General features: G+C 50.1%; 96 protein-coding genes, 1 other RNA gene, 1 pseudogene and 1 other annotated feature (2 of these 99 running past the window's edge). Of the genes and pseudogenes, 46 read left to right on the top strand and 52 right to left on the bottom strand.

All coding sequences use genetic code 11. The features are described from left to right. On the bottom strand, positions 1-156 hold the start of the coding sequence (gene ybbA / locus M975_RS02275; RefSeq protein WP_064557087.1) for a putative ABC transporter ATP-binding protein YbbA. The gene continues 531 nt to the left of window position 1, outside the view; 156 of the gene's 687 nt are visible here — the first part of the coding sequence; its start codon is at positions 154-156; its stop codon lies beyond the left edge, outside the window. Between ybbA and tesA the strand changes: the two genes are divergently transcribed. The 5 genes from tesA (at position 124) to M975_RS02250 (ending at position 3,910) form a co-directional block, all read left to right on the top strand. Next, positions 124-753, top strand: a complete 630-nt coding sequence (gene tesA / locus M975_RS02270; protein WP_064517643.1) for a multifunctional acyl-CoA thioesterase I/protease I/lysophospholipase L1 — start codon at positions 124-126, stop codon at positions 751-753. The two genes, ybbA and tesA, sit on opposite strands and share 33 nt — an antisense overlap. Beyond that, positions 743-1,552, top strand: coding sequence for an SDR family oxidoreductase (locus M975_RS02265; RefSeq protein WP_157093318.1), 810 nt, complete (start codon positions 743-745; stop codon positions 1,550-1,552). The genes tesA and M975_RS02265 overlap by 11 nt, the downstream gene beginning before the upstream one ends. Positions 1,553-1,611: 59 nt before the next feature. Continuing rightward, positions 1,612-2,466 (top strand): co-chaperone YbbN, encoded by an 855-nt coding sequence (locus M975_RS02260; RefSeq protein ID WP_064557086.1) that lies wholly within the window; start codon positions 1,612-1,614, stop codon positions 2,464-2,466. Positions 2,467-2,552: 86 nt separating this feature from the next. Beyond that, positions 2,553-3,467, top strand: coding sequence for an SPFH domain-containing protein (locus M975_RS02255; RefSeq protein WP_064557085.1), 915 nt, complete (start codon positions 2,553-2,555; stop codon positions 3,465-3,467). Then, positions 3,464-3,910 carry an NfeD family protein gene (locus M975_RS02250; RefSeq protein ID WP_064557084.1) on the top strand — a complete coding sequence of 149 codons (447 nt, stop codon included), beginning with the start codon at positions 3,464-3,466 and terminating at the stop codon, positions 3,908-3,910. The genes M975_RS02255 and M975_RS02250 overlap by 4 nt, the downstream gene beginning before the upstream one ends. Positions 3,911-3,958: 48 nt before the next feature. Here the strand turns inward: M975_RS02250 and cueR are convergent, their stop codons facing one another. The 3 genes from cueR to M975_RS02235 all read right to left on the bottom strand — a co-directional run bounded on the left by cueR (position 3,959) and on the right by M975_RS02235 (position 18,809). Further along, entirely contained in the window at positions 3,959-4,360 is a 402-nt protein-coding gene (gene cueR, locus M975_RS02245) for a Cu(I)-responsive transcriptional regulator (protein ID WP_064557083.1), read from the bottom strand. 158 nt (positions 4,361-4,518) lie between these two features. Then, the gene (locus tag M975_RS02240) at positions 4,519-14,019 is read right to left on the bottom strand and encodes an autotransporter outer membrane beta-barrel domain-containing protein (RefSeq protein ID WP_064557082.1); all 9,501 of its coding nucleotides are present in this window, start codon (positions 14,017-14,019) and stop codon (positions 4,519-4,521) included. A gap of 362 nt (positions 14,020-14,381) precedes the next feature. Then, a complete protein-coding gene (locus M975_RS02235) occupies positions 14,382-18,809 on the bottom strand; it encodes a C2 family cysteine protease (protein WP_157093317.1) in 4,428 nt (1,475 codons plus the stop codon). Positions 18,810-19,344: 535 nt separating this feature from the next. Between M975_RS02235 and M975_RS02230 the strand changes: the two genes are divergently transcribed. The 7 genes from M975_RS02230 to M975_RS02200 all read left to right on the top strand — a co-directional run bounded on the left by M975_RS02230 (position 19,345) and on the right by M975_RS02200 (position 29,650). After that, complete coding sequence (locus M975_RS02230) at positions 19,345-21,513, top strand: type I secretion system permease/ATPase (RefSeq protein ID WP_064557080.1); 2,169 nt, start codon at positions 19,345-19,347, stop codon at positions 21,511-21,513. Then, positions 21,510-22,907 (top strand): HlyD family type I secretion periplasmic adaptor subunit, encoded by a 1,398-nt coding sequence (locus tag M975_RS02225; protein ID WP_064557079.1) that lies wholly within the window; start codon positions 21,510-21,512, stop codon positions 22,905-22,907. The genes M975_RS02230 and M975_RS02225 overlap by 4 nt, the downstream gene beginning before the upstream one ends. Continuing rightward, positions 22,897-24,348: a TolC family protein gene (locus M975_RS02220; protein ID WP_209438116.1), complete on the top strand. Its 1,452-nt coding sequence runs from the start codon at positions 22,897-22,899 to the stop codon at positions 24,346-24,348. Before M975_RS02225 ends, M975_RS02220 begins: the two co-directional genes overlap by 11 nt. Before the next feature lie 96 nt (positions 24,349-24,444). After that, positions 24,445-26,952 carry a copper-exporting P-type ATPase CopA gene (gene copA / locus M975_RS02215; protein ID WP_064557078.1) on the top strand — a complete coding sequence of 836 codons (2,508 nt, stop codon included), beginning with the start codon at positions 24,445-24,447 and terminating at the stop codon, positions 26,950-26,952. A gap of 120 nt (positions 26,953-27,072) precedes the next feature. Then, the gene (locus M975_RS02210; protein WP_064557077.1) at positions 27,073-27,876 is read left to right on the top strand and encodes a TraB/GumN family protein; all 804 of its coding nucleotides are present in this window, start codon (positions 27,073-27,075) and stop codon (positions 27,874-27,876) included. Positions 27,877-28,199: 323 nt separating this feature from the next. Next, on the top strand, positions 28,200-28,679 hold the full coding sequence (gene ybaK, locus M975_RS02205; RefSeq protein WP_064557076.1) for a Cys-tRNA(Pro)/Cys-tRNA(Cys) deacylase YbaK: 480 nt from the start codon (positions 28,200-28,202) through the stop codon (positions 28,677-28,679). An 83-nt stretch (positions 28,680-28,762) separates the two neighbouring features. Continuing rightward, positions 28,763-29,650 (top strand): AraC family transcriptional regulator, encoded by an 888-nt coding sequence (locus tag M975_RS02200; protein ID WP_064557075.1) that lies wholly within the window; start codon positions 28,763-28,765, stop codon positions 29,648-29,650. A gap of 90 nt (positions 29,651-29,740) precedes the next feature. On the opposite strand, the gene ushA is transcribed toward M975_RS02200, so the two are convergent. Beyond that, on the bottom strand, positions 29,741-31,393 hold the full coding sequence (ushA, locus tag M975_RS02195) for a bifunctional UDP-sugar hydrolase/5'-nucleotidase UshA (RefSeq protein WP_064557074.1): 1,653 nt from the start codon (positions 31,391-31,393) through the stop codon (positions 29,741-29,743). Positions 31,394-31,582: 189 nt separating this feature from the next. Between ushA and M975_RS02190 the strand changes: the two genes are divergently transcribed. Together M975_RS02190 and ybaL are read left to right on the top strand one after the other, a co-directional pair. Beyond that, entirely contained in the window at positions 31,583-32,791 is a 1,209-nt protein-coding gene (locus tag M975_RS02190) for an MFS transporter (protein ID WP_064557073.1), read from the top strand. Positions 32,792-33,012: 221 nt separating this feature from the next. Beyond that, positions 33,013-34,671 (top strand): YbaL family putative K(+) efflux transporter, encoded by a 1,659-nt coding sequence (gene ybaL / locus M975_RS02185; protein ID WP_064557072.1) that lies wholly within the window; start codon positions 33,013-33,015, stop codon positions 34,669-34,671. 117 nt (positions 34,672-34,788) lie between these two features. On the opposite strand, the gene M975_RS02180 is transcribed toward ybaL, so the two are convergent. From M975_RS02180 to M975_RS02150, 7 genes are all read right to left on the bottom strand, one after another. After that, entirely contained in the window at positions 34,789-36,093 is a 1,305-nt protein-coding gene (locus M975_RS02180) for an inosine/guanosine kinase (protein WP_064557071.1), read from the bottom strand. Between the two features lie 62 nt (positions 36,094-36,155). Then, positions 36,156-37,118: a ferrochelatase gene (gene hemH / locus M975_RS02175; protein ID WP_064557070.1), complete on the bottom strand. Its 963-nt coding sequence runs from the start codon at positions 37,116-37,118 to the stop codon at positions 36,156-36,158. A gap of 135 nt (positions 37,119-37,253) precedes the next feature. Beyond that, positions 37,254-37,898, bottom strand: a complete 645-nt coding sequence (gene adk / locus M975_RS02170) for an adenylate kinase (RefSeq protein WP_064516724.1) — start codon at positions 37,896-37,898, stop codon at positions 37,254-37,256. Positions 37,899-38,072: 174 nt separating this feature from the next. Beyond that, a complete protein-coding gene (gene htpG, locus M975_RS02165; protein ID WP_064557645.1) occupies positions 38,073-39,947 on the bottom strand; it encodes a molecular chaperone HtpG in 1,875 nt (624 codons plus the stop codon). A gap of 236 nt (positions 39,948-40,183) precedes the next feature. Then, positions 40,184-40,789: a recombination mediator RecR gene (gene recR / locus M975_RS02160; RefSeq protein ID WP_064557069.1), complete on the bottom strand. Its 606-nt coding sequence runs from the start codon at positions 40,787-40,789 to the stop codon at positions 40,184-40,186. Between the two features lie 105 nt (positions 40,790-40,894). After that, positions 40,895-41,572: an isochorismatase family protein gene (locus M975_RS02155; protein WP_064557068.1), complete on the bottom strand. Its 678-nt coding sequence runs from the start codon at positions 41,570-41,572 to the stop codon at positions 40,895-40,897. Between the two features lie 74 nt (positions 41,573-41,646). Further along, positions 41,647-42,513 carry a pirin family protein gene (locus tag M975_RS02150; protein WP_064557067.1) on the bottom strand — a complete coding sequence of 289 codons (867 nt, stop codon included), beginning with the start codon at positions 42,511-42,513 and terminating at the stop codon, positions 41,647-41,649. A gap of 104 nt (positions 42,514-42,617) precedes the next feature. Here M975_RS02150 and M975_RS02145 point away from each other — a divergent pair, with 104 nt between their 5' ends. Then, entirely contained in the window at positions 42,618-43,529 is a 912-nt protein-coding gene (locus M975_RS02145; protein ID WP_245164272.1) for a LysR family transcriptional regulator, read from the top strand. A gap of 55 nt (positions 43,530-43,584) precedes the next feature. Here M975_RS02145 and M975_RS02140 read toward each other — a convergent pair whose 3' ends face one another. From M975_RS02140 to M975_RS02125, 4 genes are all read right to left on the bottom strand, one after another. Continuing rightward, the gene (locus tag M975_RS02140; RefSeq protein WP_064557065.1) at positions 43,585-43,914 is read right to left on the bottom strand and encodes a YbaB/EbfC family nucleoid-associated protein; all 330 of its coding nucleotides are present in this window, start codon (positions 43,912-43,914) and stop codon (positions 43,585-43,587) included. A 212-nt stretch (positions 43,915-44,126) separates the two neighbouring features. Next, the gene (gene dnaX, locus M975_RS02135) at positions 44,127-46,052 is read right to left on the bottom strand and encodes a DNA polymerase III subunit gamma/tau (RefSeq protein ID WP_064557064.1); all 1,926 of its coding nucleotides are present in this window, start codon (positions 46,050-46,052) and stop codon (positions 44,127-44,129) included. After that, positions 44,733-44,797, bottom strand: a sequence feature (DnaX frameshifting element). (Overlaps the previous gene by 65 nt.) A 99-nt stretch (positions 46,053-46,151) precedes the next feature. Further along, positions 46,152-46,703, bottom strand: coding sequence for an adenine phosphoribosyltransferase (gene apt / locus M975_RS02130; RefSeq protein ID WP_064557063.1), 552 nt, complete (start codon positions 46,701-46,703; stop codon positions 46,152-46,154). A gap of 138 nt (positions 46,704-46,841) precedes the next feature. Continuing rightward, positions 46,842-47,219, bottom strand: a complete 378-nt coding sequence (locus M975_RS02125; RefSeq protein ID WP_064557062.1) for a DUF454 family protein — start codon at positions 47,217-47,219, stop codon at positions 46,842-46,844. Between the two features lie 56 nt (positions 47,220-47,275). On the opposite strand from M975_RS02125, the gene priC reads away from it, so the two are divergent. Further along, entirely contained in the window at positions 47,276-47,812 is a 537-nt protein-coding gene (priC, locus tag M975_RS02120; protein WP_064557061.1) for a primosomal replication protein PriC, read from the top strand. Between the two features lie 38 nt (positions 47,813-47,850). Beyond that, on the top strand, positions 47,851-48,006 hold the full coding sequence (rsmS, locus tag M975_RS02115) for a pleiotropic regulatory protein RsmS (protein ID WP_064557060.1): 156 nt from the start codon (positions 47,851-47,853) through the stop codon (positions 48,004-48,006). 3 nt (positions 48,007-48,009) lie between these two features. On the opposite strand, the gene mscK is transcribed toward rsmS, so the two are convergent. Beyond that, complete coding sequence (gene mscK, locus M975_RS02110; RefSeq protein ID WP_064557059.1) at positions 48,010-51,390, bottom strand: mechanosensitive channel MscK; 3,381 nt, start codon at positions 51,388-51,390, stop codon at positions 48,010-48,012. A gap of 129 nt (positions 51,391-51,519) precedes the next feature. Then, on the bottom strand, positions 51,520-52,161 hold the full coding sequence (gene acrR / locus M975_RS02105) for a multidrug efflux transporter transcriptional repressor AcrR (protein ID WP_064557058.1): 642 nt from the start codon (positions 52,159-52,161) through the stop codon (positions 51,520-51,522). Between the two features lie 267 nt (positions 52,162-52,428). Between acrR and acrA the strand changes: the two genes are divergently transcribed. The 6 genes from acrA to M975_RS02075 all read left to right on the top strand — a co-directional run bounded on the left by acrA (position 52,429) and on the right by M975_RS02075 (position 59,426). Next, positions 52,429-53,628 carry a multidrug efflux RND transporter periplasmic adaptor subunit AcrA gene (gene acrA / locus M975_RS02100; protein WP_064557057.1) on the top strand — a complete coding sequence of 400 codons (1,200 nt, stop codon included), beginning with the start codon at positions 52,429-52,431 and terminating at the stop codon, positions 53,626-53,628. Positions 53,629-53,650: 22 nt separating this feature from the next. After that, the gene (acrB, locus tag M975_RS02095; protein ID WP_064557056.1) at positions 53,651-56,800 is read left to right on the top strand and encodes a multidrug efflux RND transporter permease subunit AcrB; all 3,150 of its coding nucleotides are present in this window, start codon (positions 53,651-53,653) and stop codon (positions 56,798-56,800) included. A 554-nt stretch (positions 56,801-57,354) separates the two neighbouring features. Next, positions 57,355-57,729, top strand: coding sequence for an Hha toxicity modulator TomB (gene tomB, locus M975_RS02090; protein WP_064557055.1), 375 nt, complete (start codon positions 57,355-57,357; stop codon positions 57,727-57,729). Positions 57,730-57,759: 30 nt separating this feature from the next. Next, positions 57,760-57,978 carry an HHA domain-containing protein gene (locus M975_RS02085; RefSeq protein WP_064557054.1) on the top strand — a complete coding sequence of 73 codons (219 nt, stop codon included), beginning with the start codon at positions 57,760-57,762 and terminating at the stop codon, positions 57,976-57,978. 320 nt (positions 57,979-58,298) lie between these two features. Then, complete coding sequence (gene maa / locus M975_RS02080; protein ID WP_064557053.1) at positions 58,299-58,865, top strand: maltose O-acetyltransferase; 567 nt, start codon at positions 58,299-58,301, stop codon at positions 58,863-58,865. A 102-nt stretch (positions 58,866-58,967) separates the two neighbouring features. Next, complete coding sequence (locus tag M975_RS02075; RefSeq protein WP_064557052.1) at positions 58,968-59,426, top strand: YlaC family protein; 459 nt, start codon at positions 58,968-58,970, stop codon at positions 59,424-59,426. A 40-nt stretch (positions 59,427-59,466) separates the two neighbouring features. On the opposite strand, the gene ykgO is transcribed toward M975_RS02075, so the two are convergent. Next, complete coding sequence (gene ykgO, locus M975_RS02070; RefSeq protein WP_034458060.1) at positions 59,467-59,607, bottom strand: type B 50S ribosomal protein L36; 141 nt, start codon at positions 59,605-59,607, stop codon at positions 59,467-59,469. A gap of 284 nt (positions 59,608-59,891) precedes the next feature. Here ykgO and M975_RS02065 point away from each other — a divergent pair, with 284 nt between their 5' ends. Genes M975_RS02065 through M975_RS02050 form a run of 4 tightly spaced genes read left to right on the top strand, consistent with a single transcriptional unit; the run spans position 59,892 to position 63,216 of the window. Then, entirely contained in the window at positions 59,892-60,929 is a 1,038-nt protein-coding gene (locus M975_RS02065; protein WP_064557051.1) for an isopenicillin N synthase family dioxygenase, read from the top strand. A gap of 33 nt (positions 60,930-60,962) precedes the next feature. Further along, positions 60,963-61,772 carry a MetQ/NlpA family ABC transporter substrate-binding protein gene (locus M975_RS02060; protein WP_064557050.1) on the top strand — a complete coding sequence of 270 codons (810 nt, stop codon included), beginning with the start codon at positions 60,963-60,965 and terminating at the stop codon, positions 61,770-61,772. Continuing rightward, positions 61,769-62,560: a methionine ABC transporter ATP-binding protein gene (locus tag M975_RS02055; RefSeq protein WP_074388306.1), complete on the top strand. Its 792-nt coding sequence runs from the start codon at positions 61,769-61,771 to the stop codon at positions 62,558-62,560. The genes M975_RS02060 and M975_RS02055 overlap by 4 nt, the downstream gene beginning before the upstream one ends. Beyond that, on the top strand, positions 62,545-63,216 hold the full coding sequence (locus tag M975_RS02050) for a methionine ABC transporter permease (protein ID WP_064557049.1): 672 nt from the start codon (positions 62,545-62,547) through the stop codon (positions 63,214-63,216). The genes M975_RS02055 and M975_RS02050 overlap by 16 nt, the downstream gene beginning before the upstream one ends. A gap of 87 nt (positions 63,217-63,303) precedes the next feature. Here the strand turns inward: M975_RS02050 and M975_RS02045 are convergent, their stop codons facing one another. Next, positions 63,304-64,674: a PTS transporter subunit EIIC gene (locus M975_RS02045; RefSeq protein WP_064557048.1), complete on the bottom strand. Its 1,371-nt coding sequence runs from the start codon at positions 64,672-64,674 to the stop codon at positions 63,304-63,306. Positions 64,675-64,978: 304 nt separating this feature from the next. Here M975_RS02045 and M975_RS02040 point away from each other — a divergent pair, with 304 nt between their 5' ends. Continuing rightward, positions 64,979-66,178, top strand: coding sequence for an enolase C-terminal domain-like protein (locus M975_RS02040; protein ID WP_064557047.1), 1,200 nt, complete (start codon positions 64,979-64,981; stop codon positions 66,176-66,178). Here M975_RS02040 and M975_RS02035 read toward each other — a convergent pair. Then, positions 66,166-66,888, bottom strand: coding sequence for a GntR family transcriptional regulator (locus M975_RS02035; RefSeq protein ID WP_064557046.1), 723 nt, complete (start codon positions 66,886-66,888; stop codon positions 66,166-66,168). The two genes, M975_RS02040 and M975_RS02035, sit on opposite strands and share 13 nt — an antisense overlap. 142 nt (positions 66,889-67,030) lie before the next feature. Between M975_RS02035 and M975_RS02030 the strand changes: the two genes are divergently transcribed. Then, positions 67,031-68,602, top strand: a complete 1,572-nt coding sequence (locus tag M975_RS02030) for an EAL domain-containing protein (protein WP_064557045.1) — start codon at positions 67,031-67,033, stop codon at positions 68,600-68,602. A gap of 12 nt (positions 68,603-68,614) precedes the next feature. Here M975_RS02030 and norR read toward each other — a convergent pair whose 3' ends face one another. Continuing rightward, complete coding sequence (gene norR / locus M975_RS02025; RefSeq protein ID WP_064557044.1) at positions 68,615-70,129, bottom strand: nitric oxide reductase transcriptional regulator NorR; 1,515 nt, start codon at positions 70,127-70,129, stop codon at positions 68,615-68,617. Between the two features lie 218 nt (positions 70,130-70,347). Here norR and norV point away from each other — a divergent pair, with 218 nt between their 5' ends. Both norV and norW read left to right on the top strand, forming a co-directional pair. After that, the gene (gene norV, locus M975_RS02020) at positions 70,348-71,781 is read left to right on the top strand and encodes an anaerobic nitric oxide reductase flavorubredoxin (protein ID WP_064557043.1); all 1,434 of its coding nucleotides are present in this window, start codon (positions 70,348-70,350) and stop codon (positions 71,779-71,781) included. Continuing rightward, positions 71,778-72,914, top strand: a complete 1,137-nt coding sequence (gene norW / locus M975_RS02015) for an NADH:flavorubredoxin reductase NorW (protein WP_064557042.1) — start codon at positions 71,778-71,780, stop codon at positions 72,912-72,914. The genes norV and norW overlap by 4 nt, the downstream gene beginning before the upstream one ends. A gap of 55 nt (positions 72,915-72,969) precedes the next feature. Here norW and M975_RS02010 read toward each other — a convergent pair whose 3' ends face one another. The 3 genes from M975_RS02010 to yczE all read right to left on the bottom strand — a co-directional run bounded on the left by M975_RS02010 (position 72,970) and on the right by yczE (position 75,063). Then, positions 72,970-73,323: a DUF1428 domain-containing protein gene (locus M975_RS02010; protein WP_064557041.1), complete on the bottom strand. Its 354-nt coding sequence runs from the start codon at positions 73,321-73,323 to the stop codon at positions 72,970-72,972. Positions 73,324-73,418: 95 nt separating this feature from the next. Further along, entirely contained in the window at positions 73,419-74,240 is an 822-nt protein-coding gene (locus M975_RS02005; protein WP_064557040.1) for a GNAT family N-acetyltransferase, read from the bottom strand. Between the two features lie 208 nt (positions 74,241-74,448). Beyond that, positions 74,449-75,063, bottom strand: coding sequence for a membrane protein YczE (gene yczE, locus M975_RS02000; protein ID WP_064557644.1), 615 nt, complete (start codon positions 75,061-75,063; stop codon positions 74,449-74,451). A gap of 90 nt (positions 75,064-75,153) precedes the next feature. Between yczE and yczR the strand changes: the two genes are divergently transcribed. Then, a complete protein-coding gene (gene yczR, locus M975_RS01995) occupies positions 75,154-76,584 on the top strand; it encodes a MocR-like transcription factor YczR (protein ID WP_064557039.1) in 1,431 nt (476 codons plus the stop codon). A 360-nt stretch (positions 76,585-76,944) separates the two neighbouring features. Here yczR and M975_RS01985 read toward each other — a convergent pair whose 3' ends face one another. Next, the gene (locus M975_RS01985) at positions 76,945-77,133 is read right to left on the bottom strand and encodes a helix-turn-helix domain-containing protein (RefSeq protein WP_064557037.1); all 189 of its coding nucleotides are present in this window, start codon (positions 77,131-77,133) and stop codon (positions 76,945-76,947) included. Further along, entirely contained in the window at positions 77,130-78,050 is a 921-nt protein-coding gene (locus M975_RS01980; protein WP_064557036.1) for a cyclic nucleotide-binding domain-containing protein, read from the bottom strand. The genes M975_RS01985 and M975_RS01980 overlap by 4 nt, the downstream gene beginning before the upstream one ends. 913 nt (positions 78,051-78,963) lie before the next feature. Between M975_RS01980 and M975_RS01970 the strand changes: the two genes are divergently transcribed. From M975_RS01970 to M975_RS01960, 4 genes are all read left to right on the top strand, one after another. Further along, positions 78,964-79,302, top strand: coding sequence for a hypothetical protein (locus M975_RS01970; protein ID WP_064557034.1), 339 nt, complete (start codon positions 78,964-78,966; stop codon positions 79,300-79,302). Positions 79,303-80,139: 837 nt separating this feature from the next. Next, positions 80,140-80,472 (top strand): site-specific integrase, encoded by a 333-nt coding sequence (locus M975_RS23285; protein WP_245164270.1) that lies wholly within the window; start codon positions 80,140-80,142, stop codon positions 80,470-80,472. Continuing rightward, complete coding sequence (locus M975_RS23280) at positions 80,441-80,701, top strand: tyrosine-type recombinase/integrase (RefSeq protein ID WP_342446890.1); 261 nt, start codon at positions 80,441-80,443, stop codon at positions 80,699-80,701. The genes M975_RS23285 and M975_RS23280 overlap by 32 nt, the downstream gene beginning before the upstream one ends. A 457-nt stretch (positions 80,702-81,158) precedes the next feature. Next, on the top strand, positions 81,159-81,431 hold the full coding sequence (locus M975_RS01960; protein WP_425338985.1) for a hypothetical protein: 273 nt from the start codon (positions 81,159-81,161) through the stop codon (positions 81,429-81,431). Between the two features lie 96 nt (positions 81,432-81,527). Here M975_RS01960 and M975_RS01955 read toward each other — a convergent pair whose 3' ends face one another. Beyond that, positions 81,528-82,025, bottom strand: a complete 498-nt coding sequence (locus M975_RS01955; protein ID WP_064557032.1) for a hypothetical protein — start codon at positions 82,023-82,025, stop codon at positions 81,528-81,530. Between the two features lie 20 nt (positions 82,026-82,045). Beyond that, positions 82,046-82,609 (bottom strand): hypothetical protein, encoded by a 564-nt coding sequence (locus M975_RS22850; RefSeq protein ID WP_157093316.1) that lies wholly within the window; start codon positions 82,607-82,609, stop codon positions 82,046-82,048. Positions 82,610-83,171: 562 nt separating this feature from the next. Here M975_RS22850 and M975_RS01945 point away from each other — a divergent pair. The 5 genes from M975_RS01945 to M975_RS01930 all read left to right on the top strand — a co-directional run bounded on the left by M975_RS01945 (position 83,172) and on the right by M975_RS01930 (position 87,312). Further along, positions 83,172-83,522, top strand: a complete 351-nt coding sequence (locus M975_RS01945; RefSeq protein WP_064557030.1) for a hypothetical protein — start codon at positions 83,172-83,174, stop codon at positions 83,520-83,522. A 279-nt stretch (positions 83,523-83,801) separates the two neighbouring features. Then, a complete protein-coding gene (locus M975_RS01940; RefSeq protein WP_064557029.1) occupies positions 83,802-84,377 on the top strand; it encodes a recombinase family protein in 576 nt (191 codons plus the stop codon). 320 nt (positions 84,378-84,697) lie between these two features. After that, positions 84,698-84,958 carry a type II toxin-antitoxin system HigB family toxin gene (locus tag M975_RS23175; RefSeq protein ID WP_074388305.1) on the top strand — a complete coding sequence of 87 codons (261 nt, stop codon included), beginning with the start codon at positions 84,698-84,700 and terminating at the stop codon, positions 84,956-84,958. Further along, positions 84,959-86,167, top strand: a complete 1,209-nt coding sequence (locus M975_RS01935) for an ImmA/IrrE family metallo-endopeptidase (RefSeq protein WP_064557028.1) — start codon at positions 84,959-84,961, stop codon at positions 86,165-86,167. A 17-nt stretch (positions 86,168-86,184) separates the two neighbouring features. Further along, entirely contained in the window at positions 86,185-87,312 is a 1,128-nt protein-coding gene (locus M975_RS01930; protein WP_064557027.1) for a beta family protein, read from the top strand. 79 nt (positions 87,313-87,391) lie between these two features. Here the strand turns inward: M975_RS01930 and M975_RS01925 are convergent, their stop codons facing one another. The 8 genes and pseudogenes from M975_RS01925 to ffs all read right to left on the bottom strand — a co-directional run bounded on the left by M975_RS01925 (position 87,392) and on the right by ffs (position 93,277). Next, positions 87,392-88,909 carry an SIR2 family protein gene (locus M975_RS01925; protein WP_064557026.1) on the bottom strand — a complete coding sequence of 506 codons (1,518 nt, stop codon included), beginning with the start codon at positions 88,907-88,909 and terminating at the stop codon, positions 87,392-87,394. Between the two features lie 141 nt (positions 88,910-89,050). Further along, positions 89,051-89,341: pseudogene (locus tag M975_RS23275) on the bottom strand (integrase); the annotation flags it as partial. Positions 89,342-89,512: 171 nt separating this feature from the next. Beyond that, on the bottom strand, positions 89,513-89,947 hold the full coding sequence (locus M975_RS01920) for a hypothetical protein (protein WP_064557025.1): 435 nt from the start codon (positions 89,945-89,947) through the stop codon (positions 89,513-89,515). Continuing rightward, a complete protein-coding gene (locus M975_RS01915) occupies positions 89,947-90,354 on the bottom strand; it encodes a hypothetical protein (RefSeq protein ID WP_064557024.1) in 408 nt (135 codons plus the stop codon). The genes M975_RS01920 and M975_RS01915 overlap by 1 nt, the downstream gene beginning before the upstream one ends. Positions 90,355-90,649: 295 nt before the next feature. Then, positions 90,650-91,114 (bottom strand): hypothetical protein, encoded by a 465-nt coding sequence (locus M975_RS01910; protein ID WP_245164259.1) that lies wholly within the window; start codon positions 91,112-91,114, stop codon positions 90,650-90,652. A 25-nt stretch (positions 91,115-91,139) separates the two neighbouring features. Next, on the bottom strand, positions 91,140-91,871 hold the full coding sequence (locus tag M975_RS01905; RefSeq protein ID WP_064557023.1) for an HNH endonuclease: 732 nt from the start codon (positions 91,869-91,871) through the stop codon (positions 91,140-91,142). 109 nt (positions 91,872-91,980) lie between these two features. After that, the gene (locus M975_RS01900) at positions 91,981-93,072 is read right to left on the bottom strand and encodes a site-specific integrase (RefSeq protein WP_064557022.1); all 1,092 of its coding nucleotides are present in this window, start codon (positions 93,070-93,072) and stop codon (positions 91,981-91,983) included. Positions 93,073-93,180: 108 nt separating this feature from the next. After that, positions 93,181-93,277: signal recognition particle sRNA small type (gene ffs / locus M975_RS01895), an RNA gene on the bottom strand. Positions 93,278-93,449: 172 nt separating this feature from the next. Between ffs and M975_RS01890 the strand changes: the two genes are divergently transcribed. Then, complete coding sequence (locus tag M975_RS01890) at positions 93,450-93,761, top strand: MGMT family protein (RefSeq protein ID WP_064557021.1); 312 nt, start codon at positions 93,450-93,452, stop codon at positions 93,759-93,761. A gap of 40 nt (positions 93,762-93,801) precedes the next feature. Here M975_RS01890 and M975_RS01885 read toward each other — a convergent pair whose 3' ends face one another. Continuing rightward, entirely contained in the window at positions 93,802-94,377 is a 576-nt protein-coding gene (locus tag M975_RS01885; protein WP_064557020.1) for a YbaY family lipoprotein, read from the bottom strand. 214 nt (positions 94,378-94,591) lie between these two features. Here M975_RS01885 and tesB point away from each other — a divergent pair, with 214 nt between their 5' ends. Beyond that, positions 94,592-95,452, top strand: coding sequence for an acyl-CoA thioesterase II (tesB, locus tag M975_RS01880; protein ID WP_064557019.1), 861 nt, complete (start codon positions 94,592-94,594; stop codon positions 95,450-95,452). A 153-nt stretch (positions 95,453-95,605) separates the two neighbouring features. On the opposite strand, the gene amtB is transcribed toward tesB, so the two are convergent. The 5 genes from amtB to M975_RS01855 all read right to left on the bottom strand — a co-directional run bounded on the left by amtB (position 95,606) and on the right by M975_RS01855 (position 101,604). Then, on the bottom strand, positions 95,606-96,892 hold the full coding sequence (gene amtB / locus M975_RS01875) for an ammonium transporter AmtB (protein ID WP_064557018.1): 1,287 nt from the start codon (positions 96,890-96,892) through the stop codon (positions 95,606-95,608). Between the two features lie 32 nt (positions 96,893-96,924). Beyond that, positions 96,925-97,263, bottom strand: coding sequence for a P-II family nitrogen regulator (glnK, locus tag M975_RS01870; protein WP_002891893.1), 339 nt, complete (start codon positions 97,261-97,263; stop codon positions 96,925-96,927). 253 nt (positions 97,264-97,516) lie between these two features. Further along, positions 97,517-99,295: a SmdB family multidrug efflux ABC transporter permease/ATP-binding protein gene (locus M975_RS01865; RefSeq protein WP_064557017.1), complete on the bottom strand. Its 1,779-nt coding sequence runs from the start codon at positions 99,293-99,295 to the stop codon at positions 97,517-97,519. Further along, positions 99,288-101,066 carry a SmdA family multidrug ABC transporter permease/ATP-binding protein gene (locus M975_RS01860; protein WP_064557016.1) on the bottom strand — a complete coding sequence of 593 codons (1,779 nt, stop codon included), beginning with the start codon at positions 101,064-101,066 and terminating at the stop codon, positions 99,288-99,290. Before M975_RS01860 ends, M975_RS01865 begins: the two co-directional genes overlap by 8 nt. A gap of 76 nt (positions 101,067-101,142) precedes the next feature. After that, positions 101,143-101,604 carry an Lrp/AsnC family transcriptional regulator gene (locus tag M975_RS01855; RefSeq protein WP_064557015.1) on the bottom strand — a complete coding sequence of 154 codons (462 nt, stop codon included), beginning with the start codon at positions 101,602-101,604 and terminating at the stop codon, positions 101,143-101,145. Between the two features lie 114 nt (positions 101,605-101,718). On the opposite strand from M975_RS01855, the gene M975_RS01850 reads away from it, so the two are divergent. Further along, complete coding sequence (locus tag M975_RS01850; RefSeq protein ID WP_064557014.1) at positions 101,719-102,768, top strand: PLP-dependent cysteine synthase family protein; 1,050 nt, start codon at positions 101,719-101,721, stop codon at positions 102,766-102,768. A gap of 38 nt (positions 102,769-102,806) precedes the next feature. On the opposite strand, the gene cof is transcribed toward M975_RS01850, so the two are convergent. Then, positions 102,807-103,628 (bottom strand): HMP-PP phosphatase, encoded by an 822-nt coding sequence (gene cof, locus M975_RS01845; RefSeq protein ID WP_064557013.1) that lies wholly within the window; start codon positions 103,626-103,628, stop codon positions 102,807-102,809. Positions 103,629-103,730: 102 nt separating this feature from the next. Here cof and M975_RS01840 point away from each other — a divergent pair, with 102 nt between their 5' ends. Together M975_RS01840 and queC are read left to right on the top strand one after the other, a co-directional pair. Next, complete coding sequence (locus M975_RS01840) at positions 103,731-105,434, top strand: SgrR family transcriptional regulator (RefSeq protein ID WP_064557012.1); 1,704 nt, start codon at positions 103,731-103,733, stop codon at positions 105,432-105,434. A gap of 64 nt (positions 105,435-105,498) precedes the next feature. After that, positions 105,499-106,194: a 7-cyano-7-deazaguanine synthase QueC gene (gene queC / locus M975_RS01835; protein ID WP_064557011.1), complete on the top strand. Its 696-nt coding sequence runs from the start codon at positions 105,499-105,501 to the stop codon at positions 106,192-106,194. A 41-nt stretch (positions 106,195-106,235) separates the two neighbouring features. Here the strand turns inward: queC and M975_RS01830 are convergent, their stop codons facing one another. From M975_RS01830 to tig, 8 genes are all read right to left on the bottom strand, one after another. After that, positions 106,236-106,634: a YbgC/FadM family acyl-CoA thioesterase gene (locus M975_RS01830; protein WP_064557010.1), complete on the bottom strand. Its 399-nt coding sequence runs from the start codon at positions 106,632-106,634 to the stop codon at positions 106,236-106,238. Between the two features lie 125 nt (positions 106,635-106,759). Next, positions 106,760-107,125, bottom strand: a complete 366-nt coding sequence (locus tag M975_RS01825; protein WP_064557643.1) for a helix-hairpin-helix domain-containing protein — start codon at positions 107,123-107,125, stop codon at positions 106,760-106,762. A gap of 159 nt (positions 107,126-107,284) precedes the next feature. Next, positions 107,285-109,156: a peptidylprolyl isomerase gene (gene ppiD, locus M975_RS01820; RefSeq protein ID WP_064557009.1), complete on the bottom strand. Its 1,872-nt coding sequence runs from the start codon at positions 109,154-109,156 to the stop codon at positions 107,285-107,287. A gap of 357 nt (positions 109,157-109,513) precedes the next feature. Beyond that, positions 109,514-109,786 carry a nucleoid-associated protein HU-beta gene (gene hupB, locus M975_RS01815; protein ID WP_034457998.1) on the bottom strand — a complete coding sequence of 91 codons (273 nt, stop codon included), beginning with the start codon at positions 109,784-109,786 and terminating at the stop codon, positions 109,514-109,516. 210 nt (positions 109,787-109,996) lie between these two features. Further along, positions 109,997-112,351, bottom strand: a complete 2,355-nt coding sequence (gene lon / locus M975_RS01810; protein ID WP_064557008.1) for an endopeptidase La — start codon at positions 112,349-112,351, stop codon at positions 109,997-109,999. Positions 112,352-112,654: 303 nt separating this feature from the next. Further along, positions 112,655-113,929: an ATP-dependent protease ATP-binding subunit ClpX gene (gene clpX / locus M975_RS01805; RefSeq protein ID WP_034457994.1), complete on the bottom strand. Its 1,275-nt coding sequence runs from the start codon at positions 113,927-113,929 to the stop codon at positions 112,655-112,657. 145 nt (positions 113,930-114,074) lie between these two features. Further along, positions 114,075-114,698, bottom strand: a complete 624-nt coding sequence (clpP, locus tag M975_RS01800) for an ATP-dependent Clp endopeptidase proteolytic subunit ClpP (protein ID WP_064516635.1) — start codon at positions 114,696-114,698, stop codon at positions 114,075-114,077. Positions 114,699-115,018: 320 nt separating this feature from the next. Continuing rightward, on the bottom strand, positions 115,019-115,343 hold the 3' portion of the coding sequence (tig, locus tag M975_RS01795) for a trigger factor (protein ID WP_064516633.1). It continues 974 nt past the right edge of the window; the window shows 325 of its 1,299 coding nt (coding positions 975-1,299); its start codon lies beyond the right edge, outside the window — the gene reads right to left on this strand; its stop codon occupies positions 115,019-115,021.

The following is a 115,343-nucleotide window of genomic DNA, read 5'->3' as shown; positions in this document are numbered from 1 at the left end:
TAGTGTAGACTTCCCGGAACCGGACTCACCAATCAGCGCGATGGTCTGCGCCTGTTTGACAACCAGCTCAACTCCGGTAAGGATGGAGAGCTGATGTTCCCCCGTTCCTACGGACTTACTAAGATGATGAACTTCAACAATGTTTTCCGCTGGCATTTGCCCTTCCTGTTTCTGGCTTTCTTGACCATTCGTGCCGCACATGCGGACACGTTGCTGATTCTGGGTGATAGCCTGAGCGCCGGTTACCGGATGTCGGCAACAGCGGCCTGGCCTGCGCTACTGGATGCAAAATGGCACCAGCAAAATACCAAAGTCGTGAACGCCAGTATCAGTGGCGACACCGCGCCACAAGGGCTGGCACGGTTACCGGCGCTGCTGAAACAGCATCAGCCTCGCTGGGTGTTAATTGAACTTGGCGGCAACGATGGTCTGCGTGGTTTTCAGCCACAAGCCATCGAGAAAAGTCTGCGCCAGATAATCAATGATGTGAAAGCGGCAAACGCTCAACCATTACTGATGCAAATACGTCTGCCTGCAAACTACGGGCGTCGTTATAATGAGTCGTTTAGCGCTATTTATCCGCAACTTGCCAAAGAGTTTTCTATCCCTCTGCTGCCATTTTTTATGGAGGAGGTCTATTTGAAACCGCAATGGATGCAGGATGACGGTATACATCCGAATAGTGATGCTCAACCGTTTATCGCCGACTGGATGTCTTCCCGTCTGGCACCTTTAGTTAAACATGACTCATGAACAATCGGGGCACCTCTCGGGTAAAGTTATGCAAAAATCCGTCTTAATTACAGGCTGTTCCAGCGGTATTGGCCTGGCCTGCGCAGAAGATTTAAAAAAACAGGGTTACCGCGTTCTGGCCGCCTGCCGCAAAACTGAAGATGTCGAACGCATGAACCAGGCCGGGTATACCGGCGTACTGCTCGATCTCGACTCGCCTGAAAGCGTGCAAACCGCGGCGGCGCAGGTTATCGAACTGACCGGGAATCGCCTGTACGGGCTGTTTAATAACGGCGGATACGGTGTTTACGGGCCACTGCAAACGCTTTCGCGCGATCAGCTCGAGCAACAGTTTTCGACCAACGTATTTGGCACCCACCAGCTGACCATGCTGTTACTGCCTGCGATGTTGCCGCATCGCGAAGGGCGCATTGTGATGACCAGTTCAGTAATGGGGCTCGTTTCCACCCCGGGCCGTGGCGCTTATGCCGCCAGCAAATATGCCCTGGAAGCCTGGTCTGATGCGCTGCGTATGGAGCTTCACCACAGTGGGATTAGAGTCAGTTTAATTGAGCCTGGCCCCATCCGTACCCAGTTCACACAAAACGTCAACCAGACTCAGGCGGATAAGCCGGTAGAAAATCCAGGTATTGCCGCTCGCTTTACGCTCGGGCCGGAAGCGGTAGTGGAAAAAGTGCGCCATGCTTTTGAAAGCTCACACCCGAAATTACGCTATCCGGTGACGCTGGTCGCCCACGCTTTAACGTGGTTACGCCGCCTGTTGCCGGGGCGCATGTTAGATAAAATTTTACGTGGTTAGTTGAAGCGCCTGCCGCCAACCCCCATGTAAATATTAAATTTTTAAAAGAGAGTTAAGCCATGTCTGCACCGTACAATATTGATATCACTGAAGCGAACATGCACCAGGTGCTGGAACAGTCCGTTACGACACCGATTCTGTTCTATTTCTGGTCGGCACGCAGCCAACACTGCGAACAGTTAACGCCGGTTCTGGACAAGCTTGCAGCGCAGTATCAGGGCCAGTTTATTCTTGCCAAAGTGGACTGTGATGCCGAGCAAATGGTTGCGTCTCAGTTTGGTTTGCGCAGCATCCCAACGGTTTATTTGTTCCAGAATGGTCAGCCTGTTGATGGCTTCCAGGGACCACAGCCTGAAGAGGCGATTCGCGCGCTGTTAGAGAAAGTGCTGCCGCGTGAAGAAGAGCTGAAAGCGCAAGAAGCGATGCTGCTGATGCAAGAAGGCAAACACGCTGAAGCGCTGCCATTGCTTAAAGACGCGTGGCAGATTTCCAACCAGAACAGCGAAATTGGCCTGATGCTGGCGGAAGTGCAAATTGCCCTCAACCGCAGCGAAGATGCCGAAGCAGTGCTAAAAACTATTCCGTTGCAGGATCAAGACACGCGCTACCTGGGTCTGGTGGCGCAAATTGATTTACTGAAACAAGCCGCCGACACTCCGGAAATTCAGCAGCTACAACAACAAGTTGAGCAAGATCCTGAAAACGCGCTGTTAGCCAGCCAACTGGCGCTGCAACTGCATCAGGTCGGGCGTAACGAAGAAGCGCTGGAGCTGCTGTTTAGCCATCTGAAAAAAGACCTGGCTGCCGCTGATGGGCAAGTCCGCAAGATGCTGATGGAGATTTTGGCAGCCCTGGGCACCGGTGATGCGCTGGCTTCAAAATATCGCCGCCAGATGTATTCGCTGCTTTATTAAGTATTTATTAAATGGCCTGATTCAAACTGAATCTTTCCACATAAAACGGTTAGACTTACATCAAATAAACAATGGAGGTTTTTTTGATGCTAATCGTCATTCCCGTACTGATCCTCGTCGCGCTGATTATCGTCGGCGCCGGGGTAAAAATCGTGCCGCAGGGCTACCAATGGACCGTGGAGCGCTTCGGCCGTTACACCAAAACTCTGATGCCGGGCTTAAGCCTTGTGGTGCCGTTTATGGACCGCATTGGCCGCAAAATCAATATGATGGAGCAAGTCCTCGACATCCCTTCTCAGGAAATCATCTCTAAAGATAACGCCAACGTCGCCATCGACGCGGTGTGCTTTATTCAGGTCGTTGATGCCCCGCGCGCAGCGTATGAAGTCAGCAATCTTGAGCTGGCTATCATGAACCTCACCATGACCAACATCCGTACCGTGCTCGGTTCAATGGAACTCGATGAAATGCTTTCGCAGCGTGACAACATCAACACGCGCCTGCTGCATATTGTTGATGAAGCCACGAACCCGTGGGGAATCAAAATCACCCGTATTGAGATCCGCGATGTGCGCCCACCGGCTGAACTGATTGACGCGATGAATGCGCAGATGAAAGCTGAACGTACCAAGCGTGCGTACATTCTGGAAGCTGAAGGGATTCGTCAGGCAGAGATCGTCAAAGCCGAAGGGGATAAGCAGTCAAAAATCCTGAAAGCGGAAGGCGAACGTCAATCCGCATTCTTACAGGCAGAAGCTCGTGAGCGTAGTGCTGAAGCAGAAGCCGCGGCGACAAAAATGGTTTCTGAAGCTATTGCTGCTGGTGATATCCAGGCGATCAACTACTTTGTTGCCCAGAAATACACTGACGCACTGCAACAGATTGGTTCAGCCAATAACAGCAAAGTAGTGCTGATGCCGCTGGATGCCACCAGCCTGATGGGCTCGATTGCCGGTATTAGCGAACTTATCGCGCAAAGCGGTACCGAGCGTAAAAGATGATTGCCCTGTTGTTTGCCCACGCGCATATCTTCTGGCTAACGCTAGGTGGCTTGCTGCTGGCGGCTGAAATGCTCGGCGCCAGCGGTTATCTGCTGTGGAGCGGTGTGGCGGCAGTGCTCACCGGTTTGCTGGTGTGGGTGTTGCCTCTGGGCTGGGAATGGCAAGGCGTTTGCTTTGCCGTGCTCACACTGGTTGCCGCTTTTCTGTGGTGGCGCTGGCTGTCGACACGCAAGCAGCAGGAGCCTGGTGAAGTGCTGAATCAACGCGGCCACCAGCTTGTTGGCAGGCGTTTGCGCCTGGAAACCACGCTGGTAAATGGTCGCGGTCATGTGCGGGTTGCCGATAGTTCATGGCCGGTGATGGCGGATAGCGATTTAGCAGCAGGCACCGATATTGTGGTGGTGGCCGTTGAAGGAATTACGTTGAAGGTGAAGGCCGTTTAAAGGTGTTTTGTCTTCACCTTAAATGTTCAGCAAACGCTGAATGATTGATTACTGGCGATGGCAACAACCCGAAAGGTTGTCGATGATCGGGCAATCTGCGCTGTCGTCCCCAGGGCAGGATTCGGCAAGCGCCAGCAATTGTTGGCGCATCGCCTGAAGCTCGCTGATGTGTTTTTCAATATCCGCCACTTTTTGCAGCGTACGTGTTTTCACATCCGCACTGTGCCGCGCCGGGTCGTTGAACAAATTGACCAGCTCGCGGCACTCTTCAAGATTAAACCCCACCTGTCGTGCCTGGCGAAGCAAAGTCAGTTCATCGAGATGTTTTTGCGAATAGCTACGGTAGCCGTTTTCAGATCGAAGCGGCGCGGTCACCAGGCCCTTCTCTTCATAAAAACGAATTGCCTTGCTGGTTAAACCGGTCTTTTTCGCCACATCACTGATGTTCATGTTTGCTCCGGGACGTTCATTTCAATGATCCTATCCCCAAACCATTCGAGTTGCAGGAAGGCGGCAAGGGGGTTTGTCCCCAGGAGCTTACTAAAGTAAGTGACTGGGGTAAACTCACGCAGCTAACACACCTGCGGCTCGAAGGGGGTCGGGGATAGTCAGAAGCGAATTTTCATCCCCACTGACGCTGATACATCAGATGACACGGAAGTATCGCCGCCGCCATCCCAGGTTTTACCAATTTCAGTATAACCCTGCACGTCTGCGGTAACCGCCCATGTGGTACCGATTGCCGCTTCCGTTGTCTGGAAACGCTGGTTAGCATTGATTTCCGTGGCCCCGGCCCGGTTTGCCGTATTGCGATAAGTCACGGTGTCCTGGCCGTCGGACAGTTCCTGCCAGTAGTTTACGCGCACATACGGTTTCACTTTGCCGTAATCAGTGTCGTAATTCGCCGCCAGGCGAACCCCAAGGCGGCCAATCACAGAACCGTCTGCATCCACCGAAACGTTGGTTTTCGCACGGTCAGAAAGCGTCACATCATCAAAATCGCTGTACTGGTAAATAAGCTGCGCCTGCGGCTCAAGTTGCCAGTTGCTGTCCCCAAGCTGCCACGGTTTACCGACTTCGACAGACGCCACCACTGAGTTGCCGTCAGGGTTATACGTTTTACGGTCGCTCATGTTCTTCAAATCAACCGAGTGGTAACCGTACTGTAAAACGTTATCGACGTAGAACCCGTTGGTATCCGTCCAGGTGCCATAAGCGCCCAGGTAAGAGGAGAACGTCGAGTTATACGCCGCCCCGCCGCTCATGCCGGTAATACCATTGATTGAACTGTCGATATCCATAAAGGTGGTGTACAAACCTGCACGCCATTTGTCGTTCTGATAGAGATCCAGCCCCATCTGCATACCGTTGTAATTGGTGCTGCTTTGCGAATGAGTTGGGTCGTCATGTTTCTGATCGACCGACTTGACGATATAACGCGCCCAGAAGCGCCCTTCCTGATCTTCAGGAACATCAGCCTTCCACGGCTGATCATCGCCCACACGCTGGTGAAGCGTGCCGAGCACGGCCAAATCTGCCTGGCGGATAATCGCGGCCAGCGTGTCGAACCCAGGAACATCCGGGCGATAACCCGCACGTAAGAACCAGTCTTCGCCTGCGCCCTGCTCGTTACCAGCAAATAACTGGTACTCCCAGGCTCCGGCAGTCAGTATTCCCGAGCCGATGGTAAAGGCATCTTTGGTGGTTTGTGCGGTAGTGGTTGCGCCATTCTGCGCTTCGACAACCATAATGCCGTCGCCGGTCGTCGGTTCCCCCAACTGGCTGACATCGATATCCAGTAAGGTATTGCCCGTTGCAGCGCCACCATTAATCACCAAACGGTCGGCAACGCCGGGGCTGTGCTGCTGGGCTGCAATTTTCAGCGTACCGTTGAGACCAACGTAATCACCGTTAACGGTCAACGTTGAGCCGACATCACCACCGCGTAAATTAATGGTGCCCTGGTTGACCAGGTTTGCGACCGACTGGCTGTAACCGCCAGTATCGAGAGTGGCGCCACTGCTGACAATATGGCTTGATTGCTGGCTAAAACGGTTTTCACCCGCAGCCAACAGCGTGCCGTTTTCGACCAGCGTAATGCCGCTCCAGGTGTTGCTGCCATTGAGGATGGTGGTGCCGCTGCCCTGCTGCCAGACCTGCCCGCTACCGGAGATATCACCGTTAAGCGTGATGCTATCGGCGCGGTTAATGGCAAGGGTCGCGTTATCGACAATATTGCCACCCACGTTCCCCGCCGTGCCGCCATTGCCCAGTTGCAGCACGCCATCACTGATGGTGGTAAGCCCTGCGAAACGGCTGTCCTGGGTGAGCGTCAAGGTGCCTTTACCCAGTTTGGTGAAGTCGCCGTTGCCGGTGACAGCGCTTAACAGTGAAACCGAGTTGCCATTGGTATCAATCGCGCCGCCGACGCCGGAAAGCGTGACCAGGCGTGCCGTATCAAAGGCGGCACCGTAACGCAATGTGCCGCCGCTCAGGCCAATGCCGGTTCCCGCCGCGCCCAGATTGTTGTCGGAAGAAACTTGCAGGACGCCGCCGCTGACCTGGGTTCCGCCCTGGTATTGGTTGTTACCGTTAAGAATCAAGGTGCCGAGGTCGGCCTTGTTGATGCCCCCTTCTCCGTCGATAACCGAGTTGATGGTCGCGGTGTATCCGGCACTCGGAGCAGTGCCGTCGCCTACACGAATAATGGTATTGGCAGTATGCGTGGTGAGGTTGTCACCGCCGATAACGTAACCGTCGGTCGCAAATTGCGCGCCGCTAATTGCGACTTCGCCAAGGCTGGTATCAATGGTGACGTTGCCCGCCGTACCGCCAAATACTGCAAAGGAGCCGTTGCTGAACGGCGTATTAAAGCGCCCGTCAGGGGATGTGACATCCGTGGTCCAGTTGTCATTGCCGCTGCCGCTTTGCCAGATGCCGTTACCGCCGTCGATTTCGCCGTTGTTTTTCAGTGCCCCGCCGTTGCCGCCGAAGCCATCCCAGAAACGCATCACATAACCGGTGCGGTTCACCAGGTTGACCTGGCCGGCAATTGAGGTTTGAACGTAGAGATCGTCTGCGGCCGGAGGTGCGGAGCCAATATCGAGAATGTTGTCGGTTAACGCACCGCTATAATTGAAGACGCGATAAACCCCGACATCAAAGCTGCCGCCCGCTGTCTGGGTGATATTGAGTTTGCCGTTAAGGTTGAGATCGCCATTGATGTTGATCAGGTCGTTAAGCGCTCCGCCAACGGTATAAGGCTGGCCAAACTGGAAGTCGACTTGCGAGTTCTGGTTGAGCGTCAATGCACCCATGGTCAGCACGCCAACGCTTGCCAGATCCTGCCCGGCGGCAAGGTGCCCGCCGTCATCCACCACCACGCTGCCGCCCAATACGCCTGCACCGCCGAGCGTTGCGCCGTTATTGACAGTGGTTTCACCCTTTGCCGCGACTTGATTACCGTTGATAAGTAATACGCCCTGTTGGGCGGTTGTCGCCCCGGTCCAGGTGTTAGCTGCGGTCAGGTTTAAGGTCCCGGTACCGGTTTTCACCAGGTTTCCGCTGCCGTCAATAATTCCGCTGATGGTGTCGTTGCGCCCTAACGCGCCTTCAATCAGCGTAGCCGCACCCAGTGCAACATTACCCGCGCCGGATAAAGAGCCGACCGACGTGCCCGCCAGCGCGGCGCTGATGTCGACTAAACCGCCCGCCAGGTTGGAGATAACCGCGCCTGCGCCCTGGGCGTTATCCGCAAAAAGCACCGTCCCGCTGTTGGTAACCGTTGCCGAACCGGCATCTGCGTTGCTGGAAAGCTCAAGTGTGGAGCTGGCATCGAGCGCCACATTAGCGTTATCACCATAGCTGTTGTCGGTGAAAATCGCCGTGCCGCCGTTCACCAGGTTGATGGTGCTTTGCCCCGCCCCGGCACTGTTATTAAACGCCAGTGTGGCGTTATCAACCGCGAAGGTATGCGTTTGTGCGGATGCCGCATTATTGAAATTGAGCAGCGCCTGGTTGGTTAACGAAACCAGGCTGTCCGGCGTACCAAACGCCCCCGTGGTGTTGGCATTGACCGTCAACTGCCCGGTGCCATTTTTGCCGATAATCGAGGTATCACCCAGATAGGTATTCTCAACACCCAGATCCAGCACACCGTTATTACTGAGCAAAGAGGTATCTTTGATGGTCAATGGGCCATCGCCGCCAATCACGCCGGTTGGCGTGAAGGTATGGCCGTAGACATCCAGCGCACCGCCGCCGCTTCCCCCAACGAAGAATAGCCGTGGCGTGGTGAGATCGGCCCCCGCCTGGAAAGTAGCACCATTTTTCAGGAGCACAGAGTTGGTGGTGGCGCCGAGGGCGTTGTCGTTGTTGATATTAAGTGTGCCATTCCACACTTCAACGCCGCCAGTGATCAGATTATTGCCGGTTAATATCAGGCGGCCTGGGTCGGTTTTCAGCAGGCGGATGTTGCCATCGGCAAGGTTGTCCTGCACCAGGTCGGCGTTGATGATAGTCGTTACGTCAGCACCCGCAGCGCCCGCGCCAACGCGAATAGCAAAGTAGCTATCTGCATGCGTGGCCCCTTGTGCTTCGTAGTTGTTATCCGGGGTAAGTTGGCTCGGTGGATTGGTGGCGATAAAGTGCAGTTGCGAATCCGGGTTAAGTGGATCGGCGTTTAAGATGTAGCCGTTGGAGTCGAACTGCATACCGGAAGTGACGACGATGCCAAACTGGTCATCGACAAGGACTTCAGCCCCTCTTCCCTGGAAGACGGCAAAGGCATCCTGCGACCATGGCGCGTTGCCAATGCCCGCGCCTGGCTGAGTCCAGTTGTTACTTGTGCCGCTCGCTTGTCGCGTCCAGTGTCCGAAACCGCCATCAATGGTGTTATTTCCGATTATCCCGTCGCTGCCGTGGTTATTCGGGGTGTCGTTGAGATCACCGTCCCAAAATTGCAGGGTTTGTGACGGGTCAACGAAGTTTAAGATCAGGTTAACTTCATGGCTGATATTGGTCTGGATGACGTAATCCAGCCCGTCGTTCGGCGGCAGCGTGCCAATATTCATGATGTTATTAGCCAGCGCGCCGCCGTAGTTAAACAGGCGGTACACCCCAGGAAGGAATGTGCCTCCTGCCGTCAACGCCACGTTTAGCACACCGTCGAGCGTGAGATTGCCTTTCACTCCCACCAGGTCGTTAAGCGCACCGCCTGGCGTATAGGCCTGCCCCAACTGGAACTGGCTATCGGTATTACCGGCTAGCACCAAATCGCCATTAATCGTCAGCGTTCCAGTGCCATTACCTCGGCTATCATCTCCAGGACGTAATACCGTCCCGCGCTGAAATAATACATTGCCGCCAATAGTGCCGTATCCACCCAGCGTACTTCCGTTCATTACGGTCGTCTGTCCTGCCCCGCTCTGCACACCGTTAACCAGCAGTGTTCCCTGCTCAACACTGGTGGTTCCTGCATAGCTGTTATTACCACCAAGCCGGGTCACGCCCGTGCCAATCTGACGGAATGCCCCGCTGCCGGAAATCACGCCGTTAAGTGTGACCGCATCGGAATGGTTAACCGTCAGAATGCCGTTATCGGTGATATTGGTCTGCTCGGAAAGGCTGCCCGTGGTATTGCCATTGCCCAGCGTCAACTCTGATCCGTTACCAATCAAGGTGTTGCCGGTGTAGGTGTTATCACCAAGCAAAATCGTATTGGCGCTGTTGATGCGCTCCATACCGCCGTCGCCGCTGATGACGCCGGTATAAGTCTGGTCGCTTGCGCCATCGAATGACAGCAAGCTGGTAGCACCCGATGTATTGACGTTGTAGTTATGGATAGTCGCCTGGCCTGCAAGCGTTGCGCTATCGCCGCTGCGCAGCGTCGCGCCATTGTTGATATTGATGGTTTGCACACCGGAGAGCGTTAAGTCGTCCACAATGCGCGCATCCGTCGGGTCGCCGTCCAGTGTCAGGGTGCTCCAGCCGGTGCCAATATTGGTGCCTTTTGCCAGGTTGTCGGCGCTAAAGGAGCCCAACAATGCCGGGTTTGTGCCCTCGTTGGTGCTATTCAACGTCAGCGTATTGTTCGTGCCACCTTCGCTCAATACATGCGTCACTTTGGCCAGAGAAACACTGCCAAAGGTGGCGCGGTCATTGCCATCCGCGCCTGTAAATGTCACGCCACCAGTGTAGTCACCCGCCGTCCAGCTGAACTGGTCGGTGCCGCTACCCAACGTGATTTCACCGCGAGTCGCCGTGCCCGCCCGATCGATTGCCACGACATCATTGCCGGTTCCGGTCAAAATGGCTTGCGCAGTGGCGTTGGCCGCCAGCAAAGTGCCGCTGTTAGTGACAGTGGTGTTGCCAGCACCCGAGGCATTAATCACCGGAGCACCCGCGCCGAGGCTTGTGATAATGCCGGTATTGGTGATGGTGCGACTGGTGCCGCTTAGCCCGTCAGTGGCGACAATCGCTGAACCGGCATTAGCGGCCATATTGATCACCGCACCGGAACTGACGTTATTGGACGTTCTCGCCAGAATGCCGACGCTGCCAGCACCCGTGCCATTAATGGTGTAGCCGTTGCCGATGGTGAGATTGCCGGTGGTCACCGAGCCATCGGATTTCATAAACGCAAAGCCGTCACCACTGCCGGATACGTTTAACGTGTTACCCGTGCCAATCGCGCTAAAGGTCACCGCGGTGCGGATAGCCGGGCCATCGGAGGCGTTAATCGTGACATTGCTCAGGTTGATATTAGAAGTGTCGGCGTTGTTATTAATCCCTGCACCACTGCCGGAAATATCAATGAGAGTATCGCTGGCCGTAAACGAGGTAGCCCCCGTATCCATTCTCACACCATCGGCACCGCCAGAGGCAGTAATGTGGTTACCCGTGCCGTTAACCGTCAAGTTAGCACCAGCACCAATCAGTTGAACGGCGGCAAGTCCGCCTGAGGCATTGACGTTGCCAAGGGTGTTCACCACCGCATTCGCCCCGCCGACGCGCACACCGACATTCCCGCTGCCCACCGCACCGCTGACACTAATCAGATTGTTGTTAGTCAGTGCGCCATTGTTTTGAATATTGACGCCAATATTATTGGTGCCTGAGACAGTCACCGGTGCAGCTACCGTCGCCTTGCCGTTGTCATGCAAAACGATTCCGGTACTGTTGGTGCCATTTAACGAAATACCGCTACCACTGAGATTCAACTCACCCGCATGGGAAACGTTATAGCCAACAATCCCGCTTTGCCCAGCGCTGCTTGTGACGGAAGCGTTGGATGTCACCAGCGTTTGCAATTCGTCAGTATCAATCGAGCCGTCGATATTGTAATTACGCCCATCAATCAACACGGCGGTTGTATTGTTATGCTGCAACACAATGCCGCCATCGCTAATATTACCGACCGCGCCTCCGGTGACTTTCACCCCGACCGCATTTTCACCATTCACAAATATTTTGGCGCTCCCGGTGGTGAGTGAAGTCTTGGTTCCGGTTGTTTCATCCACGCCGTTGGCAATAATCCCGGTGGCGTTATCACCAGACACGGTTAACTGATAACTCGCCGCAGCCCCTGTGCCGCCAGCAAATACCGCGCCGTGGTCAACGGCAAACAAAATAGAGTCAGCCTGGCCATTATCATTGATAATCGCATTACCAATATTAATCTTCGCCTTATTACCCCAGGCGTAATAACCCATCTGTTTGATGTTTTCGAATGAGAGCGTTGAAGCAGGGTTAATATCAATTTGCGCATCACCACGCGCGTGCACACCAATCGCCCCCGCAGACAGCAAAACAATCGTGGAATTAAGGTCTACCTGCGCATGTTGGGTATTTAACCCTTCGGCATAAACCGCGTAGTTTCGGTAAGTGTAAGGCTGGCCATCGCTACCGCCTGTGTCGCCCGCCTTGCCCACGGTAATGGCACTTCCTCCGGTAGTTGTCACCGCAGCGCCTGCTTTCTGCGCCAGCACATTAATGGCGATATTGTTGTCGCCATCAACGTTAATGGTGCCACGATGCGTCACCGCGCCAATATTGTCGACGACGTTCAGGCCGTAGTTGGCCGCAGCGGAACCGTTGGTCAGTTTGCCTAATACGTTAATTGTGCCGGAGTTAGTGACGGCCCCTGCCGCGCCTTCGATGGAGATCCCGGCGGCATTACGGGTATTTTCTTCAAGCGTTATGGTGCCGGTATTGTTAACGTCACCGGCACTTTGCGTGCGAATCCCCGCCGACAGGTCGCCGCCCGTCATCGGAACAGGTGTTGGTGCGGCGGCACTCAGAACCGGTGTCACTCCAAGGTAAATATGCCCAGCGTTAGTGAATGTGGCGTTCTGGTCAAGCCAGACCCCGTAGCCGCCCGCTTTTCCTCCCAGGTTATTGGCATTGCCAACCAGCGCGATAGTCCCCGTCGCGGCGTTAGTCGCGGTTGTGGTTCCTGATGCGCGCATACCCACGGCATTGTTGGTGGTAGTGTCGGTAATCGCGGCGTTGATGTGCCCATTGTTGGTCAGCGTACTGCTGCCGAAGCCCTGCATCCCTTTACTACCGGCGTTTGAAACATTCTGATTAGTGCCGTCTTTTTCAATAAACAGGCCGGCGTTTAACGTGCCGTTATTAACCGCTGTGGCGTCAGTCGTTACCATGCCGACAGACTCTGGGCTGTTGCCGCTACTGCGCCAGGCGTTAATCGCGCCATCGTTAGTGATAGTTGCGCCATTGTCGGCACGCATCACCGCCGACGCACCGTCAACCGCCAGGCTACCATTGTTGGTGACCAGCCCCGATGCGTTCGCACCCGTGGCATAAATGACGTTTAAGTCCCCGGTCACCAGGGTCGCGTTGTTGGTGTGAACGCCTTTGTCATCCCAGACGTGATATGTCAGGTTAATGCTGGTGTTTTCTTCTTTAGCGAGCATCCCGTTAATAATCGCATCGTAGGTGTTTTGCGCCTCAACGGAAGAATCAATCACCTCGCCATTTACGGTGGCGCCCGCCGTCAGCCAGTACTGGATTTGCGGCTTCCCGGCGTAAGCATTCGCACCAATCAGGAAATCGTTAACCCCGGCGATATCATTGGATGAATTAATAACGAAGGTTTTATCCAGCAGCCGTACAACCTTATTGCCGACCTGCTCATAATTGGGCAGCGTAATGGAAAAATCATACTTTGCACTTTGCGCCTCGAGGTTTTGTGTATCCGTTGACAGTTCAATCGCCGGGCGAAAGTGGATGTAGTTATCCGAACGCCATTCGGTGCTGCTCAGTGCACTGCCACTGCCGTCGGCTTTTGCCAGCACGGAGTTTTTGGTCAACAGGTCGATGGTATTTGCGGCCGCGGCAATAGGGGCGTTGGGGTCACTTGAACCGACATTAATATTCGCCTGACCACCCGTTGAGGCTACGGACGCAATACCAAAATCATTAAAGATACGGATGGAGTTGGGGTCGTAAACGGGCAATACCATATCGCTGACGGGAGTATCAGCGGCAGAAATAAAACTCGAAGAATCATAAACAGTAATCACCTGATAACTGCCGTCAAGCCCAGGGACCGTGACGTTCAGCTCCAGGTTTTCTTGTGGAACCGCAGGCGATGGTGAATAGGTGTATTGCCCGATATTCGCGGACGTTATTGTCGTTGGCGTGCCGTTCGAGTCGGTGGAAACAATCGTAATAATGCGGTCGGGATCGGTGCCAGTCCCGCCGGGTAGCGCATTAAGCACCGTGACACCCGTGCTGGTGCCATTTGTGCCTGTGGAAATTGTCGGTATTGGGCCGAGGATATTAAGTTCGGTACCTGGCGAGTAATGGTTTGTCTGAACAAGGCTATCAATAGTAAACGCATAGCCGGTATCTTTCACGGCATCGTATGGCGGCAATAAGATGTAATTGGGGTATGCCGCATTCCATGTCACATCGACTGCATTGACGGTTGCCGCGTAATTCCCCCCAATGAGTAGTGCTGCTACGAATAACTTTCTACCACCTCGCCCGGCTCGGCTACCTTTTTTCCCTGTCCGAGAATTTTCTGCAACAGCGACAAAACTATTCGCGACATGGCTCCACACCAGGCGGTATATATTATTCATAAGTTATCTCTGCATAGCCACAATAAGCATCAACGTTCTGGTACAGAACAATAAGAAAAAATACTTTCTGTAACAGTAGTACACAGTTGTGCGTTGAGAAGTGAAAAGCAGAAAAAGTATTACTTAACTAATACTCCATCACATAGTGCTTTGAAAACCTGAGTATAAATGACATTCTTCTTTAGCCTATTCCAAATATTTTGCAAGGCCAAAAATACTTTTTATATCACCGAAAATTAATCCACAATAAAATAGAGTGTATTTACAGCCCCCGATAATATTGTCGCAATTTAAGATGTTTTCATTTTTAAATGAATAACCTAAAAAAACCCTGCATTTGCAGGGCTTGATCAGACTCACTATCAGGCATGTGAAGCAGCAAGGGTGCCGTTATTCACATTGACAGGTAACGCAGCGGTGGTGAGCGCTGCAGAAGGTGATGTGTTCATTGCGGCCATAGCGTGAACAAGTTGCCCGGCAGCATCGGATGCTCCAGTTGAGTTCACGATCGCAATACCGGTATTGTAATTTCCTTTCTGCCACATTTGATCCATTGAGGCTTCAAATGTTCCCTGAACGCCGTCAGTACGGAAAGCGCCCCACGGGTTGGTAAGAATAAAATCATTCGTTAAGTCATCAAAACCGATAATCGCAAAAGCATGCCCGCCAACAAGATTAGTTTGCCCGGTATCAGCATTTACGGAGCTATCCCAACTAGAAAGTTGCACAGGTTGACCGTTGAGTACCGCGGTTTTCAATAGATCAAAGTCCGTGGTGTTCCATTTTTCCTCAGTTGTATATACCGCTCTGAATGTTGTGTAGGTATCACCCGTAATTTCCCCCAGTTTGTCGTAGCCACCAGGCAAACTTGAGTAAGCATTCACTTCATTCAAATAAGTCGCTTCAAAATCAACGTTCGCCCGTTCGACAATCGCCGCCCAACTTGAGGTTGCTGAATTTGTGCCACTGCTATAGGCATTGCCATCTACTGTGACCCATTGAGGCACGCCTTTATTAAAGAAGCGCACACTGTAAGTATCATTCGGGTTCTGAACAATCATTGACTTAATGAAGTCTGGTGCCGTTTCCACTACCGCCTGAAGTGCGGACAGGAGCGAACAATCCCCAATGTAACCTTGAGTGATGTCGTTAATTGACGGGCCACCTTTAGCGAAAAGTGGGCGCCCATCAACATGATCAGATGAGGAAGATTTCGGGTCGTTTGCACCATCAAACCAGGTGGAAATTAGCTGGTTAAATTGCGTGGCTGACGAGCCCTCACTCAAGCTGCCAATTCGCTCCCCGTCACCGGTAGCACTCCAGTAAACAGATGCGCCATTGGTACCCATCAACCCGCTTAATAGCGAGTAAACTGCCGAGTCAGTGCCACAAACATTGCCAACTTGCTGCACATAATTTTTTATATCGTTGTACTGGCTTGCGCTAAGGTCACCGGTTAATTGAGAGGCTAAATCTTTAAGCACGGACTCAATCGTTGTAAAGCTAAACAAAGAAGAGTCGTTGGTCACTGCGTTATGCATGCTGGTTTTCAGTATCGGGTCATGCACACCGTCAACCAATGAGAAACCCGTATCCACAGATTTGTTAATTAACGCCTGTTGGCCTTGTGACAGAAGCCCCTGTTGCTCGATAGACAGCATTGGAGAAAGCGTTAACAACTGATCGGATGTGAACGACGACACCATATCAATCAAATCAGAGAAATTATTCAAAGCAAGGAAATGTCGATATTCCAGCCCAATAAATGCAACAGGAGTAAGGGTCTTAAGCTGTGACGGAGTGAGCGCACTCATTGCATCCAGACTCAGGTTATTGAGGAATGTCGCGGAAAAACCTGATAAATCATTGCCAAAGGCCTGCATTTGGGAGGCGGTAAAACCTTGAGTTGCGGCCGCTGAGATCCAACTAAGGTGCTGCAACGCCTGAATTTGCTCGGCACTTAATGAGGCAATTTGCTGCGCTGTTAGCCCTTGATATTCTGTTTTAGATAATGTCTCGATAGAGGTAACCGAGAGTTGAGAAATATCTAAATGCCCGAACTGATCGCTAGTCAGTGCATTCAGGTGCGGAGCAACTGCGACTTGTGCTGCCGTTAATGCAGCCAAATGGTCGTTATCCCAATGCTTAAAATTATCAGTCTGAATATGAGTAAACTGATCGGCAGTTATTCCTTTCATTGCCGCAGGACTTAAACTGTTAAACCAGTCAGAAGAGAAGAAGTAAAAATTATAGATAATTCCGCCAACCTGGTCCGCGGTTAATTGGGCACGACGTTCAGCGTCCAGCCCATTAAAGGCATCAAGGTACACCTGGCCCATCTGTTCAGGTTTTATTGCATGGAATGCTTCTGTCGTCAGGTTATTAAACCAGCCAGGGGAGAACCAGTAGAAATTCTGGGTGCAATTCTTTATCTGATCTGGCGTAAACCCGGAAGCTGCATCATCTGTCATCCATGCGGCATGGCTCATGGCGTTAATTTGATCGGCACTTAAGGTCGCAATTTGGTTAGCCGTAAGTCCTTTATATTCGGTATCACTAAATTTGCTGATGACTGACGTTTGCATTCTGGAAATATCTAAAAGGCCAAATTGTGCACTACTCAGCCCACCAAAGTTATTCATGCCGCCGATCTGTTCTGCGCTAAGGGAGTGCAAGTGCTCGTTATCCAGGGCCGCAAGCGTTGCGCTGGAAATCTGGCCTGCCTGAACAGGCGTCATCGCCTGCAATGTTTCAAGGCTCAGGTTATTTAACCAACCCGCCGAGAACCAGTTCATACCGATATTAATGTTTTGCACCTGTTCGGGGGTGAAAGCGCTCGCAGTGGCATCCGACATCCAGGATGGGTGGTACATCGCCTTAATTTGTGCAGGACTTAAAGAGGAAACCTGAAGTGCAGTTAACCCTTCATATTCCGTTTTGCTTAAACCGTTAATAGCTGATTCGGAAAGATGTGAGATATTTAACAGTCCAAACTGTTGGCTATTCAGCGCACTTAAGTGCGTTATTGCCGCAACCTGATCCGCACTTAAATGTGAAAGTACGCTGTCACTCAAAGCAGGCATTTGAGCTGCCGTAAATCCACTTACCGCTGCAACCGACAGCAAGTCTACGTGTTGCAGGGCATTAATTTGTTCCGCGCTTAATGCCGAGATCTGTTTTGCGCTAAGCCCTGCATATTCGGTCGAGGTTAAATTGGCAATAACAGAAACCGGTAACCCAGAAATATTTAATAAGCCAAACTGAGCGCTACTCAGCTCCTGTAAACTATTCATTGCCACAACTTGTTCGGCTGTGAGTTGCGCAAGCTTATTACCCAACGCCGCGGTTTGCACTGCGGTAAATTCGCTTATCACCCCTACAGGGAGCCAATCCACGTGTTTTATTGCCTGAATTTGTTCAGTGCTTAAACCCGTAATTTGATTCGCTGTCAGCCCGTCATATTCAGTTCTGCTTAAATTGCCGATGACCGATGTTGTCATTCCGGAAAGATCTAACAAGCCAAATTGCGCACTACTCAGCCCACCAAAGTTATTCATGCTGCCGATCTGTTCTGCGGTAAAAGCATGCAGGTGTTCGCTATCCAGAGCCGCAAGTGTGGTGGTGGAAATCTGACCAGCCTGAACAGGTGTCATCGCCTGCAATGTTTCAAGGCTCAGGTTATTTAACCAACCTGCCGAGAACCAATTCATACCGATATTAATGCTTCGCACCTGTTCTGCGGTGAAAGACCTGCCGGTGTCATCGGACATCCATGAGGTGTGGGCCATCGCATGGATTTGCTCAGAGCTTAAAGTCGCAATCTGCTCAGGGTTCAGCTTTTGGTAAACCGCCAGACTCATTGAGCCAATCGCAGATGTTGAAAGCCCTGAAAGATTGAGCACGGCAAACTGTTCGCCGCTTAATTTATCAAGCTGGATGGCTGTCAGTGCGGAGTATTCATTTTCCGTCAGGTTTTTAAGCGTCGATACGGAAAGCCCGGAAATATTGAGCAGCCCAAACTGTGCGCCACTCAGGGCATCAAGGTGTGAAATAGCACTCACCTGGTCTGCCGATAATGCCGAAAGATGAGAGTTATTCAGGCCGCAGAGGTTTTCAACGCTAATATTGGCAATTTGAGTCTTATCCAACGCACCAAAGTTCGCGGCAGTTATCTCATTAAGGTGCGCGGCGGTAATGGCCTGAAATGCCTGGGTATTAAGATTGTTGAGGAAGGCAGAAGAGAACCAATAATAGGTCGTACTCCAGCTTGCAACCTGGGTCGCCGTCAATGCAGCCGCATGTGCGCTATCGAGTTTAATCAGGTTTCCACTCGTAAGCTGGTTTAACTGGGTCGCGGTGATCGCTTGCAAAGCAGGAATACTCAGGCTATTTAGCCATTCTCCGGAGAACCAGTAAAAGTTCGCATGAATATTCGCGACCTGATCGGGCGTAAACGCTTCCAGATGAGCGGTGTCCAGGCCAATAAGTGTATCGCTGGTTAACTCATTCATCTGCTTTTGTGTCAGCCCGCGTAATGCTTCGGTACTGAGATGGTTAACCCATCCCGGCGTGAACCAATACATGCTGATATTGATACTCGCCACCATTTCAGCTGTAAAACCGGCCGCAGCGGCATCGGGCATCCATGAAGTATGATTCATGGAGTGAATTTGGTCGGGTGTCATCTTGCTGACAAAATCAGCGGTCAGTTTCTCGTAATCGGACTTGCTCCATGAGCCAATTGAATTAAGGTCGGGCATGGAGGGGATATTTTGTATGGAATCAGGCACAGCAGAACCTCTTACCGGAAAGAAGGATATTTATGAGATATAAAAAAACGACCCGCCCTATAAGTACCCAGGCAGGAAGTTAAGGATAAAAATTGCACATACCTTTTAAGTTATTGAAAGGAAAAGGTGTGTTCATATAAATACTATCAATCAACATCATGACCAGCAGCTTTTATTTTTGCTGGAATTTCCATCGCAATGTATTAAATAGTGATATTTTAAAATAAGGTGTTCGTTACTGGAACTTACGAAACTAAACAACTTTGTATTATTTAAGATCAATCACCATCCAGTAATGATTAAAAAGCTAAAAAATATCATATTTATTTATCAGTAAAGCTACAAACCAAACCCTGTAATGCAACATGCAGGCGGAAAAGATAAACGCGTAAATGTCTAATTTTGACTATTATTTAATGGCTATAGCACTTTGACAACATCCAGAGCCTGTGATATTTAATCGCCTCTCACCTCCCCCCTATTATTATGACTGGCTTGTTAATAAATATGACTTATTTACCGTCGGCGGTATCTCATGGATAGCGGCTTATTCTGTTTGCAGGTCATCGCTGCCTTTCATCAGGTCGCGGTAGATAAAATAAACCTCCAGCATAAATTTTCTGGCCATCTGGAAATATCCCCTGACGGGCTACCCATTTTTGGCAGACAGGCGATATTGCTGGCGGCACAGTCATTGGGTATGAAAACAAAAGTGGTGCGCCAGGACCCACGCCGCCTCGATAAAGCCGTATTGCCTGCGGTCGCACAGCATCGTGACGGGCGTTTTTTTATTCTGGGGAAATATGATCCGGGTAATAATAATGATAATCACATCGCCAGCCCCCGATTGCTTATTCAATATGAAAACAGCCCTCCAGAATTAATTTTCATTGATGAACTCCCTGAAATCTGGACCGGTGAAGTTATTTATTTCGCCAGCAAAGCCAATTTCTCAGGAACATTAGCTAAGTTCGATTTCACCTGGTTTATTCCGGCACTGATTAAATACCGGCGTATTTTAGGGGAAATCATGCTCATTTCCCTGGTGTTGCAGCTCATCGGTTTAGCCACCCCGCTTTTCTTTCAGGTGGTGATGGATAAAGTTTTAGTTAACCACGCCATGAAAACCCTGCATGTGGTCGCCATTGGTTTGGTGGCGGCCAATATATTTGAAGCTTTATTAAGCGGTATTCGAACTTGGGTATTCGCGCATACCAGCAGCAAGCTTGATGTCGAACTCGGTGCGCGCCTGTTCCGCCATATGCTCAACCTGCCGATTGCGTATTTCCAGAGCCGCCGGGTCGGGGATTCTGTCGCCCGCGTGCGCGAGCTGGAAAATATCCGTTCGTTTCTGACCGGCAATGCCATTACGGTCGTGCTCGATATTCTGTTCTCGTTCGTGTTCCTGGCGGTGATGTTCAGCTACAGCGTTAAACTGACGCTTATCGTTATTGCCTCTATTCCGCTTTATGTCTTTTTATCGGTGGTATTTACCCCGGTTCTGCGCCGTCGCCTGAATGAAAAATTCAATAAATCGGCGGAAAACCAGTCCTTCCTCGTTGAAACCATCAGCAATATCGACACGGTCAAAGCCATGGCGGTTGAACCTCGCTGGGTTAAAAACTGGGATGACCAACTGGCGGGTTATGTGACCTCTGGCCTTTCAGCCACCAATATTTCAACCATTGCCAATGGCGGTATCACATTGATAAGCAAGTTGGTTACCGCCGCTATCATGTGGGTGGGAGCAAGCCTTGTGATTGATAACCAACTGACCGTCGGCGCGTTAGTCGCTTTTAATATGCTGTCCGGGCAGGTGTCGCAGCCGATTTTGCGCCTTGCACAGTTATGGAATGATTTTCAGCAAGTCGGTATTTCGATGAGTCGCCTTGGGGATATTTTAAATACTCACCCTGAAGTTGCCGATCAGAAATCACGCCTGCCGAGATTGTCCGGCGTGATTGAATTTGACCAGGTTTCATTTCGCTATCGCCCGGACGCATCAGAAGTGCTGCGCCAGGTCAGTCTCGTGATTAACCCCGGCGAAGTGATTGGCATTGTCGGGCGCTCCGGTTCGGGGAAAAGCACACTGACTAAACTGGTGCAGCGGCTGTATATCCCTGACCGTGGCCGCGTGCTGCTGGACGGGCACGATCTCGCGGTGATTAACACCACATCGTTAAGGCACCAGATTGGCGTGGTGCAGCAAGAAAATAACCTGTTTAACCGCTCTATTCGCGCCAACATCGCGCTGACTAACCCGACGCTCTCCATTGAAACGGTGATTGAAGCGGCGAAACTTGCCGGTGCACATGAGTTTATTTGTGAGTTACCGGAAGGCTACGACACCATGGTCGGCGAGCACGGCACCGGTTTGTCCGGCGGGCAACGCCAGCGTATTGCGATAGCGCGCGCCTTAATCTCAAACCCGCGTATTTTGATTTTTGATGAGGCCACCAGCGCCCTGGATTACGAATCGGAAAAAATTATCCAGGACAATATGCGCCGCATCTGTGAAGGCAGAACGGTGCTGATTATCGCGCACCGCCTGTCTGCGGTGCGTGAAGCCAACCGAATCGTGGTGATGGAACGCGGGCAGATTGCTGAAGTCGGGCACCATGATGAGCTGGTTCAACAACCTGACGGGATCTATGCGCATTTATATGCCCTGCAACAAGGCACGGTAAAAGGAGCTGGCGTATGAGCCTGAAACTGCGTTTTGCTGCCTCGTGCGAACTCATGAAGCGCTATCGTTCGCATTTTTCCTGGTTCTGGAAACAGCGCCACGCTCTCACTCCGCCAACCCTGAAAGCCGACGAAGCGGAATTTCTACCGGCAGCGCTGGCATTACAGCTGGCCCCCGTTTCGCCAACCGCCCGCTGGACCGCGCGGTTGCTGATGGTGCTGATTGCTTTCCTGGTGCTGTGGTCGTTTTTTGGCAAAGTGGACATCATCGTGTCCGCAAGCGGGAAAATCATTCCCTCTGCTCATACCAAAACCATTGCCTCTGTGGAAACCGCACGCGTTGAACGCATTGATGTAAAAGACGGGCAAACCGTGCGGGCCGGGGAATCGCTACTGGTTCTTGATACGCAAATTATCGACCACGAAAAAATGCGCGCGAAAGTCGATCAGGATGCGGCGACCTTGCAGGTGGCGCGTTCGCGAGCGCTGCTGGACTCCATGACGGCGAATAAATTTACCGCGCTGAGCGATATCCAGAATATCCCGCCGGAAATGGTCAGCGATGCCCGCCAGCACCTCACCAGCCAGTGGCTGAGTGTTGAAAGTCGGCTACATGATTTAGACGGGGAAATAACCCGCTACAGCATGCAGCTCCCCATTGTTCGCGAGCGGGCGCAAAGCTACAAAGACCTGGCGCAAAACCATGATGTGTCGGTAACGTCGTGGCAGGAAAAAGAGCAGGACAAAATCGAACTGGAAGGCAAACTTGCTGATGCCCGCCACCAGCGTGAGTCGTTTATTGCCGAGACACGCAAGAAAACCGAAGATGAACTCAACGAAGGGTTACGCCAGCAGGCCGAATCGCACCAGGATGTGCAACGCGCCAGCGCCCATAAAACCCAACTCCAGCTCACCGCACCGGTTGACGGCACGGTCCAACAATTAGCGGTGCATACCGTGGGTGGCGTGGTCACGGCCGCACAACCGTTGATGGTCATCGTCCCGCAGCAAAACCAGGTCGAGATCGAAGCCATTGTTGAAAACAAAGACATTGGTTTTATTCATAAAGGCCAGCATGCCGCCGTGAAAATCGAGGCATTTGATTACACCAGGTACGGCATGATGCAGGGCGAAGTGACTTATGTTTCACGCGACGCAATGAATGCAGGCGCCAGCGGCGCGGGCGAAAGCGCACCGGCAAACCACGGTGAAGACGCACAGAAAGCGCAAAACTCGCAATACGCGATTCACATCAAACTGGCCAACAAAACAATGGTCATTGATGGCGAACCGTCAGCGCTCAGGCCTGGTATGAGTGCCTCAATTGAAATCAAAACCGGCAGCCGTCGGGTCATTGAATACTTCCTTTCCCCTCTGATTCAACACTCGCACGAGAGCCTGAATGAACGCTAAAAAGGTTTTAATCGCTCTTGGCCTGCTGGGTTTGGGGTTGCAGCCTGTCGCTTACGCGCAAGAGGAAACAGGTTTACTGGATGACCCGTTACTCGCGCACCCCATGCAATTGCAGGAGGGAGCGACACTGCCCGATGCCAGCCATATCAATTGCGCCATATCTGTAGACTTCACCCAGCCGCTAGCGCTGAGCGACGCGGTGGATACCGCGCTGTGCAACAACCCGCAAATCCGCGCCACCTGGGCGGAAATTAAAGTGCAGACGGGTGCCGTCGGTGAAGCCAGGGCCGCGTATCTGCCAACCATTACCGGCTCGGTTAGCCGCCTGAAAGACACCACTACTTATTCATCTGGCTCGCAGCAGCCCGCATCAAGCAGTATCGGCAACCAGTATTACGGGTCATTAAACTGGCGCTTATTTGATTTTGGCGGCCGGGCCGCAAACCGTGAAGCGGCTAACCAAATGCTGCTAGCCGCGATTGCCGGGCATGACGCGGCGTTGCAAAAAACCATGGTGTCGGTGATTCAGGCTTATTTTGAAACGATGACTAGCCAGGCCGTGTTGGAAGCACGTCTGCAAATTTCCCAGCTTGCCCAACAGACGCTAAGTGTTGCGAAACGCCGTGAGGAAAAGGGGGCAACCACGCAGGATGACACCTTGCAGGCCACCACTGCGCTGGCAAAAGCACAGCTTAATGCGATGCACAGCCGGGGGGATTTTCAAAAGAACCTGGCGTTGCTGAAACAGGCTATGGGTATCAATCTTGAGACACCCGTTAATTTACCGGCCCAACCGGAACGCGTTATTCCTTCGGATATCCACGACCTCAACCAGTGGTTGAAACAGGCGCAGACCCGCCACCCGGCAATTATGCAGGCGCGGGCAAAATGGCAGGCCGATAAAGACAAAATCACCCAGGTTCGTTCGGATGGTTTACCCACGCTCGATATGACGGCGCATATTTCGCGCAACGGTTTCCCGAACCAGGGGCTGTCTACCATCAACCAGACCGACAAAGATATTGGCCTGACGGTTTCTATTCCCTTGTTCGATGGCTTCAGCCGCCACTATAAAATTCTTGAAGCCCGGGCGCAGGCTGAGCAAAGCGAAGCCCAACTCGCCGACACCACCGCGCACATTCTTACTGACGTGGTAAAAGCCTGGGCCGATGCTAAAACGGCACTGGGCGTGCTGACCGTAAGCCAACAATTGCTCGACGCCGCACAAGCCAGCGTTAATTCGTCACGCCGCCGTTACGATAAAAATGTGGCCGATATCCTTGAAGTCCTGAATGCACAATCGGCACTGGCTGATGCACAACAGCAACGAATTCAGGCGATTGCAGACTGGCAATCCGCACGTTTAAGCCTGCTGGCCAACACCGGGATATTAGGCCAATTACCCGCAACCGTGGAATCGCATAACGCAGACGTACCCTGAATAATCGCACTATGCGAAATAGTTAGGGTATCGCTTGACCTTCCCCTTGATGGAAGGTTTAGGCTTACCTTACTCTCAAAAATAAGGAGTCTGAAAATGTCTCACGTTATCGATCTAAACCTTGATGGCCTCACCTGTGGTCATTGTGTTAAACGCGTTAAAGAAAGCCTTGAGCAGCGCCCTGACGTTGATACCGCTGAAGTGACGCAAACTCACGCCAGCGTAACCGGAACGGCCAGCGTTGATGAGTTAATCAACACCGTAAAACAAGCCGGGTACGAGGCGACTGCGGCCAGCCACCCAAAGTCTGATCCGCTGACAGAGTCATCAATCCCGTCGGAAGTGCTGACAGCGGACGCATTGAAGCTTCCGACAGCCACCGAAGATAACGACGATAGCCAACAGTTGTTGATCAACGGGATGAGCTGTGCCAGTTGTGTCACCCGGGTACAAAATGCATTGCAAAATGTCCCTGGTGTCAGCCTGGCGCGGGTAAACCTTGCCGAGCGCAGCGCCCTGATTATGGGCACTGCCTCCGCCGAATCTTTAGTTAAAGCAGTAGAAAGCGCCGGTTACGGTGCCGAAGCCATCGAAGACGATGTGAAACGCCGCGAACGCCAGCAAGAAACCGCCAACGCCGCCGTAAAACGCTTCCGCTGGCAGGCGATTCTGGCGCTGGCCGTCGGTATTCCGGTGATGGTTTGGGGAATGTTTGGCGACAACATGATGGTCACCGACGACAACCGCTCGTTATGGCTGACCATCGGTATTATCACGCTGGGCGTGATGGTGTTTGCCGGTGGGCATTTCTATCGCAGTGCCTGGCGCAGTTTGCTCAATAAAACGGCCACCATGGATACGCTGGTGGCGCTAGGCACGGGTGCCGCGTGGATTTACTCCATTACCGTCAATATCTGGCCGCAGCACTTCCCGATGGAAGCACGCCATCTTTATTACGAAGCCAGTGCGATGATTATCGGCCTGATAAACCTCGGGCACATGCTGGAACAACGCGCACGCCAGCGCTCGTCTAAAGCGCTGGAACGCCTGCTGGATTTAACCCCGCCCACCGCACGCGTGGTCACCGAAGAAGGTGAAAAAACACTACCACTGGCAGAAGTCACCGCAGGCATGATATTGCGCTTAACCACCGGTGACCGCGTGCCGGTCGATGGCGAAATTACCCTGGGCGAAGCCTGGTTTGATGAAGCGATGCTAACGGGCGAACCTGTACCGCAACAAAAATCCACCGACGAGCCGATTCATGCAGGCACCGTGGTGCAAGACGGCAGCGTATTATTCCGTGCTACCGCGACCGGCAACCACACTACACTTTCGCGCATTATTCGAATGGTGCGCCAGGCGCAAAGCAGTAAGCCTGAGATTGGCCAGCTTGCCGATAAAATCTCAGCCGTTTTTGTGCCAGTCGTGGTACTGATTGCTTTGCTTAGTGCAGCTATCTGGTACTTCTTCGGCCCGGCACCGCAAATCGTTTATACGCTGGTGATTGCGACCACGGTGCTGATTATCGCCTGTCCTTGTGCGCTGGGTCTGGCGACACCGATGTCGATTATTTCTGGTGTCGGTCGTGCTGCTGAGTTTGGTGTATTAGTCCGTGATGCCGATGCCCTACAGCGCGCCAGCACGCTCGATACTATCGTGTTCGATAAAACCGGTACGCTGACCGAAGGCAAGCCGCAGGTTGTGGCGGTGAGCACATACCATGACTGGTCCGAAACAGAAGCGTTAAGAATGGCAGCAGCGCTTGAACAAGGCTCAAGCCACCCTCTCGCGCGCGCGATCCTTGATAAAGCAGCAGGCTCAACGTTACCGCAGGTCAATGCCTTCCGCACCTTGCGTGGGCTGGGTGTCAGCGGTGAAGCCGAGGGGCATAAGTTATTGCTCGGCAACAAAGCGCTGCTTGATGAGCAAAACGTGGATACCGGCCCAATGGCCGCAGAAATTGAAGCGCAGGCAAGCCGTGGTGCAACACCGGTTCTGCTGGCAATCGACGGCAAACTGGTCGGTCTGTTCGCCATCCGTGACCCACTGCGTGCCGACAGTATTAGCGCACTGCAACGTTTGCACCGTAACGGCTACCGCCTGGTGATGCTGACCGGGGATAACCCAACCACCGCTAACGCGATTGCCAAAGAAGCAGGCATTGATGAAGTGATTGCGGGCGTGTTGCCAGATGGCAAAGCCGAAGCGATTAAAAAGCTGCAACAACAAGGCCGACAAGTGGCGATGGTCGGTGACGGCATCAACGATGCGCCAGCGTTAGCGCAGGCCGAAGTGGGAATTGCGATGGGTGGCGGCAGTGACGTTGCTATCGAAACGGCTGCCATCACGTTGATGCGCCATAGCCTGGTGGGTGTCGCGGATGCACTGGCCATTTCCAAAGCCACGCTCAGGAACATGAAACAAAACCTGGTGGGGGCGTTTATCTACAACTCTTTGGGGATCCCTGTTGCCGCCGGGATATTGTACCCGCTGACCGGAACACTGCTTAACCCGGTGGTGGCCGGTGCGGCAATGGCGCTGTCATCCATTACCGTGGTCAGTAACGCCAACCGTTTGTTGCGCTTTAAACCGAAGGACTGAGTGCCGGATCCTGATCCGACCGACGAGTAAAGCGTGACCTGTCTGCCCGGTGTGGCTCTACGAAATTTGCACCGGGTGACTCGCAGCGGTAGCATGACTTTTTAGCCAGGGAGTCTGCTAATGGGTCTGCTATCGCGAATTACCGCATTGTTTTCAAGCCTTTCTAACACCCAATATCCCTGGCCTGCTCTGGATATTGTTCTGCCCGGAGACTGCCACCTGCACCTCGTCGGCAGCATCCATATGGGCACACGCGATATGGCTCCGCTACCGGGCAAACTGATTGATAAGCTCAATAATGCCGATGCGCTGATTGTTGAAGCCGACATATCCGAAGGTGGCTCACCTTTCCCAAATAACACCGATGAACTCCCGCTGGAGCAACGCCTGTCTGGCGGCGACTGGGAACAGGTTGTGTCGCTCACTCAGGAGCTGGGCATCCCGCTGAGCCAGATTGATAACCAACCGGCCTGGCAAATTGCGCTGGTGCTGCAGGCTTACCAGGCGCAGAGGCTCGGCTTGCGGGCTGAATATGGGATAGATTTCCAGTTACTGGAGAAGGCTAAAACGCTGGCGATTCCGATCATCGAACTGGAAGGCGCTCAACATCAAGTCGAAATCCTCACTCGCCTGCCCGAAGGCGGAATGCCGCTATTAACCGATACGCTCACCCACTGGCACACCAACGCGCGTTTGCTGCAAACGATGATCAGTTGGTGGATGGATTCGCCACCGCGTACAAACGTTGCTCTGCCGAACACATTTGGCCACGATCTATACGATGTACTTATGCATCAACGTAACCTTCAGTGGCAGCATTTCCTGCAACAACTGCCTGCGGGGCGCTACGTTGTGGCGGTCGGAGCACTGCATTTATACGGCGAGGGGAACCTGCCAGGGCTATTGAAATATCCCACTAAATAATTCGAGTTACATCGAGGCGGCAAGTGAACGAAGCCCGATGAGCTTACTCAAGTAAGTGATTCGGGTGAGTGAGTGTAGCCAACAAAGAGGTAACTTGAAGTATGACGGGGGATAAAAAAACGGCCAATATCGCTATTGGCCCGTCAAAGAGGAATTTGTATATTGTTGTAGTTATTCTGGTCGAATTAACGACCAGATACGGAATTGTCGCTCAATGTAACGATTAACGCTATCACTATTAAGCGACATTATAATATTTGGAAAACATATCACGCTGCTTACTATTTTGTGCGCTTACCAGCCAAATGAACTAAGAAGGTCACATGACACCCGCCGTAAAACTGCTCGAAAAAAACCGAGTTCCCTTTCAGTTACATGCTTACGATCACGACCCAAGTGACACAAATTTTGGCGATGAGGTGGTTCGTAAACTGAGTCTGAACCCAGAACAGGTCTACAAAACGCTGCTCGTTGCCATCAACGGTGACATGAAACAATTAGCGGTCGCCGTCACCCCGGTTTCCGGGCAACTGGACTTAAAAAAAGTGGCCAAAGCGTTAGGGGCAAAAAAAGTGGATATGGCCGATCCGATGGTTGCCCAACGCATTACCGGTTATCTGGTCGGTGGCATTAGCCCGCTGGGGCAAAAGAAGCGCCTGCCAACGGTTATCGATGCCCCTGCACAGGAGTTTACCTCTATCTATGTTTCCGGCGGTAAACGCGGGCTGGATATCGAACTTGCCGCCGCAGATCTCGCAAAATTGCTGAATGCGACTTTTGCTGAAATTGCCCGCCGTGACTGATCGTTATTTCCTCCCAAAAGAGCAATCTCAGTCAGGATGGAAAAGAGAGTCGCTGGCAAAGTAAGCGTCTTGAGGGAGGGGTGATGACGAACGCAAGAAACGAACTTTATGCCCGGCGTTTTGAGCAAGTATTTAGCTGGATTGAACAGCATCTCGATAGCCCGTTAACGGTCGAGCAACTGAGTGAAGTCGCCTGTTTCTCGCGTTTTCATTTTCATCGGCAATTCAGCCAGTTCTGCGGAATCAGCGTTAGCCGTTATATCACGCTGATGCGGCTGAAAAGGGCCTCTTTCCAGTTAGTGGGAAATCCTCAGGAAAGAGTGATTAACATTGCCCTGGATGCCGGGTTTGAAAACCCCGAGTCATTTTCCCGAGCCTTCAAAAATACCTTCGGCCTGACGCCCAGCGAGTTTCGCAAAGATCCTGTTTGGGTTGACTGGCATGTGCATTTTCAATTTCCCGGACGGGAAAATCAGCAGAGGCTTGAAAATATGGACGTGAAAATCATTACTGTCGAAGCCATGAACGTTGCGGTGCTTGAGCATCTTGGCGACCCGATGCGCGTGAATAATACGGTCGCGTCGTTTATTGAGTGGCGCAAAGCGTCAGGGCTTTCTGATTACATGACACAAGGGACTTACGGTGTTCCGTATAGCGATCCGGCCACGACGCCTGGTGAGGAGTTCCGTTTCGATGTGTGCGGCGAATTGAATGCGGCCGCCAACGGCGTGGTTCCAGAAAATCCACAGGGTGTTATCGTGAAAACCCTGCCTGGAGGGCGTTGTGCGGTGGTGCGCCATGTCGGCGCTTACGAGCGCATCAGCGATAGCGTTTATTATCTTTACCGCCAGTGGTTACCCGATAGCGGTGAGGAGTTACGTGATTTCCCGGTCTATTTCCGCTACCTCGAACTCGATAAAAACCACCCCGAGCATGCGCAGCAAACCGATATTTTATTGCCGTTGAAGTAATTCGCCCTCACCCCGGTCCTCTCCCTCAGGAGAGGGCGTAAAAGGTGATCCCCTCTCCCATTGGGAGAGGGTTAGGGTGAGGGGGAAAAGTTACTGCCAGCTCACCTCGCCTTTCGGCTCGTAAGCATTCACATCAAGCGGGGAATTCTTCTCGATATACTGCTTCAGCACCTCTGCATCCACAAAACCGGTGTTCACATAGCCTGGTTTTTTATCGATAGCAGGATAGCCGTCACCACCGGAAGCGTTAAAGTTTAACGTCGCCATACGGTAGGTTTTCGCAGGATCAACCGGCTCGCCCTTGATTTTAAGATCTTGCAGGCCAGCAGCCGTTGCCACAAAGCTGACGTTAGCAAACTGCGGATACGCGCCAGAGTCTGGTTTTTTCTGCGCCACGGCGCTCAGATACTCGGTGACTTCTTTGCCCGTCATATCGGTATAAACCACGGTGTTACCAAACGGCTGCACCTTCAGCACATCTTTATAAGTGATGTCCCCGGTTTCAATCGAATCACGAATACCACCGCCGCTCATCACAGCAAAATCAGCACCGGTACGGTCCATTTGTGCCGCCAGCAGCAGACGCGCCAGGTTAGTTTGCACGAAACGCACTTTGCTACGATCGCCTTCCATGTGGCCGTTAACGCTGCCTACTTTCACATTCAACTGCGCCTGGCCTTTATTCTGGAATGGCGTCAGCAGTGAGAGCATTTGCTGGTTTTCCGGGATCTGCGGTGTATACAGCACGCGCTCACTTTCACCGTTATCGTAGGTGATTTTCTTTTTCAGGTTGATGGGGATCAACTGGTAATGCACCAGTTTCATTTCACCATTACGGAACTCAAAATCAGCGCGGCCTACGTACTTGCCCCACTCATGAGCCTGAACAATCCAGATACCGTTTTGCTGATCCGGTGCACATGGCGTGCCTGGCACATAATCCACCTGCTTTTTATTTTCTGCCGCCATACAGACCGGGTTTTGCGAGTGCCCGCCAACAATCATCGTCAGTGCACCCGCCGGTAAACTACGTGCCATTTCTACGTCGCCCGGCGCGTTAGAACCGTGATCGCCGTTATCGTAGTGGCCCATGTGTGTTGCGGCGATGAGCACGTCGGGTTTTTCAGTGGTTTGCAGCTCCTGAATCACCAGTTTTGCTTCATCAGCAGGTTTGCGAAATTCAATATCCGTGAAGTTTTCCGGGTTACCAATTTTGGCGGTGTCGTCAGTGGTTAAACCGATAACCGCAATTTTGATGCCCTGCGGCTTAAAGATGGCCCAGGGTTTAAACAGACGCTCACCGGTGCTTTTCTGGTAAATGTTGGCTGAAAGCAGCGGGAATTTGGCCCACTTTTCTTGCTGGCGTAACACGGTTAGCGGTTTATCGAATTCGTGGTTGCCGATTGCCATCGCGTCATAACCAATCAGGTTCATGCCACGGAAATCAGGTTCAGCATCCTGCAAGTCAGATTCAGGCACGCCGGTGTTGATGTCGCCGCCAGAGAGTAACAATACGCTGCCTCCCTTCTCTGCCACCTCTTTACGAATGCTATCCACCAGAGTTTTCTGTGCAGCCAGGCCATATTCCGCGTGTTCATTGCGCCAGAAATGACCGTGGTGATCGTTGGTGTGTAGAATGGTGATGTTATAAGTTTTATCTTTTTCCCAGGCCAGTGCTGATGCGCTGGTCAGGCCGACTGCGATAAGCAGTGCTGCGGTCACCCCTTTCACGACGAACTTCATTGCAAATCTCCATATTCAAAAAAATACTTCCGCACCAATAGCAGACAGCTACTAGCATAGACAAATAACTTTTCACGATTGTGACTTTCTTCAGAAAGTTCCTGCAGGTATGTTAGCAGGGTAACGGTTTCCCACGGTTCCATCGCTGAACCGATATAAAATAATACAATCAATTCCTTGCAGGTATTTATGGCAATCTCGGAACAAACACTCGCACCAACGGAGCCAAAAAAGGCTCGCACCGCGTTTGGCATTCTGGGGGCAATTAGCCTCTCCCATTTGCTCAACGATATGATTCAGTCGCTTATTCTGGCGCTCTATCCACTACTACAAAGCGAATTCTCACTGAGCTTTGTGCAGATTGGGATGATAACGCTGACATTCCAGGTAACCTCATCGCTACTCCAGCCGGTGGTAGGATACTACACCGACAAATACCCGATGCCGTGGTCGTTGCCGATTGGTATGTGCTTCACACTTTGCGGGTTAGTTATCCTCGCTTTAGCGGGCAGTTTCCCGATGGTGCTGTTGGCAGCCGGGCTTGTGGGGACGGGTTCATCGGTGTTCCACCCGGAATCATCCCGCGTGGCGCGAATGGCGTCCGGTGGCCGTCATGGCCTTGCGCAGTCACTGTTCCAGGTGGGTGGCAATTTCGGTAGCTCTTTAGGCCCATTGCTTGCCGCGCTGATTATTGCCCCTTACGGTAAAGGTAATGTCGGCTGGTTTGTGCTGGCCGCGTTGCTGGCGATTATTGTATTGCTGCAGATTAGCCGTTGGTATGCCGCGCAACATCGCATGGCAAAGGGCAAAACAGCCGCGCTTGTCGTTAACCCGCTACCGCGCAAGCAAGTGATTCAGGCGGTATCTGTACTGCTGGTGCTGATTTTCTCCAAATACTTTTATATGGCGAGTATCAGCAGCTACTACACCTTCTACCTGATGCACAAATTCGGTTTGTCGGTGCAAAACGCTCAGTTCCACCTGTTCGCCTTCTTGTTTGCCGTGGCAGCCGGTACGGTAATTGGTGGGCCGTTAGGCGATAAAATTGGCCGTAAATACGTTATCTGGGGTTCAATCCTCGGTGTGGCACCGTTTACCCTGTTCCTGCCTTACGTATCGCTGTACTGGACCGGCGTTCTGACGGTGATCATCGGCTTTATTCTGGCCTCCGCGTTTTCAGCGATTCTGGTCTACGCACAAGAACTGATGCCGGGGCGTATCGGCATGGTTTCCGGGCTGTTTTTCGGTTTCGCATTTGGTATGGGTGGCCTGGGTGCCGCGGTACTCGGGCTGGTAGCCGACCATACCAGTATCGAATTAGTCTATAAAATATGTGCCTTCTTGCCGCTACTGGGCATATTGACCATATTCCTCCCTGATAACCGCCACAAGTCCTGATTAATCAAGGCCAATACATTGTATTGGCCTTCACTCGTCCCCATATTCCTCTATGTTATTGCCTCACTAAGTGTGTAAAACCCCTCTCAGGCCACTTTTTTTGTCCAAATGCGCCTTTTATAAAAAATTCACTTACTTTTCACCCAACTGATTAAAAAATTGTCATAAACTAAAGTAGATAATTTGATTTATTGGACCTTAAGCTTACGAAAGGAGACGGAATGCATCACGCCACCCCGCTTATCACCACCATTGTCGGCGGCCTCGTACTGGCCTTTTTGCTCGGTATGATCGCCAACAAACTTCGTATATCACCATTGGTGGGCTATTTATTAGCTGGGGTATTGGCCGGCCCTTTTACGCCAGGCTTTGTCGCAGACACTAAACTCGCTCCTGAACTGGCTGAGCTGGGCGTTATTCTGCTGATGTTTGGCGTTGGTCTGCACTTTTCGTTAAAGGATTTGATGGCGGTAAAGGCCATCGCCATCCCAGGCGCAATCGCCCAGATTGGTGTGGCGACGCTACTGGGAATGGCGCTTTCATCGCTGATGGGTTGGTCACTGATGACCGGCATCGTGTTTGGCCTGTGTCTTTCTACCGCCAGTACCGTGGTGCTGCTGCGCGCACTTGAAGAGCGGCAATTAATAGACAGTCAACGCGGGCAAATTGCCATTGGCTGGCTGATTGTTGAAGACCTGGTGATGGTGTTAACGCTGGTTCTGTTGCCTGCGGTCGCCGGGATGATGGAAAAAGGCGACGTCGGCTTTGCGACGCTGACGCTGGACTTGGGTTTGACCATCGGTAAAGTGGTGGCGTTTATTGCCATTATGCTGATTGTTGGCCGCCGCGTGGTGCCGTGGATTCTGGCGCGAAGTGCTGCAACCGGTTCGCGCGAACTCTTCACGCTAGCCGTTCTCGCATTGGCTCTCGGCATTGCTTTTGGTGCGGTCGAACTGTTTGACGTGTCATTCGCGCTGGGAGCCTTCTTTGCCGGCATGGTGCTTAATGAATCTGAATTAAGCCACCGTGCAGCACACGACACGTTACCGCTGCGCGATGCTTTTGCCGTGCTGTTCTTTGTTTCCGTCGGCATGTTGTTCGACCCATTAATTCTGATTCAGGAACCGCTCGCGGTGCTTGGCACGGTGGCTATCATCGTCTTTGGTAAGTCGTTAGCCGCCTTCTTCCTGGTGCGGTTGTTTGGCCACTCGCAACGCACTGCGTTAACCATCGCCACCAGTCTTGCGCAAATTGGTGAGTTCGCTTTTATCCTGGCAGGGCTTGGCATGGCGCTGAATCTGCTGCCGCAGACCGGGCAAAATCTGGTGCTGGCGGGGGCGATTTTGTCGATTATGCTCAACCCCATTTTGTTCGCGATTCTTGAGCGCTATCTCGCAAAAACCGAAACGCTGGAAGAACAGACACAGGAAGAAGCCATCGAAGATGAGAAACAAATTCCAGTCGATATTTGCCATCACGCGTTGCTGGTTGGTTTTGGCCGCGTAGGCAGCCTGCTGGGCGAGAAATTGCTGGCGCAAGGCATTCCACTGGTGGTGATTGAAACCTCTCGCAGTCGGGTTGATGAGCTACGTGCGCGTGGGATCCGTGCGGTACTCGGCAATGCGGCCAATGAAGAGATCATGAATCTCGCCCATCTGGATTGCGCGCGTTGGTTATTACTGACGATTCCTAACGGCTACGAGGCCGGTGAAATTGTGGCGGCGGCGCGAGCAAAATGCCCGGATATCGAGATTATCGCCCGCGCTCATTATGACGATGAAGTGGATTACATCACCGAGCGTGGTGCCAATCAGGTCGTGATGGGTGAGCGAGAGATAGCGAATACGATGATGGGGTTATTGGTCCAGCCGGTGGCGTGAGTTCCCCTTCATTCCGGCCTTCTCCTAAGAGGGAGAAGAGGAAAACCGCACGGCCTCCAAAGGGAAAGCCGTATAGTTCCCTCTCCTGGGGGAGAGGGTTAGGGTGAGGGCGTTGAATTAACGCTCCCAGTAAGACTCTTCTAAGCTATCTTCGCGCTCTGGCAGACCACGCGTCAGGCGCGGAGAATGCTGGTTCAGCACCTGGTAACTTACGCGGTTTGCATACTTACATACTTGTGCCAAAGACGAATAGGTCAGCCAGGTATGCTGGTGTTTGCTGGAGTTTGGCACGTTAGAACGGTGATAATTATTCGCCGTTATATCATGCAGAAGTGCAGCCAGCGCACCGTCGCCCGCGCCATTGGTATTCATGATTTTCTCAGGCCCGCCCATGTATGGCGCGATATGCGAGAAAATACGCATCGGGTTCTGGCAGTCTTTATGGCGCATTGCACGGCTAAATTCGTACTGGTTAAATTCAGCAATCGCCCCCGGCAACAACGGATGTTGTGTGGTGCGTTTTGAAGACTCTTCTGTAAAGCCCGCCATGTACAGGCCAACAGGCCCTGCGGTACACAATACTAAATCGACCCAATCCAACGCCTTATCAGCCGCCAGCAGCGGATCGTTTTCACCGGTCAGCGCCAGCCCTTCTTCTTCGTTCATCGCAAGAATCGAGACATGTTCTTTCAGGAACGCCTGCCACCACTCCGGATTTTCTGCGATGACATATTTGGTGCCCAGCGTCAGCACCACAGGAACGTTGTATTTTTTCGCATAGGCGATGGCCTGCATGGTCGCTTCTGGCATCGGTTCGCCGTCTTTGCAACGCACCAGATACGACGTAAGTACCAGCGCCGAGGCACCCGCAATCACCTCTTCCGGGATATTTTCAGCACGCAACTGGTTCATGTGGCCAGGGCTTATCGCAAAAGTACGCTCGCCCTGCTCACCAATCAGCGTAAAGCAGCGGCCAATCGGCCCGTTAACGCCTTGCAGGTAATTGAGGTCAGTACGGCTGGAGGTGTTGCACAGATAGCGGTAGGCATAGCTACCAATTTCGATGTGGCTGCACATCACGCCCAACAAAACAGAGCGGTCATCGGCTAATACCGAATAGTTGTGCATGGTGTTGCCGATGGTGCCACCGGCAAACTGGTGGGTAATCAGATCTTTTTGTACCAGTTCCTGATACAGCGCTTCTGCAACATCATCTTCAATAACCAAAGAGTGCCCGAAACTCAAACCGTAACGATGAACAAACGCATCATCGACTTTGGCTTCGATATCCACCAGCGTCTGGTCTATCCCGACTATCCAGGAAGTGCCTGTTTCGTTTTCAGGCTGAACCTGTTGCAGTAACGGATCGCGCGCGTTTACAGGGAAGTAGTGTTTGGATTTTCGTTTGCCGGGAAATTTCATGATGTTGTTCGAGTTTGCTAATCAGGCCGGAAATGGTAGCACATTAACGGCCAGTAGTGAGATTAGCGATATTTCTGCACCAGATTCATCATCATGGCGATGTGAGCCGGGTCGTCATTAAGTGCAGGGATATATTCATATTTTGTGCCGCCCGCTTCGATAAAGACTTCACGGTTTTGTACCGCCATTTCCTCAAGCGTTTCGAGGCAATCGGCAGAAAAACCAGGGCACATCACCTGAATGTGTTTCACCCCTTTCTCCGCCAACATTTTCAGCGTTTCATCGGTATACGGCATTAGCCAGGGTTCGCGGCCAAAGCGCGACTGGTAAGTCATCATCACTTTTTCTGGCGGCAGCTCAAGCGCTGAAAGCAGCTCGCGCGTGGTGTCACGGCAGCGTTGCGGGTAATCATCGCCTTCGTTGGCATAACGCTGCGGAATGCCGTGGTACGAGAGCAATAACACATCCGGCTCGCCATGTTTTTCGAAAGAGAGTTTTACCGAAGCCACCAGCGCATCGATGTATGAAGTGTCATCGGCATAGTCGCGAATCAGTGAAATGGACGGCAGCGAGCGGTAATTGGCAAAAATACGCCCCAGTTCATCCCAGACGGCCGCAACCGTCGAGCAGGAAAACTGCGGGTAGAGCGGCAGCACCACAATATGATCGACATGGTGCGACATCAGTTCTTCTACCGCGCTTTTCAGCGAGGGCGAACCATAGCTCATACCCAATGCAACAGGTGTATCCGGCAATTGTGCGGAAAGAGCAGCCAGCTGGCGGCGGCTATAGACCAGCAGCGGAGAACCTTCATCCATCCATACCGACTGGTAAAGTTTGGCGACACGCGCTGAACGCAGCGGCAAAATCACGCCCCGTAGTAGCGGCCACCAAATGACGCGCGGTGTATCAACCACGCGTTTGTCGCTCAAAAACTGGCGTAAATAGCGTTTTACCGCCGCCGGAGTGGGAGCGTCAGGCGTGCCAAGGTTTGCCAGTAAGATACCCACTTTTTCCTGATTCATTTCCACTCCTTATCAACAGATTGCTGATAATTGTAACGTAAAAGCGCCTCAGGAGAACCGATTACAGCGAAAGGGCAAAATTTGGGCAAAAAAATACCAGGAACAGGTCCTGGTATTTTTTAATCTAAAATCCGATTAGCCGAGGATTTTAGCGAGTTCTGCACTCACTTCGGTCACTTTGCGGGTGCCGTCGATTTTTACGTATTTGGTGTTACCGGCTTGCGCTTCTTTGCTGTAATAGGAGATCAGCGGAGCAGTCATCTGATGGTATTCCACCAGGCGCTTACGCACAGTTTCTTCCTGATCGTCTTTACGGGTGGTCAGTTCTTCGCCAGTCGCATCGTCTTTGCCTTCCACTTTTGGTGGATTAAAGGTGACGTGATAAACGCGGCCAGATGGTGCGTGTACGCGACGGCCAACGATACGCTCAACAATCAGCTCGTCCGGCACAGCAAATTCCAGAACCACATCCACATTGATGCCCGCTTCTTTCATTGCGTCAGCTTGTGGAATAGTGCGTGGGAAACCATCAAGCAGGAAACCGTTGCGGCAATCTTCCTGGGTAATACGTTCTTTAACCAGAGCGATAACCAGTTCATCTGTAACCAGTTTCCCGGCATCCATGATGTCTTTTGCTTGTTTACCCAGCTCTGAGCCAGATTTTACTGCGGCACGCAGCATGTCACCGGTGGAGATTTGCGGAATGCCATATTTCTCCATGATGAACTGAGCCTGAGTTCCTTTACCTGCGCCCGGAGCGCCAAGCAGAATAATACGCATTGCGTAATTCCCCATTCGTTTGGATTTTTGTATTTAAGAATTTTAGGCGATGACCTTACCATTAAAGGCCTATTCAGCTCAAGAATGGTGCGGGGATTGAGGGATCTTAGTTGGTTAAGATCGCCCTCACCCCGGCCCTCTCCCAGGGGAGATGGTTAGGGTGAGGGGTAAATATTACGAAACTAACAGCTGATTCATACGGCGAATAAACTGGTTTGGATCTTCCAGCGTACCGCGTTCAGCAAACAGCGCCTGGTCAAGCAGCAGCTCAACCCAATCGGCGAATTGTGCTTCGTCCTGAGTATCCGCAACACGTTTCACAAGGCCATGATCCGGGTTCAGCTCGAAGATGTACTTCACTTCCGGCACTTCCTGGCCCGCAGCGGCAAACAGTTTCGCCATTTGCGTGCTCATGTCGTTGCTGTCGGTGGTCACGATAGCTGGCGTGTCGGTCAGACGGTGCGTCAGACGCACTTCTTTCACGCGCTCACCCAGCAGGGTTTTCACACGCTCAACAAACGGCTCAAGTGCTTTTTCAGCTTCTTTCGCTTCCGGAGTCTCCTCGTCGGCCATTTTTTCCAGTGACTCGTCAGTTTTGCTGACTGACTGGAATGCTTTGCCGTCGAACTCGGTCAGGTAGCTCATCATCCATTCGTCGATGCGGTCAGAAAGCAGCAACACTTCGATGCCTTTCTTACGCAGCAATTCCAGATGCGGGCTGCTCTTCGCGGCCGCATAGCTGTCGGCGGTGATGTAGTAAATCTTCTCCTGCCCTTCTTTCATGCGTGACACGTACTCTTCCAGCGACACAGTCTGTGCAGCAGAATCAGTATGTGTGGTCGCAAAGCGCAGCAGTTTAGCGATAGCTTCCTGGTTCGCGTTGTCTTCAGCTGGGCCTTCTTTCAGTACCAGGCCGAAGTTTTTCCAGAAGGTCTGGTATTTTTCGCTGTCGTCTTTCGCCAGTTTTTCCAGCATCTGCAATACGCGTTTGGTCAGCGCGCTACGCAGATTTTGCGTTACACGGCTGTCTTGCAGAATTTCACGCGACACGTTCAGTGGCAGATCGTTGGAATCTATCAGACCACGTACAAAACGCAGGTAGTTCGGCATGAACTGCTCAGCGTCGTCCATGATGAACACGCGCTGCACGTACAGTTTCAGGCCGTGTTTATGGTCACGGTTCCACATATCCCATGGTGCCTGGGACGGAACATACAGCAGGCTGGTGTACTCTTGTTTCCCTTCCACGCGATTGTGGCTATAGGTCAGCGGGTCGCTGAAATCATGGGCCACATGCTTATAGAACTCGTTGTACTCTTCGTCTTTGATATCAGACTTGCTACGGGTCCACAGCGCCTGCGCTTTGTTGATTTTTTCCCAGCCAAGAATGGTTTCGCCGTCTTTCTCTTCACGGGTTTCAATCTCAACCGGCAATGCGATGTGATCGGAATATTTACCGATAACTGAACGTACGCGCCAGTCGTCCAGGAACTCGTCTTCACCTTCACGCAGGTGCAGGGTGATTTCAGTACCGCGATCGGCTTTGGTGATATCCGCAACGGTGTACTCGCCCGCACCTTCAGATTCCCAGAACACAGCTTGATCCGCAGGAACGCCCGCCGCACGCGTACGCACAGTCACTTTGTCTGCCACGATGAAGGCTGAGTAGAAGCCCACACCGAACTGGCCGATAAGCTGGCTGTCTTTCGCCTGGTCAGATCCCATGGATTCGAGGAATGATTTAGTCCCGGATTTTGCGATAGTACCGAGGTGGTCAATCGCTTCATCGCGCGTCATACCGATACCGTTATCGGCAATGGTCAGGGTGCGTTTTTCTTTATCAAAAGAGACGCGCACGCGCAGTTCGCCGTCACCCTCGTAGAGGTCAGCCTGAGACAGCGCGCGGAAGCGCAGTTTGTCTGCCGCATCAGAGGCGTTGGAGATCAGCTCACGCAGGAAAATTTCTTTATTTGAGTAGAGGGAGTGGATCATCAGGTGCAGAAGTTGTTTCACTTCAGACTGGAAGCCACGTGTCTCTTGTCCTTTCATGGTCATTGATACCTCAACAAAATCAAAATACAGGGGTGATGAAAACGCTGAAGGTGATATGAGGATAGAAACGGAGGTTTTCAAGCCTGGAAAATAGATTCTCTCTTTCTTTACCCTAAATAATTGGAGTTGCATCAAGGCGGCAAGGGAGCAAATCCCCAGGAGCTTACTCAAGTAAGTGACTGGGGTTTGTGAGTGAAGCCAACGCTGATGCAGCTTCAAGTATGACGGGTAAATTAAAAATTAATTTTGTGACGCCCAGCTAAAGAGTGGGACAACGTTGTGCCATCGACCATTTCCAGTTCGCCACCCACCGGCACGCCGTGTGCGATACGGCTGGCGTCCACGCCATATTGCCCGCAAAGTTCGGCGATATAGTTAGCTGTGGCTTCGCCTTCAACGGTTGGGTTGGTGGCAAGGATAAGCTCTTTGATGGTTTCGCGCTCAAGGCGCTGTTCGAGCCTGTCGAGGCCAATGTCTTGCGGGCCGATGCCGTCGATTGGAGACAAATGCCCCATCAACACAAAGTAACGCCCGGAAAACTGCCCGGTCGCTTCAATGGCGTGGATATCCGCAGGCGTTTCCACCACACAAATCTGGCCGTTTTCCTGGCGACGCGGGTTGGAACAAATTGCACACACTTCCTGCTCAGTGAAAGTACGGCAATCAGCACAGTGGCCGATTTCAGACATCGCGCGTGTTAACGCTTGAGCAAGGCGCATCCCACCACTGCGGTCGCGTTGCAGGAGCGCGAACGCCATACGTTGGGCAGACTTTGGGCCAACGCCTGGCAGGCAGCGCAAGGATTCCATAAGGGCGGTTAGTAAAGGACTGGTTTGCATCGCTCAGACTTCTGAAAAAAGAGTGGGCCATAGCCTAACATTAGCCCCGCTGAAGGACATAGAAAATAATCCCCTTGTGCGAGGTGCTGCGCAAGGGGAAAACTTTTAAGCGCGTTGGGAGTCAAGTTGCTCCTGATTGGTCACTACGTCTTGCGCTTTTTGGTAGCTTTCCATCAGCAAGCCGTACTCAATAAACACACCGCCCCACAGGTTTGCCCACTCCATAGCATCGTCACGGTTCCAGGTGTGCTGGACTTCGGCTACCACGGCTGCGGTGTCCATCGGTACAACACCCGCCTGCACTACACGCGCCAAAGTCACTTCCTGGGCCATTTTGGAATAGGTGCCGGAGGCGTCAATCACTGCAAAAACTTTAAAACCTTCGGCCGCGGCACTGATTGCCGGGAAAGCCATACACACGCTGGTTACAGTACCGGCAATAATCAGTGTTTTGCGTCCGGTAGCTTTTACCGCAGCGACGAAATCAGGGTTGTCCCAGGCGTTGATTTCACCTTTACGCGGCACATACTGCGCATGCGGTGCGTACTGGTGGATTTCTGGGATCAGCGGGCCGTTCGGGCCTTGCGGTACAGAAGCGGTGGTGATTACCGGAATATTGGCAAGTGTGGCGACTTTAGCAAGCACTGTGGCATGAGTACGTAAAGTTGGCATTGGCATATCGTGCACGAGTTGGAACAAACCGCTTTGGTGGTCGATAAGCAGCATGACCGCATCGCTCGGGTCAATCATCGGAATTTGTCCGTTAAAGTTTGCAGGTGCCATGTCCGTATCCTCTTTATTTATTGAATAAACTGCTGAAAGTTAACGGCTACCGGGATGATAGCCGTTCACGTTAGTTACACTGTCTGACCAAATTTGCCCTGATTAAAATCGTCAATGGCCTCTTTGATTTCCTCGCGAGTGTTCATCACAAACGGTCCGTAGCCGACCACTGGCTCATTAAGCGGCTCGCCACTTAATACCAACACCACGGCGTCGTTATTGGCTTCAAGCGTTACCGTTTCGCCTTTCGCATCCAGTACCACCAGTTGGGCTTCACGAGCGACTTCCTGCCCGTTGACCTGTACGGTGCCTTTAAGCACCACCAGTGCGGTATTCCAGCCGTCTGGCAGCGTCAGTTGCGTCACGCTGTGGGCATTCAGGCGCATATCCAGAATGCTCATCGGTGAATGGGTTTGCGCCGGGCCGGTGTGCGCAAGAAACTCCCCTGCAATCACCCGCACCTGGCCTGCGTTATCCGGTAACCCCACCACCGGAATATCCGCGTCGGTAATGGACTGGTAGTTTGGCGGTGTTGACTTGTCTTTGGCTGGCAAATTCACCCACAGCTGAACCATTTCAAGCGTACCGCCCTTCTCGCTGAAAGCTGGTGAGTGGAACTCTTCATGCAAAATGCCGCTGCCGGCTGTCATCCACTGCACATCACCCGGGCCAATCACCCCGCCGCTGCCGGTGGAGTCGCGATGTGCCACTTCGCCTTTGTAGACGATGGTGACGGTTTCAAAACCGCGGTGCGGGTGTACATCAACGCCGCGCTGCCCTTTGACGCTCGGCTTAAATTCTGCCGGGCCTGCGTAATCGAGCAGCAGGAACGGGCTGAGCTGTTTTTCAAATTTTGAGTAAGAAAACAGTGAGCGAACCGGGAAGCCATCGCCCACCCAGTGGGATGCCGGTGCTGAATAAACGCCAAGAATTGATTTCATCGTTATCTCCATTGAGTGTCGATTTCTGTTGAGATAAAGCTTACTCATAAGACGAATTCCCCGGTAGACTCTGAAAATGAACTCAGTGTTCCATAAACAGGACAATGGCAATGCAAGACCTCAACGATCTGTGGTATTTCGTGCAAGTGGTGGATAACGGAGGGTTTTCTCCAGCAAGCCGCGTTATCGGCATTCCGAAATCACGCTTGAGTCGCCGTATTGCACTACTGGAAGAAAGTCTTGAGACACGTTTGATTCAGCGTTCAACACGCAGCTTCACGGTAACCGAGGCCGGGCAGATTTTTTATCGCCACTGCAAGGCGATGATCATTGAAGCCGAAGCCGCGCAGGAAGCGATTAACTCGTTACGCGCAGAGCCTCGTGGGCTGATTCGCCTGAGCTGCCCGATTGCCCTGCTGCATGTGCATATCGGAGAAATGCTGGCGAAGTTTATGGCGCTTTATCCGCAGGTCACCGTGCAGCTTGAAGAGACAAACCGCCAGGTTGATGTGCTCAATGAAAATGTCGATTTAGCGGTGCGAGTTCGCCCATTGCCACTGGAAGATAGTGATCTGGTGATGCGCAAGCTGGCGGACCGCGGCATGTGCCTGGTGGCAAGTCCCGAACTGGTTGAGCGCTTTACTCAGCCCACATCTCCTGCCGACCTTCAGCACTGGCCAAGTCTGGCGTTATCAAAACCGCAGCAAGTTTACCGCTGGTGTTTGTTCGGTGAGGATAATCATGAAGTGACGCTGCACCACAAACCACGCTTTGTGACTACCGATATGGATGCACTACGTGCGGCTGCGCTGGCGGGAGTGGGACTGGTTCAGTTGCCAATATTGATGGTTAACAAGCAACTGGCAGATGGAAGCCTGGTGCGTTTGTTACCCGAGTGGCGAGCAAGACGTGAGGTTATTCATTTGGTGTTTCCTTCGCGGCGCGGTCAGTTACCGGCGGTCAGGGCATTGATTGATTTTCTGGTGGAGAGTTATGCGGAGTTTGAAGAGGAGTGAGAGCGCAAAATGCCCTCACCCCAGCCCTCTCCCACAGGAGAGGGAGAAAGGCAAATCAGAATGGCATTTTGAAGCCTGGTGGCAACTGCATCCCGTTGGAAACACCCGCCATTTTCTCTTTCTGCGCTTCGCCGATACGACGAGCAGCATCGTTGAAGGCCGCAGCAACCAGATCTTCAACCATCTCTTTGTCGTCTTCCATCAGGCTTGGATCGATTTCCACGCGACGGCAGTTGTGCGCGCCGTTGATGGTGACTTTGACCAGACCCGCGCCAGATTCGCCAGTGACTTCCATTTGGGCGATTTCTTCCTGAACCTGGGCCATTTTTTCCTGCATCTGCTGGGCTTGCTTCATGATGTTGCCCAGACCGCCTTTTCCAAACATAGTCTTCTCTCTTTTGCTCGGGCCGACTAACCGTACGTGACGATTAACGGCTATCAGGGTTTACAACAAACCGGCATATACCCAAGCTACTTCAAGATGCAGGTAGGCGGCAATCGAATGAATCCCGATGAGCTTACTTGAGTAAGTGATTCGGGTGAACGAGAGCAGCCAACAACCCTGCAACTTGAAGGGCGAAGGGTATAACCGGTCTGTCAAATAGGTCGAATACTGTCTTCATCCAGTTCCGCATCAAAGAAACGACGCAGCGTCTGAATGTTATTGTCAGTTCTCATTGATTCCCGCGCGTTCGCAAGCTTCTCTTCATAGATAGCCTGACGCCACTCCAGCGGGGTACGTTGTGCAAGATTATCATCTTCAATAATAGTCAGCTCAACAGTTTCACCACTAAAAGTACTCAACGCGTCCACCAGCGTTTTCTGCGCCGACGGTGAATTCAAATGTCGTAGTGCCGGGCGCAAGTGTAAACACACCCGGTTGCCGTCCTGCTCTTTCCAGGCGTTCAGCGCCAGCTGCTGCACTAATTTTGGCAGCACCAGTTGGCTAATTTCAGCCGACCAGCTATCGCGCTCAATGGCTTCCACAGCCAGCTTTTGCGCAAGCTCTGGCGTTTTCTCATGCTCCATCGCGCGCTTTAATGCTTTTGGTGTCGCGACCGGTTCTTCAACGACATCAGAAACAATTTGCGACTTCCAGCGATAAGCCTCGGGCTTGGGCTCTGGCTTTTCTTCTGCAAGTGCTGCGGGCCGGGACTGGATACGCTCGCTCACCGAGGCTAAACGTTCCAGAGCGGTGGTGTTCTTTGCCGGCCGCGCTAAATTTGGCGCTGCCGGCTCACTCTTTTTTGCTTTGTTGGCTCCCTGCTGGCGCATGAGCTGTGTTCGCGCTTGTAGTACCTGACTGGTGGTGTCCGGTAGCGCGGTTTCATCTGGCCGGGGCTGCGGTGTTTGTGCCATTTGCTGGCGCACCGGAACCGGGTTGATCACAGGAATACTCGGCGCCTGGCGCGGTTGCTCTGGCTCCGGGAGCGGCTTGCGCGGGTGGAATGCCAGCGCACGCAACAGCGTCATTTCAATGCCCATGCGGCGGTCCGGAGCCCACGAAAGCTCTTTGCGGCCAATCAGCAGGGTTTGATAATAAAGTTGGACTTCGGCAGGTGGCACGACACGCGCTAACTCACGCATACGCTGTTCAATGGCGGCCATATCACTGCCCAATGCGGCAGGAGACAGTTGCACCATTGCCACACGGTGCAGCAAGCTCAGCATTTCAACCAACAGAGCTTCCCACTCGACACCGCGCCCGGCGGCCTCGTTGAGCAAACTCATTACGCGCTCGCCATCGGCCTGCACCATCGCTTCTATCAGCGAAAGGGCCTGGTCGTCATCAAGCGTGCCCAGCATCGTGCTGACAGCCGCGGTAGTGACATGGCCGTCACCGCTGGCAATCGCCTGGTCGGTAAGGCTTAACGCGTCACGCAGGCTGCCATCTGCGGCGCGAGCCAACAGTTGCAGCGCACGGGTTTCGCTGGGTATTTTTTCTTCGCCGAGAATGTGTTCCAACTGATGGCGGATTTGTTCGACATCCAGCGCTTTCAGGTGGAATTGCAGGCAGCGAGAAAGAATCGTGACCGGCAGTTTTTGCGGATCGGTCGTCGCCAGCAGGAATTTGACGTGCGATGGCGGCTCTTCCAGCGTCTTCAACAATGCGTTGAAGCTGTGGCGGGAGAGCATGTGCACTTCATCAATAAGGTAGACTTTGAAACGGCCACGCGCCGGGGCGTACTGAACGTTGTCCAGCAGATCACGCGTATCTTCTACTTTGGTACGCGAGGCGGCATCAATTTCAATCAGATCGACAAAGCGACCTTGTTCGATTTCGCGGCAGTTATCACATACACCACACGGGGTGGCGGTAATGCCGGTTTCACAATTTAACCCTTTCGCCAACAGGCGAGCGATGGACGTTTTACCCACGCCGCGCGTCCCTGAAAAGAGATAGGCGTGGTGGATTCGGCCCATGGATAAGCCATTAGCCAGGGCAGTCAACACGTGTTGCTGGCCGACTACATCAGCAAAAGTTTGTGGCCGCCATTTGCGGGCTAAGACCTGGTAGCTCATTCGAGATAGGCTCTACATCGCGGGAGTGAATTGAGGGGTAATGCTAACATAAGCCTCACCCATCGGGCGAGGCTTTAGACTGAAGAGGTGAGGCAGAACTCAGTGACCAGGGAAAAGCACGAGGCTGTAGCTTTTCACGCCCATTTTTTCCAGGCGCTGCTCACCACCAATATCAAACAGATTGATGATAAACGCAGCGTCAGTCACTTCTCCACCCAAACGGCGGATCAGCTTCACGGTGGCTTCGATGGTCCCGCCAGTTGCCAGCAGGTCATCCACCACCAGCACTTTGTCGCCAGGCTGGATTGCATCAACGTGGATTTCCAGTTGATCGGTGCCGTATTCCAGCTCGTAGTTTTCAGCGATAGTTTCACGCGGAAGTTTACCAGGCTTGCGCACTGGCACAAAACCAACGCCCAATTCCAACGCAACCGGTGCACCAAACAAGAACCCACGCGCTTCAGTACCCACCACTTTGGTGATACCGGTGTCTTTAAAACGTGAGACTAATAATTCGATGCTGGTGGCGTAAGCTTTCGGATCTTCAAGCAAGCTGGTAACGTCACGGAATAAGATCCCAGGTTTTGGGTAGTCTGGAATGCTTTTGATGCTGTTTTTCAGATATTCAAGCTGCTGCGCAGTCGCGGTCATAATTAATGCCTGCTAAAAACATGATTCTAACAAAGCACGAGACGGATTTATTAAACGTTCAATAATCGGTCATACCGTGCTCGAAAACGGTCGAATTTACTGGCTGGCATCAACAATTGCAACCACCGCAAATGCGCTTTATGGCTTTTGTTGCTTTTCGTCAATGACCGGCATCCGCCACATAAAGAACAGCAGCGCGCACATCATCACTAATAATAGTAGTCTGACCCACAGAATATTGACCAGATAAAGGGAGACCGCAAAGGTTAATACGATGAAAATCAGCGCCCTGGGTTTCGCCCCCGGCGGCAGCGCACGGTGGTCCTGCCAGTGGCGGATATAACTGCCAAACCATGAGCGATACAATAACCAGTGGTGAAAGCGCGGTGAAGAACGGGCGAAGCACCAGGCCGCCAGCAGTAAGAATGGGGTTGTGGGAAGCAAAGGCAGGACGACACCCAGCGTCGCAAGCACTACCGCCAGCCAACCAATGATGATTAAAATAGTCCGTTTCATTCCTCATTCCGTCAATAATCTGGCACTTAACATGTGCAACACTGGAGAGTCATTTTGTGAAAACCGCTTCGCTGTTACAAGCTTTGGATGCTCGCGTCGCGGAACTCGCGGGGGCCATCGAGCCGATTTCATTGCAACGCGCCTCACAAGCCCGCTTCGATCGTAAACTGTTTTCCACTCACAGCACGCAACTTAAAGATTATCTGACCGAAGTTCAGGCAAATCTCGCACAGCTACAGCTTAGCGTGAAAGTGGGTAAAGCGGAGCAAGTTGCGTATCTGGCCGAAAAGCTGGTGGCGCAGATTTCCGCTTTGCAGCGCGAACTGGCGACCTGGAAGATGCGTAAAAACGATCCGCAACCGCCGGTTGTCGAAAACTTGTATGAGAAGCTCTCCACTCACCAGGATTATGAGCGCCGCATCCAGATTATGATTAGCGATCGTGAAAGCCAGCTTTCAGTACAGGTCACGCTCGCCGGGCAACAAAAGCTCCAGAAGGAACTGGCCGCTCTTGAAGGCCGTTTGCAGCGTTGTCGCCAGGCTTTAACGCGTATCGAACGGTCCATCGAACGCAGGGAACGTGGGCTAAGCTAACGCCTAAACCAAACCATTTACTTGAACGGATAAACGTAATGTCACTGGATAACGCGCCAGACGAAGTGAAACTGGCTGTCGATTTGATAATGCTGCTGGAACAACATGAAATCCCGACGGAAACCGCGCTCGCAGCGCTTGAGATTGTCCGTCAGGATTTTTTGCGTAAGCGGGAAGAGAAAGCCTCCCGCTAATTTTTACTGGGCTGGAACGATGTCGTCACCGTTTGTGTTGCCCTTGATATCGCGTTTCACTTCTGTCAGTTCATTGCCTTTGTCATTACGCAAATGCACTTCGAGTTGGTTGAAGGCGATGTTAATGCCATTTTCGCGACACAGACGATCGATAGTCCGGTTCAGCTCATCAACGGTGTAGCTGCGGTCACGCAGTTCACGCACATACAGGCGCAGTTCGTGATCTAACGTGCTGGCCCCGAAGGTGGTGAAGAACACCGTCGGTTCCGGGTCGTGCATCACTTTCGGGTGTTCATGCGCCGCTTTCAGTAAGATCTCACGCACTTTATCCAGATCCGAACCGTACGCCACGCCCAGGCGGATAACCACGCGGGTGATGGTGTCGGTAAGCGACCAGTTGATCAGACGCTCCGTCACAAATGCTTTGTTCGGGATAATCACTTCTTTGCGGTCAAAGTCCGTAATCGTTGTGGCACGAATACGAATTTTACTGACGCTACCGGAATACGCACCAATCGTAACGGTATCGCCGATACGCACCGGGCGTTCAAACAGGATAATCAGGCCTGAAACGAAGTTACCGAATATCTCCTGCAAACCAAAGCCCAGACCCACTGACAACGCAGCTGCCAGCCATTGCAGTTTATCCCACGACACGCCAAGCGAGCCGAAGATAGTCATCGCCCCGACTGCTGTAATGACGTAGTTAAGAATAGTGGTAATAGCGTACGACGCACCCTGGCGCATTTGCAGGCGCGAAAGTACCAGCACTTCAAGCAAGCCGGGTAAGTTTCGAATCAGTACCCAGGCAACCGCAAAAGCAATCATGGCAAATAACAGACTGCCCATGGTGACATTTTTGACCACCGCTACACCAGCCTCTGAAGCGCTATAGCTCCACAGCTGGATGCTATCCAGATAACCAAACACCCCGAACAAGTCAGACCAAATGGTGTAGAACACGATGGCAAACAGCGCAAACAGCGCAATAATTGCCAGGCGCATGGTTTGCTGGTTGATTTGGTCCAGCGCCAACGGAGGTTCTTCTACTGGCTCCCCGCCTTCTGCGCCCTCTTTCACCAGATTCTCACGGCGCGCAACAGCACGGCGATAAGCCATACGGCGTGCCGCAACGCTCAATCCGCGCAGAACGGTCTGATAAACCAGGTTCCAGATAAGGATCAGGTAGATGGTTTCAATCCAGCGGCCGGCAAGACGCAAGGTGGTATAAAAATACCCCATTGCCGTCAGTACGATTAACACCACCGGCACCACACCCATCATCGTGACGGTAAATAACTGCATGGTGTGGTTGTTTTTGTTGCGCCAGTTTTCGCGGCACATCGGGAACACGAGCGCGGTGATCAGCAACAGGTTGAAGAAGATAATCAACTGGCCCAGCGCATCTTCGACTAAGTGCAACGGCGAGCGCTCACCCAGTACCGACCAGAACAGCAGCGGCAGTAGCGCAATACCGATACGCACCAGCTGGCGGCGATAGTGGCTGCACAATTGCGGCGCCATATTAAAGTGGCTAACCGCCACACCATTGGTCGACAGCACCTGGTAAGTTAAGCCAAACACCAGCCAGGACAGGGAAAGCTGTTTGCAGAACGCCAGCATGTATTCGCTGATATTGATCTGCATACTGGCAAATACCAGCCCGACGGAGTAAATGACCAGCGCGCCAGGTAGCACTTTCACTAATGTAAGCGCGATGGCTTTGGGCGTTAGCATCTGGCTGTCGTTACGCAGCTGCCCAACCCGGCTCGCCTGCTTTTCCAGATAACGGTCTATCGCTTTAAAGCGCCAGCGAATAATCCCCGCCAACAAAAGTGCCGGGATCATCAGCAGCAAAATGGCGAGAATTTTGAGTGAGCTTTCCGGCCCCTTAAAATTGATGCGCGCATTTTTAAACTGATCTTTTAACGAGGAAGGCAATGATTTCAGCCAGTCCCAGTCCATCGGTTTATTACTGGTGACCCAGAAAATTTGCTCGGTCAGGATCTGGTCGAGCGATTTGGTGACGTTCTGCAGTTGCTGCTGATTATTCTGCAGGTTGATCGCCAGCATAAGCTGCAAGCCGAGCTGTTTATTCAGCTGGTCGAGCAATTCGCGGCGCGTATCCAGAACCTGTAATAACGCATTGTGGACTTCCGGTGTGACATCCGTTTTGTGGCCGTCTTCAATTTTGGCCACCAACTCTTCTGGCTGGAACAGGGCATCACGCTGCTGGTTGACATCGAACTGCTCGAGGCGAATATCGGCAATCCGGTTGGTCAGGTCTTCCGTATCTTCCGCAGAAGGCAGGTTTTGCTGTTGCTGCTGGTAAAGAATACGCGACAACAGCAGGCTGCCTTTGAGCACAGCTATTTGTTCTTTCAGGTTACGTTCGGACTGCAACGCGCGATCGAGGGTGTTTTTGATGCGCATACTCGATGGCACCATTTCATTGGCATGCTGCGTGGCATCAATCAGGCGCTGGCTCAACTGGTGGTTAATATCCAGTTCCTGTTTGACCAGCGGGTTCTGCTGGATTTTCACCGTATCTTCGGAGTCAATCGCATCCTGCGCAGTCTGTTGTGTCAACGTTAAACGCTTGCTGCTGACCGCTTTTTGCAGCAGTTGCAGCGTCAACTCCATCTGGTTGATATGCGCGTTGGTGTAATCACGTTGCTTTTGCAACGCATCCTGCAAGACGGTGTTGCCTTTCAGGCTGTCGCGTTGCTGATCTAACTGCGCGTTCAACAAAGCCTGTTGGGCGAGCAGTAAGTTTTGCTGGCTTGGGCGTAAGTCGGCAGCCCCGGGTGTGACACCATTCAGACGGCTGCGAATAGCCTCAAGCTGTGTGGACGCCGCGGTCATGGCATTCTGCACGCGCTCAGGCTGCGTTTGCAGGGAAATTAGCTGGCTGTTCCAGGTGGCTAAATCACTTTGCGCGTTCTGCAATTCCGTCAGCAAATCATTCAGCCGCGATTCCAGTTGGCGCAAATTTAATGCTTCAATTTCGGCTGCTTCGTTGGCCGCATTCTCTTGCTGGCTCTTAATCTCATTCAACGCATCAGTGGCTTTACGCAGCGCTTTCGGCGCTTCCGTTACCTGCTGATGGAGTTTTGCTGTTTCATCCTTGACCCGGTCAATTTTATCTAACACCTCAAGCGTTTCATTGAGGTCTTGCTGGGTGAGTTTGTCATTTGGAGACAGCGTCTTTTGCTTATTGAGCACAGAAAGCTGGTTTTGAATTTCATCGCGGCTTGGGAGATCGCTGTTATTTTTTTGTGCCCAGACTGGCTGTGCCAGAATGCAAAACAGGCTAACAAATGTAATAAGCAAAAACCGTGCGGATACGCGACGTGAGTACAGTGAACACAAGAGTTGCGGCATAGTTTGACAATATTTGAGAACAGGCCGAAAGATGGCGAGTTAAAGACGAGATACGAGCCACCAGATTAGCACGTCTTCGTGGAAAAACCTTGGTGTACTCTTATAGGAATTACCCTAATAGACGCATTTTTACTGTGGGTTAGAGCGCAGTGTTGGGCAGGTCTGGAACATTTCCAGCAAAATGGCGATGTAATCCTCAGCCTGGGCGTGGAGATCAAAACTTTCCGGCGCGACCAGCCAGTTTTCAATCAGCCCGGTGATGTAACTACGCAACAGGATCACGGCGTGGGTCAGTCGCAAGTTTTTTGGTAACATTTGCGCATCAATACAACGCTGCAAACTGCTCTCAATTCTCTCGTTACCTTCCAGATAAAGTTTGCGCCGGGCCTGTTGTAAAACAGCCAGTTCGCCAACAAACTCGCATTTATGGAAGATGATTTCGGTCATCAGGCGGCGGCGTTCATCGGTGACAGTTGCTTGTAATATGTAAATAAGTAACTCTCTGACAACAGATAGTGGATCGTCAGGAAATTTTGCCCGATACTCAGTTTCTAAGTCACCAATACTGGACTCAGTTAGCTCCCAGATTTCATTAAACAAATCCGACTTATTCTTGAAATGCCAGTAGATTGCACCACGGGTGACACCAGCCGCTTTGGCAATATCTGCCAGCGAAGTTGCTGACACACCGTGCTGTGAAAACAAGCGGATTGCAACATCGAGAAGATGTTGGCGGGTCTCCAGTGCTTGTTGTTTGGTTTTTCGTGCCATAAGTGGGTGAAATTAAGGTAGTTAGATTTACATACATTTGTGAATGTATGTACCATAGCACGACGATAATAATACCCAAAATAATTCGAGTTGCATCAAGGCGGCAAGGGAGCGAGTCCCGATGAGCTTACATAAGTAAGTGATTCGGGTGAGTGAGAGCAGCCCACGAAGATGGCACTTGAAGTATGACGGGTATAAACGCAGCAATGGGTTTGTGGACATTTGATCCATTGAACAACTTTGAAATCGGACACTCGAGGTTTACATATGAACAAAAACAGAGGGTTTACGCCTCTGGCGGCCGTTCTGATGCTCTCAGGCAGCTTAATGCTTACAGGATGTAATGACAAAGAGACAAAACAGAGCGCACCGCATACCCCGGAAGTGGGTGTTGTGACTCTGAAAAGTGCTCCTTTGCAGATAACTACAGAGCTTCCTGGTCGTACAAGCGCTTATCGTATTGCAGAAGTTCGCCCGCAAGTCAGTGGCATCATTCTGAAACGTAACTTCGAAGAAGGAAGTGAAATCAAGGCTGGCGTTTCGCTGTATCAAATCGACCCTGCAACATACCAGGCCGCATATGACAGTGCCAAAGGCGACCTCGCTAAAGCGCAAGCAAGTGCAAACATTGCTCAGCTGACCCTTAAGCGTTATCAGAAACTGTTGGGTACCAAGTACATCAGTCAACAAGATTACGACACTGCACTTGCTGATTCTCAACAGGCAAATGCTTCCGTTGTGGCTGCTAAAGCCGCTGTTGAATCCGCTCGTATCAACCTTGCGTACACCAAAGTGACCTCGCCAATTAGCGGTCGTATTGGTAAGTCTTCTGTTACTGAAGGCGCACTGGTCACAGGCGCACAAGCAACAGCACTGGCTACCGTACAACAGCTCGACCCTATCTATGTTGATGTGACCCAATCAAGTAATGACTTCTTGCGCCTCAAGCAAGAACTTGCTGATGGCAAACTGAAACAAGAAAACGGTAAAGCTAAAGTCAAATTAGTCACTAATGACGGTATCACTTTCCCACAAGAAGGCTCTTTAGAGTTTTCTGACGTGACGGTTGACCAGACTACCGGTTCTATTACTTTGCGCGCGCTCTTCCCGAACCCAGATAAAACGCTGCTGCCGGGCATGTTTGTTCGCGCACAACTGGAAGAAGGTACCAACCCAAATGCATTGTTAGTTCCACAACAAGGTGTGACTCGCACACCGCGTGGTGATGCTTCAGCAATGGTCATTGGTAAAGAAGACAAAGTAGAAGTGCGCAATATCACCGCCACTCAGGCTATCGGCGACAAATGGCTGGTAACTGACGGGTTGAAGGATGGTGATCGTGTGATTGTTACCGGTTTGCAAAAAGTGAAACCCGGTGTTCAGGTGAAAGCGCAGGAAGTGGCGGCAGAAAACAAAGGCCAGGAACAGGCAGCCGCTGGTGCACAATCTGAACAAACGAAGTCTTAACTTAAACAGGAGCCGTTAAGACATGGCTAAGTTTTTTATCGATCGCCCGATTTTTGCCTGGGTAATCGCCATCATTATTATGTTGGCGGGCGGGCTTGCGATCATGAAATTGCCGATCGCGCAGTATCCAACCATTGCGCCACCGGCCATTTCGATCTCAGCAAACTATCCAGGTGCAGATGCGAAAACGGTACAGGATACCGTTACACAGGTTATCGAACAGAACATGAACGGTATCGACAACCTGCTGTACATGTCCTCTTCCAGTGACTCCTCTGGTTCTGTCACGATAACCATTACCTTTGATTCGGGTACTGATGCGGACATCGCGCAGGTTCAGGTGCAGAACAAACTGCAACTTGCGATGCCACTACTTCCACAAGAAGTACAGCAGCAAGGTGTTAGCGTTGAGAAGTCTTCCAGTAGCTTCCTGATGGTTCTCGGTATGATCAACACCGATGGCTCCATGACGCAGGAAGATATTTCCGACTACGTTGGCGCAACCATTAAAGACCCAATCAGCCGTACTCGTGGTGTGGGTGACGTTCAGCTGTTCGGTGCACAGTACGCGATGCGTATCTGGATGGATCCGAACAAACTGAACAACTTCCAGCTCACGCCGGTTGATGTCATCAATGCTATTAAAGCGCAGAACGCCCAGGTAGCAGCCGGTCAATTAGGCGGTACTCCGCCGGTTAAAGGCCAGCAACTTAACGCCTCTATTATTGCTCAGACCCGTTTGAAATCTGCCGATGAGTTCAGCAAAATTCTGCTGAAAGTGAATCAAGATGGCTCACGCGTTCTGCTTAAAGATGTGGCGAAAGTGGAGTTGGGCGGCGAGAACTACAACGTTGTTGCTCGTTTCAACGGTCAACCTGCGTCTGGTTTGGGTATCAAACTGGCAACCGGTGCGAACGCCCTGGATACCGCCAATGCGGTACGTGCCACAGTGGAAAAACTACAGCCCTTCTTCCCTGCGGGTCTGAAAGTTGTTTATCCATACGACACCACGCCATTCGTTAAAATCTCTATCAAAGAGGTGGTTAAAACCCTCGTTGAAGCCATCGTGCTAGTGTTCCTGGTAATGTATCTGTTCTTGCAGAACTTCCGCGCCACACTGATTCCAACGATTGCAGTGCCGGTGGTACTGCTGGGGACGTTTGCCATCCTTGCCATCTTTGGCTATTCGATAAACACCCTAACGATGTTCGGGATGGTGCTCGCGATAGGCCTGTTGGTTGATGATGCCATCGTGGTAGTAGAGAACGTTGAGCGTGTGATGGTGGAAGAAGGATTGCCACCGAAGGAAGCCACACGCAAATCAATGGAGCAGATTCAGGGCGCACTGGTCGGCATCGCGATGGTTCTGTCAGCGGTATTTATACCAATGGCATTCTTCGGCGGTTCTACAGGTGCAATCTATCGCCAGTTCTCTATTACCATCGTATCGGCAATGGTGCTTTCTGTTCTGGTAGCAATGATTCTGACACCAGCACTTTGCGCCACCCTGCTCAAGCCAATTGCGAAAGGCGAACACCACGAGAAGAAAGGCTTCTTCGGCTGGTTTAACAACATGTTCGACAAGAGCACGCATCACTATACCGACAGCGTCGGTAACATTTTGCGTAGCACCGGTCGTTACTTAGTGCTTTATCTGCTGATTGTCGTTGGCATGGCCTTCCTGTTTATTCGCCTGCCAAGTTCCTTCTTGCCAGATGAAGACCAGGGCGTGTTCCTGACCATGGCGCAGCTGCCTGCGGGTGCAACACAGGAGCGTACTCAGGCCGTTCTTGATGATGTGACCAAGTACTACCTCGAAAAAGAGAAAGACAACGTTAACTCGGTATTTACCGTTAACGGCTTTGGCTTCTCTGGACAGGGGCAGAACACCGGTCTGGCATTCGTATCGTTGAAGGACTGGGATGAGCGTCCAGGTGAAGTGAATAAGGTTCCAGCCATTGCTGGTCGCGCAAGCGCCGAATTCTCGAAAATCAAAGATGCCGTCGTGTTCGCGTTTAACCTGCCAGCGATCGTTGAACTGGGTACTGCAACGGGCTTCGACTTCCAGTTGATTGACCAGGCAAACCTTGGACACGAAAAACTGACTCAGGCGCGTAACCAACTGTTTGGTGAAGTTGCTAAACACTCTGACCTGTTAGTGGGCGTGCGTCCGAACGGTCTGGAAGATACGCCGCAGTTTAAAGTCGATATCGACCAGGAAAAAGCACAAGCATTGGGCGTTTCTATCAGCGACATCAACACCACACTGGGTGCTGCATGGGGTGGTAGTTACGTGAACGACTTCATCGACCGTGGTCGTGTGAAGAAAGTTTACCTGATGGCTGATGCGCCATTCCGTATGCTGCCAAACGATATCAACAACTGGTATGTTCGCGGCACGTCCGGGCAGATGGTGCCATTCTCAGCGTTCTCTTCTGCGCACTGGGAATATGGCTCACCACGTCTGGAACGTTACAACGGCTTACCTTCGATGGAAATCCTTGGTCAGGCGGCTCCGGGTAAGAGTACCGGTGAAGCAATGGACTTGATGGAGCAACTGGCAAGCAAACTGCCAACCGGTATCGGTTATGACTGGACGGGTATGTCCTATCAGGAACGTTTATCTGGTAACCAGGCCCCTGCCCTGTATGCCATATCTCTGATAGTGGTATTCCTGTGTCTGGCTGCGTTGTATGAAAGCTGGTCGATTCCGTTCTCGGTCATGCTGGTTGTTCCACTTGGGGTTGTCGGTGCACTGCTTGCCGCGACGCTGCGTGGGTTAACCAACGACGTGTACTTCCAGGTAGGCCTGCTGACAACCATTGGCTTGTCGGCGAAGAACGCGATACTTATCGTGGAATTCGCCAAAGACCTGATGGAAAAAGAAGGCAAAGGCTTGATTGAAGCGACTCTGGAAGCTGTCCGTATGCGTCTGCGTCCGATTCTGATGACATCACTGGCATTTATCCTCGGGGTAATGCCGCTGGTTATCAGCTCCGGCGCAGGTTCAGGTGCACAGAACGCCGTAGGTACAGGGGTAATGGGCGGGATGGTGACAGCAACTGTCCTGGCTATCTTCTTCGTACCTGTGTTCTTCGTGGTGGTACGTCGCCGCTTCAGCAGCAAGTCTGAAGATGTCGAACATACTCACGCAGTTGAACACCACAAGTAAGTCTTAGTTCTTCATTAAAAGGCCGCGCAAGCGGCCTTTTTTATATCCGCTAGCCTGATTTGTCATATTAATACATAACGAAACATGGTGACTTTTTCTACGATAGGTTTCGAAATGTTGCGGTATCAGCTCTGCCTACGCTCGAATATTATGACAAGATATTTCTCAAACTCACTGGCAGAACAGAAAAGATCAATTCATACTTATTTATTAGGACTATTCTTAATAATATTGTTTATTTACGAATTGTTAAATATTCATTGCCGTAACGTCTGATTAACCTGTTGAAAAGAAGCTACTTTCTTAATTCTCTACATAAGTTAATTTATCGGATAATGCTTTAAAAACACGTGAAAGTCTTAATAAACATTACGTTAGAGTAAACAGCTTTACGACAAATGTAATTTTTCGTAATAGTGAAAGGAAATCTACTGCGGATTGATTTATAGTAAATGCATATGGAATAATCATTGTGAACGATCCCCACCTCATCCAGGTGTGTCCACCCCAACGTGTTGTGTTTATCAAATTTCTTCGATAAAAGGGGCTGCATTATGGACGAATACTCACCAAAACGGCATGATATTGCGCAGCTTAAATTTCTCTGCGAAAACCTGTATCATGACTGCCTGACCAACCTTGGCGAGAGTAATCATGGTTGGGTTAATGATCCGACTTCGGCCATTAACTTGCAGTTGAATGAACTGATTGAACACATTGCAGCTTTCGCACTTAATTACAAAATTAAGTACGATGATGAGAGCAAACTGATTGAACAAATTGACGAATATTTGGACGATACATTTATGCTATTCAGCAACTACGGCATCAATGCCCAGGAACTGCAGAAATGGCGTAAATCCGGGAATAGATTATTCCGATGTTTCGTCACAGAGAGCCGCGCTAACCCTGTAAGCCTCTCCTTTTAAAAACTATTACAAGATGTATAAGGTGATTTCATGACAACAAAACCATTAACTAAGACCGATTATTTGATGCGCCTGCGACGCTGCCAAACAATTGATACCTTAGAACGTGTAATTGAAAAGAATAAATACGAATTATCAGATAATGAATTGGCGGTATTTTATTCAGCTGCGGATCACCGACTTGCTGAACTGACTATGAATAAGCTGTTCGATAAAATACCACCATCTGTATGGAAATTTATCCGCTAATACCACATACTCGTTTACGCGTTTTATGGCACTCAGGCTGACATGCTGCTGCACCTGACGGGAACAGCGGTAATATTCAATTTAGCCATCGTATTGGTTCGCAAATAGCTTTATATCCTGGAACGTGTTGTTGTGCGTGACACACAATGCACCTCGTTATATCCGCAGCAACAATGCGTCTACAGCCTTCCACTATCTGTGTTTGTTAATGCCAACATTTACTATGTGATTTACATCACAAAGAGAAAGAGCGCTCTCATTTATTACAACTTAATCGCTTACGGTAACCGGTGTCCTGTTTATTTATTAAAGGCATTGCCATGAGTGAAGAAAAAGAGAAGATGATTGCGGGTGAGCTTTATCGCCCTGCTGACCAACAGCTTCGTGATGACCGCGTAAAAGCGCGTCATCTGGTTTACCGTTTTAATCACACCGCACCAGATGAACAAGCCGTTCGGGCCCAATTGTTAAAACAATTGTTGGGCCAGAGCCTTGATGCATATATTGAACCCTCGTTTCGTTGTGACTATGGTTACAATATTTTCCTCGGTAAAAACTTCTACGCTAATTTTGACTGCGTGATTCTGGATGTTTGCCCAGTTCACATTGGTGATAATTGCATGCTGGCGCCAGGCGTTCATATTTACACGGCTACGCACCCGCTGGATGCTGAAACCCGTAATAGCGGTGTGGAGTTTGGAAAACCCGTCACTATCGGCCACAACGTGTGGATTGGCGGGCGCGCGGTTATCAACCCAGGCGTCACCATCGGTGATAACGTGGTGATTGGCTCAGGCTCCGTCGTGACCAAAGATATTCCAGCCAACGCAGTGGTTGCAGGAAACCCGGCTCGGGTGATCAAAATGGTTCCTGGCACAGCTGGATAACTGTTATGGTTTTTTTTGGCAGAACTGTTACTTTTTTACCCTCAGTGAGGTTCTTAGAATAACAGTTCTCTGCCTGTAGCGTTTCCGTTCAGAAGGCCCATCATGACTGAAATCCAGCGCCTGCTCACCGATACCATTGAGCAACTCAATAGCGATGAAAAACGCGACAATCGTCCGCGTTTTAGCATCAACTTTATCCGCAAACATCCGGGGTTATTTATCGGTATGTGGATTGGCTGGTTCGCCACACTCTGGGTGATGCTTGAGTCAGACACCCTCGCAGGGTCGGTTTGGTTATTAGTCGTGCTGTTTGCGCTGCTGAACGGCTTCTTCTTTTTTGATGTGAACCCTCGTTATCGCTACGACGATATTGATGTGCTCGACTTGCGCGTTTGCTACAACGGCGAGTGGTACAACACGCGTAACGTCCCAGACACCCTGATTAATAAAATCCTGCATTCCCCTGGTGTTGACGAACAAAAGAAATCTCTGCTGCATAAAATGGTTGCCACAAAAGGCGAACTCTCTTTTTACGATATCTTCTCACTCGGGCGTTCGTAACCCTCTCATTGAGAAAGAAAGGGGCTAAATGCCCCTTGTCTTAGCGCCGCTTCTTACCGCCCTGCACCGCTTTAAAACGCGGATTGCTTTTGCAAATCACGTACAGCCGCCCTTTGCGTTTCACAATCTGGCAATCCGGATGGCGCTGCTTTGCACTACGCAATGAATTCAGAACCTGCATAAATCCTCACTCACACATTATGTTATAACATAACAATAAATGACAAGTCATCGGAATGCAACTGTGTTTATTGGCATTGTTGAGTTTCGCAAATGCTTAGAACCCCGCCTGGCAATAACTTAGAAGATAACAATATTGGGCGACGTAACGCAGTTGCGGCAATGTCATTTCCACGAACATCACATCAATCCAGAAGGGATAAACCATGAATCAGCGCTGTCGTTGTTGTTGGGCTACAAAAGCAGAACGCGTCGGGAAAACATCTGAATTATGCGGAGTTCAAAATGAGCAAAACAACGACCCAGGCATTGCCAATACTCGATCTCTTAGCCCTTGAGGGTACAGCTATCGATCGTGCGGCGTTTCTTGCACAACTGCGCCATGCAGCACGTGACATCGGTTTCTTCTACCTGATTAATCATGGGATAAGCCCGGAACTGCAACAAGCCGTTCAGGATGAAGCACACCAGTTTTTCGCCTTACCTGATGCCGAAAAACAGCAAGTCGCAATGATTCACTCACCGCATTTTCGTGGCTACAACCGCGCCGCCAGCGAATTAACGCGGGGTAAACCGGACTGGCGCGAACAGTTTGATATCGGCGCTGAGCGCCCTGCACTTCCTCTGAGCGACTCACAACCAGGCTGGCTGCGGCTGCAAGGGCCAAATCTGTGGCCTGAATCGTTACCTACCCTGAAACCGACTCTGCTGCAATTTCAGCGTGAAATGACGGCTGTGGCATTAAAGCTGCTGCGTACATTTGCTGAGGCGCTGGCGTTACCCGCCAACAGCTTCGATAGCTTGTACGGCAATAAACCTAACGAACACATTAAGCTGATTCGTTACCCAGGCCAGCAGGCAACCGTCGGTGACCAGGGCGTTGGTGCCCATAAAGACTCCGGTTTCCTGAGCTTCTTGCTGCAAGACCAGCAGCAGGGATTACAGGTCGAAGTCTCGCCTGATAACTGGATTGACGCCGCCCCTTTGCCTGGCAGTTTCGTGGTGAATATCGGTGAATTGCTGGAACTGGCAACCAATGGCTATTTACGGGCCACCGTCCATCGGGTGGTCTCTCCGCCGCCGGGGCAGGAACGCCAGTCCATCGCCTTTTTCCTCGGCGCTCAACTAGACGCTGTCGTGCCGGTTTATGCCCTGCCGCCCGAACTGGCACGTGAAGCACACGGGCCGGAAAGCGACCCGCAAAACCCGTTGCTGCGTGATGTTGGCTGGAATTACCTGAAAGGCCGCCTGCGTTCACATCCTGATGTGGCGGAACGTTATTACCCGGATGTCTTGCGTAACAGCACTGAACTCATCGCTTAAACATTAATTGCCTGAACATTAAAGGAAAACACCATGAAACATGCCTCTTTTAAACTGGCAGGGATTGCTCTGTCTTTGACTCTGGCTTTTAGCGCTCAAGCCGCCGAGACACTTCGTATCGCCGCAGATGCCGTACCGCACGCTGAAATTTTGGCTTTTGTGCAAAAACTCGATCCTAATTTAAAACTCAAAGTGATTGAGTTGAGCAATGGCGTCAACGCCAACGAATTGCTGGCGAACGGCGATGTAGATGCCAACTATTTCCAGCATGTTCCATATTTGCGTGACCAGGAAAAAGCGCTCGGTAAAAAATTCACCGTTGCCGCAACGGTTCATATCGAACCGCTGGGAATTTATTCGCATAAATACAAAGACCTGAAATCGGTTCCCGACAACGCCACTATCGCGTTACCCAATAACGTCACCAACCTGAGTCGCGCACTTTATCTTTTGCAGGACAAAGGGTTAATCACTCTGAAACCGGAATTTAAAGACGCCGCGCAAAACCAGGCAACACCGCGTGATATCGCCAGCAACCCGAAAAAACTGAAAATTGTAGAGATTGAAGCGCCACAATTACCGCGCTCGCTGGAAGACGTAGACCTGGCTGTGATCAACGGCAACTACGCGCTGGAAGCCGGGTTAACGCCAGCGAAAGACGCGCTGGGGTTGGAAAGTGCCACTCATAACCCCTACGCCAACATTCTGGTCACGAACCCAAATCTGGCAAACGATCCGCGCATCAAGGAGCTGGCGAAAGACCTGCAATCTCCACAGGTTGCTGATTTTATTCGTAAGCAATTCAATGGTTCAGTGATCCCTGTCGCCACCCCACAGTCATGATAACCCTTGAGGGGCTGAGCAAGGTGTATGCCGGAGGAGGCCAACCGGCACTGGATGATGTCTCGCTGACGGTGCCGGACGGCGCAATCTACGGCATTCTCGGGCGCAGCGGTGCGGGGAAAAGCACTCTGATTCGCTGCCTTAACTTGCTGGAGCGGCCCACGTCGGGCCGCATTCTGATGCAGGGCGTGGATATCACCACGCTCAATCACCGTGAGTTACGTACGCACCGCCAGCGCACCGGGATGGTGTTCCAGCACTTCAACCTGATTCATGCCCGCAACGTGGCGGACAATATTGCAGTGCCGCTGGAAATCGCCGGGCAGCCACGAGAGGTTCGCCAGCAGCGAGTTGCACAATTGCTCGAATTAGTTGGCTTGAGCGATAAAGCCCAGGCTTTCCCCTCACAACTTTCCGGTGGGCAAAAACAGCGCGTGGGTATCGCCCGCGCGCTGGCCGCTCACCCGGACGTGTTACTTTGCGATGAAGCAACCAGTGCATTAGATAGCGAAACAACGGCTTCCGTGCTGGCTTTGCTGATGGATATCAACCGCAAACTGGGCGTCACTATCGTGTTGATTACCCACCAGCTGGAAGTGGTGAAGGCTATCTGCGATCACGCGGCACTGCTTGAAAACGGCAGACTCATTGAAAGCGGCCCGCTGTCTGAATTGCTGGTTTCGCCCTACTCACGCCTGCGCCGGGCGTTGCTTCCCGGAGACATTGCAGAAAAAGCATTTTTACAGCGCATCGGTGTTTCAGGGAGAGTGTTATGCGAAGTCGCTTAGCCTTTGAAGATTTATGGCCGCTGCTGCTTGATGGCACGCTGGATACGCTTTACATGGTTAGCCTTGCGGCACTGTTTACCGTGATTATTGGCCTGCCGTTGGGCGTGCTGTTATTTCTCACCCGTCGCGATGGTGTGCTCCCCGCGCCACGGGTAAACCAGGTTATAGGTAGCGTGGTGAATATCGGCCGCTCGCTGCCCTTTATTGTGCTGCTGATTGCCCTGATCCCCTTCACCCGCCTGATTATCGGCACCACACTTGGCAGTACCGCCGCCGTGGTGCCGATCACGATTGGCGCTTTCCCCTTCTTTGCGCGCGTGGTCGAAAATGCGTTAGATGAGGTCGACAAAGGGCGTATCGAAGCCATTTTATCAATGGGTGGAAATGTCTGGCATATCATCGGCAAAGTGCTGCTGCCTGAAGCATTACCGGCCATTCTGGCGGGGATTACGCTCACAGTGGTTATGTTGATTGGCTTTTCGTCGATGGCGGGTGTGATTGGCGGCGGTGGCCTTGGCGACCTCGCCATTCGCTACGGCTACCAGCGTTTTAATGACCAGGTGATGGTCGGCACCGTGGTTATTCTGGTGGTCATGGTGCAATTAGTTCAAAGCGTGGGGGATAGACTGGTGCGCCGCCTGGCGCACCGACGTTAAAGCATCGGATGTCGCTACGCTAATCCAACTGCTGCCATTGTAAGGTGGATTAGCGTCAGCGACATTCACTCTATGAAGTGAACCCGTTTAGGCTTTGTCGCGCACCAACAGCGTGGTCATGATAAACGACAGACCTAAAGCTAATGCCACGCCCATTAACGCATAGATAAAGTATGGGCCGATATAAGCCGGCAGGCTGAAAATACTCGACAAAATATAGCCGTACAAACGCACGCCGAAGAAAGCGATAAATGCCGAGGCGATGGAGCTGGCAACCGTGGCGGCAATAAACGCTTTCTTATAACGCGTCAGCACGCCAAACAGTGCAGGTTCAGTAATGCCAAGCAGAGCCGAGATCGCCGCAGGCAGAACAACAGCACGCTCTTCACGGGATTTACTTTGCTTCCAGATAGCAAAAGTAGAGCCAGCAATCGCCATGTTAGCCATAAACATCATTGGCATTAGCATGTCGAAGCCACGGTCAGTAAAGTTTTGCAGCGCGATTGGCGTCATCGCGTGGTGCATGCCCGTCAAAATAGCCACCGGGCGGATTGCCCCAACCACCAGGCCTGCAAAGCTCGCCGAAACACCAAACAACCCTTCGATAAACCAGGCCAGCGCCTTGCCCAGATAAATCCCTACCGGCCCAATCACCACCAGCGCAACTAACGCCGCAAGGAACAACGTCAGCGTTGGTGTGAACACGGTTTTCAGCACATCCGGCATAAACCTGTCCACCCAGCGATGAATGTAACTCAGTGCCAGGACCGAGAAAATCACCGGAATAACGCTTGAGGCATAGTTAAATACCGATACAGGCACCACGTTTAAAAAGTAAAACGCATCGACCGCATCCGGCGCATGGCTTGCCAGCGCTTTCGCCGCTTCAATCAACGAGGGATACATCAAGCACGCAGCAACGGCTACCGCCAGATACTCATTGGTTTTAAAGATACGTGCGGCAGAGATGGCGAGGAAAAACGGTAAAAAGTAGAACACGCCACTGGCGATTAAATCGATGACAATCACCGTATCGCTTTTGGCAGAAATGAATTTTAAAGCAATCAAACCAGCCAGCAGACCTTTAATCATCCCGGCGCCAGCGATGGCAGGAACGATCGGCCCAAACACCCCAGACACGGTATCCATAAACATCGACACCAGGCTTTTACGCGCTTTCTTCTGGTTACCCGTCGTGGCCTGTTCGGAAGTGCCACCCAACACGTTGGTTAATTGCTCGTACCAGCTGTTCACCTGCGGGCCAATGATAATCTGGAATTGATCGCTCTGGATTTGAGCGCCTAAAACACCCGGGATTTTTTTAATTGCCGACTGATCAATTTTATTCTCGTCAACCAACGAAAAACGCAATCGCGTCATACAGTGCCAGGCTTTGCTAATATTATCCGCGCCACCCACAAGGTGAATAATATTATTAATGGCATCACGAGTACCCATCTGTCACTCCCCAAGAATTACTTATAATTATGTATTGAATGCCAGTGATGGTAGGGAATCACAAACATGAAAACAAACCAATAAACTTTGAGCAACATCACAATTAGCCGCCATGAAAGCCATGAAAACCCGCAAAGAGATAAATTGGTATGGTTTTTATATGCTTTAAGCCTCTTTTCCTGACCAATAAAAATAAGCGAAAAAAATGATTTACCTGCCATCAAAAATAGGGTGATAGTAAATAACAGAAGCCTATTATTTGATGAACAACTGGCCGTAATTTAAAGGTCTGTGGAGTTTTCTCGTGCAACCAACCATTATTGAAAATATCGAATGTTTTATTACCCGCCCCGACCGTCACAACCTGGTTACTGTACGTGTCACGACCAATAAGGGTGTGACGGGCCACGGCTGCGCAACCTTCCAACAGCGCCCACTGGCAGTCAAAACCATGGTAGATGAATACCTGAAACCCCTGCTCATCGGGCGTGATGGCAACAACATTGAAGACCTGTGGCAGATGATGACGGTCAATGCGTACTGGCGCAACGGCCCGGTAATGAACAACGCCATTGCCGGTGTCGATATGGCCCTTTGGGACATTAAAGGCCAGCTGGCGAATATGCCGCTGTATCAATTGTTTGGTGGGAAATCTAAAGACGCGATCGCTGCCTACAGCCATGCTGCCAGTGAAACGCTGGAAGGGCTGTATCTGGAAGTCGACAAACTGCTGGCTCAGGGTTACCGCTATATTCGCTGCCAGTTAGGCTTTTACGGCGGCACGCCGCAGGGCTTGCACGCGACAAAATCCCCCACCCCTGGTGCCTATTATGATCAGGACGAGTACATGGCGAATACCATCGCGATGTTTAAAGCACTGCGCGAAAAATACGGCAACCAGTTCCATATTCTCCATGATGTCCACGAGCGTTTATTCCCACAGCAGGCAATTCAGCTGGCAAAAGCGTTAGAGCCGTACCAGCCGTGGTTTATCGAAGACATTCTGCCGCCTCAGCAAAGCGCCTGGCTTGAGCAAGTCCGCGCACACTCGTCCGTCCCTCTGGCGATGGGTGAGTTATTTAATAACCCGGCTGAATGGCACGATTTGATTGTGAACAGGCGTATCGATTTTATTCGCTGCCATGTTTCACAAATTGGTGGGATTACACCGGCGCTTAAACTTGCGATTCTTTGCCAGGCCTTTGGCGTGCGCCTGGCCTGGCACGGCCCGTCTGATATGACGCCGATTGGTGTGGCTGTGAATACTCACTTAAATATTCACCTGCACAATGCCGCTATTCAGGAGTTCATCCCGAATAAACCGAATACCGAATCGGTGTTCCCAGGCAGCCCGATTGCTGAGCAGGGGTATATTTATCCGCTTGAAAAACCCGGTATTGGCGTGGGCTTCGACCAGCAAAAAGCAGAAGCCTTCCCGGTGGAGTATCGCCCGCACGAGTGGACGCAAAGTCGTTTACCTAACGGAGCGATTCACACCCCTTGATTGCCCTGCCGCCAGGCAAGGTTATCGTGGTTATAGGGGATGACGTAAGTGCAGGAATAGTTGATATCGACGATATCGCTGATTTCAAACACCCGCCCTCCTTCGAGAATTCCCCGGTTGATGATATGCATCGCCGGGATCCCTTTTTTACACTCCAGTAATGCCGCCTGTTCCTTGCTGATTGCCACCGCCTGGTAGCTGGTTAACAGGTGGGAAATCCGCAGTCCTTGACTGAGCACGTACTGCTGAATCGAGCGTTCAATCACTTGCTGATTGAGATCGGGAAAATCCTGTACCGGCATGCGGGATATCTCAATCTGTACTTTTTGGTTATCGACATAACGCAGGCGACAAAACTGCCAGATATAGTCGTTTTCCCCCAGGCCAAATACCTGCTGCTCTTCTCGGTTAGGTAATTTTTTATGCAGATTCACCATGCGAAAAGCCATTTGGTCAAAACGCTTTTCGGTGATGGAGTTATAAACGAGTGGGTTATTACGCGCCTGTGGATTGAGCCAAATACCGGATCCCTGAATAATTTCGATGACCCCAATACTCACCAGTTTTTCGAGCGCTTTGCGAATAGTAAAGCGTGAAACATCATATTCCATCGCCAGCTGGCGCTCTGGCGGCAATTTACGCCTTTGCGAATCGTTGTACTGATAAATTTTGCTTAACAGGTCCTGGATTACAAACTCTTTTTTCTTCATGTATGACTCTCCAGGTTCAGGCTCTCAATGCTTATCTCACCCATTTTGAAGTAAAACATAACATCCCACATTCAGGTGGGATAGACTAACCTCGTTATAGAAAACCATTATAAAAACTCACCACTTAATTGGGTCTAAAAGAATGACATCCCGCAAGCTCATCAGCATGGTAAGTGGTGTACTTATTCTGGCAGTTTTGCTGCCCATCCTGCTAAGTATTTATCTTGCTCATCGTAATGCTGAACAGGCATTTCGCGATCAGCTCGGTGAATTTGCCGATCATGCATTGTTTCGTACCGGCAGCGTCATCGATCAAGCTGTTTCTGCCATTAATGATATTAACGAATTCAAAGACCATACTTGCTCACACGCCCACGCTGAAGCCATGCACCGGGTAGCGCTTAAGTATCGTTATGTCCGGGAAGTGATGTTCCTGGATAATGGCCATATTCAGTGTTCGTCCCAGGAGAATTTCCCAGAGGGTGAAACACTGGGCAAACCTGACCGCGTCGGCCCTGAAGGTTTTAGCGCATGGTACACCACCCCGCCAGTTCCCGGTTTTCAGCGCAAAATGGTGTACATCGGTAAGCAGTCTCATCTCGCCTTGATAGACCCAATGTCATTTATTGATGTACTGCCATTTCGGGGTTACGCACTCAATATTGCCATGGTAAGCCTGCATGACAATAAACTTATTGCCAGCACTAACAAATACATATCAGACATATGGCGAGATACTCAATTCCAGGGTGCGGATGAATTTCAAAGCGATAACGACTTCTATGTGATTCGACGCGACAGTGACCTTGGGCTGGCAATGATTGCCTGGGCCTCAATGGAACCCTTAACGATGGCCTGGTATGAGCAACTGTTTATTTGGTTGCCTGTGGGTCTGCTTGTCAGCCTTGCTGTGGGCATTTTTTTAACTCGCGTCTTGCGTCGTTTGTTATCGCCACGCAATCGGCTAATGGATGCAATCAAAAACCATGAAATCAGCGTGGTCTACCAGCCTATTGTTCATCTTCAAAGTGGTAAAAGTGTTGGAGCAGAAGCACTGATTCGCTGGCAGCAGCAAGACGGTTCCATGCTAAACCCTGATGTCTTTATTCCGCTAGCGGAACAAACTGGCCTGGTGACGAAATTAACAGAACAAGTCATAGATATTATATTTACCGAGTTAGGCGACTGGCTTCATCAACATCCTCACCACCATATTTCAGTTAATATGGGCATGCAGGATGTACGAAGCACACATATTCTTGAGGTTATTCACCCTTATCTGGCACGTTACGCTGTCGACGCCAAGCAGATCGCTTTAGAAATAACTGAACGTGGTTTTACTGATCCTAAAATTACGGCACCGGTTATTGAAAAATATCGCCAGGCCGGGCATCCCATCTATATAGATGATTTTGGCACCGGGTATTCGAGCCTCAGTTATTTACAAGAGCTTGATGTGGATGTCCTTAAAATCGACAAATTATTCGTCGATGCACTCGAATATAAAAATGTCACCCCGCATATTATTGAAATGGCCAATGCGCTGAAAATATTGATGGTGGCGGAAGGCATTGAAACTCCCGCTCAGGCGGCATGGCTACGCAAGCAAGGTGTGCAATATGGCCAGGGCTGGCTGTATAGCAAAGCGTTACCAAAAGATGAGTTCATCGCCTGGGAAGCTAACGAGCCAACCCGGAACGCAAGAACCTCCTGATAAGCACGAGCGTTATTTTACGCCAAGGCGTTTTGCCAGGCGGTGCAAATTGCCGACATCCAACTGCAACTGGCGGGCACATGCGGCCCAGTTTCCGGCGCTGGCGCTTAGCGTGTTGATAATAATCTGCCGCTGGAAATCGTCCGTTGCGCTGCGCAAATTACTGACCGCTGGCAGTGACACCACCGGCATGCTGGCTGACTTAACATCAGCCTCTGCCAGTTGAAAATGCTGTGGCTGCAGCCAGACTTCCCCTTCAGGTTTACCGGAGCGCGCAAGAACGGTTGCACGATAAAGAGCATGTTCCAGTTCGCGAATATTCCCCGGCCAGTCGTAGCCGCGCAGTAAATCCCGGGCAGCATCACTCAATGCCACCTGTTTTAGCCCCATTTTTACCCGGCTTTGTTCGCAGAAAAACCCCGCCAGTAACGTGATGTCATCTCCTCGCTCGCGCAGCGGTGGCACATGCAGCGGAAAGACACTCAGGCGGTGAAACAGGTCGGCCCGAAACGCCCCTGCCAGCACCTGCTGCTTCAGGTCGCGATTGGTCGCCGCCAACACCCGGACGTTCACTCTTTGGCTGCTGTCATCGCCCACACGCTGAATATCACCGTACTGTAAAACCCGCAGCAATTTCGCCTGTAGTGTTAAGGGCAACTCGCCAATCTCATCAAGGAACAATGTGCCGTTATCCGCCATCTCAAACTTACCTGTTCTGTGGTGAATCGCTCCGGTAAAAGCCCCTTTGACGTGGCCGAACAGTTCACTCTCCGCCACACTTTCCGGTAAGGCTGCGCAGTTCAGATAGACTAACGGGTTGGCTGCGCGTGCCGATCCACTGTGGATCGCGCGCGCCACCAGCTCTTTCCCGACACCGGTTTCCCCGGTGATCAGCACGTTCAGATCAGAGCCGGCAACGATCTCGATCTCTTTCTTAAGCTGCACCATTCCCGCAGACAACCCCACCATTTCGGCGTGACTGGTTTTAGCCATCACAGGCGCGATGGACACCGCCGGCATTTGATTTTCAAGCTGCTCCATCAGCAAAGCATTGTTCAATGCCCCTGCCGCCAGCACGCTGATTAACCGTAATTCTTCGTCGCTGAAATGGTCAAATTGTGCCGGATCCATGCCATCGACCGTCAATGCACCAATCAGGTTTTGGTCGGCAATCAGCGGCAGCCCAAGACAAGCATGGACTTTCAAATCGCTATGATCGGGAATCAGGCCGTCATAGGGATCGGGTAATTCACTTTCAGCCGGAAACCGGACCACATCCCCCGCCCTCGCAATCGCCTCCAGACGCGGGTGCGCGTCTAAATCAAAACGCCGTCCGAGTACATCTTGCGCCAGGCCATCAATCGCCAGCGGGCGAAACTGCCGTGCTTCATAACGCAATAATGCGGTGGCATCACCACCAAGAAGCTGGCGCAGTGTTCTTATCAAACGGGCAAAACGATCCTGGTGAGAAATGCCGCTTTGCAGATCAATGGCGATGTTGGCAAGGGAAGTAATTGAAAGGCTCATAGACAGCTCCGGATAGCGATGGATCTACGCTAACGCGAGATAGTCAAAAAGACAAACATATTGTCAAAAAGACAATTTTCCACATTGTCATTATGACTGTTTAAATTATCCAAAAACAAATAAAAATAATAAAAACCAATAACATAAAAAACTGGCACACCATTTGTAATACATCTCCTATAAGCATCATTTTTTCTTTCTTTTTGAGGTACTGACAAATGGCGATTCAGGTTAAAAACAATATTCAATGGGTAGGCCAACGTGACTGGGAAGTGCGTGATTTTCATGGTACTGAATACAAAACCCTGAAAGGCAGCAGCTATAACAGCTATCTTATCCGCGAAGAAAAGACCGTGCTGATCGATACGGTTGACCATAAATTCAGCCGCGAGTTTGTGCAAAACCTCGCTGGCGAAATTGACCTGAACACCCTCGATTACATCATCATTAACCATGCGGAAGAGGACCATGCGGGCGCTCTGACCGAGTTGATGTCACGTATTCCCAATACGCCAATTTACTGCACCGCAAACGGCGTGGACTCCATCAACGGCCACCACCATCACCCGGAGTGGAATTTCCATGTGGTGAAAACCGGCGACAGCCTGGATATCGGCAACGGCAAGCAACTTATCTTTGTGGAAACGCCGATGCTGCACTGGCCTGACAGCATGATGACCTATATGACTGGCGATGCCGTGCTGTTCAGTAACGACGCGTTTGGCCAGCACTACTGTGATGAACATTTGTTTAACGATGAAGTGGATCAGAGCGAACTGTTCGAACAGTGCCAGCGCTACTACGCCAATATTCTGACGCCTTTCAGCCGCCTGGTGACACCTAAAATCATGGAGATCCTCGGCTTCAATTTGCCCGTGTCGATGATTGCCACTTCCCACGGCGTGGTGTGGCGCGACAACCCAACACAAATTGTTGAGCTGTATCTGAAATGGGCGGCGGATTACCAGGAAGATCGCATCACGATTTTCTACGACACCATGTCCAACAACACCCGCATGATGGCGGATGCCATTGCCCAGGGCATAACCGAAACAGATCCACGCGTGGCGGTGAAGATCTTTAACGTCGCCCGCCATGACAAAAACGAAATTCTGACCAATGTGTTCCGCTCTAAAGGCGTGCTGGTTGGCACCTCCACCATGAACAACGTCATGATGCCGAAAATTGCGGGTCTGGTTGAGGAGATGACAGGGCTACGTTTTCGCAATAAGCGTGGCAGCGCGTTCGGCTCGCATGGCTGGAGCGGCGGCGCAGTAGACCGCCTTTCCACCCGCTTACAGGATGCCGGTTTCGAAATGTCACTTAGCCTGAAAGCCAAATGGCGTCCGGACATCGACGCGCTGGCTGTTTGCCGCGAACATGGTCGGGAAATTGCCCGCCAGTGGGCGCAAACACCACTGGTATCCACGACCGTTGCCGCACCACAAGAAGAGATGGCTGAAACCCCTGCCGATTCAGGGCCGTGTATGCAATGCAGCGTTTGCCAGTGGATTTATGATCCAGCAATTGGCGAACCAATGCAGTGCGTTACACCTGGAACGCCGTGGAGTGAAGTGCCAGACACCTTCCTGTGCCCGGAATGCTCACTCGGAAAAGAGGTATTTGATGAATTAGCAACGGAGGCAAAATGAAACATGGCATTGTGATAATCGGCTCAGGTTTCGCCGCCCGGCAGCTGGTAAAAAATATCCGTAAGCATGATGCTCAAGTACCCGTGCGTATCATTGCCGCCGATAGCATAGATGAGTACAACAAACCCGATCTCAGCCATGTCATCAGCCAGAACCAACAGGCTGATGCGCTTACCCGGCAGCGTGCCGGGGCGTTTGCCGAGCAGTTCAATGTGGCGCTCAACCCCCATAGCTGGGTGACAGATATTGACCCACGCGAGCGCCTGGTGACATCCGGTGATCAACAATGGGCGTATGACAAATTAGTGCTGGCGACGGGCTCAAGCCCCCTGATCCCACCGATTCCAGGCAAAGAGCTGATGCTCACGCTTAACAGCCAACAAGAGTATCAGGCCTGCGAATCCGTGCTGCGCAACGCCGCCAGGGTGATGATTTTAGGTGGCGGCCTAATTGGTACAGAGCTGGCGATGGATTTTTGTCGCGCCGGGAAACAGGTGATTGTGGTGGATAACGCGCCAAGCCTGCTCGCCTCGCTAATGCCAGTGGAAGTCAGCAGCAGGCTTCAGTCTCATCTGAACAAAATGGGAGTCGAGCTGCTGTTCAATCAGCAACTGGCGTCGTTAACCCAAACGCCACAGGGCATCAATGCGGCTTTGAGTCATGGGCGAACGGTCGATGTGGATGCGGTGGTGGCCGCCATCGGCCTGCGTTCCAGTGTCGGGCTGGCACAACGTGCCGGGCTTGCCGTCAACCGGGGCATTGAAGTGAACCAGCAGCTACAAACCTCAGATGCCAATATTTATGCGCTGGGAGATTGCGCAGAAATTGGCGGCAAAGTGCTGCCATTCCTGCAACCGATTCAGTTTAGCGCCATGCTGCTGGCTAAAAATCTCTTAGGAGCCACCGACGCCCTGAAGCTGCCCGCCATGTTGGTGAAAGTGAAAACCCCGGAGCTGCCATTACACCTGGCGGGGGAAACGCAGCGTACTGATTTGAACTGGCAAATCACCGCCGGACAAGAGGGGCTGATTGCCAAAGGCTATGATAATACACAGCAATTACGCGCGTTTATTGTCAGTGAAGATCATATGAAACTGGCGTTTGGATTGTTGCGGGAGTTACATATTGAGTGATTTATTCAGTGGGTGACGCCATTTTGCCGCAGGGCTGTAGCGCCACCCGCCGGATTTATTCATCCAGTATTGGTGCGAAGCCACCATAAATCATACGTTTGCCGTCAAACGGCATCGACTCGCCAAACTCTTTCATCCTTGGGTCAGACATCATTTTGGCATTAGCCTCATCACGTACTTCTTTAGACGGATATTCAATCCAGCTAAACACCACTTCTTCACTCTCTTGCGCCTTCACCGCCATCCGGAAATCGGTGAGTTTGCCGTCAGGCACATCATCAGCCCAACATTCCACCACGCGTAATGCGCCAAACTCTTTAAATAACGGCGCTGCTTTCGCAGCCAACTGTTTATACGCGTCTTTATTTGCTGCAGGTACCGCAACAACGAAACCATCAACATAAGGCATTGTAAACCTCCACACAGGGTGAATACGGGCAGATAGTTTCTACCCGTGATGATTACGATTGATAAGTTTAGTCGTTGAGAATGAATGCCGCCTGTTCAGAGTTTGAGCAACATTTCATATTGCGTAACGGGATCCTGACGGTAGCCGCAACTTAAATAGAGTGGTGCCATTTGTTCGGGAATGGCCGTCGCAGTGGAAAGGCCGGGGAAACGCTCATGCAGCAGTGTAATCAGTTTTTTTGCCTGCCCTTTTCCACGCGCCGCCGGGTCAACATAAAGCATACGCAAGCGGGTAAACTGCGGGTTGGTGGCAATCATGGCGTACGCCACGTCATTTAAAACAAACGCTTTGCCCGGTAATTTATAGAGCGTTTCAGCCGCACTTAACCATGGCAACCGCAGGCGGGAATCGGTCATCATTTTTCTCGCCATAACCAGCGGGTCGATTTCCAGCATATCGCCAGTTTCAGTAAACAACGTGGAACTGGTGGCGTGAAAGCCGACTAACGTCTGCTGGCGCACAAATCCCATGCGTTCGTACAATGCGAGCCCGCTGTCATTACCCACTATGACTTCCAGCCACATATTCCGGTCGCCACGCGCACGCGCTTCATCAATCAGTTGTTGCATAAACTGTTTACCGAACCCCAGGCCGCGCAACTCAGGGCGAATCGCAAAGGCGGCCAGGCGGCTGGTTTGCCCACGGCGGGTAATGATCGCCAGTGCTTTCGGTTCACCATCCTGCATCCAGATTCTACTGTCATTCAGGCTGATATCTTCAGCCGCAAAACGCGTGGCAAAGGTTTCACCGTCGATGGTAAAAGAGACCAGATACCCTTCAAAACAGTGAGTCAAAATGTCTGCTAGCTGATAGCTATTCCAGTGTGCCGCCGCTTTACTGATGACCGTGCCGTTCATCTGCTACCTCATCCAATGGGGGATTATGCTGCCAGTGATAAAACCTTCCCGTGATAAAACACAGTGTGAAAACAGCACGCCATGCGTATTTTGTTCAATACTGCACAACATAACTCATAGCACGATAACCATTCCTGCAATAAAGCGTGGTAATGAATTGCTGATTTCCCTCACAAAGCTGAGATCAATGTTTAGCACAGCTAACGAGTTAAGGCACGACTGTCGGTTCCACCTGCGGGGTTTTCTGACGTGGCTTAATGCGAAACCACGGCAAACACAGCTGAATCAATGGGCCAATGGCTAATGCGTATAGCACCGTACCCACGCCAAAAGTACCGCCCATCAACCAACCCGCCAGCAATACGGTTAGCTCAATCGCCGTCCGTACGCTGCGAACGGACCAGCCGGTACGCGCGTTAATGCCGGTCATCAGGCCATCACGCGGACCGGAACCAAACCCGGCACCGATGTACATACCGGTGGCTATCGCATTCACCAGAATGGCGGATAACAACAGCAGGCTGCGGGCGGCAAGCGATTCGACTGGCGGCATTAATGCCAGTGCCGCATCCGCGGCAAGTCCCAGAACAATCACATTGCTAATGGTTCCCAGCCCAGGTTTCTGGCGCAAAGGGATCCACAGCAGCAAGACCATCGCCCCCACAACGATCATCACCATACCGATGTTTAGCGAGAAGATCCGCGCCACACCGAGGTGGAAGACGTTCCATGGATCAGCCCCTAAATTGGCCCGTACAAACATTGCCGTGGACACACCGTACAGCACCAGCCCGAAATAGAGTTGTAGCAAGCGACGAGCGATCATTATCTTTACCCCAGAGATCTTCAATGGCTTTACTTTTATACAAAATGGATATGATATTAAGGTCCAGTTATCAAAAAGTGGATTGCTATGGCACAGCGCAGAACGGGCTCATCATCACTGGTGAAATTGCTGGGAAACTGGCATCAGGATTTACCACGTACCCCGGTTTATCGGCAACTGGCAGATGGGCTGCGGTTATTGATTCTGGATGGTCGCCTGCCGTTGGATAGCCGTTTGCCGGGCGAGCGTGAACTGGCAACGACTCTGGGAGTTAGCCGAACCACGGTGGCCACCGCGCTGGCCCAGTTACGGGATGAAGGTTATCTGGCAAGCCGACAGGGTTCTGGCTCGGTCACTATGTTGCCGGAAGGCGGGCAAACCGTTTCCCCGTTACCGGGCATTGCCGCAACACTGGATCTCTCCACGGCGGCACTTTCCGCTGGCCCGGAAATTCATCAGGCTTATGCTAACGCGCTGATTGCCCTGCCTGAGCATCTGGGCAGCACGGGGTACGACCAACAAGGTTTGCCAGAGCTGCGACATGTGATTGCACAACGCTACGCCGCTCGCGGGCTACCGACTCAGGCCGATCAAATCATGGTAGTCAACGGTGCGCTAAGCGGTTTTGGGCTTATTCTGCGTTTACTGACCGGCCCTGGCGACCGGGTGGTGCTCGACCATCCGACATACCCGATGGCACTCACCGCCATTAAGGGCGCGTCCTGCCGGGCCGTTCCCGTAAGCCTGACTGAAGATGGCTGGGATACCGACGGGCTGGCGGCAACCATCGCGCAAACGTCGCCGCGCCTGGCCTATATCCTCGCCGATTTCCACAACCCGAGCGGGCGCTGTATGGATGTGGCGACACGCGCGGCTGTTGCTGAGATTGCCGCACGCACGCGCACCACGATTGTGGCCGATGAGACAATGGTCGACTTGTGGTACGACGCGCCACCGCCCCTACCGCTCGCCTCTTTTGACGATGCTGACCGGGTGATTACGCTGGGTTCTGCCGGGAAAAGTTTCTGGGGCGGTCTGCGCCTGGGCTGGATACGTGCCAGCACGCGAACCATTGCCTCTCTGATTCAAATCCGCGACTCACTGGATTTAGGCTCGCCCGTTCTTGAGCAACTTGCCACCATCAACCTGTTTAACGATGCCGAAAACTTTCTTCCTCAACGCCGCCAAATGTTACGTGAGCGAAGAGATGCCTGCGCCCAAGCAATCAGAGAGCTATTCCCGGACTGGAAAATAACGGTGGTGCCGCAAGGGGGATTATCCTGGTGGATTGAGTTGCCAAAACCGTTGGCGACGGTATTTGCCGCCAGAGCGGAGTCTATCGGCATCCGTATTGGCGCAGGGCCACGCTTCGGGACTGAAGGGGCATTTGAACGTTATTTGCGTTTGCCCTTCACACTTGAGCCAGCCCAAATGCGCATAGCACTGGAACGCTTACAGCCGGTTTGGGAAAGCGTGGCACAAACAGGAAATGTGGTCGGTCGAGCAATGGTGGTTTAGCTGGAGTTTTTTGTGTCGGACGTTTTATGACAGGATTTCAGTACGGAGAGTTCGATACCCAGAATTGGGTGGGGGCCCTGCCAGCTAACTATAAACCTTATTTTTCAATGCAATAGAAGCAAGTGGAACACACTGTTTGTACCACCAGCACAATGAGTAATCAAGTAAATACAGATCACCACGCTTCATCAACATTACGTCCCCAGATATGTAAAAGGAGCCCTTTAGCTCCTTTGTTGCATCAACAGCTACCTCATTGATTTCGAGATTCAGTTTTGCGTTCTGTTTTTTTACGTCGTTCAAAGGTGCGAATTACATCCCTGATAAACAAGAAAAGTAGACACCAATACAGTGCTGAGATCATATGCGGCCCTCCTGATTCCAGTAGGTTGCGACTGTCCTCAAAGACACCTCCATCGCTTCCGCAGCCTTTTTTTGGGTTAGCCCTTGCGCTTTATGTTCCTGCACCTTCAACCGCGTTTCTTCCTGCTTTCCAGCGTCATTAATCTGAATACAGTTGATTCCGTATTTCACTAAATATTGGATCAATGTGTTCTCCTTGATAATCTTGTGAATGATTTCAAATGTGTTTGGTATTGTGCCGTAGTAAATAGCTCATCAATGAAATCACCCTCAGATGTTGCCGGGTTCAATAACCTGCCTAATGTTGGATTTTCTGCTGCAAGTCTCACCCCTTCACCGCTGGCGTTATCGTAGAGCGTGATCTCTGCATACCATTCATTAGAATAAGGCTGATTAGCCTTGTGACCGTGTTCAATGTGCCAGGCATCATAAGCAGCCATTGCACCAGTCGTGAGCGTGTCGAGCACGTCAGAGCGTTTTACGGGGCGTTTACGTTCCAGGATTGGGAAGCCCTGCATATGTCCAGATAAGTAGCGGTTTGCTAAATCGCCTTTCCAGACAAACGAAGGGTTAACCCACAGCTTTAATACGCCTTTTTGATGTTCAGCTTTATCAACTTTGATGTAGTGCTTACGCTCAAGAGCAGATAAAACACGATTGAGATGATCCGGCGTGGTGTTCAGTATTGCGCACAAATCCGCACGTTTTATAAACGCTACATTGCGTCTATCCACTTCCTGACACAATGCAAATACTTTCGTGAAATCTGGCTTGCTCAATACGTCTGCAAAATCCTTTATCCCGCTACAGGCTGCATTTCCTGGAAGGTCGCCCAGCTTATTAGCGTATTCACGGTGCGCCTCTTTTGATTTGGCGGTGTCTGCTGTCGAATAGCTCAGATGCAGATTCTGAACAATGCCACCATCAAGCAAATACTCTATCGAGTCGTAGTTAATAATTTCACCGTCTTCCTCTATGACAATGTAGAGAACATTATCTAAAGAAACGAGTATTTGGGTAGGTGTGGAAAATTCTGAAAGTGGGCGGTGATCGTGGTGCGGGGTATTTCTGTAAAAATAACCGTCTTCGTATGCTTGAATCAATGTTCCTCCTTAGTTGGTGTTCTCCTTTCGGTATTGGTCATAACGGATAATTGCAGATTGAAACATTTCCATTCGGTCTGTGTATCCTCTCGATTTTGCTGCTTGCATGGATGCATAAATAACGTAGCGTTTAACTTCGCCGCTCACCAGGTCATTAAAAACCTGGTCACTGCTGAAATACTTCAATAATGGCTTCCTTCGGATTTTAGATGCAAAAAGCCCCAGGCAGTTACCCCGCCCAGGGCTGAAAAGTTTCAGAAGGTTTTCTCCCCTTCTTAGCATTAAGAATACCATGAATCACTAACGTTTGTCAACACCAAAATGTAAATTTATTGATCATTTTCAATTGTTTGAATTTTTGCTTTGCGATTCGTGCCTTTATATCAAGATAAAATTGTAGAAGTAAACCCGTTTTTATGGTATAAATTTCCGCCAAAGAAGATAGCCTTACCTACCATCTACGAACACCCTCTCGCCATTTCTTGAGTAAAAAAGTAAAAAATGGCGATTTTCACCCTATTTTTTCCTTACAAATCAAATACCTACTAAATCCGCTATAATATTAGAGAGTTTCTCTCTGCACTGAAGTGCATCAACACGAGACAATCATTGATGATTGGATCGGGATGTTTGCACGTATGGTAATGTCATAGCTACCTTGCACCAGATAAACAAACAGCCTAAAGATTAGGGTGGTTGTTTGGTTGGTGGTTTATCAAATTCGGTGGATGACATTAAATCAACATGGAGTGTTATTAACGGCGGCGTGAGCCTTATCCCGCTCTACCTTCGACACTTAACACGACTATCGACGATAGGAGGTAGGAGACGTAAGAGGAGGTAGGTAGAGTTAGCATGTGGTCAACGATAGTTGGGTACATGGTTACTATCACCTGGCTTACTGAAACCTTGCATGAGTGAACGTTGGTTCATGAATGGATGGGTGAAGTTAGTCAGCTTATCAGATGGTCAATCAACGGTAGTTGGTTGGTCAGATGGTAATTCCGCAAACAGCGCAAAGGTATTCGCCCACGGCGAAATGATCATGTGCAACCGTTTCACGGTGGCAAAGCCATTGCACAATCACAGATGTAAAAGAGTACGCTTGCGCTGGTTCCTGAGCGGAACGAGGGTGTCCGGGAAGCCATCAAACGGCGTACAAGGACATTTCCCCTTGAGTGACGGCGAAGGGCCGCCAGAAGCAAAAGAGATAATGATGAAGATCATTCTTGCGCGGCGTAGCCTGACCTAAGTCAGCGCAAAAGATACTGAACTAATAACTTATCTTATTATTATAGTTAATCTTATTGTGTGTCAGCCTGACCAACCCTACCATTCTGAGAGTACAAAAAGTGACTTCGCCCTACTCACTCCGAATCGTCCATGCAATAACTCTAAGAGTAACCAGAGGTTATCCCTATCAAACAGGCATCTAATCCGCTGGTAATTAGCATATAAAGATCAGGGGATAATGTAGCCTAAGTTAAACTTTAAACTTTCATTTCAGAATCACTTAACTTTGTGGAACCTTACGCAGTGCGGCTCGTAGCTGATCATCGTGACAACCATCACTGTAGATGTATGCCCGTCCTGCTTAACGACTTTTTCTAAAAATGAAACATCGGTTTATTTTCATGCCAAAAACCCTAATTAGTTAGCGCTCTAATCATTTCAACTTGCAATCAATTTAAATGGGAATCAGTCCCATCTACCGTGCAATAGCTCTACCTCAAGGTTGTGTAGTAATGTGAGATAGACACCCGCAATCCGCACCGCACCTGCATCCTCTGATCTACCTCAAGCGAAACCTCCCCGCCTATTCACCTTTCCTGCATAAACCTTGCATAACCTCGGCAAGATTTGGCGACATGCAAACATCTGTTCAGTCTCGCCAACATTTGATTTAACTACAGATATTTCGAATTTGTGCAAATTTCAAACAGGGGGCCGTGCTTTTTGCGTTCAGTAGTGCTGGAAATGGTGCAACCCGCTACCTCCCAACGTCATAAATGTGAGACTGAAAACTTGTAACTTACTGAAAATTATAATAATTTTATTCCATAGCATCCACACTAACGGAAATAAGCAGATGGCGACCACGAAGATAATCACCCAAGCAGAGGAGTTTAAGCTGATTAGCTGGCTTGAGAGTCATAACAAACAGCTATTAGCAGATGTAGCGATCACAATGGCGTCACTGTGCTTACGTGTAGGGGATACGGTGAATTTGAATTTCACCCAGTTCAAGGAGGGAAACACGCTGGAAGTGTTGGAGAGTAAGACGGGCAAGAAGAAGGAAATCATCATCCCTGCAAAGGTGTGGGAGATTGTAGAACGTCGCCGCCAGGCATTCCCGAAAGACGAATACGTTTTCACGTCACACAGCAACCGTGCATCAGGAAAAGCCCCCTGTAAGCCGTGAGCAGGTGAACCGTGAGATCAAACAGGCTGCGGAGAATGTCGGGATTAAAGGAACTGTAGGGTGTCATAGCTTTCGTAAATTTTCGGCTACGGCGGTGTACGACCAATCGAACGGAAATCTGGCGTTAGCCACGAAGACGCTGAACCATTCAGATCCTAAAGTCACCATGAACTACTTGAAGATTGACGTTAAAAGCGTGGGCGCTGCCCTCGAAAACATATGGGGTTAGCACATCCCCCTTTAAACGTTTACTCTGCGGATTTCTGGCAACCTCAAGTTGCACAATTATCCATTAAGTTTAAGAAATCTGCACTCGATCATAAATTTCATTTTTTTTGCATCCCATTGACAATTGTCCCAGGCCTTATGTGACATGGGCTTAGCGAAATTCTACCTGTCAAAACCTTAGAACCTCCTCGAAATCAATACTTGTTCTCAAACAATTACTTATTAGAATACTCATCATATAGTGTAATGATTAGCCGGAACCACTATATATAGTGCCTGACACTAAATTACAGGCATAAAAAAACCGGACTCACTTTATAAGTAAATCCGGCTTTAGAAGCATGACCACCATGAGTTTGCAGACTCATAACGACTGTTAGCCTCGCCTTCATTTTTGACGGTTTGATTGTGCCAGGCTTGGTTGGTCATGTAAACCCTTAGTATCAATCAATAGGTAAATGACCATGACCATTTGTTCTAAGCAGCACCGTTATGATTTTAAATTCAATAACTTACCAGATGATCAAGGCGGCGAAGGTCGCCATAAATGTTGTGGTTGTGCTTATGACCAAGGTTATCGAGCAGGATTCTCTCGCACCGGTCAGTTATGGGTAGATCTTTGCTCACTGCCAGAAAGCCAAGCAGGGACTGTGCGCCATAAAAGCCCACAGGCAGCTTTTGCTGATGGTTACCGCGATGGTGTGCGCGATTCTTATCGCAAAGCAGGTTAGTAAAATATTTAAAGAGGAGAGTTAGCTCTCCTCTTTTTCCTTATAATACATACCCTCAAAGAACCCTATATAGACACCCTCAAACGCGATTATAACTTAAAGATTAGAAGTATCGTTTGCTACCTTACTGTTTGGAATGTAGCGAACTACTGTTTGGGCCATAATCCCAGAAATGACCATCTGGCTTAACTCAACCGTGGTGTCAGGAAGTTTCCAGGTTGCTTTATTTGGATCCGAAAACTCAGGCTTCCCATACTTCTGAGTTAATAGTTGATTTAAGGTGCCAAATTGACGAGCAACGATGCCTTCATTTTTCTTCTCATTGCTGGCTACGTTCGTTTGCACAAGGCGATCAGAGCTATCAAACAGGAACGTGACGGTATACAGATCGCTACCGATCGATACATTATCAATCCGCACTTTCCCAACGCTACCCTTATACTTTTCTGGCGAGATAAGATGTGCGCCGTTGCCTTGAGCTGCAACCACTTCTGACGGATTCATATCCCATTTAGTATTTCCATAACCCATCCCCTTAGCAAAGGTGAGCACAGGTAAAGTTAGAATCACGAAAGCCATTAGTAATTTTTTCATTCCATCCCCACGAATTGAGTTTATTTATTGTGAGCCAGCTTACAACGATCCCATTGCTCAGTGCTTTTTGCTATGCGGTCACTAATTGCAAAGTTCATCAGCCACGAATCATAGGCGTACACTTTGCTTTTATCATCTGCCATCATCAACTTGCCGTTAGTTTTCAGCTTTGGTGAGAGCAGGTATGTTCCGTTTAAACGGTTGGCTTTGAAGCTATCTACATACAACGTTACCTCGGCACTACCCAGCGTACGTAAAGCTCCTGTTCTGCCATTCTGTATTGCTGCAATAGCATACTGACAGAGGTAAGTTTTCGCGATTGAAGCCGTAGTTTTACCGTCAACCTTAGCTGATGGTGAATGTGAAGAGGATTTAGGGATTGAACTATGAAGTGAAGATGACGGGTAAGAGTAATTTTTAAAAGTAGAAGATGAACGCGAACTACCGCCACATGTTTTCCATGCTGCAATACATGAATTACCGCATGGTATACCTTTATTGCAATTCTTCGCGTATGCGGAGAACGACAACCCAGCTAATAGAAATGTACCGATGGTTATCCTAACCAACGAAGACCAGCCCATAAACCACCCTTCTTTTAAGATTCTCCTTAGATAATACCATACTTAAATCAAGGCAATAGCAGCCAATAAGCCCGTTGGTGGTAAGACAATGAGCGACAGCATCAGGGTTATGTCATTCAGTGAAGTTTATCAGGATCGCCGTGTACCCTTTCGAGAGCGTGGCTGAGACGCTGGCAGAGCTTGCATATGGTTTGCAAGTACCGTGACTGTTTACTTGGCTCACACATCGGGATTGGATGCCTGTGATCAATTTGCCGATGACATAACGATACCTGGATGGGCTTTTTCTTCACGTTTTGCTATCGCGGTGTGAGGATGCAACTACCGCCAATGTCTGTGAAAAAAAAAAGAGTTAGTACCAACAACACTATAGCTCTTATGTGCCTCCCCTCTTCAGTTTTGATAGTCAAATGTCTCAAGGAGCAACGTTCATTCCTGATGTTTTAGTTGCAACATTGATCTATTTTATCGATCAATTTTTATAAATTGATCGTTTTTATATATTAATGAATTTATACTGATTTCCGAAAAATATCTAAATCAACCAAATATAAGGAAGACCATGAAAAGATTGATTCTCGCGGCGCTGCTCTTTTTCCCCTTAGCCTCAAATGCAACCACATTCAACTGTAAGGCCATCCAGGAGGGGCAGATCGATTCTGGAAGCCAAAAATCTTCAGTCGAAACTCGCCTTGATGTGATGGACAAAAGCATGAAGGTAAGCATGGGTGGTAAAACCTGGCGGCTCGGTTTTATAGGAGAGAAAAGTATTGCGAAGATGTACGCCACTCCAGATGGCGGAATAGCTGTCACTTATATCGACAACGGTAGTGATCCTGTTTTCGTTATGCGCCCAACTAACAACGATGGTCAATCAGCGCTATACACTCTGAGCCTGTGTTCTGAGATATAAACAGAGGCGTGAGCAATCACGCCCTACAGTGTTTGTTAAGATCCAACCATCAAAACTCAACGACTATACGACCAATCGCCCACTTCGATTTACGAGCTCCGCACATCCTCGTTCTTAATCACAATTATTAAACCTCATTCTCCCTGTCTCAAAACCATCTCCTTTTAAGACCACACCGACGCAACGACAGAATGCGGCTTCGCCTTGTCTCAAAAGATTGATCTTTCATTATGAGACATATATTATTTTGACACTACCTTTTGAGACTTAGAGAACATAATGACAACTGTTATCGGATATGTGCGAGTTTCCACCAGCGACCAGAACGTTGAAAACCAGAAGCAGCAGATTGCCAATGCTGGTTATAGCGTTACTCGCTGGTTCAGCGATGAAGCAGTGAGTGGTGCAGTCAAGGCTGGAGAACGTCCAGGGTTTGGTGAACTACTCAGTTATGTACGAGAAGGCGATACGCTGATCGTGATTGCTATAGACCGCCTGGGGCGTAACACGATTGATGTTCTTTCCACCGTGGAAATGTTGCAGACGAAAGGCGTAAAAGTTGTCAGCTTGCGTGAAGGGTTCGACCTGTCAACGCCCGTTGGCAAAGCGATGCTTACCATGATGGCAGGACTCGCCAGCCTTGAGAAAGACCTGATAGCAGAACGCAGAACAGCAGGTATCAAGCGTGCTCAGTCTGAAGGAAAGCATTGCGGCAGACCTATCAAAGCAACCGTAGAACAAGTACAAGAGCTGTTAACGCAGGGTCTACCACCAGCAGTGGTGCAACACAGGTTAGGTATCAGCAAAGCCACCTTCTACCGATTAAAGACATCCGGTCATCTTTGTGATATTTGAAAATTGTGTAGTTTGAAATTGGGTGGACAGGAAAAAAGTGCTGAGCAGTCTAAGTAAACGCGTAGATCATCAATCACTCCCCCTCTCTCTCTCTCATCCATGGTGAAAATAAATGCATTAGCATCCATTTGGGATAGAAATGCAATAACACCAATCCGTGGATCGGATTGATAAATATGAATATTTTGTTGATTCAGTACATGAAAGACCCTATTGTTACCATAGAAACTGTAGTCCCTCACACATTGAGTTCCATTTTTGGGAACACATTGACATGGCAATCAAAGAACACTAAGATGTTCCCATATTAGGAACAAATTATGAAGCTGCTTGGAAGAAATCGGTTGAACCAGCTAATAAGTGAGAGTTCCACCACCAAAGTTTGGGTAACCGCATGGTCATCTGAGATTGATTCATGTAGTTGGAAATCCGTTGATGAGGTGAAAGATCGATTCCCATCTGTCGTTTGTATTGAGAATTGTATGTTCACATTCAAAGTTGATGGCTGTGATATGGTCATTGAAACTATCATGGATTTCAATGCGTTGACTGTATTGATTATTGCTGTAAAGGTCACATGAATGGATATTAAAGTTATAAAGACAGAGCAACAGCATCAGGACTACCTGGAGCGAATCCATTCTTTGATGCTTATGATGCCACCGACTCGCTCGGACGAGCATGAAGAACTCGAGCTTTTAATCACGATCGTAGAAGCCTATGAAAACTCGAAGTATCCGATTGAGCCACCTGACCCTATTGATGCAATTTTGTTTAGGATGCATGAAAAGGGTTTAAAACAGGTTGATCTCGTTCCCTATCTGGGAACAAGGAGCCGTGTTTCTGAAATTCTTTCCCGGAAGCGCCCCTTAACAGTCTCAATGATTAAAGCTCTGTCCATTGGATTGGGGATTTCTACTGATACACTGATAGGTATAAATTCAGATGATAATCAATCTCATGAGGAAGGAGTAGATTGGTCAAAATTTCCATTAAAAGAAATGATCAACCGTGGATGGATTTCTGAAAATGGAAATGCTCTAAAAAATTCTACTGAAGACATTATTAAAGGTTTTATAAACCAGTTAGGCTGGCAAAGCGGGAGCCTTTCTTTCAAAAGAACATTGTCTGGTGATGCTTACTCGCCTTCAACACAATATGCATTGTATGCGTGGGTTAGTAGAGTTGTGCAGCAAGCGCGGAAGAAAAAAAGCTCTCTCGGGCTTTTCGATCCAAATGTGTTATCGGCAAGTTTTCTACGAGATCTCGCACAGTTAAGCTGGTTCGAAAAAGGCCCACTTCTTGCGATAGAATTTCTCGAGAAACATGGGATAGCAATAATAATAGAGCCAAGTTTAAAAGGTACTCGTATTGATGGTGCCGCATTAAAAGATATTGATGGACAACCTATCATTGGCCTTAGCCTAAGATATGATCGTCTTGATAACTTTTGGTTTACTTTGCTTCATGAAGTCGCTCATATCTGGAAGCATGTTCATAATGAAGAAACATTTCTGGATGATTTAGATGCATCTTCGGATGATAAAAAAGAATCAGAAGCAAATAGATTGGCAAGAGAAGCATTTATACCAAGAGCCGTCTGGAAAAGAAGCGATGCTTATATATCCCCAACAAAAGAAAATATAGACATTTTATCAAGGGAGTTAAAAATAACACCAGCAATCATTGCGGGAAGATTAAGAAGAGAGTTAGGTAATTACCGTCTTTTTGCAGATCTCATCGGTCATGGTGAGATTAGTAGAATTTTATCTACAGCAGTTATCGAATAACTTCCGGAGGCCGTTATATGTATCCTACTTACGTTCCTATACTGAAAGCAAAGCCTGGTGAATTTGCGGCATTAGAAAAACTTAAAACGGCATATTCACAAAGGATAACACCTTTCTTCGAGATCCCTAAATTCACACAAAAAATGCGTGAACAGGCTTATTATCGTGACTCCACCCAGCCTAAAAAACATTATCTCGATAAGATTTCACATGAAATTTCAAAATCATGTAAAAGTTCTGCAATCTTTTTTGACCATTTTGAATGGAAGCCCAATGAATATATCGAAACAGGAGAGCATGTATACAGTTACATGTTTCGCAAACTCACAGGAAGTGGCCTGAAAGTTCATCCAGTGGTGGGATTTGACCGATGGGATGATGTTGATTATCAAAACGCGTTATGTAATTTATCTATTACAGACGACACATATTTTTGTTTGCGTATTGACTCAGAAACAATAGAAGATGCTTATGATGAAGATTATTTCAAAGATAGCATTAACAGCATAGTTCATGGATTGAATCTCACAAACCAGCAAATCATCATTTTGTTTGATTTTGGCGATGTTACTAAAAAATCTATCGTTTCATTACTTGCAGACATGCAACATCTTCTAAAAATTGTCAGTGAATATAAATTTAGTTCTGTGATGATGGCTGGTGCTTCATTTCCAATGATTATTAACGAAGCCGTTAAGGATGAAGATTCTACTGACTATGTCGAACGTCGTGAAATGGTTGTTTGGAAAACACTTCTGGAAGATAGTAATCACAACCTCATATTTGCGGATTATGGGATACGAAATCCTTCAGCAGCAGATGACATTATTGCAACTCATGCAAATGGGAAAATTCGTTACACTATTTCTAATAGATATTTTGTGGCTCGTGGACATTCTAAGCAAAAAGGTAATAAAGGCGAGCAAATTTATGACCTCGCCAAGGTTATTGTCAATTCGTCTCATTACTTAGGGCCAGAATTTTCGTGGGGCGATGAAAAAATACTTGATTGCAGTATGAAGAAATTGAAAGGTAGGCCACAGGACTGGATCGGATTTGATACGAATCATCACATCAGCTATGTTGTTGAAGAAGTCTTAGAGTTCAATCGTATCAAAGCAGCAAAACGTGCAGAAGAAATTTAAATTGTACATTGACAATGCCCACTAATGTGGGCATCTTCTATTTCATATAGTTATGCAACATTAACTAAAAGATATATAATCAATGAGGATCACCATATTTTTTGTAGTCGTACACACAGAGTAAACGCCTATAATCTGTTCCTTTCTTGTCTGGCATCGAACGTAAAAGCCCTTCTACATCATCAGCAACAATAATATCATTCCATGTTGACCATATAATAGATTTTATTTTATTCGTTCGAGTGATTGATTCATCAGAATAAATATCCCCCCAATTATCATGTGTGTTTTGCACTGCAATTGGCAAGCCAGCAAGATACTCTTCGATTTTTCTTCTTTGTTGAGTTTTAAGCGGTTCACACTTAACAAGCTCATGGCAAATCTGACAGAAGCCATATATTGGGAACCATTGGGTAGATGTTATATTTATTTTATCGATTAACTGTAACAATTGGTGGTTTGATTCATCAATTATATCAAAATAATCCGTTATGAAATTCGACGAGTTCTTATGTTCATATGTTATAGAATTACTTGATCCTATAACTAATATTTTATCACTATTATTAAGAGAGTCGATATCCTCTGTAATATTGACTTTTATACTGGTACCATCATCATGTACACCTGAATATATATCCTTAACAATACTTTGAACTTTTCGTATATCCATAGCAGACACTGGTAGATTCAAGTTAGATAGTGCTCTATATATTTCTATGAAATCATCAGTCTTTATCTTATTTATTCTTATTGTGGAAAAACCTTCTAAATCAATGTCATGCTCAGTAATATCATGTGATGCTGAATCCTTTTCAAACTCGACCAAGAGGAAATTATTTCTAATACGTTGTGCAGTAAGTGAGTTTGGTTCAACATAAGTGAAAATAGTTTTCAGTAAGCTCTTTATGTTTTCATCACCAATCCCATAACCCATGAATATAATAGGGTTATGAATGAAAATTGAGAGTAATTGAGCACGAATTAACTCATACTTGTTATCAAAATGAGAATAGTCATCTTCTGTTATAATGATTTTTGAGGGGTCTTTATTACAACCATGAATCTTATATACGGAACCATAGGGATTACTCAACAATATATCATTCCCGACTAACGGTTCAAAGCTAAATACATCTTCAACAAGGCCATCATAGTTTGTGGTTATAACTGAGCCTACATTTTTTCTGATTTTCTTTAACTCTGCTAATTCCTCTTTTTTATTCTCTCTATAATCAAGCCTCCCTACTAACTTTGAAATATATATTTTAAATCTGCTCAGATTATTTTCACGCTCCATCTCAGCATAGAAATAATCATTTATCTCTTTAAACTTACCATTACGATCTTCACCTAATGCTTGGTTGAATGCTTTTTCTAATTTAGTAGCAATTAGGGAATAGTTATATTTACCATCAACTTGGCATTCAGCTTTAATATCTAAATAAAATTCATTATTCCCTTTCAACTCAAAAGCAATATACTTTAACAATCCATCCCATGTATGCGAATTGTTAAGATACCTCAAACTGATACCTGCTCCGATGAAAAGCACTGGGTGGTTGCGATACTGGCCTATAAATTCCCGGATATTCATGTCACCCCCTCTGATAAGTCAGAACATTCTATCTTGACTGCTTGGCAAATCAATAATGTAGACAAATATATATGAGCTAAGATAGTCCAGTAGTTATCGCTTGCTTTGCGTCCCTATGATTGATTTCTCATGTCTTCGATGTTAGACCCAGCAAAGCCCATCAACTACATAGGAGACTGTAAATAGAGGAAACGTATGTAAATATCGTTTAGTGATTCCTCCACTTTTCTCATGACCAACAGTCTGCTGAAGATGAAGAATGTTAGTGACCCAGCCAGCCATTGCGGCAGAACATACCGAGTGACGGATAGAATGCAGCAACCGCCGCTGTCCATAATCGTCCAGATAAGGAATACCCAACTGATCTCGAACATCAGCAAACATTTTATCGGCTTTATAAATGTTTGTACCTGCAACTTCTGAAAAAATTCTAATACTGTGGTCAGTTTTTGTTGAACACTACAGAACAAATCCTCACAGGTGCAGCCCTAACCACTATTAACAAAGTGTTGGAGGTGTGAGCGTTACGGATATTTCGGGATTGTAGCCCGTGGAAATGGGTGGCGTTGATCTACGTAGTTAAGCAACCCTCGCACAATCGTTCTATTTTTTCATGCAACTTTTGCTGTCATAGAGAGTGAAAAACATAGGCTCTCCTTCCTTGTTCTCAACTGATACGAGAACAACGGCATTTTTACTCATAATCAAAGGCCTTATTGATGGGTTATTACATACCAGTATCCCTTTTATACCGTGATCGTCCTTAGCCACATCAGTGATAAAATTTTTATCGGTGGAATCTACTCTCACTGTGTAATTTAGAGAATCGATACGTTGTGCAGGAAGTTTAACGATCTTTTTGCCCGTATCCACTGTCGGGACATACCCATCCAGTGTTGAAATTCTCACGCTGGTTATGGTGAAGAACTCTTTTAAGAAGTCAGGCGGGATAACAACCTTAGTTTTTTCAGTACTTACAGTCCCTTCAGCAAACACCAAAGAGCTTATAAAACAAGAAAGCAGCACTATTCTTTTCATTATGTATCCAGCTCAGGTAATGCTCTTCGTAACAAAGGTGCAATGAACATCTCAATGTAACCATCTTCGTATGCTGTCGTCGATTCCATCTCTAAATGCTTCAGGAGCTGAACAATAATGATTTTTAAAGCTCCTAAGCAGTCCTGAGCATTAACCAGAATTTGCCCTTGCCCGCCATATAAGCCTATGAATGTTAGTACCGACTCAACCGCTGCTATCTTTGGATTAAGACGTGTACCATCCATTTTCGAGAAAACGAAACAACGAACTTGATACTGTTTCAGCACAATCGCGTGGGCTAACCCTTCAGTATGGTTCCTAAACATAAGTGGAAGACTGTTAATTTCTGTTTGAATCACAGTTTCTACTTTGCTGATAAACCAGCTTTCTTTCAGATTATCGAACATAATCTAACCTTATTTTTGTTATTCGCTGTGTTACAAAGAAAGGATAGATGCGTTTAGTTATTGTTCAAGAAATTCGGGGCTATTCAATGCGTATACGGGCTTGCGATGATGATACGAGAGGGCTATGACTATTCATGGGAATTTTTTATCTTGCTTCTGATAGAAATCTTTCCAGAATTTCATCGTTGATCCTGCACAATAATCAGACAATTCTTTGAAGTCATTTTCATACTGCGGGAGATTTTTAGCCAAAGTTATTTGCTTAGGTAGTGCGCCAGTGCCATCACCAACAACTTTAAACTTTTATAGCTCCGTTCTTTCTATCCTCGTTGACTAATTCCAATGCCGCAACAGTTTGCATTCTGCCTTCATGCAACTGCTTCAAATAGAATTTTCTATTAAAGAAGAAGTCACGGAATGCTGGAGTGTCAGCTTCAAGCCTAATGTCCCATGTAAGCGGTAGAGCATCACAGATTTTTTCACTCATCATTTCACCACTTACGCTTCCGTCCGCGGATGCCTCCATATTTAGAGTCATCTTTGGTTGTGAGGGATCTAATCCAAGATCACCACTGTTCGCTAAGTACTCAGTATTTGTTGACCATTGACCTGTTAAAAATTCGCTATCGTAGATGTATGTCTTCTTTAATTCCTGATATGACAAAGGAATTTTCACTAAACTATCTAAAACACCGCTGAAACTGGTCAGAAACCCAGCAACATAGATCAGCGCGTACTTACCCCATTCAAGTTTTTTCATGTACATCTTGTATCAGTAATTTTCTTCAATCTTGCTTATTAACTGTCACTAATTCCAAAACACCGTAATGAGCTTGCCTATGACAATTGGGGCATAGTGCAATTGCATTTTCCACAGAATCCTCTCCCCCTTTAGAAAGCCACTCGATGTGGTGAACCTCAAGAAATGGTGTGCCATCTTCTTTCACAAATGGAGCATCGTGCTTACAGCTTTGGCATTTACCATTAGCCCTTAAAAGAACCTCAGCAACCACATACGGGCTTCGCTTATAAACTCGCGTTGTCACCACTGTTAGTTCTGGTGTTTTGCTTTCTGCCTCTAAAATTTGCTTTCGTTCGGATGGGGGTAATTTGGCAGCAGCCTCAACAGCCTCTTCAAACTGTGATCTCACCTGGCGGTAACACCATTTATCTTGTAAATCCTGGTACAACTCCCATACACCATGCATAGACGGCTGATAGATCTCGAAAGTGTTCCCGCGCTTGAACAATCGATCATACTGATTATGACGGTGAGTCACATCATCTGTTCGCCTGGCTGTTTTATTGAAACTCCAGTAGCTTCGATTGCAATTGACTGTGTTAACAATGAGATTAAGGCGTGTATCGTCTTTATAATGCGGGAACAATCCTCTAAGGTAGTCATCTACTTGATTCGCTGTTGCCGCACCTCCGAACTGTTCCGCGACTACTTGAACAGTAGTGATCCTTATAGGTTGCTCCCCATACTTGTAAGTTCGTTTAGGTTTTACTGCCATCCTCGACCCCTTCAGCAGTTAAAATTTATCTCAGATTAGCTATCGTTCATAGTTTCTGCAAACATCTGATTTCACTAAAAGAAGCCAATAAGCCGTAGGTCATAAGATTTCAAAGTGACTCAAGTAGCCTAACCAATCGCGAAACATCAATACCTTTCCCATAGCGGTTATAAGTAATCGTTGCATTGGAATGTCCCAGCACTTGTGATGCGAACTGCTCCGGAAATCCATGCTGTTTAAAGACTGTCGCTGCATAGTGGCGCAATGAATGATACTCAGGTAAACCATGCTTACCCCTGAACCTCGTAAACCATCGGCTAAAGTAATGACCGTAACTCCCAAGATGAAGAGTTAACTCAGGGAACAAATGCCCTTTCCTGTCGTTGATGAAATCAAGCAGGCCAAGAGCCAATAGCTGAGAATGGATGGGCACAAATCGCCTTGAACTATCAGTCTTGAGTGTCTGATTTGGGTTCAGGTTATCTACTCGTAAGCACCAAATCCCCTCAACCTTAATCACATCGTTGTGGTAAAGCTGGCAGATCTCGTTTTGCCTCATGCCTGAGTAACGAGCGATTAAAATAATCCAGCGCTTCCAATCCTTCACACCACTCAAAGCGATGTGCAGACGTTTTAGATCGTTGAGAGTGTACGCAGGGCGGCGATCCATCGGTGCCGTGGTTTCTTTCACGCTCATACCTTCAAATGGATTTCGGATATCTTCATCCGTGCGCGTGGCAAGCCATTTGAAAAATGCTGCATTCTTCTTGATGTAACGGTTTCTGGTGGATGCAGAACCTTCAAGGCTATCAACAAACTCAGCAGCACTACGCTTACTAAAGGGTTCTTTCGTGGCAGCAAGATACGACTTCACGCATCTATTGATCGTCAAAATCTCACGCTCGCCCACAGCTTCCTTTTTGGCATGGGTGTACTTCTCAAGTTCTCTACTGAGATCCGGAAATGATTGCCTCTTCTTTTTTATCAAGTCAGAAGCAGCCGCAGCAGAAGATGGGGGTTCCGGGATGGCCTGTGTTCCACAGGCGAAAGGCAGTGAAGTGAGATATTGCTCTGCACGTTTCATAGCTTCACGCTTTGAACGTGTCCGCAGAGAAATACGAATCTCACGCCGTTTCCGAGGTGTTAGATATACTCGACGGTAGTACCAAATTCCGTGACGGGATAACATCAGATGTGACATTGATTAGCGCCCTAAGTGATACACAAAAGTTGTACCACCAGCGGATCAATGCAAAGAAATGGGGTTTTTAATGATAAAAATCATTGCGTTAGCACAAATGGGTGGGGGCCCTGCCAGCTACATCCCGGCACACACGTCATCTGCTGCGGCTGCTTCCTTCCGGACCTGACCGAATTCACAAATTAGTGTTGCGGGAGAACCAACAGGGCCCCCATTGAGAGCGCTAGTTACCTAACGCGCTGGCGCATTATCCATGTTGACCCCGGCAATTGCAAGCGAGCAGCGGTCAGGTGTTGCTTTCTTGCGCAGTCGCTGTTTTTCTTTTCAGTTTAGCCGCTGACGATTATCCTTATCGACATCCTGCTATGGAGTTTTCTATGGATAACCACGACTCATTCCCGCAGCGCGTTTATCAGATTATTGCCGCCATTCCAGAAGGTCATGTAACGACTTACGGTGACGTGGCGCGACTGGCGGGTTCACCGCGTGCAGCACGGCAAGTGGGTGGTGTCCTCAAACGTTTACCCGAAGGCAGTAAGTTACCCTGGCATCGCGTGGTTAATCGGCAAGGGCAAATCTCCCTGACCGGACCTGATCTACAACGCCAACGTCAAGCCCTGCTTTCAGAAGGCATTATGGTGTCGGGTGAAGGGAAAATTGAGATGGAACGTTATCGCTGGAATTATTAAAAAGCGCCTCGGGCGAGGCGCTTATCATCAGAGCTAAGGGTTAAAACTGCGTTGGCGCAGGAACCGCTGATGAAGGATTCACCTGAGTAGGTGATGTGGACGGCACGGTGGTGACTGCACCACCACTGGCCTGAACAGGCACCGCAGTTTGCTGGACAGGCACCAGTGTCAGATCGGCTTTTACGCCACCATTGTTAATCACCGGCTGAATGGTATCGGTAATAAACATCAGCTTATCGTTCACTGTAATCGCCGCACTCAGGATAATACGTGCGTTCGGTTGAATATCCGCAGGGTTGAAAGGCAGCACAAAACTAAACGGTGACTGCTTCCCTTCTGTACGAACCGCTTTCTGAGAAAGAACTTTTGACGGCGCATCAGCCAACGATGCGTCAGACAGCGTTACAGTGAGCACCGCATCTGGAGGCAACGCGACACGCTGGCGAATCCAGACTGTACCTGAAACGTTAGGCTGAGCGATATCTGACTGCGCCGTTGCCGCAGCCGAAGAGGTGGTTGCCGCAGGTGCAGGCGTTGGGATATCGGCACTTTTCTGCGCGCATCCCGCCATCGCAACAGCAATGGCTAAACCACTTAACGTGTGCACAAGTTTCATTGATTTGTTCTCCTTATTATCAATGCATCAGCAGGCCAAAGACCCGCGAGTAATGAGTGGTTAAACATGCTTATCAGGCTAAGTGTGGCACATATCACTGATTTTTGCCCAAAACCGAAACACATCATCAGGTCGGGCCACTACGTGGCGAATGTTGGAAAGCTGTTATAATCAGGCCAATTGCACGATTTTAATTTTTTATTGAGGACACTTTATGAGTCAGGCGCTCAGCAATTTGTTGGCATTACTCAATCTGGAAAAGATTGAAGAAGGTATTTTTCGTGGCCAGAGCGAGGACTTAGGTTTACGTCAGGTGTTCGGTGGGCAAGTCGTCGGCCAGGCATTATATGCTGCCAAAGAAACCGTGCCGGTTGACCGTCTGGTTCATTCGTTCCACAGCTATTTTCTGCGTCCTGGTGACAGCCAGAAACCCATCGTTTATGACGTTGAAACCCTGCGCGATGGTAATAGCTTTAGCGCCCGTCGCGTTGCTGCCATTCAAAATGGCAAACCTATTTTCTATATGACGGCCTCTTTCCAGGCACCAGAGCCAGGTTTTGAGCACCAAAAAACCATGCCTGCGGCCCCTGCCCCGGAAAACCTGAAATCAGAAACTGAAATTGCGATGGCGTTTGAAAAGCTGCTGCCTCAAACGCTTAAAGAAAAGTTCCTGTGTGAAAAACCGCTGGAGATTCGCCCGGTCGTTTTCCATAACCCTATGCAGGGCCATGTTGATGAGCCTGTGCGCCAGGTGTGGATGCGGGCGAATGGCAAGATGCCCGCTGATTTACGCGTGCATCAATCTTTGCTGGGTTACGCTTCTGATTTTAACTTCTTGCCGGTTGCCCTTCAGCCTCACGGCGTCGGTTTCCTGGAGCCTGGCATGCAGGTCGCCACAATCGATCATTCGATGTGGTTCCACCGTCCGTTCGATATGAATGACTGGCTGCTCTACAGCGTGGAAAGCACGTCGGCGTCGAGTGCGCGTGGTTTTGTTCGCGGTGAGTTTTATTCACGTGACGGTGTGTTAGTGGCATCGACAGTGCAGGAAGGCGTGATGCGCAAGCGGGGTTAGACTAAGGGCGCCCTCACCCCGGCCCTCTCCCCCAGGAGAGGGAGAAAACCAGTCACGCCTGAAAGAAGAAAACCGGTTACTCCACTCTCTTTTGGGAGGGGGAGATAACCGGTTAATTCCCTCTCCTTCGGGAGAGGGTTATGGGAAAATCATTTATGCGTTGTAAGCATTTTCGCCGTGGCTGTTGACGTCCAGACCTTCGCGCTCATGCTCTTCTGGTACACGCAGACCCACGGTCAGGTCAGCAACCTTGAAGCCGATGAACGCCACAACCGCAGACCAGACAATCGTCACACCGATACTTTCCAACTGCACCAGTACCTGATGGCCCATGGTCACGCCTTCTGCATAACCCACACCACCAAGAGAAGTCGCTGCAAAGATACCTGTCATGATGCAACCTACGATACCGCACACACCGTGGACACCGAACACATCGCAAGGGTCATCCACACGCAGCCATTTTTTCAGCAGCGTCACGCCCCACAAGCCAGCCAGACCAGCCACGATACCGATAATCAGTGCACCGCCTACGCCGACATAACCACACGCTGGCGTGATACCTACCAGGCCTGCAATTGCACCGGAACACGCACCCAGCAAAGAAGGTTTGCCACGCAATGCCCACTCGCCAAACACCCAACCCAGCACCGCAGCCGCCGTTGCAACAACCGTGTTCACAAAGGCCAGTGCAGCGATTTCATTAGCAGCACTTGCAGAACCGGCGTTGAAGCCGAACCAGCCGAAGTACAGAATTGCTGTGCCGGTAAACACCATCGGCAGGTTGTGCGGTTTGAATGCTTCTTTACCGTAACCCACACGTTTGCCAATCAGGTATGCACCCACCAGGCCTGCTACTGCGGCGTTGATGTGAACCACTGTACCGCCCGCAAAGTCCATCGCGCCGTGAGTGGCCAGCAAACCACCACCCCATACCATATGTGCGATTGGCACGTAGGAGAGCGTCAGCCAAATCACTACGAAGATCAGCACCGCAGAGAAGCGAATACGTTCAGCCAGTGCACCTACGATAAGGCCCACGGTGATACAGGCGAAGGAGCCCTGGAACGCAACATGAATATATTGGTAGAAAGACCCCATCAACGCGGTGAGCTGAATATTTTTCAGCAACACCCAGTCGAAGTTACCAAAGAAGCTGCCGCCGGTGCCGAAGGCCAATGAATAGCCATAAACCACCCACAGCACGCAAACCAGAGAAAACGTGACCGTTATCTGAGTCAGCATAGACAGCACGTTTTTAGAGCGAATCAGGCCACCGTAAAACAGCGCCAGCCCAGGAATTGTCATAAACAGCACCAATGCGGTGCTAATCATCATAAAGGCGTTGTCAGCTTTATCGGCTACAGCCGGTGCCGCCAGAGCAATAGATGGCGCAAGTGCCAGGGCTACAACGCCTAAGATAGAGGCTAATTTCTTCATTTTTTCCATCCCTTTCACGAGTGGCAAGACGATTACAGTGCAGCTTCGTCGGCTTCGCCGGTACGAATGCGGATGACGCGTTGCAATTCAGCAACGAAGATTTTGCCATCGCCAATTTTGCCGGTGTAGGCAGCTTTGCTAATGACATCAATAACTTCATCGAGTTGATCATCGGCAATTGCCACATCAATTTTCACTTTTGGCAGGAAATTGACGCTGTACTCAGCACCGCGGTACAACTCTGCATGACCTTTTTGGCGACCAAAGCCTTTCACTTCAGTCACGGTCAGCCCTTGAATACCGATTGAAGACAATGCTTCGCGAACGTCTTCGAGTTTGAACGGTTTGATCACCACGGTAACCAGCTTCATAGTTCCCCTCCAGTCAGAATTGGGTAATTGCCTCTACAACACTCTTTAGATAAAGCAAAGAGTGTGCCAAAAATGAAAAACAGCTATTTTCAGCGCATTGAGCCGCGCCGAATGGGGAATTGAAGGAGGGAAATAACGATGACCGGGATTAAGAAATTTCTTAGATAATAAAAACGCACCATTTTAGTGCATGGTGCGTTTCACTTCTGCACCAATGATGATAACCATTGGTTTTATGCGTGCTTTTGGTGCATCACGCTGTTGCGGGTTCTTCGCGTGTGGCAGCGGCTAATTCTTCGCCCGCCAGTTGCAGTTGATACATCTGCCAGTAACGCCCTTGCGCAGCCAGCAGTTCGCTGTGCGTCCCGCGTTCAACGGCTTGCCCACGATGCAATACCAGAATGGTATCGGCATCGGTAATCGTAGACAGGCGGTGGGCAATGACCACAAGCGTGGTGTGCTCGCGAACGGCCGCCAGAGCGTGTTGGATAGCCTGCTCTGTGCCGGAGTCGATATTCGCGGTCGCTTCATCGAGGATCAAAATCTGCGGTGCATCCACCAGCACTCGCGCCAGCGCCAGTAACTGCTTCTGGCCGACGGACAAATTATTGCCCTGCTCGCCCAACCGTGTGTGGATCCCCTCGCTCATGGTGTGCGCAAGCTCGGCAAGTTGCACCGTTTCGAGTGCCTGCCAGACCGCTTCTTCGCTAATGTCGCGCCCAAGCGTGACGTTGGCAAAGAACGAGTCGGCCAGCACCACTGGGTCCTGCTGAACCATCGCCACACCCTGGCGTAAAACACTGTGGCTCAGCGTATCCAGCGGGCGACCATCAAGACGGATTTCACCGTTCGTCAGTGGGTAATAGCCCATCAACAAGTTGGCAAGGGTACTTTTCCCGCTCCCGGTGTGCCCTACTAACGCAACGAAACTCCGCGCCGGGACATCCAGGTTAATATTTTCGAGCACCAGGCGGTCACCGCGATAGGCAAACGACACGTTATCAACTTCAATGCGGCCACTTTCCAGCGGGCGATTGTCGTTACCGTAATCCTGGCGCTTGCCATCCATCAGTTCGAACACACGCTCACCGGCAACCACCGCCTGTTGCAACATAGATTGTTGGGTGGTGAGTTCGATGAGTGGCTCATTCAGACGGCCCAGATAGTTGATAAATGCGTACAGCACGCCAACTTCAATAGTACCTACCGAGGTAAAACCGAACAGCATTAACAGGCCACAAAGCACCATGGCAGAGAACAGACTCAGTAACGGGCGCAGTAAAAAGCCATCGAGGCGCAACGTTTGCATTCGCGCCATGTAGTGCGAACGGCTCGCCGCCCCCATGCGCTCGCCGAAACGGGCCTGCTGGCGAAACTGCTGGATAACGCTCATACCATTAATGACTTCGTTGAAGCCATCGTTAATATCTGCCAGATAACTACGCACGCGGCGCACAATCGGAGTGCTGTAACGTTGATAAATAAACATCACAATAATGACCGCAGGGAAGATGCAAATCGCCACCGTTGCCATGCGCCAGTCGAGGCTGAACATCGCCACCAGCATGGCACCAATCAATGCCGCACTGCGTAGTACAGTCGCGACTACCGTCACGTAGAGATCGCGGATCACTTCGGTATCGTTGGTTACGCGAGAGATCAACTGCCCCACCGGCTGCGTATCAAAGGTGCTGAGTGGCTGGCGTAAGGCAGCGTCCATGACGTCGGTACGTAATTTTTGCACCACCCCCACAGCCGCCTGGTTAAACAGCAATGCCTGCCAGTAATGCAGCCCGGCGGCGGTTATCGACAACAGCAGATACGCCGTCGCAAGCCCGGCAACTGCGGCAATTGGCAGGCGATGCTCTGACACCATGTTATCAATGAAATAACTCACCAGAATCGGGCCACTGACTTCCGCCGCCGCCGCAATCCACAGCATCACCACCGCGCCCGCCAACGGTTTACGCCACGGTGAACCATATGCCAGCAGGCGTTTGATGGTCGGCCATTGCTTGATGGACTTACGCATTGGTGACCTCCTCATCTACCGTTGCTTCTGGCGTATCATCCAGTGCCGCTTCCAGTTGTTGATAACGATACATATCGCGATACCAGCCTGGCGTTCCTGACAGCGCATCATGGTTGCCGCGCTGCACCACATGGCCGTGTTGCATAACCAGAATTTCACTCGCTTCGGTCAGCGCCGACAAACGGTGCGCGCTGATGATAACTGTGCGATTTTCGCCCCACTGGCGCAGGTTATGAAGAATTTGGTGTTCTGTGCGCCCATCAACTGCTGAAAGTGCATCATCGAGAATTAAAATCTCTGCATCGAGCAACAATGCTCGCGCAATCGAAATACGCTGTTTCTGGCCGCCGGAAAGCATCACACCGCGCTCGCCCACTTCGGTTTCATAACCTTGCGGCAGACGTAAAATATCCTCATGCACGCTGGCAAGCCTGGCGACGTGTTCGATTTCTTCCTGCGTGGCCCCCGGCTTACCCAGCGCAATATTGCTTGCAACCGTGTCGGAGAACAGGAAAGGCGTCTGGTTGACTACCGCCAGGCGGCTACGCCATGAGTCGAGTTGCATCTGCACCAGCGGAATACCGTGGAAACAAATCTCGCCCTGGTCAATATCAAAATGGCGCTGAATGAGCGACAGAACGGTGCTTTTCCCGGCACCGGTTGGCCCGCACAGGCCAAGCATTTCACCCGGTTTCAGGGTAAACGAAACGTTCTCAAGAGTCGGTCGTGCGGTTTGCGGGTAGTGGAACGCCTGAATATTGGCTTCCACCGTGCCGCGCCCGGCAGGCGCTTCTTTTTCGCCATCAGTCACTGATGGCGCTTCGGAAAGCATGCTGCGAATACGGCTGTACGCTGCGCTGCCGCGCTCGACAATATTGAACATCCACGCCAGCGCCAGCATTGGCCAAATCATCAGACCGAGATACATCACAAAGCTGGTCAGTTGCCCAAGGGTTAACGAACCCTGAATCACCATCCAGCTACCCCCGCCAATGGCGAGCAGGTTTGCAGTACCGATGGTGATATAAATCGTCGGGTCAAAACGGGCATCGACTCGCGCCACGCGCATGTTTTTCACCCCGGCATCTTTGGCTTCGGCGGCAAACAGCGCGGACTGGCGGTCTTCCAGACCAAATGCTTTGATCATGCGGATGCTGGATAAACTTTCCTGGGTGCGGTCATTAAGTGTTGAGAATGCTGCCTGCGCCAGCTTAAAGCGCTGATGCAACTGGTCGCCATAACGTTTGATGACCAGCGCCATAATCGGCATCGGCAGTAAGGCAAGCAGCGTCAATTCCCAGCTGATTTGCGTCGACATCACAATCAACACTGCACAACCCATCACCAGCGAATCCACCAGCGTTAATACGCCCTCACCTGCGGCGAAAACCACGCGGTCGACGTCATTTGTTGCACGAGCCATTAAATCGCCGGTACGGTGACGCAGGTAAAATTCGGGGTGCTGGCGGCTTAACTGGCGGTAATAGTCTTCACGCAGTTCGACTGCTAACTGATAAGACGCACCGAAAAGCAGCACGCGCCAGACATAACGCAGCATGTAGACGACCACCGCGATGACCAGCATCACGCCAATCCACATCAGCACGTCATTGCCTGAAAGGCGCTTTTGGGTAACGCCATCGACAATCACGCCCACCAGTTTTGGTGGCACAAGTTGCAAGATAGCAATGATAATAAGCAAGGCAACCGCCCCGAGATAGCGTCGCCACTCACGGGTGAAGTACCAGCTTAGTTGAGCAAATAATCGCACGCAGTCAGATTCCTGAGATACTGTCTGCCGATGTCAGGCAGAAAAGTGAAATGCTATTAGGCCGGGAGCGCGTCACTCAGCGCTCTAATGGCAAAGCTGTGGTGTATTTTATCTGTTCCATGGCAAAACTCGAAGTCACATCGGTTAAGCCCGGAATGCCGTTCACCAGCCGTTTGTAAAAATCATCATACCGTTTCATGTCTTCTACCTGCACACGCATCAGGTAGTCGTACTCCCCGGCCATGCGCCAGAAGCCGAGAACTTCAGGCATCTCTTCGACAACCGCCACGAATTTACAGTACCACTCGCTGCTGTGCTGCTGGGTCTTGATAAGCACGAAAGCCGTCAGCCCAAGCCCGAGTTTTTCCGGGTCTAATAATGCCACTTTCGCCCGAATAACACCGTCGTCTTCAAGCCTTTTCAGGCGTTTCCAGCAGGGTGTGGTGGTCAGATTAACGGCATCAGCGAGAGCCTGCAAAGAGAGGGTGCAGTCATTTTGCAGCAAAGATAGCAGCTTACGGTCAATTTTATCTAACATAGCAGCATCCGGGAGAAATATTTTCTCCATTGAATGCTCTGCAAAGGTTAAAAGGCAACTTTTTTATCTTCCTTTTGCATTACTCTAAGCACAAATAGACAAACGGACACCAACATGACCAATACCTGGGTAAACCACGCGATTAGCGAAATTAACGCCGACTACCAACGCTCTGCCGATACGCATTTGATTCGCCTGTCGCTGCCAGGTTTTCCCGGTATCCAGCTGTACCTGAAAGATGAAAGCACGCACCCGACGGGCAGCCTGAAGCATCGCCTTGCGCGTTCACTGTTCTTGTATGGCTTGTGTAACGGCTGGATCAAAGAAGGCACGACGATCATTGAAGCCTCTTCCGGTTCAACTGCGGTTTCTGAAGCCTATTTTGCCCGCCTGTTAGGGTTACCGTTTATTGCCGTCATGCCAGCCTGCACCGCAAAACGTAAAGTGGAACAAATTGAATTTTACGGTGGCCGCTGCCATTTCGTGGAAAGTGCCTGTGAAATCTACGCGGCTTCCGAAATGCTGGAACGCGAGCTGAATGGCCATTATATGGACCAGTTCACCTTTGCTGAGCGTGCGACTGACTGGCGCGGTAACAACAATATTGCCGACAGTATCTTCCGCCAGATGGAACACGAACCGCACCCGGTACCAGATTACATCGTCATGAGCGCAGGCACTGGCGGCACGTCGGCCACCATCGGGCGCTATTTACGTTACCAGGGGCACCCAACCCAATTGACCGTGGTCGACCCACAAAACTCAGTCTTTATGGATTACTGGCAGCAACGTGATTGCAGCTTACGCAGCTCCGTTGGCAGCAAAATCGAAGGGATTGGTCGCCCGCGTTGCGAGCCTTCGTTTATCCCGGATGTGATTGACGAAATGATGCGCGTGCCGGATGCCGCAAGCATTGCCACGATGCAATGGCTGGAAACGATTCTGGGCCGTAAAGTAGGTGCTTCTACAGGCACTAATATGTGGGGCGTGTTGCAACTGGCTGCACGTATGCGCGACGAAGGGCGCAGCGGTTCGATTGTGACACTGCTTTGCGACAGCGGTGAACGCTATCTGGAAACCTATTACAACGCGGATTGGGTGAAAGCGAATATTGGTGATGTGCTGCCAGCCCGAGCGGAAATCGAAAAGCTGCTTGAAAGATAAAAAAAGCCGGGCAAACGCCCGGCTGGCTTAAGGCCTTATCATTCGGGGGAATAAGTGAGGTTTGGTGTATCTAGCCAATGCGTCAAATAATGAGAAACAGCCTGTTTATTGCAGTGACCAATAACAGGTAAATGCGGTAAATCCTCTTTCAGCTGTGCCATCGCGTTGCCCATGATCAAACCATGACCCACGCTTGAAAGCATTTCGCGGTCATTCATCGCGTCGCCAAATGCCATGCAATCTTTCATCGTTAAACCAAGATGTTTGCTCAGCACATTCAGTGCGGCACCTTTGTTACAGCCAACGGGTAACACTTCCAGGCAATCCACGGCTGAGAAACATAAAAATGCCCGCCCACCGAGAGCCTCATCCAGCTGAATTTTCAAACGCAGTAAGTCGTCGTGCAAGCCACAGAAACAAATTTTGGTCACCTCGTCGGCAGGTATGCGTTTAACGTCGACAATTTTCGGGCTAAAGCCGCTGTACACATGCGCGTTGAGCATCTCCCCAACTTCAAATTCGGTTAGCCAGCCGGTGTCATTAAACACATGCATACTCGCCTGAGTATCCCACTGCCCGTGGATAACCCTTTGCGCCGCTTCTGGCGACAGATCCTGGCGATGCAGAAGATCACCTTGCGTTGAGTGAATGCGTGTCCCGTTGCCGGTTATCAAAAACGCTTCGAGGGAGAGCTTGCTCAGAACATGGCGCATTTCCAGTACATGGCGACCGGTCGCAAATGCGAGGGTTATCTGCCGTTCATCCCGCAGCCGGTTCAGGGTACGCACGGTTTCTTCACCCAAAAGATGATTGGGCATTAATAACGTACCATCCATATCAAATGCTGCCAGACGAGCCATGTTTACTCCAGTTTGTGACGACTAAAACACAGTTGGGAGTATCACCTGGCATATACGGAACTAATAGTGAATAATTTTTAAAAATTGTTCCGGGTTTAACTCATGCGCTTGCTAAATCGACTCAATCAGTTTCAACGTTTGTGGCAACCCTCGGCGGGAGAACCTCAACAAGTTACGGTGGCAGAACTGGCGGCACGCTGTTTTTGCAGTGAACGCCATGTGCGAACGTTGCTTAACCAGTTGCAAGACGCGGGCTGGCTGACGTGGCATGCGCAATCGGGGCGTGGGAAGCGTGGCACACTGACCTTCCTGGTGACACCAGAGAGCGTACGTTCCGGAATGATGGAGCAAGTGCTGCACAAAGGGCAGCATCAGAATGCGCTGGAGCTGGCGCAAATCGCACCGGAACAGCTGCGCCAATTGCTGCAACCGTTCCTTGGCGGGCAATGGCAAAATGATACGCCTACGCTGCGTATTCCCTATTATCGCCCGCTGGAAACCTTGCAGCCGGGTTTTCTGCCGGGCCGCGCCGAACAGCATCTTGCCGGGCAGGTTTTTGCCGGGCTTACCCGCTTCACCTCCCACAGTGCGCTACCGCAGCCCGATCTCGCTCACCACTGGCAGATATCTGAAGATGGCCTGAACTGGTACTTTTTTATACGTTCCACACTGCACTGGCATAATGGTGAGCCGGTAGAAACCGCACAATTGCAGCAACGGTTGATGATGCTACTGGCGCTCCCTGCAATACGACGCTTGTTTATCAGCGTGAAAAGCATCGAGCTTGCCCATACGCAATGTATCCGCTTTGTATTGCATACTCCCGATTACTGGCTGGCACATCGGCTGGCCAGTTATTGCAGCCGCCTGGCGCACCCGGAAGATACTCAACTGGGCTGTGGGCCATTTCGCATCAGCAGCTTTAAAGAGAACCTGGTGCGGATCGAGAGTTTTGAGTCTTATCACCTTAGCCACCCATTACTCAAAGCCGTAGAGTTCTGGATTACCCCGCAATTATTCGATACTGAATTGGGCACCAGTTGCCGCCATCCGGTGCAAATCGCCATTGGGCAGCAAGATGAATTGGTGCACCTGCGGCCCGTCAGCAATAGCATTAGCCTCGGTTTTTGTTACCTGGCAGTAAAGCAAAACAGCCACTTAACGCCAGAGCAGGCACGCTTTTTGATGCAACTCATTCAGCAGCGGCAGTTGATCGCAAGTCTGCCCGTTGATGAATCACTGATCACTCCAAGCATTGAAATGATCCCCGGCTGGGAAATCCCAGAGTGGCCATCCTGTGATGCCGTCACCCTGCCGCCGAAATTAACGCTGATTTATCATTTGCCGGTTGAGTTGCATGTTATGGCGCAGCAACTTAAAACCCATCTGGCCGATTTAGGCTGCGAACTGACGCTGGCGTTTCATGACGCTAAAAACTGGACGGGATGTGAGGTGCTAAGTGAAGCCGATTTGATAATGGGCGACCGTTTAATTGGCGAAGCCCCGGTTTACACGCTGGAGCAGTGGTTGCGCAGCGATGTGTTATGGCCTGCGGTACTGGCTGAAAACCAATACACACAGTTGCAGGACACACTCGACAGAGTGCAAATCCACCCGGATGAAACTACTCGCAGCAAAGGTTTGCAGGACGTATTTAGCGAGTTAATGCGCGATGCGATAGTGTCGCCCCTGTTTAATTACCGCTACCAAATCAGCGCGCCGCCAGGGGTGAATGGTATTGAACTTAACGCCTGGGGTTGGTTTGATTTTACACAAGCATGGTTACCACCGCCGACGATGGTGTGAAGAAGCTGGGCAGCTATCTGCCCACGAGTTACCATAGGTTTTTAGCTGTTTAACAGGATTACTCATGAAACGTGCAGTTGTCGTCTTTAGTGGTGGCCAGGACTCCACAACCTGCCTGATTCAGGCATTACAGCAGTATGATGAAGTCCACTGTGTGACGTTTGATTATGGCCAGCGCCACCGTGCTGAGATTGACGTTGCCCGTGAGCTGGCACTGAAACTGGGCGCGCGTGCGCATAAAGTTCTGGATGTCACCTTACTCAATGAACTGGCCGTCAGCAGCCTGACGCGCGATAGCATTCCTGTGCCGGGCTACAACCCCGAAGAGAAAGGCATCCCAAGCACTTTTGTTCCAGGTCGCAATATTCTGTTCCTCACTCTGACGGCAATTTATGCCTATCAGGTTGAAGCCGAAGCCGTGATCACCGGGGTTTGTGAAACTGACTTCTCAGGCTACCCGGACTGCCGTGATGAGTTTGTGAAAGCCCTGAATCACGCCGTCAGTCTCGGTATGGCTCGCGACATTCGCTTTGAAACACCGTTGATGTGGCTTGATAAAGCAGAAACCTGGGCGCTGGCGGATTACTGGCAGCAACTGGGTCTGGTGCGTAACGAAACGCTGACCTGTTACAACGGTATTCAAGGTGATGGTTGTGGCGAGTGTGCTGCCTGCAACCTGCGTGCGAACGGGCTGAACCATTACCTGGCAGACAAACCTGCGGTGATGGCCGCCATGAAAAAGAAAACTGGCCTAAAATAGTTGAGCCTGGCGTGGCGCTTGCCACGCCCTTTCTCATGAAATCATTCCATCATCTGCACTAACTTCTCGCGCAACTCCCCTTCCAGCGGAACTGATTTCTGGGTTTTCAAATCAATGCAGACGAATGTCAGCAGCGCATCTGCCACGACTTCACCTTCTGGTTCGAGCTTAACCACCTGACTCAATACACCACTTTTACCGTTGAGTTGCTGCAAGGTGCTTTCAATACGCAGAAGGTCGCCAAGCACTGCCGGGCGGCGGTAGTTAATATTGATATTGACCACGATGAACGCGATGTTGTGGTCAGTCATCCATTGAAAACCCGACGCATTTTCCAGCCCTTCCCAGCGGGCCTCTTCGAGAAATTCAAGGTAACGGGCATTGTTAACATGCTGATAAAAATCAAGATGGTAACCCCGGACTTTGATGTGTGTTTGCATAGCGCTAAAACCCTTTGACCGTTGTTTTAATATTCAGGTGAGGTAAACAGGCCACACCAAACTGGTATGACCTGTCACTTAGCATAGCAAAGTTTTTAGACTACGCGAGGCTCGGGCACTAAGTGCTAAAGCTTAATGTGAGACAGATTACGTTCTACTAACGCACGGCCAATTCCAGGAACCTCCTGCAACTGTTCCAGAGCTTTGAATGGGCCGTACTCTTCCCGATAACTCACAATCGACTGTGCTTTTTTCAGGCCAACACCATTCATTACCTGTGCCAGTGTTTCCGCACTGGCCATGTTAATACTCACGACGCCATCATCGGCATCTCCCGGCTTAGCGGTTGTCACCGGCGTTACCGGGGTCTTATCAGTTTGCTGCGTTGCCGTGTCGTTTTTGGCAACGGCTGGTGCGGCTATGGCTGGAGTACAGGCGCATGCACCGATCAGCGCGACGGCTACGCATACTGCTTTTATTCCACTTTTCATTCCTGTTTTCATGCTGTTCCTCCTTGTGTGTTGACAGCGAAGTCACTTTATCGAGGGAGAAACACGGGAACAAACAGCAAACTCCAAATGTGGAAAAGGCCGCGAAAGCGGCCTTTGAATGTTGCATTGCGTTGCAGTGGACTGCGAGAAACCTCGAGATTACTGCTGGTCGATAATATCGCCCATCTTGATTTTCGCTTCTTTGCGCAGGTTGGTCATTAGCGCTTCGAAAGTGATCTGAGCATTGTTCTGGGTGATACCCTGAACCATCGCTTTTTTCTGCTCAGCAGGCATATCACCCGCTTTCACTTCATCCAACGCTAACAGTACGACATTGCCCTGCATATCGTTAGCGACACCGTATGCTGGTTTGTCTTTAGCAGGTAATGGCAAAGTGAAGGCAACCTGGCTGATTGGGTCCTGACCAGAACGCGACAGCGTTTTCGCTTCACCGAAGCTCAAGCCTGCGGCTTTCATTGCTTCATCGCCTTTGCCCATTTTCAGCGCATTCAGCAGTTTGTCAGCATCAAGCTTCGCTTGTTGTTCAGCTTTCTGCTGTTTCACCTGAGCGATAACCTGGTCGCGAACTTCTGCTAATGGCTTAATAGACTCTGCTTTGTGCTCAGTCACACGCACGATAAACGCACGGTCACCGTCAACAGTGATGATGTCGGAGTTCATCCCTGGCGCGCCGTTCGCGCCGACCAAACCACCGTTGAAGATAGCATCTGCAACAGGTTTGAAGTTCAGTTCAGCCGGTAAGTTGTCATGACCAAACCAGCTGGTTTCAGATGCTTTAACGCCAGCGACTTTTTCAGCACTCACCAGAGATTCGTTATCGTTGCTTGCCGCATCGCTAACTTTCTGTTGCAGCGCGTAGTAAGCATCAACTGCTTTCTCTTGCTTCACTTTCGCGGCAATAGCGTCTTTAACTTCAGACAACGGTTTGGTTTGTGCAGGCTGAATATCGTCAAGACGAACAACCAGGAAACCAACGGAAGATTTGATCACGCCAGAAAGCTGGCCTTTGTCTTTCAGACCGGCATTTTTCAGTTCGTCAGGCGTCGTACCCGGCTCCAGCCAACCCATATCGCCGCCGTTACGGGCAGAGATGATATCCGCAGATTTTTCTTTCGCGAGGGCTGCAAAATCGCCGCCTTTGCTCAGTTCATCAAGCACCGCTTTAGCTTCGGCTTCAGTTTTGGTCTGAATCACGCTGTAACGGTTACGCTGAGGTTGAGTGAACTCATCCTGATGCTGATCGTAATAAGACTGAACGTCGGTATCAGCCACTTCCACTTTCTGAGAAGCCGCATCAAGCATGATATAGCTCACCTTGAACTGCTCAGGCGCGACGTAGTTGTTTTTGTTTTGCTCGTAGCTGGCGTTAATTTCCTGCTCGGAAACCTCTTGCTTCGCAGCCAGTGCTTTGACGTCAATCGTCGCCTCACGAACCAGGCGTTGCTGTGACACCAGCGCTGCGAGCTCGTCGGTTTCACCCGCCAGCATGAAGTCTGTACCCACAACCGCATTGATCAGCTGCTGTGTGGTTAATTGGTTGCGCAGTGCGCTTGCGTATTGATCCGCAGTCATACCCATGTTGTTGATGATGGAGGTATAACGAGCGTTATCAAATTTGCCGTTGTTCTGGAATGCTGGCTCTTTAAAGATGGCGAGTTTGATTTGTTCGTCGCTAATGCCAAGACCAAGATGTTTGGCGTATTGATCCATTAACGCTTCATCAATCAAGCGAGACAGCACCTGTTGGCGCATCTGCTTCATGTAGCCTTCGTTTGCAGCCATGATGGAAAACTGCTCACCAAGCTGTTGCTGTTGGCGATTACGCTCGCTGGCAACAGCATTTTCAAACTGACCACGGCTAATTTCCTGGCCATTCACTTTTGCGGCGTAGTTGGCACTACCGCCAATCAGGTACCCACTCACGCCAGTCAAAATGAATGACACGATAATGATCCCGAAGATTATCTTGATTACGAGGCTGTTTGCCGCCGTACGTAAATTGTCCATCATGGTGTAACAACACTCCACTGTAGTGTGAATGGTAAACCCAGCGCAGCCGCTAAATGGGCATCCCTGAATATGCGTACTGCTGTGCCGCTATGTGCAAGCGGGTATTGTGACAAGAAAATGGGTTCAAATCATCAAACATGCGCAAAATTAGGCATCAGGCATAAAAAAAGGCACATCTAACGATGCGCCCTGACCTAACTTTACTCGTCTTACCCTATAAACCCATCATTCTTCAAGATGCTGGGGCGTTGGCGGTACTCATTTCCCCGAGTCACTTACCTGAGTAAGCCCATCGGGATAAGCTCCCTGGCCGCCTACCTGCCACTTGAATGCTAACGGGTAAAGGCTCGCGATAAATCAGTTAACGGCTTCTTTCAGCGCTTTACCCGCACGGAAACCAGGTACTTTTGCAGCAGCGATGGTGATTTCCTTACCTGTTTGTGGGTTACGGCCGGTACGGGCAGCACGTTCACGAACAGCAAAAGTTCCAAAGCCAACCAGTGCCACGTCTTCCCCAGATTGCAGAGATTCGGTAACAGAAGCAATCACAGCGTCTAATGCACGTCCAGCCGCAGCTTTAGAAATATCAGCACCTGCGGCAATTTTGTCTATCAGTTGAGATTTATTCACTCTTCTCTTCCTCTCTTTATAATTTATATCGCACCAGTATCCTTCAAAGTGCGACCGCGCAGCAGTTATATCAGGCCTGTCATGCCCTTACAACACCCGTTGTTAATGACACGCATCACCAGCAGTCTAAAGTAGCGATACAAAAAAAAGCTGGCAAGTGACAATTCACCAGCCAGCTCTGATTTTATTTACCGAATATGCGTCAGGTCACTATTTTTCGGTCACAACCTGCATTCCGTAAGGCTCATTCTGCAATGCAAGAGCCAAAACTTCTTCGATGCGCTTCACCGGATGAATATCCAGGTCGGCGAGAACGTTGTCCGGAATCTCTTCCAGATCGCGTTTATTATCATCCGGAATCAGAACAGTTTTGATACCGCCACGGTGTGCCGCCAACAGTTTTTCTTTCAAACCACCAATTGGCAGAACCAGACCGCGTAATGTGATTTCACCGGTCATCGCCACATCTGCACGAACAGGGTTACCCGTCAGGCAAGATACCAGCGCGGTACACATCGCAATACCCGCACTCGGGCCATCTTTCGGCGTCGCACCTTCAGGCACGTGAACGTGGATATCGCGTTTTTCGTAGAAATCGGTGTTGATGCCTAATTTCTCCGCACGCGCACGTACCACGGTCAATGCAGCCTGAATAGATTCCTGCATAACTTCACCCAGAGAACCGGTGTAAGTCAGCTTGCCTTTGCCTGGCACACATGCGGTTTCGATAGTCAGCAGGTCACCGCCAACTTCGGTCCACGCAAGACCTGTTACCTGGCCTACACGGTTTTCGCTGTCTGCACGGCCATAGTCAAAGCGCTGCACGCCAAGGAAATCTTTCAGGTTATCGCCGTTGATGGTGATGTGCTTAAGCGTTTTATCCAGCAGCAGCTGTTTAACCGCTTTACGGCACAGTTTGGAGATTTCACGCTCCAGACTACGCACGCCCGCTTCACGGGTGTAATAACGGATAATGCCGCTAATGGCGCTGTCTTCAACCGTCAGCTCACCTTTCTTGAGCGCGTTACGCTCAATCTGCTTGGTCAGCAGGTGCTGTTTAGCAATGTTCAGCTTTTCGTCTTCGGTGTAACCGGAAAGACGGATAACTTCCATACGGTCCAACAACGGTGCTGGAATGTTCATGGAGTTAGACGTTGCCACAAACATGACATCGCTGAGATCGTAATCCACTTCCAGATAGTGGTCGTTGAACGCCACGTTCTGTTCTGGATCAAGCACTTCCAGAAGTGCGGAAGCAGGATCACCACGCATATCCGAAGACATTTTGTCGATTTCATCCAACAGGAATAATGGGTTTTTAACGCCCACTTTCGCCATTTTTTGAATCAGCTTACCTGGCATGGAACCAATATAAGTACGACGGTGACCGCGAATTTCCGCTTCATCACGCACGCCGCCTAAAGCCATACGCACATATTTACGTCCGGTCGCGCGAGCGATGGACTGACCCAGTGAGGTTTTACCTACACCTGGAGGCCCAACCAGGCACAAAATTGGCCCTTTGAGCTTGTTAACGCGACTCTGGACTGCGAGGTATTCCAGGATACGATCTTTCACGCGCTCAAGGCCGTAATGATCGGTATCCAGGACTTCCTGCGCCTGACGCAGATCTTTTTTCACTTTGCTGCGCGCATTCCACGGCACCTGCACCATCCAATCGATGTAACCACGAACCACGGTAGCTTCCGCAGACATTGGCGACATCATTTTCAGTTTTTGCAGTTCCGCTTCGGTTTTTTCACGCGCCTCTTTCGGCATTTTAGCCGCGTCGATTTTGCGTTTCAGCGCTTCGTTTTCATCTGGCGCGTCGTCCATTTCGCCGAGTTCTTTCTGAATGGCTTTCATTTGCTCATTCAGATAGTACTCACGCTGGCTCTTTTCCATCTGCTTTTTAACACGGTTGCGAATGCGCTTCTCAACCTGCAGCAGATCGATTTCCGACTCCATCATGGCCATCAGATATTCAAGACGTTCGTTAATATCGGACATCTCGAGAACGGACTGTTTATCAGTCAGTTTCAATGGCATATGTGCCGCAATGGTGTCAGCCAGACGAGCAGGATCGTCAATGCTGTTCAACGATGTCAGCACTTCTGGCGGAATTTTTTTGTTCAGTTTGATATAGCCTTCAAACTGACCAATTGCGGTGCGCACCAGCACTTCCTGTTCGCGCTCTTCAATAGCTGGCGAATTCAGGTACTCAGCCTGCGCTGAGAAATGGTCACCGTTGTCAGAAAGCGTGGTGATACGTGCACGCTGTAAACCTTCAACCAGCACTTTTACCGTGCCGTCTGGCAGTTTCAGCATTTGCAAAATGGATGCGACGGTTCCCACTGAGAACAGGTCATTTACACCTGGCTCATCTGTCGAGGCTTCTTTCTGCGCCACCAGCATGATTTTTTTATCATGATCCATGGCCGCTTCCAGGCAACGAATGGATTTTTCTCGCCCGACAAACAGTGGAATTACCATGTGCGGATAAACCACCACATCGCGCAATGGCAATACGGGGATTTCAATGCGTTCAGAACGCTCAGGATTCATAGAGCTCTCTCTTAGTTAAGGTCCGCCTGGTGATGGGTAATGTCCTGGCTCCTCCAGAACCATTCAAACCGTAGAAAGGCGGCAAATCCACGAGTCCCCAGAGGCATAGATAACTATGTGACTGAAGTCAGTGGGTGTCGCCATTGCATCGACGGCCTGAAGGGGGACGGAGAATGAACGTCACCAACAAGTAAGTCAGTATATTGGGATGTTTCCCGCACATTCAATGGCAGGAATGAAGGAAAAGCAAAAGGGGGATATAAATCCCCCTTTTCAGACTAACTGACTGGTTATTTTGGCGAATTATTCACCGGATGCTTGTTGCGCTTCCGGCTTACCATAAATTAATAATGGTTTGCTTTGCCCGTCGATGACGGATTCGTCAATAACGACTTTCTCGACGTCTTCCATAGAAGGAAGATCGTACATGGTATCCAGCAATGCGCCTTCTACGATTGAACGCAGACCACGAGCACCGGTTTTACGTGCCATTGCTTTCTTAGCGATGGCATCAAGCGCTTCGTCACGGAATTCCAGATCCACACCTTCCAGATTGAACAACGCCTGGTATTGCTTGGTCAGGGCGTTTTTCGGCTCTTTCAGGATTTGAATCAGTGCTTCTTCGCTCAGTTCAGTCAGCGTTGCAACAACTGGCAGACGGCCGATAAACTCAGGGATCAGACCAAATTTGATCAAATCTTCCGGCTCAACCTGGCCTAACAGCTGCCCTTCTGTCGCCTTCTGAGATTTACCTTTTACGGTTGCGCCAAAGCCAATGCCTGAACCGGTTTCAACGCGGTTAGCAATAACTTTATCCAGGCCTGCGAATGCGCCACCACAGATAAACAGAATCTTGGAGGTATCAACCTGCAAGAACTCTTGCTGTGGATGCTTACGGCCACCCTGAGGTGGAACCGCCGCAACAGTACCTTCGATAAGTTTCAGCAACGCCTGCTGCACACCTTCACCAGACACATCACGCGTGATGGACGGGTTATCAGATTTGCGGGAGATTTTGTCGATCTCATCGATATACACGATGCCGCGCTGTGCTTTCTGCACATCGTAATCACATTTCTGCAGCAGTTTCTGGATGATGTTTTCGACATCTTCACCCACGTAACCGGCTTCGGTTAACGTTGTGGCATCAGCCATGGTGAATGGAACATCCAGTAAACGTGCCAGGGTTTCAGCCAGCAGGGTTTTCCCGCTACCCGTCGGCCCGATGAGCAGAATGTTACTTTTGCCCAGTTCGATACCGTTGGTGCTGTCGCCGTTACGCAGACGTTTGTAGTGGTTGTAAACCGCAACCGCCAGGACTTTTTTAGCCTGTTCCTGCCCGATGACGTAATCATCGAGATGGTGACGGATTTCATGCGGAGTCGGCAGCGCACTGCGTTCGCGGTGCGGAGCGACTTCTTTAATCTCTTCGCGAATAATGTCGTTACATAAGTCGACACACTCATCGCAGATATACACTGACGGCCCGGCAATCAGTTTACGCACTTCATGCTGGCTTTTGCCGCAAAAAGAGCAGTACAGCAGTTTGCCTGAACCGTCTTTGCGCTTATCTGTCATCGGTAAAACCTCTTTTTTGTTTCTGTGCACCGAACAGAACGGCACAAATGCCATTCTACGGCGCAGCCAATCGTAAGCGCGCTATGAGCCATTTCTACAACTGTAATTCCTACAACTATAGTATATGGCTCACTGTTTTCGGGCGTTAGCTACGGTGAGTCAGGATTGAGTCAACTAAGCCATACTCTACCGCTTCATTTGCAGCGAGGAAACGGTCACGCTCGGTGTCTCTCTCGATTTCTTCAAGAGATTTGCCCGTGTGTTGCGCCATAAGTTCGTTCATACGAGCTTTCACTTTCAGGATTTCGCGCGCGTGGATTTCGATATCCGTTGCCTGGCCCTGGTAGCCGCCCAGCGGCTGGTGAATCATCACTCGTGAGTTCGGTAAGCAGAAACGCTTACCCTTTGCTCCAGCTGTCAGCAGGAAAGCACCCATAGAGCAGGCCTGACCCATACAAATAGTGCTGACATCCGGTTTAATAAATTGCATCGTATCGTAGATAGACATACCGGCGGTAATCACACCACCTGGTGAGTTGATGTAGAGATAGATGTCTTTTTCTGGGTTTTCTGCTTCCAGGAACAGCATCTGCGCCACAATCAGGTTAGCCATGTGGTCTTCGACCTGGCCCGTCATAAAGATGACACGTTCCTTGAGCAGACGAGAATAGATATCGTATGAACGTTCGCCACGCGATGTCTGTTCAACAACCATCGGCACCAGGGCCATATGGGGTGCAAATTGATCTCTTTCGCCACTGTATGACATTTCCGTCTCCTGGAATAATTAAGCCTTCGATACCTGCAGCACTGATTCTACTTGAGGTGCCAGAAGAAGACTACGCTCCTGCTTACACCTATTACCTTTATTCGGACGGATTATCAGTCAGGGATCCATGTTCGAGCCATACCCGTATTTATGGGGATGAGCTTGCCCTGTTTCAAGCATAACAACCTTTTCTTGTTACGCTAACCCTGAAACTGCGTTTTATGATGGGTTTTCAGAGAGTCACTGATAAAAAAAGCCCGCCACCTATGGGTGACGGGCTTGATGCAGCAATATTTTGGCGATGATGCCAAAAATTATGCTTAAGCTTGCTGGTTCATCAGTTCGCTAAAGTTAGTGGCTTTCTCAGTCACTTTCGCTTTAGACAGAACAGCTTCAACAGCTTGTTCTTCCAGAGCAACATTACGCATGTTGTCCATCAGTTCTTTGTTTTTGCCGTAGAATTCTACAACTTCAGTCGGATCTTCGTAGGCAGAAGCCATTTCTTCGATCAGACCTTTAACGCGTTCTTCATCAGCTTTCAGCTCATGGGTACGAATCACTTCGCCCAGCAGCAGGCCAACAACTACACGACGTTTAGCTTGTTCTTCGAACAGTTCACGTGGCAGTTCCAGCGCTTGTTTCTCG

The sequence above is a fragment of the Buttiauxella brennerae ATCC 51605 genome, assembly GCF_001654925.1.
In the GTDB taxonomy this organism is placed as follows: domain Bacteria; phylum Pseudomonadota; class Gammaproteobacteria; order Enterobacterales; family Enterobacteriaceae; genus Buttiauxella; species Buttiauxella brennerae.
The sequence above is the reverse complement of the archived record's forward strand: the minus strand, read 5'-3'. Positions and strand labels throughout refer to the sequence as shown.

Bases quoted from the DNA above. Each gene is read 5' to 3' on its own strand.
- tesA (WP_064517643.1), top strand. From the start codon at position 124: ATGATGAACTTCAACAATGTTTTCCGCTGGCATTTGCCCTTCCTGTTT.
- M975_RS02265 (WP_157093318.1), top strand. From the start codon at position 743: ATGACTCATGAACAATCGGGGCACCTCTCGGGTAAAGTTATGCAAAAA.
- M975_RS02260 (WP_064557086.1), top strand. From the start codon at position 1,612: ATGTCTGCACCGTACAATATTGATATCACTGAAGCGAACATGCACCAG.
- M975_RS02255 (WP_064557085.1), top strand. From the start codon at position 2,553: ATGCTAATCGTCATTCCCGTACTGATCCTCGTCGCGCTGATTATCGTC.
- M975_RS02250 (WP_064557084.1), top strand. From the start codon at position 3,464: ATGATTGCCCTGTTGTTTGCCCACGCGCATATCTTCTGGCTAACGCTA.
- cueR (WP_064557083.1), bottom strand. From the start codon at position 4,360: ATGAACATCAGTGATGTGGCGAAAAAGACCGGTTTAACCAGCAAGGCA.
- M975_RS02240 (WP_064557082.1), bottom strand. From the start codon at position 14,019: ATGAATAATATATACCGCCTGGTGTGGAGCCATGTCGCGAATAGTTTT.
- M975_RS02230 (WP_064557080.1), top strand. From the start codon at position 19,345: ATGGATAGCGGCTTATTCTGTTTGCAGGTCATCGCTGCCTTTCATCAG.
- M975_RS02225 (WP_064557079.1), top strand. From the start codon at position 21,510: ATGAGCCTGAAACTGCGTTTTGCTGCCTCGTGCGAACTCATGAAGCGC.
- M975_RS02220 (WP_209438116.1), top strand. From the start codon at position 22,897: ATGAACGCTAAAAAGGTTTTAATCGCTCTTGGCCTGCTGGGTTTGGGG.
- copA (WP_064557078.1), top strand. From the start codon at position 24,445: ATGTCTCACGTTATCGATCTAAACCTTGATGGCCTCACCTGTGGTCAT.
- M975_RS02210 (WP_064557077.1), top strand. From the start codon at position 27,073: ATGGGTCTGCTATCGCGAATTACCGCATTGTTTTCAAGCCTTTCTAAC.
- ybaK (WP_064557076.1), top strand. From the start codon at position 28,200: ATGACACCCGCCGTAAAACTGCTCGAAAAAAACCGAGTTCCCTTTCAG.
- M975_RS02200 (WP_064557075.1), top strand. From the start codon at position 28,763: ATGACGAACGCAAGAAACGAACTTTATGCCCGGCGTTTTGAGCAAGTA.
- ushA (WP_064557074.1), bottom strand. From the start codon at position 31,393: ATGAAGTTCGTCGTGAAAGGGGTGACCGCAGCACTGCTTATCGCAGTC.
- M975_RS02190 (WP_064557073.1), top strand. From the start codon at position 31,583: ATGGCAATCTCGGAACAAACACTCGCACCAACGGAGCCAAAAAAGGCT.
- ybaL (WP_064557072.1), top strand. From the start codon at position 33,013: ATGCATCACGCCACCCCGCTTATCACCACCATTGTCGGCGGCCTCGTA.
- M975_RS02180 (WP_064557071.1), bottom strand. From the start codon at position 36,093: ATGAAATTTCCCGGCAAACGAAAATCCAAACACTACTTCCCTGTAAAC.
- hemH (WP_064557070.1), bottom strand. From the start codon at position 37,118: ATGAATCAGGAAAAAGTGGGTATCTTACTGGCAAACCTTGGCACGCCT.
- adk (WP_064516724.1), bottom strand. From the start codon at position 37,898: ATGCGTATTATTCTGCTTGGCGCTCCGGGCGCAGGTAAAGGAACTCAG.
- htpG (WP_064557645.1), bottom strand. From the start codon at position 39,947: ATGAAAGGACAAGAGACACGTGGCTTCCAGTCTGAAGTGAAACAACTT.
- recR (WP_064557069.1), bottom strand. From the start codon at position 40,789: ATGCAAACCAGTCCTTTACTAACCGCCCTTATGGAATCCTTGCGCTGC.
- M975_RS02155 (WP_064557068.1), bottom strand. From the start codon at position 41,572: ATGGCACCTGCAAACTTTAACGGACAAATTCCGATGATTGACCCGAGC.
- M975_RS02150 (WP_064557067.1), bottom strand. From the start codon at position 42,513: ATGAAATCAATTCTTGGCGTTTATTCAGCACCGGCATCCCACTGGGTG.
- M975_RS02145 (WP_245164272.1), top strand. From the start codon at position 42,618: ATGGCAATGCAAGACCTCAACGATCTGTGGTATTTCGTGCAAGTGGTG.
- M975_RS02140 (WP_064557065.1), bottom strand. From the start codon at position 43,914: ATGTTTGGAAAAGGCGGTCTGGGCAACATCATGAAGCAAGCCCAGCAG.
- dnaX (WP_064557064.1), bottom strand. From the start codon at position 46,052: ATGAGCTACCAGGTCTTAGCCCGCAAATGGCGGCCACAAACTTTTGCT.
- apt (WP_064557063.1), bottom strand. From the start codon at position 46,703: ATGACCGCGACTGCGCAGCAGCTTGAATATCTGAAAAACAGCATCAAA.
- M975_RS02125 (WP_064557062.1), bottom strand. From the start codon at position 47,219: ATGAAACGGACTATTTTAATCATCATTGGTTGGCTGGCGGTAGTGCTT.
- rsmS (WP_064557060.1), top strand. From the start codon at position 47,851: ATGTCACTGGATAACGCGCCAGACGAAGTGAAACTGGCTGTCGATTTG.
- mscK (WP_064557059.1), bottom strand. From the start codon at position 51,390: ATGCCGCAACTCTTGTGTTCACTGTACTCACGTCGCGTATCCGCACGG.
- acrR (WP_064557058.1), bottom strand. From the start codon at position 52,161: ATGGCACGAAAAACCAAACAACAAGCACTGGAGACCCGCCAACATCTT.
- acrA (WP_064557057.1), top strand. From the start codon at position 52,429: ATGAACAAAAACAGAGGGTTTACGCCTCTGGCGGCCGTTCTGATGCTC.
- acrB (WP_064557056.1), top strand. From the start codon at position 53,651: ATGGCTAAGTTTTTTATCGATCGCCCGATTTTTGCCTGGGTAATCGCC.
- tomB (WP_064557055.1), top strand. From the start codon at position 57,355: ATGGACGAATACTCACCAAAACGGCATGATATTGCGCAGCTTAAATTT.
- M975_RS02085 (WP_064557054.1), top strand. From the start codon at position 57,760: ATGACAACAAAACCATTAACTAAGACCGATTATTTGATGCGCCTGCGA.
- maa (WP_064557053.1), top strand. From the start codon at position 58,299: ATGAGTGAAGAAAAAGAGAAGATGATTGCGGGTGAGCTTTATCGCCCT.
- M975_RS02075 (WP_064557052.1), top strand. From the start codon at position 58,968: ATGACTGAAATCCAGCGCCTGCTCACCGATACCATTGAGCAACTCAAT.
- ykgO (WP_034458060.1), bottom strand. From the start codon at position 59,607: ATGCAGGTTCTGAATTCATTGCGTAGTGCAAAGCAGCGCCATCCGGAT.
- M975_RS02065 (WP_064557051.1), top strand. From the start codon at position 59,892: ATGAGCAAAACAACGACCCAGGCATTGCCAATACTCGATCTCTTAGCC.
- M975_RS02060 (WP_064557050.1), top strand. From the start codon at position 60,963: ATGAAACATGCCTCTTTTAAACTGGCAGGGATTGCTCTGTCTTTGACT.
- M975_RS02055 (WP_074388306.1), top strand. From the start codon at position 61,769: ATGATAACCCTTGAGGGGCTGAGCAAGGTGTATGCCGGAGGAGGCCAA.
- M975_RS02050 (WP_064557049.1), top strand. From the start codon at position 62,545: ATGCGAAGTCGCTTAGCCTTTGAAGATTTATGGCCGCTGCTGCTTGAT.
- M975_RS02045 (WP_064557048.1), bottom strand. From the start codon at position 64,674: ATGGGTACTCGTGATGCCATTAATAATATTATTCACCTTGTGGGTGGC.
- M975_RS02035 (WP_064557046.1), bottom strand. From the start codon at position 66,888: ATGAAGAAAAAAGAGTTTGTAATCCAGGACCTGTTAAGCAAAATTTAT.
- M975_RS02030 (WP_064557045.1), top strand. From the start codon at position 67,031: ATGACATCCCGCAAGCTCATCAGCATGGTAAGTGGTGTACTTATTCTG.
- norR (WP_064557044.1), bottom strand. From the start codon at position 70,129: ATGAGCCTTTCAATTACTTCCCTTGCCAACATCGCCATTGATCTGCAA.
- norV (WP_064557043.1), top strand. From the start codon at position 70,348: ATGGCGATTCAGGTTAAAAACAATATTCAATGGGTAGGCCAACGTGAC.
- norW (WP_064557042.1), top strand. From the start codon at position 71,778: ATGAAACATGGCATTGTGATAATCGGCTCAGGTTTCGCCGCCCGGCAG.
- M975_RS02010 (WP_064557041.1), bottom strand. From the start codon at position 73,323: ATGCCTTATGTTGATGGTTTCGTTGTTGCGGTACCTGCAGCAAATAAA.
- M975_RS02005 (WP_064557040.1), bottom strand. From the start codon at position 74,240: ATGAACGGCACGGTCATCAGTAAAGCGGCGGCACACTGGAATAGCTAT.
- yczR (WP_064557039.1), top strand. From the start codon at position 75,154: ATGGCACAGCGCAGAACGGGCTCATCATCACTGGTGAAATTGCTGGGA.
- M975_RS01970 (WP_064557034.1), top strand. From the start codon at position 78,964: ATGAGTGAACGTTGGTTCATGAATGGATGGGTGAAGTTAGTCAGCTTA.
- M975_RS23285 (WP_245164270.1), top strand. From the start codon at position 80,140: ATGGCGACCACGAAGATAATCACCCAAGCAGAGGAGTTTAAGCTGATT.
- M975_RS01960 (WP_425338985.1), top strand. From the start codon at position 81,159: ATGACCATGACCATTTGTTCTAAGCAGCACCGTTATGATTTTAAATTC.
- M975_RS01955 (WP_064557032.1), bottom strand. From the start codon at position 82,025: ATGAAAAAATTACTAATGGCTTTCGTGATTCTAACTTTACCTGTGCTC.
- M975_RS22850 (WP_157093316.1), bottom strand. From the start codon at position 82,609: ATGGGCTGGTCTTCGTTGGTTAGGATAACCATCGGTACATTTCTATTA.
- M975_RS01945 (WP_064557030.1), top strand. From the start codon at position 83,172: ATGAAAAGATTGATTCTCGCGGCGCTGCTCTTTTTCCCCTTAGCCTCA.
- M975_RS01940 (WP_064557029.1), top strand. From the start codon at position 83,802: ATGACAACTGTTATCGGATATGTGCGAGTTTCCACCAGCGACCAGAAC.
- M975_RS23175 (WP_074388305.1), top strand. From the start codon at position 84,698: ATGAAGCTGCTTGGAAGAAATCGGTTGAACCAGCTAATAAGTGAGAGT.
- M975_RS01935 (WP_064557028.1), top strand. From the start codon at position 84,959: ATGGATATTAAAGTTATAAAGACAGAGCAACAGCATCAGGACTACCTG.
- M975_RS01930 (WP_064557027.1), top strand. From the start codon at position 86,185: ATGTATCCTACTTACGTTCCTATACTGAAAGCAAAGCCTGGTGAATTT.
- M975_RS01925 (WP_064557026.1), bottom strand. From the start codon at position 88,909: ATGAATATCCGGGAATTTATAGGCCAGTATCGCAACCACCCAGTGCTT.
- M975_RS01920 (WP_064557025.1), bottom strand. From the start codon at position 89,947: ATGAAAAGAATAGTGCTGCTTTCTTGTTTTATAAGCTCTTTGGTGTTT.
- M975_RS01915 (WP_064557024.1), bottom strand. From the start codon at position 90,354: ATGTTCGATAATCTGAAAGAAAGCTGGTTTATCAGCAAAGTAGAAACT.
- M975_RS01910 (WP_245164259.1), bottom strand. From the start codon at position 91,114: ATGAAAAAACTTGAATGGGGTAAGTACGCGCTGATCTATGTTGCTGGG.
- M975_RS01905 (WP_064557023.1), bottom strand. From the start codon at position 91,871: ATGGCAGTAAAACCTAAACGAACTTACAAGTATGGGGAGCAACCTATA.
- M975_RS01900 (WP_064557022.1), bottom strand. From the start codon at position 93,072: ATGTCACATCTGATGTTATCCCGTCACGGAATTTGGTACTACCGTCGA.
- M975_RS01890 (WP_064557021.1), top strand. From the start codon at position 93,450: ATGGATAACCACGACTCATTCCCGCAGCGCGTTTATCAGATTATTGCC.
- M975_RS01885 (WP_064557020.1), bottom strand. From the start codon at position 94,377: ATGAAACTTGTGCACACGTTAAGTGGTTTAGCCATTGCTGTTGCGATG.
- tesB (WP_064557019.1), top strand. From the start codon at position 94,592: ATGAGTCAGGCGCTCAGCAATTTGTTGGCATTACTCAATCTGGAAAAG.
- amtB (WP_064557018.1), bottom strand. From the start codon at position 96,892: ATGAAGAAATTAGCCTCTATCTTAGGCGTTGTAGCCCTGGCACTTGCG.
- glnK (WP_002891893.1), bottom strand. From the start codon at position 97,263: ATGAAGCTGGTTACCGTGGTGATCAAACCGTTCAAACTCGAAGACGTT.
- M975_RS01865 (WP_064557017.1), bottom strand. From the start codon at position 99,295: ATGCGTAAGTCCATCAAGCAATGGCCGACCATCAAACGCCTGCTGGCA.
- M975_RS01855 (WP_064557015.1), bottom strand. From the start codon at position 101,604: ATGTTAGATAAAATTGACCGTAAGCTGCTATCTTTGCTGCAAAATGAC.
- M975_RS01850 (WP_064557014.1), top strand. From the start codon at position 101,719: ATGACCAATACCTGGGTAAACCACGCGATTAGCGAAATTAACGCCGAC.
- cof (WP_064557013.1), bottom strand. From the start codon at position 103,628: ATGGCTCGTCTGGCAGCATTTGATATGGATGGTACGTTATTAATGCCC.
- M975_RS01840 (WP_064557012.1), top strand. From the start codon at position 103,731: ATGCGCTTGCTAAATCGACTCAATCAGTTTCAACGTTTGTGGCAACCC.
- queC (WP_064557011.1), top strand. From the start codon at position 105,499: ATGAAACGTGCAGTTGTCGTCTTTAGTGGTGGCCAGGACTCCACAACC.
- M975_RS01830 (WP_064557010.1), bottom strand. From the start codon at position 106,634: ATGCAAACACACATCAAAGTCCGGGGTTACCATCTTGATTTTTATCAG.
- M975_RS01825 (WP_064557643.1), bottom strand. From the start codon at position 107,125: ATGAAAAGTGGAATAAAAGCAGTATGCGTAGCCGTCGCGCTGATCGGT.
- ppiD (WP_064557009.1), bottom strand. From the start codon at position 109,156: ATGATGGACAATTTACGTACGGCGGCAAACAGCCTCGTAATCAAGATA.
- lon (WP_064557008.1), bottom strand. From the start codon at position 112,351: ATGAATCCTGAGCGTTCTGAACGCATTGAAATCCCCGTATTGCCATTG.
- clpX (WP_034457994.1), bottom strand. From the start codon at position 113,929: ATGACAGATAAGCGCAAAGACGGTTCAGGCAAACTGCTGTACTGCTCT.
- clpP (WP_064516635.1), bottom strand. From the start codon at position 114,698: ATGTCATACAGTGGCGAAAGAGATCAATTTGCACCCCATATGGCCCTG.